The sequence below is a fragment of the Embleya sp. AB8 genome, from assembly GCF_049739465.1.
In the GTDB taxonomy this organism is placed as follows: Bacteria; Actinomycetota; Actinomycetes; order Streptomycetales; family Streptomycetaceae; genus Embleya.
In genome coordinates this window covers 1-115,343 of sequence record NZ_JBMHHY010000018.1, presented here as the reverse complement: position 1 = coordinate 115,343, position 115,343 = coordinate 1, and the positions used below count along the sequence as shown (strand labels likewise).

The following is a 115,343-nucleotide window of genomic DNA, read 5'->3' as shown; positions in this document are numbered from 1 at the left end:
CCGACGCGGTGAAGCCGGCGTGCAGGCTCGCCAGGTCGGTCCAGCCCGCGGTGGCGGTGGTGTCGGGGGCGAACGCGGTGAGGTTCATGCTGCCCGCGCCGGCCGCGCCGCCCAGGTGCAGGCTCGTCCACGGGCCGCGGCCGGGGGTTCGGCCGGAGTCGACGGTGTTCTTGTTGTTCCCGTAGCCGGGCGCGGTGCTCTGGCCGGCGCCGCCGACGGCGTCGTAGCCGTTCCAGCCGACCGCGTTCTGCTGGGTGGCGAGGAGGGAGATCTTCTGTGGCTTGTCGGAGGTGTTCTTGACGGTGAATCGGTAGATCGCGGTGGGGATCGCGGAGTTCTGGGTGTCGCCGGGCAACATCGGGTTCTCGACCCGTTCGCTGACCTGGACGGGCAGTGTCGAGTCCTGGAACCGGTAGGTGGCGATGGGGTATTCGCCGGTGAACTCGAGTGCCTTGGCGCCCTGGAAGGGGCCCACGCCGGTGGTCTGGAGCGCGCGTACGACGGGGGTCTTCCCGGCCTGTTCGGTGCGCAGCGCGAAGAAGCTGTTCGGCAGCGCGCCGGCCGTGTAGTCCTCCGGGAGGTTGTTCCAACTGCCGTTGGCAAGGCGGCCGTTGGCATTGTTGATCCACCACTGCGAGCGGGCGCCGGTGCCGTCGTGCACGATGCCGGCGGCGCCGAGCGGGCCGACCGGGAAGCGGATGCCGGAGAGTTGGTCACCCTTGTAGACGGTGCTGCCGGTGGCGTGCAGGTCGGCGTACGGGCGGGCGTAGGCGATATTGCGGCCGGATTCGGTGCCGTTCGGGTCGACCGCGGCGACGCCGTAGTAGTAGGCGGTGTTCGCGGCGGCGGTGGTGTCCCGGTACGAACTGCCGGTCACCGGTGCCCGGTTCAGTCGCTGGTAGCCCTTGCCGGGCTCGGTGGAGCGGTACACGTTGTAGCCGGCGATTCCCCGGTCGGCGACCTTCGTCCAGCCGACGTTCACCCCGGCCGCGTCCGGCCGTTCGGCCTTTCCGCCGAGCGGCATGGGGGCGACGTTGGCGCGGACGTCGTCGACGGTGATGTGGCCCCAGCCGCCGGTGGAGGCGTCCACCACCTTGATCATCACCCGCTTGCCGACGTAGGCGCTCAGGTCGAGCACGCGGTAACGCATGGTTTCGCTGTTCTCGCCCTGGGTGCGCGCGAGTTCGGCGCCGCAGCCGTATTCGGCGGCCGGATCGTACGCGCACACCGCGACGTAGGTCTCGGCGCTGTTCCCGCCGCCGACCAGCATCGACACGGCCGGTCGGGACAGGGTGAAGTCGGGCGAGACGACCACGCCGGTGTAGCCGTCGTTCGGGGTGTCGGTCGGGCTTTCCAGCGTCGAGAGGTACCACGTGCCCTGCTTGTTGTAGGGCGTGGTGGGCCGGTTGTGGAAGGTGGCACGGTTGCTGACGAGGTTGCCGAACGAGCCGGCCGCGACGCGCCAGTTGCCGAGTGTGCCGGATTCGAAGTCGGCGGTGAAGGCCGGGGCGGCGGCGGACTCGGCGGCTGCGGTGGGGACTTGGAGGGTGCCGCCGAGGGTCGCGGTGAGCGCGGCGACGGCGAGCAGGGCGGTGCGGGATCGGCGGCTCGCGTGGCCGGGTCTGCGGAGGGAGCCGAACGGGGGTCTGCGCATGAGGACCTTCCGGGAGGACAAGCGGAGAGGTGAGTGGTGCGCCGGTGTTGCCGGTCGGTGATCGGTGATCGCCGACCGGTGCTGGTGATCGGTGGTGCCGGTTGGTGCCGGACCGGGACCACCCCGTATGCAGGTCGGGGTGGGCCCGGGATCAGGGGGACGCGTGGGTGGCGTCCGGGGGTGCCTCGTTGCCGCGGCGTTCGACGCTGCGTCAGCAGGAGGTCTTGTAGACGTACTTGGCGATCTCCGGCTGCGTCATGTTGTCCTTGGTCAGGACCACGTAGCCGGTGTCGATCTTCTTGGTCGTGGGCTTCCCGTCGAGGGCCGCCGCGGCCTGCTGGACGGCCTGCTTGCCCATGTCGAGCGGCTGCTGCACCACGAGGGCCTGGACCACGTCCTTGCGCACGTCGTCCAGGATCGGCTCGGAGGTGTCGAAGCCGACCACCTTGATCCGGCCCGTGGCGCCCGCGTTCCGGACGCCGGTGGCCACCCCCTCGACCTCCTGCGTGCTGACCGCGAACACCCCGCCGAGGTCCGAGTTGGCGGCCAGCACCGCGCTGAACTTCGAGGTGGCACCGGCCGGTTCGCTGCCGCTGTACTGGGTGTCGAGCAGCTTGACGCCCGGGTGCTTCTTCATCTCGTCCTCGAAGCCCTTTTGTCTGGCGTCGGTGGTGGAGATGCCGGGCTTGGCGCCCATCACCATCACCTTGCCCTTGTCCGCGACCTGTGCGGCCAGGGTCTGCGCGGCCAGCATCCCGCCGGCGTAGTTGTCCGAGGCGATCGTGGACACGGCCAGGCTCTCGTCGTCGGCCTTGGAGTCGACGAACACGATCTTGATGCCGCGCGCCTTGGCCTTGGTCAACGGCGGCACCATCGCCTCGCCCGCCATCGGGGACACGATGATCACGTCCGGCTTCTGCGCGATGACCGCGTTCAGGATCGGGGTCTGGCTCTGCGGGCTGTAGTCCTTGCCGCCCTGGGCGTCGAACTTGAATCCGGCGCTCTCCGCCTCGCCGCGCGCACCGCAGGTCAGGGACGTGAAGAACGGGTTGCCGGCCATGCCCTGGACGTAGACGATCGAGCGCTTCCCGCCCCCGCCCGCGTCCTTCGTGTCGTCGGCGGAACATCCGGTGGCGGCCAGGGTGATGCCGGCAAGCAGGGCGATCGAGGTCGAAACGGTCTTCTTGGCGGACTGTGCGCGCATGGCGAACTCCAGGCAGGGCGAAGGGGAATGGGACGGGCGTACCGGCTGTCGACCGAGCGGGGGTCAGCCGCGGTTCTGGGTGGTGCGCTTGACCTGGTCCAGGTAGACCGCGAAGACGAGGACGCTGCCGATCGCGACGTCCTGCCAGAAGGTCTGCACCTTGAGGATCACGAAGCCGTTCTGCAACACGGCGGGCAGGAAGACCCCGATCACGGTGCCCGCGATGGTGGCGGTGCCGCCGAACAGGCTGGTCCCGCCGATCACGACCGCGGTGACGGCCTGGAGGTTGTCGGTGGTGTGGCCCGCGATGTTGGCGCTGGCGAACAGCGCGAGGTCCATGAACCCGGCCAGGCCCGCGAGCAGTCCGGCGAGCGCGTACACCTTGATCAGGTGCCGGTCGACGTGGATGCCGGCCCGGCGGGCGGCCTCGGGGCCGGAGCCGACGAACAGCGTGTACCGGCCGAATCTGGTCTGGGTCAACACGATCCAGCCGACCGCGGTGACCAGTACGGCGACCACGACCAGCCACGGCACGACGCCGAACAACTTGCCCAGGCCGACCGTCTCGTAGAGCGAAGAGGGCACACCCGCGAGGTCGTTGCCGCCGGTGGAGATCTTGGCGATGCCCAGCGCGACGCCCATCGTGCCGAGCGTGGCGATCAGCGAGGGGACCTTGGCCTTGGTGACCAGGAAGCCGTTGACGCAGCCCCAGAGGGCCCCGGCGACCAGGGCCACCACCAGGCCGACCAGGATCACGGTCGGGCCGGCGTCGGCGCTGTCCGCCTTGCCGCCCGCGACCGCGGTCATCGCCTTGAGCGACACGACGGACGCGAAGACCAGGGTCGAGCCGACGGACAGGTCGATCCCGGCGGTGGCGATCACGAACGTCATCCCGACGGACACGACCATCAACACGGACGCGACGGTGAACACGGTCTGGATGTTGTACGAGCTGAGGAAGGCGTCGGGCGAGGCGATCCCGAACACGACGACCATGGCGACCAGGGTCGTGGTGAGGTAGAGCAGCGAGCTGGTCAGCAGCTTGCGGCGGGCCAGGGCCAGCCGGGTGAGGTCGTCGGGCTCGGCGGCGGCGCCGGGCGCGGGCGCGGTCTTGACGGTGTCGGTCATCGGGTCACTCACTCCGAGGCGGCTGAGGTGGTGGCTGCGGCGGCGTTCGCCGCGTGCGGGGATCGACCGGTGGACTCCGCGATGTGGGTATGCGACAGGACGCCCGTCATCGCGGCGACGAGGTCCTCGGCACTGGCGTCGCCGGCGGCGAATCGGGCCACCCGGCTGCCGCGGCGCAACACCTCGACCCGGTCCGAGACTTCCAATACCTGCGGCATGCTGTGGCTGATCAGCACGACGGCGATGCCGTTGTCCCGCACTCGTCGGATCAGGTCGAGCACGCGGCGCGTCTGGACCACGCCCAGGGCCGCGGTGGGCTCGTCCATGAACACGACACGTTTGGCCCAGGTGACCGCCCGACAGATGGCCACGCTCTGCCGTTGGCCGCCGGACAGCGTGCCCACGGGCGCCTCGACATCGGCCAACGACACGCCCAGGGCCGCGAGTTCGCGTACGCAGGCGTCGCGCATCGCGGTCTTGTCGAGGAACCCGAGCCGGCCGAGCGGACCGCTGCGGGTGAGCTCGCGGCCCATGAACAGATTGGCGGCGGAGCCCAGCGCCAGGGCCAGTGCAAGGTCCTGGTACACGGTCTCGATGCCCGCCGTCTGGGCGGCGAACGGCGAGGCCAGGGTGACCGGTTCGCCGTCGATGAGCAGCTCGCCGGAGTCCGGTTGCAGAGCCCCGGAGAGGGTTTTGACGAGCGTACTCTTGCCCGCGCCGTTGTCCCCGATGAGCGAGACGATCTCCCCGGGATAGACGGTGAAGTCCGCGCCGCGCAGCGCCTCGACCTGGCCGAAGCGCTTCCGCAGGCCACGGGCCTCCAGAAGGGGTGTGGGCATGGTTGGGTCCTCTCGGTACGGATGTGCGGGCACGCGGACAGGGGGGATCGGCGCTCGGACCCGGGGCTGGAGTGGAGAAGGGGGGCCGCGTCAGGGAACGACGGGCCGGCCGACGGATCGTCGGATGTATGAATGTGTGGGTGCGCGCGCCGAGTCCTCAGGACGGGCTGAGTACCTGGTCCTCGATGGCGGTCACGTGCGCGGCGGCGCGGAGTCGGGAACGGTAGGTGTCGCCCGCCACCAGCGCCTCCACAATCGCCCGATGTTCGGCCAGGGTGACCCGCAGGTCGGCCTCCTGCGCGGCCCCGCACCACACGTCGGCGCGAATGGTCTTGCCGGAGACGGTCTCGATGATCATGGCCAGCACGGGATTGCCGGAGGCCCGGGCGATGAGCCGATGAAAGGCGTTCCCGTTGGCGGCCATGCGGTCGAGGTCGATCGGTGTCGCGGCGAGCAGACCCTCCCCTTCGGTGATCAAGGCGGCCAACTCGGCCAGCTCTTCGGGAACGATCCGCAGCGCGGCCATGGCGGTCGCCTCGGGTTCGAGGAACCGCCGCACCTCCAGGAAGTGCCGGATGGTGCTGTCGTGATGCAGGTCCACCACGATGCTCATGGTCCCGAGCAACAACTCGGGATCAAGGCTCGTGACGTAGGTCCCGTCACCACGACGCGTCTGCAGCACGCGCATCAACGTCAGGGCCCGAACCGCCTCCCGCAACGAATTGCGCGAGAGCCCGAGCCGCTCGGCCAGTTCCTTCTCCGCCGGCAACCGGTCACCGGGGTTCAGCTCACCGGAAATGATCATCTGCCGAATACGATCCACGGCATCGTCGGTCAGGGCCACGGAACCCCCTTTCGATCGATACCGGTTCCGCGTGGGATTGATCCGATCTTTACGGTGGTGCGCGTGGAACATTAGGAGCACTGGCCGCAGGAGTCAATGACCCCATGTTTGCCGACTTCCAAGAACCTGACGAACAATCACAAACCACCCATGAACGGGTACTTGGTGCTCCGCGAGGGCCCGAGGACACGCCGCCGACCCGATGTTTGTGCCACCCGACCGATGCCCGGACCGGGGCCGGTCCGCTATCGACGAACAATGGCCCGGCTGCGCAGCGGGACCCACTACCCCCGAGGCGCGCCGTACCAGCGCCACGTGGTGCGGCGGGTGTGGCCCGGGAGGTCGGCGCGGCCGGTGGCCCACAACATGGTCGGCCACGGGGGCGTGTCCTGCGGTACGTCGGGGAAGAGCCTGGCGAGGACACGTGCGCACAGGTCGGCCGGCGGCGTCCAGTCCAGGCGGAGGCCCTCGGCCAGGTCGTGGGTGTGCACCAGGGTCTCCACGATGCCCATCGCGGCGAAGCCCTCGGGGTCCGAGTCGCCGAAGGTGTGGTGGGCGCGCACGGTCGACGGCGTCGTTGTGGCCATGGACACCAGCAGTGCGCCGCTCGCCTCCAACACCTGCAACAGCCCGACCGGCCCCGCCGCGCGGTCCGCGTGGATGGCGTTCGCCGGACCGCCGGGGCGTCGGCTCTCCCAGACGAACGGGACGTTGCGGTCGTCGGGTGGGGTCCGCAGGCCCAACTGGGCGGCGTAGGCGAAGAGATCGTCGGCGAGGTGCTCCACGGTCTCCCAGCAGTCCCACTCCAACGACCCGGCCCTGACCTCCCAGGCCGCCGCCGGCGCCGCCCGCAGTGTGTCCACCGCGAGGCGCACGGCCCGATCCAGGTCGTCCGGGGTCACCGGTCCCGGGGTGGACGGGGTTCCCGAAGGGTCGGGCGTGGCGTTCTGCGGCGATTCGAGCATGGCAGGACCGTACCGCCACGCGGCCCCGAACCCACCGAGCCCCGCACACCCGAGCCCGGGTCCACCGAGCCCCCGGCCCCGACCATCGACGCCGAGGCCCGAGCGCCCACCGGCCCCGCCGCCGAACCGGACGCCCGACTCCTTGGCAGCGCATCGACGCCGGCCCTGCCGCACGTACGATCCCGGCTGCTCGAACTGTGCGACGACCCGATGGAGGAGCCGGCGGTACGAACCGCTGCCGGTTCCGGCCGACCGGAACATTCGTGGTAGTAGCGTTCGGCGCATGGCTGTCGATCAAGAACTGGTGGATGCCGCGATCGAGTTGGCGCGCCGTCGCTTTCCCGGGCAGGACTGGTCCGGCGCCGCCGCCCTGCGGCTGGACGACGGGACAATCCTGACCAGTACAGCGCCCGAGCCACCGAACAACGCGGTGCGGTTGTGCCACGAGACCGGCGCGATCTGCGAGGCGTACAAGCTGGACCGGCGTGTGGTGGCGTCGGTGTGTGTGACCGCCGCCGACGCGGATCGTGGGTACTGGGTGCTCGCACCGTGCGGCGTCTGTCAGGAACGGCTGTTCGCCTACGGCCCGGACGTCGAGGTCGGCGTGCCGGAGCCGGCGGATCCGCGGCGGTGGCGGACGTTGCGGTTGCGAGACGTGCAACCACACTGGTTCGCGCGGGTGTTCCCCGACGATGTCTGGCCCTATCGGCCGGACGAGACGGAATCGGCGCGGTAGCCGGGCCGGTTCGGGCGTGACGTGCGTCCACGGCCGGTCGTTGGTCCGGGCGGAGACACCGGAGCGTCGCAGCCGGCCCGACGACACCGGTCCGACGACACCGAGCCGGCGACACCGAACCGGCCGCACCCGAACGCCCATGGGGAGAACGACACTTGAGCGACCACCGCCACAACGCCATCGCCTACGCCGCCATCATCCTCGAACGCGCGGACGGCGCGGTGCTGTTCATGGAGCGCAAGGACACCGGCTTCGCCGACGGCCTGCTCGCGCTTCCGGGCGGACTGGCCGACCCGGGCGAATTCCTCATCGAGGCGTGCGCGCGCGAGACCAAGGAGGAGATCGCCACCGACGTGGCCACCGCCGATCTGCGTACGGCGTATGTCGCCCAGGTGCTCGGCGACACCGGAACGCCGGTGATCGGCTGGTACTTCCACACCACCGCCTGGTCGGGCGACCCGACCAACGCCGAACCCGACCAGTGCGCCCGGCTGGCCTGGCTCGACCCGACCGACCTGCCGGCCGACGTGGAACCGACCGACGCCGCGGCGGTCACCGCCTGGCGGGCCGGATCCCCACTCACCCCCTGGGCCTGATCCGCGCGTTCACCCGGCCCGATTGCCCACCAGGCCGGTTTCGTAGGCCACGATCACCAGTTGGGCGCGGTCGCGGGCGGCCAGCTTCATCAGCAGGCGGCCCACGTGGGTCTTCACCGTCGACGCGCTCACGTGCAGGTGTTCGGTGATCTCCGGGTTGGACAGGCCCCGGCCGATCAGGGTGAGTACCTCACGTTCGCGGTCGGTCAGGCCCGCGTCCGGGCCGGTGTTGGGGCGTTGCCGGGGTTCGGGGCGGGCGGCGAACTCGGCGATCAGCCGGCGGGTGATGCTCGGCGCGATCAGCGCGTCGCCGCCGGCCACGATCCGGATCGCGGTGAGCAGTTCGGCAGGTGGCGTCTCCTTGAGCAGGAAGCCGCTCGCGCCCGCGCGCAGCGCCGCGTACACGTAGTCGTCCAGGTCGAACGTGGTCAGGATGAGTACCCGGGTATCGCACGTATCGGGCGCGGCGGTCAGCCGCCGGGTGGCCTCCAGGCCGTCCACGCCGGGCATCCGGATGTCCATCAGCACCACATCCGGGCGGGTGGCGCGGGCCAGTTCGACGGCATGCGCACCGTCGGCGGCCTCGCCGACCGCGGTCAGATCCGGCGCGGCGTCGATCAGCAGATGCAGCGCGCCGCGCAGCAGGGCCTGATCGTCCGCGACCAGAACCCGAATCGGCGCGGGACTGCCCGACGCGACCGCCCCCGGGACCGCCTCGCCCGCCTCCGACACCCCCTCCGCCGTCACCGCGCACCCTCCTCGATCGGCACCCGCGCCCGGACCCGAAACCCGGGCTCGGGCGCGCGCGACCCGGCGGCGAACTCGCCGCCGTACGCCACCACCCGCTCGCGCATCCCGACCAGCCCGTGGCCGGGCACCACCGAACCACCGTCACCCCGCCCCGAATCGGTGATGTCCAGCGTTATCTCCCGTTCGGTGTAGTGCAGTTCGACCTGGCAGTGGTCGACTCCCGCGTGCCTGATCACGTTGGTCAGCGCCTCCTGGACGATCCGGTACGCGGCCAGTTCGACGCCCGTCGGCAACTCCCGCCGCTCGCCCAGGACGGACAACTCGACGGTCAGCCCGGCCGCCGCCGCGTCCCGCACGAGCGTATCGACCGTGGCCAACGTCGGCGCCGGCGCCAACTCCGCATCCTGCGGCGTACCGTCCGAATCGCGCAGCATGCCGAGCAACCGGCGCATGTCGCGCAGCGCGGTCCGCCCGGTCGCCTCGATCGAGCCGAGCGCGCGCAGCGCCTCCTCCGGCCGCTCGGTGCCCACGTAGTGCGCGACGCCCGCCTGCACGGTGATCAGACTCATGCTGTGCGCGACCACGTCGTGCAACTCCCGGGCGATCCGCAGCCGTTCCTCGGCCGCCTGCTCCCTGGCCCGCTGCTCCGCCTCCACCCGGCCCTGCCGCTCTGCCTGCCGGCGCAGCGCCTCGGCGTACTGGCGCCGGGAGCGGGCGGTGGTGCCGAGCGTCCAGGCCAGGATCGCCGGGTAGAGCGGGATCGGCGCGGTCGCGAAACCGACCGCGACCGCGACCGTGCCGAGCGCCCAGACGGCCGGCCGGTTGCGGACCGTCAGCGCCGCCGTATACAGCGTGAATGCCGTCGCGAACCCGATCGCCGCCTTCACCTCGAGCCCGCGCAGGCAGGACTCCGCGACCAGGGCGGCGGTCACCGCGAGGATCGGGTACGTCCGGCGGAACGCGACGGCGCCGGCGAGGATCAACACCAGGAGCGCGACCACGATCCAGGTGGACGTACCGAGTCGGTCGTCGGGGTGCGGGCGCAGCGTGACGAGCGAGCCGGCCAACACGATGCCGAGCAGTACGTCGATGGCCCGCCAGTGCCTGGGACGCAACCGCTGGGTGAGCGGTGGGCGCAGTTCGTCAACCACGTTCGGACCCTAACCGCAGGTCCGCGGCGCCCGCATCAGCCCACGGGGCCACCACGCCGGTGGGCCCCCGGGCGGATCACGGCCGGTCGGCGGGTGGGCCGAGGGCTCTCGGTACGGGTTCGCAACCGGCCCTGCGGCCCGATGACCGGGCCCGGGGGCGCGCGGGAACGTGACGGCGTCCGTTCGTCCTCGATCGAAAGGCGATCCCGCCGTGTTCAAGGCGTCGTTGCGCGGCTTCTTCGCGCACAAGGGTCGACTGGTGCTCTCCGCACTGGCGATCACGCTCTCCATCGCATTCGTCACCGGCACGCTGATGTTCGTCGACACGATCTCCGGGGTGCTGACCGACCTGGCCCGCTCGACCTCGGCCGATGTGACGATCACGCCGCACACCGACGTCAAGGCGATCAAGCTGATCCGGTCCGGGCAGCAGCCGACGGTGCCGGCGGCGCTGGTGGAGCGGGTGCGCGGGGTCGAGGGGGTCGCGGCGGTGCACGGGGACGTGGTGGTCGAGGACGCGGGTGTGGTCGACGGGAAGGGTGACCAGGTCGGGGTGATCTCCGATCCGACCACGGTGGTGGCGGGTTGGTGTGCGTGTGCGTACTCCCCGGTACGGCTGACCTCGGGGCACGAGCCGCACGGTCCGACCGAGGTGGTCCTCGACGCGGAGTCGGCGCGGGCAAGCGGGGTACACCTGGGCGATCGGCTGCGGCTGAGCCCGTCGACCGGGGCGTTCGAGGTGACCGTGGTGGGGATCGCGGGCTATCGGGTCCGGGCCACCGGCGACACGCTCGTCTTCGTCGACCCGGCCACCGCGGCGGCCCGGCTGCTCGGCAAGCCGGACGCGGTCACGGCGGTGTCGATCACGGCCGCGCCGGGGGTGCCCGACACCGTGTTGCGGGATCGGGTGAGCGCGGCGGTCGGCGGATCGGGCGTGCCGGTGACCGTACGCACACGTGCGCAGACCGGCGCGGCGGCAGTTGGCGACCTGAGCGGCGCGCTCGATGTGGTCCGCTACGGCCTGCTCGGGTTCGCGCTGCTCACGATGGGGATCGGAATGTTCCTGATCTTCAACACCTTCTCGATGCTGATCGCGCAACGCACCCGCGAGCTGGGCCTGTTGCGGGCGATCGGCGCGGGTCGTGGGGATGTGCTCCGGTCGGTGCTGACCGAGGCGGGGCTCCTCGGGCTGGTCGGCTCGACGCTCGGGCTGGCGCTGGGGTACACGCTGGCCGGCGGGCTGACCGCGGCGTTGTCCCTGCTCGGGGTGCAGACCTCGGGAATCACCCTGGTGTTCGCGTCCTCGACGGTGCTGGTCGGGTACGGGGTGGGCCTGGTGGCGACGGTGCTGGCCGCGTACTTCCCGGCGCGGCGGGCGAGTCGGGTGGCGCCGATGGCCGCGCTGCGCGACGCGGAGGCGGCGCAGGGGTCGCTGCGCCGACGGGGGATCGGCGGGGCGGTCGCGCTGGTGGTGGGTGGCGGCGCGCTGGCGACCGGCGATCTGACACTGCTGGCGCTGGGCGGCGCGTTGACGCTGAGCGCGGCCGTACTGCTCGGTCCGGTGCTTGCGGGCCGGCTGATTCCGGTACTGGCGGCCCCGTACACCCGCCTGTTCGGCGGCGTCGGCCGACTCGGCCGGGACAACGCGCTGCGCAATCCGCGCCGCACCGGGGCCACGGCCGGCGCGCTGATGATCGGCGTGGCGCTGGTCGCGGCGATCGGGGTGACCGCGTCGTCGATGACCGCGTCCTTTGACGACACCTTCGACCGGACGTTCCGCGCGGACCTGGTGATCACCGGCAAGCAGGCGCTGACCCCGCAGGTCGCGGCGGCGGCGCGGACGGCGCCGGGGGTGACGGGCACGGTACGCACGCGCCGAACCGATGCGCGGATCACCGTCCGGGGCGAGTCGACGCTGCTCGAACTCGACGGCGCGGAGCCGGGTGTGGCCACGATGCTCGGCCACACCTACGCCAAGGGCTCGGAGGCGCGGGGTCTGGCGCCGGGCGCGATCGTGCTCGACGCCGCCTACGCCAAGCGCAAGAAGCTGGCCGTCGGCGACTCGGTGCTGCTCCAGGCGGTGGGCGACGGCCCGGCCCGCACGTTGCGGGTCGAGGGCCTGCGCAGCGACCAACCGGCGGGTACCGGGGGCGAGGTGAACCCGCTGATCGGCCTGGACACGTTCGCCGACCTGGTCCCCGGCGCCCGCGACGACTCGATCTACCTGACCACGACGCCCGGGACGGACCCGGCGGCGGCGCGCCTGGCGGTCAAGGCGGCCACGTCGGCCGAGCCGAACGTGACGGTGCGCACCAGGGCCGACTATCGGGAAACCCGCAAGGGCGCGTTGACCACGATGCTCACGCTCGCCTACGGCCTGCTGTCCCTCACCATCGTGATCGCCGTGCTGGGCGTGGCGAACACCCTCGCCCTGTCGGTGGTCGAACGCACCCGAGAGTTGGCCATGCTCCGCGCCCTGGGCCTGACCCGCCGCCAGATCCGCCGGATGATCCGCCTGGAATCGACCACGATCACCCTCTTCGGCACCGCCCTGGGCCTGACCCTGGGCCTCGCCTGGGGCTACGGCGCCACCGGCTGGCTGGCAAAGGACGGCAGCGTGACCGAACTCGCGGTCCCCTGGCCGACGTTGGCCGCGGTGATCGCCGCCACCACGGTGGCCGGCCTCCTGGCCGCCACGATCCCGGCCTGGCGCGCCGCCAGGCTGCCGATCACCGCGGCCATCCAGGTGGACGCGTAACCGGCCGCCGCCGGGCCAAAATCGGAGCTTCGCACCCGACGAACACGGTGACCGCACGATCGAACCTGCTGCCGGCCGGGCGATGTCGGCCCGGGCGCTACGGCGTCCGTCCCCCATCCCGGCGGGGCGTGGCGGCCTTCGGCCATGGCCGAGAGGACGCGGGATCGGGTGCGTCGTCCCCCGGGCGGTCCAGGGCCGTGGGCGCCCAGGCGTGGTCGCGTTGGGTGCGCAGGAGGGGGATCGGGCTGTCGTCGGTGCCGTGCAGGCGGTCGGCGAGGCGGATCAGGGTGTCGTGTCGGGCCAGGGCCAGGCCGCGTGCGCACAACAAGGGGCCGTAGCCGGCCGCCGAGGCCACTCGGACGGCCGCGCCGGCACCCACGGCGATGGCCAGTCCGGCGATGTCCTCGGCGGGATCGCCGACCGCCGCGTCCGTCCAGTCGAGTACTCCGGCGATCCGGCCGTCGTCGCCGACCAGGAGGTGCTCCCCCTTGAGGTCGTTGTGCAGCAGTACGCTCGGGCCCGGTTCGCCGACCGGCGCCTGTGGCGGCGCCCCGTCGAACTCGCCGTCCGCGCCGAGCCGTCGCGCCGCCGACTCGGCCTGCTCGCGCAGTTCGGCGAGGGAGCGGGGGGCGGCGGTCGGTACGCCGAGTGCGGTCGCGTCGGCGATGGCGAAGCTCCGCAGCCCGGTCAACATCCGCGCCAGTTGGGCCTCGCCGTCCTGCGAGATCGGGCGCAGTTCGGCGGAGGTGCCGCGCAGCCGGGTGTCGACGGTGTAGGCCAGCCCGGCGGCCCACTCCCCGACCGCCGCGCTCACCGGGAGCGGTACACCGACCCGGGCGCGCAGCGCGTCGCGCAGCTCGATCTCGCGGCGTTGGCGGTGTGACGTGTCCGGGTCCGGGGCCAGGCGGATGACGTGGTCCGGGCCGACCCACCACGAGAAGTGCTCGCCGCCCTCTTCGATCGGCCGGACGATCCGGGCGTCGTCGCGACCGAGGGCGGCATCGATCAGGCCGCGTACGACGTCCTCGGTCGGCGGAAGCGGCTGGTGCGGGGCGGGTGCGGGCTCCGATGCTGGCATTCGGTGATGATGTCAGGCCGCCTGCGGTCGGCCACGGAACCACGGGTCGGCGAGTCCTGCGGCCTACGCAGCATCGGTATCCGCCGCCTACGTCGGCGCCGAATAGGACAGCAGCGCCCGCAACCCGGCGGCATCCGCCTGGACCCGGTCCTCGTCCTGCCGGTCCCGAACGAGATGCGCGAACGGCTTCGCCCGCTCCGGCGGCGGAACGGCGGGGTGACGCGGAATCAGATGTGCGTGCAGGTGCGGGATGTCGTTCTCCAGGAGGGACACGTTCAGGGTCGGCACGGGCCGATAGTGCGCCTCGATCGCCTGGCCGGCCGCCGTCACCTCGGCCATGAATCCGGCCAGTTGACGGGGGGTCAGCTCGGCCGGTCGGACCACGTGTCCGCCGGTCCAGACCACCACCACATACCCGCGCACCCGCCCGGAACGCCACAGGTACGCATTGGCGTACACGCCGCGCTTGAGCAGCAGCCCCCAGCCGATGTCGGGCGCGGCGAAGTCCTTCCGACACATCGAACAGGCGCCATCAGCACGGCTTTCCGCCTTCTCGGCCTTCTCGCCCTTCTCGTCCTTCCCCGCTTGCTCCGGCTGCTCTGCCTGCTCCGGCTGCTCCGGCTGCTCCGGCTGTACCGCCTTCTCCGGTCTCGCCACCTGCTCCGGCTTCGTCGGCGGCCGGTTGGAGGCCGCAAGCGGTCGGGGTCCGGGTACTTGGGAACCACACACGACGGCCTCCAACTCGAACGGCGGCGAGGATCCGCCAATTGCGGCAAACGTTCGGTTGAGTCAACGAACTCGGCCGCCCGCGCGTCACGCCCCTGAACGCGCCTGTGACCGGCCCGCAGCCGGCTCGGGACGTACTCGCGACAAGTACGCCGCGCCCCTCCCCGAGAGAACCACCCGCCCGGGTGAGGGGTGAACGGGTGAACGGGTGAACGGGTGAACCGTCGAAGCGATCAGGCTACCGGCAACCACACCACCACCCCACCACCCCACCGACCCGATGTGCCCCACCTCGTCACCCTGGCCCATTAGGCTGAACCACCCGGGCGGCCAAGGGGGATGGATGCGCGTACCAATCGACGGCCTGGCGTCCCGGGCCGGGTCGTCGCCGTGACGGCCGCGCCACACGATCCGCACGGATCACGGGTGGTCCTGGTCGGCGCACACGACTTCGAACACCTGGCGCCGCTGCCCGCCGTGGCCCGAAACCTGTCCCGCCTACGGGAGTTGCTCACCGACCCGCAGGTGTGGGGGCTGCCCGCCGCGAACTGCGTAGTGATCGAGCAGCCGGCGCGTCGCGACGACGTGCTCGACGCCCTGAGCGAAGCGGCCGGCGCCGCGACCGACCTGGTACTCCTGTACTACGCGGGCCACGGCCTGATCTCGCCGGACACCGAGGACCTGCTGCTGTCCCTCCCCCACTGCCGACCCGATCGGGCCTACACGACCCTGCCATTCCAGGATGTACGCGATGTCCTGCGCGGGGCGCGCCGAGTCCCCGCCAAGGCCGTACTCCTGGACTGCTGCTTCGCCGGCCGAGCCCTGGCCGGCGCAATGGGACCGGACGACGCACGACTGGCGGAACTGTCCCGGGTGGAAGGCAGCTACGTACTGGCCGCCGCCTCCGCGACACGGCAGGCAATCGCGCCGGTGGGCGGCCAATACACCGCCTTCACCGGCCAGTTGATCAACATCCTGGAACACGGCATCTCCGGCGGGCCCAGGGCATTGGACCTGGCCACGGTACACACCCACCTACACCGCGTACTGCCCGAACTGGGCTTCCCACAACCGCACCAACGCACCGAGGACCACGGCGCCCGAATCGTATTGGGCTGGAACCGCCACCCATCGGCCGCTGACGCAACCCCAGAACTCCCTTGCCACCTAAGGGAGTTACTACACGCCCAAACCATCACCGCCCGCAACTTCACCTACCGCCTGTACGACGCGCCCCTCGACGGCCTGGCCACGGTGTACGTCCGCCAGCAAGCGCGCGGTACAGCGACCAGCCACGCCGGCGCGCCACGCGAAGAATTCCGCAACCGTGATCAGGACTGGGCTCACGACCGACACCACCCGGACGAACAGCGCCACAGACAGCACCTCGCACCGAAGGAAACCGCCGCCGGCCAACCGGTGGCCCCCGCCCGACCCGCCGAAGACACCCTCGCCCTGCACCGCCACGTACTGATCACCGGCGGCGCAGGCCAGGGAAAATCCTCCCTGAGCCTGCAACTGGCCGCCTCCCTGGCCACCGCCTACGCAACGGACGCAGCCCAACAGGGCGACACCGAGCGCCTGTTGCCGGTCCGAGTCACCGCCGGCCGCCTCGCCGCCGACCGCGGCGCGCTGATCCCGCGCCTGGTCCGGACCCTGTCCGCCGAACTCGCCCCACACCTGGACCACCCCCTCCCCGACGACCTGCTCGACCGACTCCCCGAGGGCACCACATGCCTCCTGATCGTCGACGGCCTGGACGAGATCACCGACCCCGACCGCCGCCGCAGTCTGGTCGCCGAGTTGGCCGGCCGGGTCCGCAACCCCGACGGCCGATTCCGACTGCTGATCACCACCAGACCACTGCCCAACGACGAACTGGCCCCACTCCAGCACGCGGCGACCGGGACATACACCCTGGAGCCCTTCGACCGCGAACAGTTGCACGAATTCGCCCACCACTGGTTCCGCGACCACACCGACGGCAGGAAGTCGGCCGCCGGCTTCCTACGCCAAACGAAAGCACCCGGAATCCGCGATTTGGTCCGCATCCCACTACTCGCAACGGTCGCCGCACTCGTCTACCAAAAGCACCCCGGCACACCCCTCCCAAGCAACCGCTTCACCCTCTACGCCGACTACTTCACCCTGCTCGCCGACGCGCACATCGAGGAGATACACGAACAAAAGCAAACCGTCCTACAACGCTGGACCCAACGCCCGGCCGCCCAACAAGCCTGCGCCACCTACCTCTTCGAACACCGAACCGACCTGGTCGAACACCTGGCCGTCACAGTGGTCACCGACCCGACCACCACCACGCGCGCCCTGCTGGACCTCGCCCTGGACTGGCTGGACGACCACGACTGCCGCCCGGCCCGCCGCAACGTCCCGGAGTGGGGCCGGTTGGTGGCATCGGTGCTCGGCGCAGCGGGGGTGTTCACCCACCACGGCGACTTCTTGCGCTTCACGCACTACAGCTTCGCGGAACACATCGCCGCAGGTCTGCTGGCGGACCGACTGCCGACGAAGTTCGACCCGGAGCACGCCGACTGGGCACGGACGGTGCATCGAGCCGTGAACGGCGACCTGTTCGCGCAGGCCGTGCTCGCACACCATGCGCATCGATACGGCACGGGCGACGCGCTTTTGGCCTGGCTGACCGGCGGTACGGGCGACTACGCGGCCCTGGCCGGGGAACTGCTCGCGGCCGGCGTGCCCGCCGAGACGCGTCACGTCGAGTCCTTCGCCGCGCACCTGACGCAGACCTTGGCGAAAGGCCCGCTTCCGGAACATGCACAGCGCGTCATCACAGACGCGGCGGCCCTCATCCGGGAACCGGCCGTTCGGCGAACCCTGAACGACTTCCTTGGCAGTTGCTATCAGCAACACGCACTACGCGTGCAGATCGGTCAGTCGCTGATCGATCACGGCGTGGCGACCGCGCTGGTGGTTCTTCGCGGCCTGCTCGGCGATGCCGACACTCCCCTTTTCGCATGAGTCTCGGCCCTGACCGCGCTTGCCCAGTGCGGTCCGGAGTACGGTGCCGAGGCCGCAGAGGCCCTGCGGAACGCCCTTCCCTCCGTGGCGGAAGACTTCGAGACAACGATCAACGCAGCCGGCGGATTGGCGGCTCTCGGGCCGGAACACGCCGAATCCGCCATCGCCGCATTTCGCATGGTCCTCACCGCCCCCGAGGCCGACCCCGATTCCCGGGGTCGAGCCGCGCAAGCCTTGGCCGGCATCGGCCCGGAGCACGCGGCGGAGGCGGCGAAGGCACTTCGCGAGATCCAGCACGCACGGTACGTGTCCTCCTTCGATCGTGTACTCGCCGCGTCCCGGCTCGCCACGCTCGGACCCGCCTATTCCGACGAAGGCGCAACTCTCCTCCGCACCCTCGCCGTTGCCTGCGACACCAACTTGTACAGCCGCCTCGACGCCGTGGTGAACCTGGGCGAGCTCGGTTCGAGCCACGTGACGGAAGCGGTACGGATGCTCCGTGAGCACCTTGTCGCTCGGGACGCCGACTCATACGCCATCAAGGCTGCTGCCGCAGCGATGGCCAGGCTCGCCCCCGCCACCACGATCGAGGCCCTCAACGCGCTCCACCGCCTCGACAGCGCTCCCACCACCAGCGCGGCCACTCGCTGCGACCTTGTGCATCTCGTGGCGCGGCTGGACATCGGGCAACTCGCCCAGGCCCCGAACGTCATTCGCGCGGTTTTCCGCGCGCCGACGTCCAACGCAAGCATCCGAGCTCATGCGGCTTTACGACTCGGCGAATTGGGCCCGGGCCACGTACCGGAGGCAGCGCGGATGCTGAACACGATCCTCCACGCCCCGGACGCAACTGCGGTGGTCCGCTGTCAAGTCGCAGGAAACCTGGCCGAACTCGGGGCCAGTTTCGTCGGTGCTGCCGTACAGGCCCTCCGAGCGGTGCTGACCGCCCCCGACACCGGGCCGCAGACTCGGGTAACTGCCGCCGGGAAGCTGGCCGGCCTCGGCGCGGCGTACGTGTCCGAGGCCGTCGACGTACTCCGTCGATCCTTCGCCGATCCCCATCACTCCGCTTCATTCCGCAACCAGGTTGCACCCGACCTGTACAAGGTCGCCCCCGATCAGATCCCGTGGATGGTGACCGTACTCGGGACCATCCTGGCCGGCGCGGACACTTCCGTCCGGGACCGAACGCACACCGCCCGAACTCTGGACAGCCTCACATCGGGAATCGACGCCGAGGCGGTGGACCTCCTCCGTGCCATCATCCAGGGGCCGGACACCGACATCCACGACAGGTGCCGAGCCGCAGATATCCTGCGCTTTCGGGGGACGCAGTACATCACCGAAGGCTTGACCGCCCTGTGGGCGGCTCTTTCGGCTCCCGATGCCAACGTTGAATCGCGCATCCGGACCGCCGACGACCTCGTCTTTCAGGGCGACGAATACCGCGACGAAGCAGCGAACGCGCTGCGGGAGATCTCCGCTTCCACCACCGCACGACCTGCGGAGCGAACACAGGCGGCCCTGGGGCTGCGATTCCTGGGACAGGGCTTCCTCGAAGAGACCCTGCATCGGCTTCGCGCCATTTCGGACTCGGTCGATCCCAACCCGAGAACCGACATCCTCATCGCCGAGAGCTACGCCAAGGTCGGCCCGGCCTGCGCGGACGACGCGGCCTCGCTGCTGCGACCCATCGTCCAAGACTCCGCAGCCGGCCCGCCCCTACGCATCTCAGCGGCAACGGAACTCGCGGCCCTCGGCCCCGGCTACCTCCCCGAAGCCCGTGACGCACTACGCGAGATCCTCGCCGCGCCCGGGACCGACGCCGACGAACGCAGCCAGGCGGCCAAGGCACTCATCACGACCAACGCAGGCTGCACACCAGACGCCATCAAAACCCTCCGAGACCTCCTCAAAGACCCCGCGAGCACCCCCACCGCCCGAACCGTCGCAGCGCAAACCATCGCCGACCTCGGCCAAGGCTACGTCGAAGAAGGCGCCGACCACCTACGCACAATCATCACCTCCCCCGAAATCACCCCGCCCACCCGAGCCTCCGCCGCCACACACCTCACCAACCTCGGCCAAGGGTTCACCGCCGAAGGCACCGCCGCCCTCCGCAGCCTCCTCACCTCAACCAACACCAGCCCCCACGACCGCATCTCCATCGCCCGCCATCTCTTCCGCCTCGGCCGCGGCCACATCCCCGAGGCCGCCGCCGCAGTACGCGCCGTCCTCCAGAGCCCAACCACCACCCCCTACACCCAAACCCGAGCAGCCCGCCTGCTCGGCGACCTCAGCCCCCGCTTCCTCGACGAAGCCGCCGACCACCTCCGCCACATCCTCGCCAACCCAACCGCCACCCCCGTCGCCACCCGCCGCGCCGCCACCGGACTCGGCCTACTCAGCCCACGCTTCCGCCCCGAAGCCGCCGCAATCCTCCGCACCCTCCCCACCGCCGGATTCGCCGCACCCACCACCCCCGAGCCTTACTCCCGCCGCGCCGCCGCTCGCATCCTCCGCGACTTCGGCCAGGGGTACGCCCCAGCCCCGTCGCCACCGGGTACCGACGCCTGATCCAACTGGGCGCGCTGCTAGAAACTCATCACGGCAGCACGCGACCATCGTGATCAAGCAAAACGGAGGCCCCATGTCCACCGACCGTCCCTCCCCGCCCGTCATCGCCGGTGAGCGGGAGATGATGCGTGCCTTCCTCGACTACCATCGTGCGACGCTCGCGATGAAGTGTGACGACCTCTCCGACGAGGAGCTGCGGCGGCGGTCGATGCCGCCCTCGACGCTCTCGCTGCTCGGCCTGGTGCGGCACATGGCCGAGGTGGAACGGGCCTGGTTTCGGCGGGTGATCAATGGCGAGGACATCCCGCTCGTGTGGTCGGACCGGGGCGACTTCCAAGTGGCCTACGACGCGAGTACGTCCAGCCGGGCCGAGGCGTTTGCCGCGTGGGAGGCCGAGGTCGAGCACTCGCGCCGGATCGAGGCCGCCGCCGAATCGCTCGATGTCACCGGCTACCACGCCAAGTCCGGTGAGGACGTCTCGTTGCGCCTGGTGATGTTCCACCTGATCCACGAGTACGCCCGGCACAACGGCCACGCCGACTTCCTCCGCGAGGGCATCGACGGCGTCACCGGTCCCTGACCAACCACCCACCAACCAACCACCAACCACCAGCCACCGGAAGGGGGACACCACACGCCAACCAGGGGACCATCGGCGACAGATCCCGGACAATTGTTGCCATCAGCCGCCCGGATATGCTCCGGCCGTGATCGATTACACGGTTTCCTCACACATGGCACGCGTTGTGCGGGATGCCGCGCTCGAGGCCGGCGTGGCCTCGAGCGAACTTGCGCATCTGCCGGGCTTCGAGCCGGACACGCTCGCCGACCCGCTCCTGCGCGTACCCACCGCGAGCCTGATCCGGACCTGGGAGCTGATCGCCCAGGCCGGCCCGCCGGGCGCCGGCGTCCGGGCCGCCGCGACGGCCGGGCAGGGGCGGTTGCATGTGTGGGACTACCTGTTCACCACCGCCGGTACGTTCGCCGACGGCTGTCGCGACGCGGCCCGCTACCTCGCGACCGTGACCGATCCCGGCGTCGAGATGACGGTGGTCGAGGACGACCGACGGCTCACCCTCAACTACGGCATCGCGCTCTACTCGCCGGCCGCCGTCACCGCGATCGACGAGTTTGCGATGGCGCTGATGCTCAGACGGGCGCGAGACGCGCGAGGGCCGTCGGCCACCCCCGTACACGTCGCCCTGGCGCACGACGCCCCCAAGAGCCACGGGCATCTGATCGAGGCGTTCGGCACCCGGGCCATCGACTTCGGCGCCAGGACGAACTCGATCACCTTCCTCGACCTGGACGCCGCGCCCCGCCGCGTACCCGCCTCGGACGACGAACTCGCCCTGATCCTGCGCCGATACGCCGACGGCCTGCTCGCCGACGCCCGACCCGCCGCCGACTGGCACGGCCGGTTCCGCTCGGTGATCGCCGGATCCCTCGGCGGCGAGGAACTCGGCCTGGAACTGGTCGCCCACCGCATGGCGATGAGCCCGCGCACCCTCCAGCGGCGGCTGAGCGACCTCCAGACCACCTGGCGCGACGAGATCGAATCCGTCCGCCACGAACACGCCGCGACCCTCCTGCGCGACACCGAACTCCCGGTGCAATCCATAGCCGGCCGGCTCGGCTACACCGACGCCCGAGCCCTGCGCCGAGCCTTCCAGCGCTGGACCGGCCAAACCCCGGACGCCTACCGCCGGGCATCCGCAGCCGGCATCTGAGACATCCCCACCTGTCGCCACCGCACCACCGCACCACCGCACCACCACACGCCCGAGCCATAGGGTCGACTCCCCGCACGGCGGGCGTTCACCGGGAGCCGGTCACGTTCCGCCCGCCGGATGCCGATCCGCCCGATCCGGCCGACGCGGCCCTCTCCTCCGCCACCGGTTTCGGCACGAAGGCGTAAGCCAGGACGGAGCCGATGATCCCGGCCGCCGCGGCGGCGATCAGGACCCGGTTCAAGCCCTCGGCCATGGCGGCATCGCCGTGCCGGAACAACACCCCGAAGGCCGCGACGCCGAGTGTCTGCCCCAACTGCCGGAAGGTGGTCATCGCGCCGGCGGCCATCCCGCCCCGCTCCGCCGGGAGCGCTGCCAGGACCGCCGCCCCCATGGCCGGACCCAGCAGCCCCACGCCGATGCCGGTGACGGTCAGCCCCACCGCAAGGGACCCGGCCGACGAGTCCGCGGCCGGCGCCGTCTGCAACGCGCAACCGATCCCGCTCAGCAGCAGGCCGGTGGCGAGAATCGCGCGCGGGGGTTTCCCGTGCAGCCGGCGTCCGCTGATCAGTGAGGTGGCGAACGAGGCCAGGGCAAGGGGCATGAGGGCGAACCCGGCGCGTACCGGGCCCAGGCCGAGCCCCGACTGCAACCACACCGACGTATAGACGAGCGCCGCGAAGGCGGCCGTGGACGCGACCACACACATCAGCACCGCCGAGAAGGACGCCCGGGCGAACAGCCGTACATCCAACAACGGCGCACCGCTGCGCAGTTCGACCCGGACGAAGACGACTGCGGCCAACGCGGCGAGCACCAGCAGGCCCAGCGTCGATGGGGAGGGCCGGCCCTCCTCGGCAGCCCGGGTCAAGGCGTAGGTGAGCGAGCTCGCGCACAACGCGAAGGCGAGCATGCCGGGCAGGTCGATGCGCGTCCCGACATCCCGCGTCCCGGCACCCCGCCACCCGGCACCCCGCATCCCGGCACCCCTCCTTCCAGCGGCCAGGACCCGCAATGACAGCGCGACGGTGACGGCGACGAGGGGCAGGTTGACGAAGAACACCGCCCGCCAGCCGAGGTATTGGGTGAGGATGCCGCCGAGCATCGGCCCCGCCGCAGCCGCCAGGCCGGTCACCGCGCCGAAGACGCCCATCGCTCGCCCCATTTCGGGGCCCCGGTAGCCGCAGCCGATCAGGGCGAACGTGGTAACGGCCATCGCCGCGCCGCCGATGCCCTGCACCCCGCGGGCCACGATCAGTACACCCACGTTCGGGGCCAGGCCGCACAGCAGCGAGCCGATCCCGAAGACCACCAGGCCGGCGACGTACACCGTGCGGGCGCCGAGCCGGTCCACCAGCGCTCCCATCGTGAGCATCAGGACGGCCAGAACCAGCGTGTAGATATCGACCACCCACTGCAGGCCGGTCAGCGAGGCGGACAACCCCTCCCCGATGTCGGGCAGGGCAACGGACAACACGGTGGTGTCGAGCAGAAACAAGAAGGTGCCGAGACAGACGGCTACCAATGGCCACCACTTGCGCATGAGGCTTCCTCCGCAGAGCTTTTCGGACGCCTCCCACGGTCGGGGAGCAACACCCGAACCGCCGCCCACCCGGCCATGTGCGGTGGATGCCGGCACACTCATGCCCCATGAAGACGGATACCGTCACACTGGACGCCATCGATCGAGGGCTGGTGCATGCCCTACAGATCGATGGCCGGGCCCCGCTCCGCCTGGTCGGCGAAGTCCTCGGCGTCTCCGAGAACACCGTCGCCCGCCGCTACCGACGCCTGCGCGCGGGCGGCATCCTGCGCGTGGTCGGCACGCTCAACGGCGCCCGCCTCGGCTACCACGCCTGGACCATCCGGCTCCAGTGCACCCCGGACGCGGCAACCGCCATTGCCAAGGCCCTGGCCACCCGCCCCGACACCTCCTACGTGCACCTGCTCTCCGGCGGCACCGAGATCTCGTGCAGCGTGCAAACACCCACCACCGACGAGAGCGAGGCGCTGCTGCTGCACAAACTCCCCAGAACCGCCCGCATCACCGCCGTCTCCGCCCACCTGCTGCTCGGCCACTACGCCCTGCCCAACAACTGGGCCGGACCCGCCCGCCTCACCGCGGAACAGGCCGAGCGGCTCACCCCGCCGCCCACCGACGACCGCGACATCACCCCGGGGCCGGCGGACCGCCCGCTCTTCGACCTCCTGGCGCGGGACGGACGCGCGAGCCACACCGAACTCGCCGCCGCGACTGGATGGTCCGAATCCACCGTGCGACGCCGACTCACAGCCCTGCGCCAAGCCGGCGTACTGACCTTCCTCGTCGACATCCCGCCCGCCGCGCTCGGCTATCACGCCGAAGCCCGCCTGTGGATGTCGGTACGACCGTCCCGGCTCACCGCCGTGGCCTCCGCGCTGGCCCGCCATCCCGAAGTCTCCCTCGTGGCCCAGACCACCGGGCCGACCAATCTGCTCGCGGCCGTCAACTGCCGGAATTCCCTCGACCTTGCGCGGTATCTGACCGAGCGGATCGCCTCGCTGGACGCGATCCACACGATCGAGACGGCCCCGGTCATTCGCACGGTGAAACGAGCCGGCACCCTGCTTCCGATCGAACGCGCTGCCGTGCCCTCCCGGAAGTGAGTGGCTGCGATCGCCCCCGGCCCGGCAATCAAACCTCGGCCGACCCACCCTGGTCCGAGGGCGAGCGCGAGCCCAAGCCCGCATCCACGCCCACGGCCACGGCCACGGCCACGCTCGCGTCCGCCTCCGCCTCCGCCTCCGCCTCCGCCTCCGCCTCCGCCTCCGACCAATCGATCGCGTAGTACTTCAGCTCGGCGTCCTCCCTGGTCAGCCGCATACCCGCCGCCGTCATCACCCGCTGCGACGCGATGTTGTCGTGGTCGGTGTCGCCGATGACCCGCGTGACGCCCGCTGTTCGGGCGAAGTCGAGGAGACCGCGTAGCGACTCCGTGGCGTAACCGTTGCGTTGGGCCGTCGGGATCAGGCCGTAGCCGATGGTGACCGTGCCGTGCGCGTCCGGAGCGCCATGAAAACCTATGCCGCCGATCGCCTGCCCGTCCTCCCGGCGGCGGATCTCGTAGTTGGCGAAAGGTCCCGGATCACCCGTGGTCGCATACCTCTCCAGAAATCGCCTGCCCGCCACCACGTCGCCACCGGTCGGATAGCCGACCGCCCAACGCGCGTGCTCGTCCGGCGTGCCGGCCACCAGGCGCTCGGCCTCGGCGACAGTCAGCGGATGCAGGACGAGTCGTTCGGTTTCCAGATCTTCCATGGGGGTTGGGGTATCACGGCCGGCCACCGGCCCGCACTCCAATTCCCCATCCATGCCCTGCCCTGCTCTGCCCTGCCCCGCCCGTCAGCCCTTGCGCGCCGCCAGCACCTGGATGCCGCGCGGCCCGGGTGCGTCGTGCTCGACGGTCAGGCCTACGGCGCGGCACTGGTCGGCGAGCCAGTCCCGGGCGATCCGCAACTTCGGGTAGCAGCCGACCTGCTGGGTCCAGGCAGTGCCGTCGTGGGTGTGCAGGAGGTCGTGGACCAGGACGGTGTCCTCGTTCGGGTATTCCAGGAAACACGTCAACACCCGGTCGGCGGTGCTGCGTACCGGGATGAACCGGTCTATGCCGTGCAGGGTTTCGGTCAGGTCGCGGTAGGTGACGACCAGCCGGCCGCCGGCCCCGAGGGCCCGGGCGATGTCCGCAAGCAACGTGCGCACGTCGTCCTTGCCGGGCAGGTGGGTCAGGGTGTCGCCCATGCACACCACGGCCGCGACCGTACCCGCTTCGGTGCGCTCCGGGAGCACCGTGCGAAGATCCGCGAGAACCGGTTCGATCGCGGGCAACTCGGCCGCGAATTCCGTCAGTTCATCTAGCAGAGTGCGGCTGGTGTCCACCGCCATCACCCGCGTGAAGCCCAGTCCGGCCAGGGCCAGACTCTGATTGCCCGGTCCACAGCCCAGGTCCACCGCGAGCGCCGAGGTCGCCGTCGGCGCGATGTCGAGGCCGGCCAACAGTTCGGCCTGGCCGGCGGCGACCGGCGCCAGGTCGCCGCCCAGCATCCAGGTGTAGTTGGCGGCCAGGATCCGCTCGTAGTGCTCGGTTGCGGCGCGGGTCATCCACGTACTCCTGTCGAGGTAGCGAAGTAGCGGGGTACCGAAGTACCGGGGTAACGACGTGCCGGGGTAACGACGTGCCGGGGTAACGACGTGCCGGGGTAACGACGTAACGAGAGTGGCGCCACGCTACGCGGTGGCCGCGAGCGTGGCACGGTTCGGTGCGGCCTGCCACCCCAGCATCGGCAGCGCAACCAGCGCGTCGACCATCCGACTCGGCACCTCGAACACCTGCGGCGCGGGCTCGGCGAGGGCCGGCCTGGCCGCCCGCCCACCCGCAGCCGCCGTCCTCGGCGTGACCACGAAGCGCAGGAACAGGAACCGGGCGATCCCGGCGATCCCGGACGCGGTCAGGTAGACCGCCTGCTCCTTGACAACCCCGGGAGCCGATTGCACCGCGTGCAGCCCGAGCACCGCGCCGGTGGTGAACAGGTAGCAGACCAGCGCCGAGAACGCCGCCTGGACGTGCAGCCGCCCGGGTGCCCGACCCGCCCGGAAGGTGAACCGGCTGTGCAGTTCGGTCGCGAGCAGCGTGAAGGTCACGGTGACCAGGGCGTTGGCGACGACGATGGACAGGTGACCGGACAGGGCGACCAGCGTCGCGCTGGACGCGAGCCCGGTGCCACCACCGAAGATGACGAAGCGCATGAACGCGGCTACCGTCCCCGATTTCGCTGCGGCGCTCATGGATTCCTCTGGTTCCTGGTGGTCGACTTCGGCTGGTCCTCGTCCTCGGCTCCCTAAATCTAGAGGTACGCGAGTGCCGGGGAATCAGTCGTGTGTAGGTCGTGCCGTTAGTGCTTGGGGAGGAGCGCCCCCTAGGGGGAGTACTCCGAGCGGCGCACGTCGACGAGGACCGAAGTACGCCCCTGTACATATGCCGGGGGACCCATACGACCCTGAGCGACCCCGAGCGACCCCGAGACTCGTCGGGGACCTCGAAATCCGGAGTCGCCGCCCCCGGATGATCACGGTGCTTCGGCGACGCGGACAATCGGCGATGGGCGTCGGGCGAATGCCGTACCGAGAGCCTTCCCCCGGAGAGGAACACCCCATGCCGCTGAGCGATCTGTCGCTGGACGAGTTGGAGCAGTATCGGCCGGCCCGGGTCGAACCGGCCGACTTCGACGCGTTCTGGGCGCGCACCCTCGCCGAGGCCGACGCCCATCCGCTCGACGCGACGTTCGCACCCGAGGCCGGGCCGCTGACCCAGGTGGAGGTCTTCGACGTGTCCTTCGCCGGGTACGGCGGGCAACGTGTGCACGGCTGGCTGGTACTGCCCACCCACCGCGACGAACCGCTGCCGTGTGTGGTCGAGTTCCCCGGGTACGGCGGTGGCCGCGGCCTGCCGCACGAGCAGCTGCTCTACGCGGCGGCCGGGTTCGCCCACCTCGTGATGGACGTACGCGGCCAGGGCAGCACTTGGCGCAGCGGCGCCACCGGGGACGACGCGCCCGCCGGCAGCGGGCCGAACCATCCGGGCTTCCTGACCCGGGGCATCACCGATCCGGATCGCTACTACTACCGTCGGGTGTTCGTCGACGCGGTCCGCGCGGTGGCCACCGCGCGCAGCCATCCGGCCGTGGATCCGACCCGGATCGCCTCGGTCGGCACCAGTCAGGGCGGCGGTATCGCGCTGGCCCTGTCCGGCCTGGTGCCGGACCTGGTCGCGGTGTCGGCCGACCTTCCCTTCCTGTGCCAGTTCCGGCGCGGTGCGGAGATCGCCTCGACCGGGCCCTACGGCGAACTCGCCCGCTACCTCGCGGCGCACCGGGACCACAGCGACCAGGTGTTCCGCACGCTCGGCTACTTCGACGGACTCAACCTCGGGGCGCGCGCGACCGCGCCGGCCCTGTTCAGCGCCGCGCTGATGGACACCACCTGCCCGCCGTCCACGGTGTTCGCCGCCTACCACCACTACGCGGCGGACAAGCGGATCGAGGTCTACCCGTTCAACGGCCACGAGGGCGGCGAGGCATTCCACGAGGTCGTCGGACTGACCTTCCTGCGCGACGCGTTCGGGGTCTGACGAGCCGACCCACGCGGAGCGCGACCGGCGACACCCGGACCCGCACTCCGACGCGCACCCACACTCACACTCACCCGTCGCCCACGCCCGCGCCCGCGCTCGCTCTCACAGTGGGCGATGCATGATGTGCAGCCCGACATAACCGTGCGTCGGGTGCTTGAAGCCCTCCGGCAGCGTGCCGATGATCTCGAACCCGAGGTTGCGGTACAGCCGTACCGCGTGCGTGTTCGTCTCGACGACCGCGTTGAACTGCATCGCCCGGTAACCCGCCGCACGAGCCCACTCGATCGAGTACTCGCACAGCGCGCGGCCGACCCCGCGTCCCGCGTGTGCGGGATCGACCAGGTAGCTCGCACTGGCGATATGCGAGCCGTTGCCCATGTGGTTGCGGTTCATCTTCGCCGTGCCCAGGACCACCCCGGCGTCGTCCACCGCGACCACCGTGCGCGACGGCGGATCGAGCATCCACCACCCGCGAGCCTGGTCCGCGCCCGGGTCGAGCGGGTAGGTGAAAGTTTCGCCGGCGGCGACGATCCGGTGGAAGAACGGCCAGATCGCCGCCCAGTCGGCGGCGGTGACTTCCCTGATCAACATCGGCTCAGGATGCCGCGCCGCCGGGCACGTGCCAACCGGATTCCCGAGCCGGGCCGGCGCCCGGACGGCGGCTACGGATCGACGGTGAGGATCACCGCCCGACCCGCCGCGGCGGCCCGTCGGTAGAAGTCCTTCAGGTCGACCAGGTTTCCCGCCGTGTAACCGATGTCGTCCTCGTCCGCGATGCCGTCGTAGTCGACGAAGGTGAGTGTTTCGTACCGCTCGCGGACCCATGCCTCGTCCAGCGGCGCGAGTGCCTCCGCCACGTCGCGCACCTCGTCGGGCGCCACGTACCCGACCTCCCACTCGTCGCCCTCGTGCAGCAGGTACCCGCCCAGGATCGCGTGCGACAGCGGATACTCGCCGGCGGCGTAGGTCAGCGTGCCGTCGGTCAGGCAGCGGTGCAGGGCGTCCCACGCCTTGTCCAACTGGCCGAGCCAGGGCCGCTCCCAGCGTTCCTCCAGCTCCTCGACGACCGCCCGCACGTCGGCGTCGTCGTCCGCGGCCAGGAGCCGCTTCGCGTCGGCGTCCTCCACCGCGAACAACACCGCACGACCGCCCATGTCGCCTCGCCTCCCTTGCCTCGGCCGGGACCACCCCGCACGCTCGGGGCCCACCGGGACAGCATGCCGGCCGAGCCGCTCGCCGGACCCGGCACGGGTGCCCGAACCGGCTTTACCGGCGGGCGAATCCGTCGAGCGCGGTACGGATTCGGACGCGCATCTCGTCGCTGCCGAGGTGGCCGGCGTCGGAGACCACGGTCAGCGTGGCGGTGGGCCAGGCCCGGGCCAGGTGCCAGGCGGTGTCCAGGGGGCTGCTCAGGTCGAGCCGACCGTGGATCAATACGCCCGGGATGCCGTCGAGCCGGCCGGCCTCGCGGATCAGGATGCCCTCGGGCAACCATGCGCCGTGCGCGAAGTAGTGCGCGCAGATCCGCACCAGCGCCGCTCGCGCCTTGGGATCCCGGCCACCGTACGGGGTCGGTGTGCCGTTCGGTTCGCCCGCCACCACCGCGTCCTCCCACGCGCACCAATCGAACGTGGCCCGCTCGCGCACCGCCGGGTCGGGGTCGGAGACCAGCCGTGCGTAGGCCGCGACCAGGTCGTCCCGCTCGGCCTGCGGTACGCCGTCCCGGAAGCGCTCCCACTCGGCGGGCAGGAACCGGCCGACGCCGCGATAGAGCCAGTCGATCTCGCTCCGCCTGGTCGTGGTGACGGCCGGGATGACGATCTCCGACACCCGCTCGGGATGCCGCTGTGCGTAGGCCAGGATCAGCGTCGACCCCCACGACCCGCCATAGAGCAACCACCGCTCCACACCCAGGTGTTCGCGCAACCGTTCCATGTCGGCGAGCAGGTGCTCCGTGGTGTTGTGCCGCAGGTCGGTACCCGGATCGCCGGCATGCGGCGTACTGCGCCCGCAGCCGCGTTGGTCGAAGAGCACCACCCGATAGCGCGCCGGATCGAACAATCGACGTGCACCCGTCGAGCAGCCGGAGCCGGGACCGCCGTGTACGACCAGCGCGGGTTTCCCGTCGGGATTGCCGCAGGTCTCCCAGTAGACGTGGTTGCCGTCGCCGACGTCGAGCATGCCGTGGTCGTAGGGCTCGATCGGCGGATAGGCGGTGTGCGTGATGTGCGTGATGTTCGACGTAGGCATGGCGGGGGCCCTTCGAGGATCGGTGTGAGTGGAGGGCTCCGACCTTAAACCACAACAGTGCTTATACAACAGCGCTGTTATATTGCTGCCATGACCGGCTACCCGACCTCTCCGCCATCCGCCTCCGTGCCCTCCACCTCGGAACTGCTCGGCACCCGGCTGCGGCACCTGCTCGACGTGCTGGATGCCGATGTCGCCGCCGGCTATGCCGGCCTCGGCCTGCCCTACGGGTTCCGCCCGCGCTACGGGCCCATACTCCGGGTGTTGGCCGCGCGTGGGCCGATCTCGATCCGCGACCTGGCCGCCGCGATCGGCGTCACCCACTCGGCGGCGAGCCAGACCGTGGCCCAGATGGTCAAGGCCGAGTTGGTCGGCCTCTCCCCCGGCGCGGACGCCCGCCAACGCATCGTCACGGCGACTCCGCAGGCCGACGAGCTGCTCCCGGTCCTGAACGCCGAGTGGACCGCCACCACCACCGCGGCCCGCACACTCGACGCCGAACTGCCCTACCCGCTCAGCCGATTGCTCGACGAGGCGCTCGCCGCGCTCGACCACCACCCGATGCGGGAGCGGATCGCCGAGGCGATGGCGACGCCGAAGGACCCGGACCCGCCGCGATAGTGCGCCCGGCCCGCCACCGCCCCTCCACGCACGCTATTGCCCCTCCACATACGTCCCGAGCTTGAACCCGGCAGGCAGCGTGCCCGCGCCGATCTTCCCGGCGAGTTGGCGCGCCTCGTCCTCGCGGAAGGTACCGGAGATCTGCACGTCGCCGGGGATCACCGACATCACGCTCGGCGCGACCAGCACCCGGCCCTCGTACACGATCGCGATCCGATTGGTGGGCAGCCGACCTTCGGCGGCATCGGCAGTGAACCGGGTGAACACGCCCTGACCCTTGTCCGTCCACTTGAGCAGCACCAGCCAGCCGCCCACCAAGGGCTGCTCCTGCGCCTTGGCCTCGGCGCTCGCGACATCGGCCCCGGTGAGTACGGCGGGGCCCAGCGCGTACTTCTCCTGCACCTTGGCGTCGCACCCCACGATCGAGTCGGTCGGCTGATCCGGGCGCGGCGTGGCCGAGTCGGCGCATTCCGGTCCGCCGGAGGGCGCGGCCGTGCCACCCGGCCCATTGGTCGCGGGCGCGAACGGGGTCACCGTGTTCACCGGACGCACCGTCAGTTGGCCGCCGCTGCCGAGGGCGCCGATCCGCTGCCGGGTGTCCGCCCCGGACGTGCTCAGCGAAACCCGTAGCACCAGCGTCCCGTCCCGCACCGTCACCGACTTCACCGACAGCCCGGCCGCACTCGCGCGCTTTCGGACCACCTCCGCCGCAGCGGTCAACTGCGGGCCATCCAACGGGCGTTCCGGTACCAGGGTGGCATCGGCGAAGCCCCGGCCGGCCCCGGGAGTCGCGGTGTGGTCGGCGTCCTTGAACCGAACCGGGTCCTCCCCCGAGCAACCCGCCGCGAACAGCACGGCGGCGACGGTGGCGGAAACCAGGAGGGGTCGGGCGATTCGAGTACGCGATGGCTGAGTCACGCGGACCAAGATGCCGGCTCGCCACCTCTCCCGCGGCCGAAGCCGTCGTTCCGGGCCGCGGCCAAGGGATGATCCGGGCCGAAAGGGGCAGTGGCACGGGGTATGGCCGGGCCGCCTCCCGGAAGTGGTCGGGTGCGCCCGGGTAGCCGAGTCGACGTGCAAGGAGACAGCCGTGCTGGACAACCGCAACCTCCGTGAGCTGATCCGCCGCTGGCGGGCCACCCCGCAGAGCACCGTCGCGCTCTTCGAGGAGGCCGCCGACGCGATCCGGGCGACCATCGCGGCCAAGGAGCGGGTCCTGTATCCGGCGGTCCGCGACGCCGACGGACACCGCGGCGGCTACGTCGACGACGCGATCGCGCAGTCGCGCCGGATCGAGGCGTTCCTGGACTCGGCCGAGCGACTCGGCCCGAACGGCCGGGGTTTCCACGACGAGGCCCAGGACGCCGCGTCCGCGATGGACGGCCTGCTGGTCCACGAACAGCGCGACCTGCTCCCGGCGATCGAGCACCTGCCGGAGGACGAACGGGACCGCCTGGACCGCGAGTACGCCACCGCCTGGGTGGACGCCTCGGCCAGGATCACCGCCACGCGCGTGGGCCACGAACACATCGACAACGGCCCGGCATAGCACCCACGGGCTCGGCCGGCCGGCGCCGCGCCCGACCCGGAGAGCGGGCACGGCTCCGAGGGCACCCGGCTGTGCGCGGCGGCCTGTTGGGGGCACACCGACCCGGTCCGCGCGCTGCTCGCGCACGGCGCCGACCCCGAGCTCCGCGAGGACCACGGGACGGGTCACGCCCCGATCGACTGGGCCTCGACCGGCCCCTATCCGGAAACCGTGGCCGCGCTCCGGGCAGCCGGCGCCGGCGCACCGCCGCCTCGAACCGGCTGAGCGGCGGCCCCACCCGGGCCCCCGCCCACATCCCCGGCGACCTCCACCGCCACCTCGACCAGCCGGGCGAGCCACGGATTCCGGGCCTGCTCGCGCCACGCGATGGCGATCGACAGCGGACTCGCGTCGACGACCGGCCGGTAGGCGATGTCGGGTCGAGGATTGCCGTCGGCGAGCGAGGTCGACACCAGCGCGACGGCCTGGCCGAGGGCGACCGTCTCCAGGGTCTGCGCGGTGTCCCGGACGAGCGGGCCCACGCTTCGTTCGCCGGCCCGACTCGGCTCGCGGTCGCGCCCGGCCCAGAAGTCGCTCTCCGCCGCGTTCGCGGTCGGCCATCGTGGCATCGGCAGACCGGCCAGGTCGGCGCAGGTGAGCGTGGTCCGGGCGGCCAGCGGATGGGCCGCCGGCAGCGCCGCCAGGCGCGCCTCCCGCAGCAGGGGCTCCAGTTCGAGTCCCCGGCGGTCGTACGGTGCGGCCAACAGCGCCACATCCGCGCGCCCGTCCCGCACCATGTCCGCCTGCTCGCCGAATCCGCTGACCGCCACCTCGACGACCGGTGCGCCGGGAATCGCCCGATACGTGTCGAGGATCCCGCGGACCAACTCCGTGGCCACGCACGGCTTCACGGTGACCACCAGGGTCGGCGGACCGGCCGCCGCCCGCCGGGTGCGGCGCACCGCCGCGTCGACCGCGTCCAGCACGGACCGGGATTCCGCGAACAGCACCTCGCCGGCGGCGGTCAGCTCGACCCGATGGCTGTCCCGGACGAACAGGGGTGCGTCCAGGCGCCGTTCGAGCAGCCGGATGGCCCGGGACAGCGGCGGCTGGGTCATCCCCAGGCGCTCCGCCGCGCGGGAGAAGTTCAACTCCTCGGCGACGACTCGGAAGTACCGCAGTTCACGCAGGTCCACGTCGGCCATACCCGCAGAGTATGGCATCCGTCCCAGCAGGTCTTTCCGCTCGCACCCCCTCCGCTGCTGAACTGAAGCCATGACCGACACGCAACGCACCGCACTTCTCGAACAGCACAAGCAGCTCGCCGTCGACTTCATCGACCTGGCCTTCAACGCCAAGCAGGGCGCCGCCGCGGCGAAGTACCTCGACCCCGCCTACGTCCAGCACAACCCGCAGGCCCGGGACGGCGCCGAGGCGTTCGTCGAGTTCATCACCGGTTTCGGGGCACAGTTCCCGGAGCTGAGCGTCGACGTCAAGCGGGTGCTCGCCGAGGACGATCTGGTCGTCGTACACAGCCTGATGCGCACCTCGCCCGCCGACCGGGGCTCCGCGATCATGGACATCCTCCGGATCCGCGACGGCCGGATCGTCGAACACTGGGACGTCATCCAGCCGATCCCGGAGACCGCCGCGAACGACAACACGATGTTCTGATCCGTCCCGTCCGGCGCCCGATCGGCAAGTACGCCTCCGTCGGGCCGACGGAGGGTGCGGATCACACCACGATCGGGCGATGGGCCGACGCCGCCTCGACGATGTCCTCGGCGGATCCGGCCGAATCACCCGGCGTCGGCCGACCACCCGAGAACCAGGTCGGCCGACGCCGGGTGCGGCACGCCGACCTCGGCCAACCGCGCCGGCCCGATCCCCGGCGGCGCCAACCCCGCCCGCAGTTCCGCGACCCCGCCCGTCCGCTCAGCCGAGTTGTTTCCCTACCTCGGTGACCACCAGTTCGCACAGTTCGTGCGTCCGCAACACGTCGTCCAGGTCCGGGAAGACACCGGTACGGACCGCGTCCAGGAAGGCCAGCACGACCTGTTCGATGCCGCGTTGCCGCGCGATCGGCGTCCAGTCGCCGCGGCGCCGCGCGGTCGGCCGCCCCCGGTCGTGGTCGACCACGTCGGCCAGGTTGTAGACCTCGCGCATCGTGTCCCGGCCGGAAACCTCCAGGATCTCCTGGTCGGACCCGCTGCGCAGGTTGAGCGTGCCGATCGCGCTGAACCCCGCGCCGGACAGATGCAGGACGAAGTGCTGGGCCAGCCCGCCTTCGACCCGGGCCCGGATGTCGACGTGCTCGATCGTGCCCGGCGCCAGGAAGCGCAGCGTGTCGACCACGTGGATCAGGTCGTCGAAGACGACGGTACGCAGCTCGCGCGCGGTGTCCACCCGGTTGCGCCGAACCACGATCAGCTCGCGCGGCAGATCGAGGCACTCCGCGTACGCCGGCACATGCCGCCGGTTGAACCCGACCATCAGCCCGACCCCACGCGCCCGGGCCGACGCCACCAGGCGTGCGCTCTCGTCGAGGCTGTACGCCAAAGGCTTGTCCACGAACGTCGGTACGCCGGCCTCGATCAGCCGGGTGACCAACTCGGGATGCGCGGCGGTCGCCGCGTGCACGAAGGCCGCGTCCAGCCCTTCGGCGAGCAGCCCGTCCAGGTCGGTGTACCGGTGCGCCGCGGGCACCCGGTAGGCCTCCGCGACCCGACGCAGCGTCTCCGGCGTGCGGGTATGCAGCCGCAACTCGACCCCCGGCAGCGTCGAAACGACGGGCAGATACCCCTTCTCCGCGATATCGCCCAGCCCGATGACGCCGACCTTCATCCCGCAGCTCCTCCCGTGGACCCGGTCGCCCCGCCGACCCGGCGAACGACCCGGCCAGCATAGGCACACGGGTCCGAACGCCCCTCACCCCGTCGCGCGCCGCCCACCGACCGGTCCGACCGGTCCGACCGCCCACCGAACTCACCGCCCCACGGCCGCCCGGCCCGAGCCCGCGAGGAGGAGCGCGGCCAGCGAGACGGGTGCGGCGGCGGGGTGTGTTCACGTTCGGCCCAACGATCGGGTGCACCGCAGGCGACCGGCGACTTCGTCACAACTACTCGGATGGCATACCGCCGAATGGCGGCCCCGATCCCGGCGCGGTCCTCGACCCCGCCGCCTGACTGCACCTCAGGACCCGTCGACACCACGCGAGTTGCCCACCACGACCGGCCCACCCGCGAGCCGTCGGCCGGTCGCGGGCCGGCCCTCGGGCGCGGCGCGCGGTTGCGCGGGTGCGCCCGCTCGACTCTCCTGAAGGCAAGCCCGCCCCGTTCCCGATCCCCACCGCCCCCTCCCGTCCCACCAAGACCCCCGGACCCGCGTGCGACCCACGCGAGCCCGGGTTTCCGCCATGAGCGGGGCCGAGCCACGACCTCGCGCGCACCGCACCACGCGCGCCAGAGAGCACCGAGAGCCAGGGGAGAGTCTCCGTGAGCGTGCCACGTACCGCGATCATCATGCCCGGCGTCGGCTCCTATGTGCCGGGCGCGCTGCGCCGGCTCCAGGATCGACCCGCCGTTCGGGACACCCTGGCCGAGATCGACGACGCGGTGGGCGATCGGGCCACCCTGCCGCCGTCCCGGCTGCTCGTGGACCCCAAGGCGCCGAACGCGCACGAGTTGATGGATCGGCACGAACTGTCCCTGCATCTGGCCATCTACGCCGGCGCGCTGGCCGCGTTCCGGCTGCTCGAGGGCGACTTCGGGATCCGCCCGGACGTACTGCTCGGGCACAGCCTGGGCGAGATGGCCGCGTTGGCGGCGGCCGGGGTGTACACGGCCGGCGACGGCGCCCGGCTGTACCTGGCCCGCGCCGCGGCCTGCACGATCCATACCAGCGATCCCGGCGGCCTGCTCACCCTGCGGCTGGCTCCCGGGCGCACTCTCGAACTGTTGTGTTCGGCCCAGTTGCCGGGTCTGGATCTGGCCTGTGACAACTCGACCGAGCACACCGTGGTCTCGGGTCCGGACGAGTCGCTGGCCACGTTCGCCGCGCTGGCGAAGCGCAAGTCGGTGGCCGCGAGGCCGTTGACCGTACGCACCCTGTTCCACAATCGGCTGCGTGAGTCGGCCGCCGCCGAGTGGCGCCGGTTGGGCGCGGACGTCGACTTCCGGGCGCCGCGCTATCCGGTGTTGTCGCCGCTGCTCGGCCGCGACTACGCGGACGAGCGCGAGTTGCGCGACGGGGTGGTGGGCCAGTTGCGGCATCCGGTGCGTTATCGCAACGCGGTGACCACACTGCGCGAGCGCGGGATCGAGGTGTTCGTGGAGACCGGTGCCCGCGATGTGCTCGGCGCGTTCGCCCGGGCCGGCGATCCCCGGGTGCGGACCGTCGTACCGGTCGCGGCGGGCGCCGACCTGCCCCGGGTCGCGGGTGCCCTGCGCGGCTGCGGGTTGTTGCACCCGGACCTGGCCGCGCCGGCCGGGTCGCCGGGGGTGCCCACCGGCTGACCGGCACGCGGGACCGTGGCGGCGAGGAGGAAGCGGCTTGCACGAGGACGTCGATCCGGCGGACGAGGAGTTCGACGCGGGCGGATTGCTCGGCGCCGACTCGCGGTTGTCGGTGCGCGCCCGGCTGCGGCTGTTCCACCGGGTGTTGGAGCAGACGTCGGCGCCGATCGGCATCCTGGATCCGCAGTTGCGCCACGTGTACGTCAATCCGGCGCTTGCCGCGCTCGGGAGCGGGCCGCCGAGCGCGCAGGTGGGGCTTCCGGTGGCCGAGGCGTTCCCCGGACTGCACGTGCCCGAGGACGTGTTGCGCGCGGTACTGGCCGACGGGGTCCCCCGGGAGACCACCGTCGCCGGCGTCGATCCGGTGCACGGGTCGGCCCGGCCCCGCTGGTGGCGGGCCGCCTATCACCGGCTCGACGACGAGAACGGGGTGTTCGGCGTGGTCGGCATCCTGATCGAGACCACCGAGTCGCGACGCACCCAGCAGGCCCTGGACCAGGCGCACCGTCGTCTGGCCCTGCTCGACCGGGCGGCGCTGGAGATCGGCACCACCCTCGACACCGACACCACGTGCCGCGAACTGGTCGACCTGCTCGTGCCGGTGCTCGCGGACGTGGTCGGCGTCGAGCTGTTGGAGCCGGCCGATCCGGACCAGGAGCTGGGCCGGCCCGCGCCGGACACCGTGCGGCTGCGCCGGGCCGCCTGGACGGCGATTCCCGAACTGCGGTATCTGAGCGCGATCCTGGGCCGGCCCGGCGAGCACATCGACTACCAGCCGGGCGCGGATGTGGCCCGGGTGGTGCTGACCGGACGTACGGTCGTGGACAACCGGCCCACCGACGCGGCGCTGCGGGCCACCGCGCCGGACGCCTCGCGGGTGGCGGTCTACCGCGCGGCGGGGATGCATTCGGCGCTGCTGGTGCCGCTGATCGCGCGCGGCGAGACGATCGGCACGCTGAGCCTGGTCCGGGCCGGGGCCTCGCCGCCGTTCACCGCGGACGATGTGGAGATGGCCCGCGATCTGGCGCATCGGGCTGCGACGTGTGTGGACAACGCGCGGCGCTACTCGCGCGAACACGGCGTCGCGCTGGCCCTGCAGCGCGCGCTGCTGGCCCGGCCCAAGGCGCCGCATCCCGATATCGAGTTGGCCACCCGCTATCTGCCCGCCGGGCGCAGCGTGGAGGTCGGCGGCGACTGGTTCGACGCGATCGCGCTGCCGCACGGGCGCACGTTGCTCGCGGTCGGCGACGTGATGGGGCACGGGGTGCAGGCCGCGGTGGACATGAGCCATTACCGGGCGCTGTTGCGGGTGTTGGCGGCGGGTGGGTCGTCCCCGGAGGTGATCCTGGAGCGGGCCGATCGGATGAGCCAGGAGGCGGGGTTGGACCGGGTCGCCACATGTCTGCTGGTGCTGGTCGATCCGCGGGCGGGGTCGTCCACGTTCGCCAACGCCGGGCATCTGCCGCCGTTGTTGGTCGGGCCGAGCGGGGAGAGCACGCTGCTCGAGGTGCCGACCGGGCCGCCGTTGGGCACCGGGTGTGGGGGTTATGCGGCGTACGTCCGGCCGCATGTGGGGGACAGCGTGATGATCATGTACACCGACGGGCTCGTGGAGCGCCGGGACGAGGACATCGACGTGTCGCTGGCCCGGTTGGTGAGTGTGCCGCTGGCGCCGGACGCGCCGTTGGAGGAGTTGTTGGACGTGCTGCTGGATCGGTTGGTGTTGCCGCCGGTGGAGGACGACATCGCGGTGGTGGCGGCCCGGCGGGTGCGGGGCCTCGGGTAAACCCGGGGGCGGGGGCGTTCCACTCCGACGCCGGAGGTGATCCACCGTTCGGCGGCGAGGGGTGGCGGGGCTTTGGGCGGCTTTTTACGTTCCTTGTAGCGGAACTTCCCGGTGAGCCCGGTCTGTCGGGTTCCCGATGTCCGGTTCCGGCTGTCCATTCGCTGTGGTCCCTTGGAGGACGAAATGCGCTGTGCCCGTTTCGCAGTCGTCGGCACGATCGTCGGTCTCACCGTATGCGGCTCCGCCGGCGCGGCGTTCGCCGCCGCGCCGATGGCGGCCTCGTCCGGTCGTCCCGGCGACACGGTGCTGCTGTCGGATGACAAGCACTGCACCGCGAATACGGCGACCGCGTCCTCGGCCGCGTTCACGTCCTCGGTCACCCTGACGCGCGAAGGCGCCGAGGTCAAGGGTCAGGCGACGATCAAGGATGTGCCGACCGGCGACTACGAGATCAAGGTGGTCTGCGGCGAGGGCCAGGAACTGATCGGCAGCCTGCATGTGATGGGCAACGCGCCGACGGCGGCGTCCACGGCCGGTCTCGGCGGCACCCAGGGGGCAAACCCCGCGCTGCTCGCGGTGGGTGGTCTGGTCCTCGCGGGCGCGGCCGGCACCGGCTTCGTCGCGCTTCGCCGTCGGGCGTCGAACCCCGCCTGACCGATGACTCGTTCCGCACCCCCGGCGCCGGATGGTGCCGCGGATCGGCGGCACCGACGCGTTGGCCGTCGCCTGATCTGGGCGGCGGCCACCGGCGTGCTCGCGGTGAGCGGCGCAGGTCTGCTGTACGCCGGTTACGATGCCGCCCGGCCGCCGCCGCGCCCGCCCGCCGCGGCGGCCGTACCGATCGCGCGGGCGCCCGATCCCGCCGGGCCGGCCGCCCCGGGGCCGAGCGCTCCCGCGCCGCCCGCCGAGGCGCCGCCGCTGCGGCCGTCGATCCCGACCCGGATCCGGATCCCGGCGCTGAACATCTCCGCGCCGCTGGCCGGGGTCGGTCTGGACAAGGGCGGCGGCATCGAGGTGCCCGCGGCGGGCGAGCGCAATCTGGCCGGCTGGTACCGGGGCGGCATCACGCCCGGCGAGAAGGGCACCGCCTCGATCGCCGGCCACGTGGACACCGCCGCCGGGCGGGCCGTCTTCTACCCGCTCGGCGCGTTGCCGCGCGGGTCGCGGATCGAGATCGACCGCGCGGACGGCAGCGTCGCGGCCTTCGTGGTGGACGGGGTCGAGGCGTTCGCCAGGAACGACTTCCCCACCGCGCGCGTGTTCGGCGACGCGCCGCGCCCGGAGTTGCGGCTGATCACCTGCGGCGGGGCCTACAGCAAGAAGAATCACTATTCCGGCAACGTCGTCGCTTTCGCCCACCTCGTCCCGTAAGTATGTCGTTTTCGGATGTCCGGGCGCGAACATCCGATCTGCTCATTACCCGCCGGGAATTGGCGGTGGGCACCCCGGCGATCCTTGATCATCTCCACGGGTCGGGATTTTGGGTCTTGCCAATAAAAAGCGGAACTGGCAATAATCCGATTACCCAATCCATACGGCCCTACCCGGCCGGGAGAGGAGACGTCATGATGCGTCTCGCGGATCGTCTGCTGAACCGACTGACCCACAAGGTCACGGTCGAAGCCGGCTGCTCGGACAAGTACTACTGCAGCAACGGCTACTACTACCGGGTGTTCTGCTGCTACAACGAGGGTTGTACCACCACCCTGGTCGCCAAGGGCTGCTGACGCCGCTTCCGGTGAGCCCGCTGCGGGTGGGAAACACGGGGTTCCCACCCGCAGCACTCGACAATAGAGATTCCACGGCAACAGTATTCCCTGGCGCAATATCTTCCAGCGGGATTCCATGACTCGGCGGCGGGCCGTGATGATTTCCTGGTCCGCCGTTTCCGCGCGCCATAACGCTGCCGCGCGCCATAAAGGGGGTGCCCATGGGTTATCTATATGTGGGCTGCGCTTGCCTGGTAGGCCTGGTATTCGCGGCCTCCGCCGTCTCGAAGTTCCGCGATTTCGGTGGTTTCGTCGATTCGGTGCCGCGCCTGGTGCCGATGCCGGTCGAGCGGGCCCGGCCGGTCGCGATCCTGGTGGTGGCGGTGGAGGCGTCCGTGCCCGTGCTGATCGCGGTGCCGCCGCTGCGCGTGCTCGGATTCGCGGTCGCGGCGGCGTTGTTGCTCGGCTTCACCGTCGCGATCGGCATCGCGCTGCGCCGTGGGCGCCGCTCCTCGTGCCGCTGCTTCGGCGCCTCCGAAGCCCCGCTGGGGGCCCGCCATCTGGCCCGCAACGGGGTGCTGCTCGCCGCCGCCGTGGGCGGGATCCCGGGCTCGCCGGCCGCGCTGCCCCCGGTCGCCGGCGGCGCGCTCGCGGCCGTGGCGGGCCTGATCGGCGCGCTCTTGATCATCATGCTCGACGACATCGTCGACCTGTTCGCGAGGACTGCCTGATGCCCTATCTCGTCGCCGCCGTCGTGCTGATCGGCCTGATCGCCGCGCTCAACCTGCTGCTCACCCTGGGCGTCATCCGGCGCCTGCGCGCACAGCCGGCCGGGGCACACACCGACGGCGCGCCCTCGGCCGCACCGCAGGCCGGGCTGCGGCCGGGTACCCGCCCGGAGCTGTTCACCGCGACCACCACCACGGGTGAGCAGATCACCGACTCCGACGTCTACGGTCTTGTCGGGTTCTTCTCCGCGCAGTGCACGCCCTGCCACCAAATCGCGCCGCACTTCGTCGAACACGCCCGGACCATGGGCCGGGACCGGGTGATCGCGGTGATCGCGGACACCGACGCCGAGTTGCTGGACCTGCTGTCCCCGGTGGCCCGGGTGATCGTGGAGGGCTACGACGGCGCGGTCCAGGCCGCCTTCCACAACACGTGGACGCCCTCGGTGTACCTGATGGGTAGGGATCTCACCGTGGTGGCCGCCGGGGGGCGGATGACGGACCTGTTCAGCGAAGTCCGCGCGTGAGCCCACGCATATCCGCCCGACGCATATCCCCCCGCGAACCGGCCGCCGCCGCGCGCGAGGCGCTCGCGCTGACCGTGCGCGCGGCACCCGCCCAGGCGGCCGGTTCGTTGGCCGCCACCCTCGGCATGGCATGCCTGCCGATCGTCACCGCGTGGTCGACCAAACTGTTGATCGACCGACTGGCGGACAAGGGCACCTCGATCACCGCGCCCGCGCTCACCCTGGTGCTCGTCGGCCTGGTGACGACCGTGCTGCCCGGACTCGGGCGCTATCTGCACGCCCAGGTCGGCCGGGCCACCGGTGTGCTGGCCACCGATCGACTGTTCGCCGCGGCCGAACAACAGGTGGGGCTGCGCCGGTTCGAGGATCCGCAGTTCCTGGACCGGCTCCGACTCGCCCAGCAGAGCACCACCAACTTCGGCGTGCTGACCGACAGCGCGGGCAGCACCCTCCAGGGCACGCTGACCCTGCTCGGCTTCGTCGGCTCGTTGCTCGTACTCAGTCCCACGATGACCGCAGTGGTACTGGTCGCGACCGTTCCGGTGCTGATCGCCGAACTGCGGCTGTCCCGGCTGCGGGCCACGATGGTGTGGGACAACGAGCAGGTGCACCGCCGGGAGTTCTTCTACAGCGGACTGCTGACCGGTGTTCAGGCGGCCACCGAGATCCGGCTCTTTGGGATCGGTACGGTACTGCGGGCGCGCATGATGGTCGAGCGCCGACGTGCCAACGACGCCGAACGCCGCATGGATCTCCGGGAGTTCACCACTCAGGCGGCCTTGGGCACACTCGGCGCCGCAGTGGCCGGCGGCGGCCTGTGGTGGGCCGCGACGGCGGCCCGCGACGGCACGCTCACCGTCGGCGACGTGGTGATGTTCGTCGCCGCGCTCACCGGCATCCAGACCGCGCTGAACACCCTGGTCGGCTCGATCGCCGCCGCCTATGGGCAACTCCTCGGGCTGACCCACTACGTCGCCGTCGCCCGGGTCGAGCCCGACCTGCCCTCGGCGAGTACGAGTCCGGCGGTGCCCGCGCCGGGGACCGGCATCGAGTTCCACAACGTGTGGTTCCGCTACGGCGACGACCTGCCGTGGGTGCTCGGCGGGGTGAGCATGACCGTCCCCGACGGCCGGGCAGTGGCCTTGGTGGGGCTCAACGGCGCGGGCAAGAGCACCCTGGTCAAGCTGCTGTGCCGGATGTACGACCCGACCCGGGGGCGGATCACCTGGGACGGCGTGGATCTGCGCGACATCCCGCCGGTCGAACTGCGCGCGCGGATCAGCGCGGTGTTCCAAAACCACATGAACTACGACATGACCGCCGCGGAGAACATCGCCCTCGGCGACCCGGACAGCATGGACGACCGCGCCCGGATCGAGGCCGCCGCGCGACGTGCGGGCATCCACGACACGCTCACCGCGCTCCCGCGCGGCTACGACACGCTGCTGACCCGGATGTTCTTCAGCGAGGCGGACAAGCAGGACCCGGACACCGGCGTGGTGCCCTCCGGCGGCCAGTGGCAACGCCTCGCGCTGGCCCGGGCGTTCGTCCGGGCCGGACGGGACCTGATGATCCTGGACGAGCCCAGCTCGGGGCTCGATCCGCAGGCCGAGCACGAGGTGCACACGCGCATGCGCGAGTACCGCGAGGGCCGCACCAGCCTGCTCATCTCGCACCGGCTCGGCGCGGTACGCGACGCCGACCTGATCGTGGTCCTTGACGGCGGACGGATCATCGAACAGGGTCCGCATCAGGAATTGCTGGACCACGAGGGCCACTACGCGAGCCTGTTCCGGCTCCAGGCGGCCGGTTATCAGGAGGCGAAGTGAACGGACTCAGGGTGGCGCTCGCCGGCGCGGTGGCCGGCGGACTCGGCGGCGGGGCGCTGCTGTGGGTGCGAGGACGCTACCTGGTGGCCACGGTCGAGGGGCCGAGCATGCAGCCCACCCTGTCCCCGGGCGACCGACTACTGGTCCGCCGGGCCCGGCGGGTGCGCGCGGGCCAGGTGGTGGTGGTACGCATCCCCAATCCACCGATGCTGGACGGACTGCCGCCCGGGGCAGCGGAGTTCACCCCGGAGGAGGCCGCCGCGCTGCCGATGCGGCCGGACCTGGCCCCGGATCCGCGCGGCCGGTTGATGATCAAGCGGGCGGTGGCGGTGGCGGGCGATCGTATCCCCCGGGACCGCTTCCCGATCCTGCGCGACGTGGCGGCGGACGTGGTGCCGGCCGGGGCGCTGGTGGTATTGGGGGACAACGCGGCGTCCAGTTGGGACTCGCGGGCGTACGGGTTCGTGTACCGGCATCAGGTGATCGGCGTGGCGGTACGGCGCATCGCCCCGCCGGGCGGGGCGCGCTCCACGCGGGCGGGACTGGTGTGGGCGGCGCCGACGGCCGAGGAGGCGGACGGGGACGAGGTGCGGGTGGTGGAGGGCGAGCGGCGCGGGGGCTGAGCCGCCGGGGCGGGTCAGGTTCGGGCGGGTGAGTGCGACAACGCCGCATGGCACGGCGCGGGGGCCGGGCCGTGGGAGCGGAACCGACCCATCCCGGCCAGGACGGCGCGGGTCGGTCCCCCGGCGCCGCTGCGAACGGCGCGGGAGCGGGTCCGCCGGGGCGAGGCCAACCCGCCCCCGCCGGCCCGGACCCGGGTGGGTCAGTCCGGGAGCGCCGCGTAGGCCGCCTCGCGGACGTCCGGGTCGGGGTGGGTGAGCCATTCGGGCAGTAGTGCGGCTCGGTCGGTGTCCTCGGCGGCCGCTCGCAGCAGCCGGATCGCCAGGAGGCCCGGAATCGTGCCGGGCGCCCGGTGCAGGTGGGCGCACAGCTCGGCCAGCGCCGGGCCCGGCTTCAGGTGGTGCCGGGACGAGGCCGGCATGTGCGTCCAGCGCCCCGGGCGTTCGTCGACCACGGCGATCAGTTCGTCCCACAGGTCGAGGGCCGGATCGCCGTCGGCCAACCGGGACACCGCGAGCGCGTACAGCGGTACCAGTGCGGCCCCGGCCAGACCCGCCGCCCGCAACGCGTCGACGACCGGTCGGAACAACTCGCGCGGGGTGTCCCGCCACGGGCCGCACCACCCGGCCAGTGCGACCAGTTGCCCGTGTGCGCGGGCGGCGACCACGACGTCCGGAGCCCCGCTCAGCTCGACCAGGCGGGCCGTGGCACGGCGCAGCGCCGCCCGGGCGGTCCTCGTCTCGTGGGCTTCGACCAGCCACCGGATCGCCAGGCGCGCAGTGGCCGGCGACCAATCCGGGCCGGTCAGGTCGGCCATGATCGCGCCGACGCTCGCGAAGCCGTCGGGGTCCTCCCGCCACCACCGCTGGTAGGCCTGCATCGCCGCCGATCGGGCCGGGCCGGCCGGGCCGGCGAGCACCGTGGACACCACCCGGGCCAGGGCCGGCTGCGCCCGACGGGGCACGTCCTTCGGCCCGATCAGCACGATCGCCTCGCGTACGGCCGGGTCGCCCGCGAAGGCCGCGACCAACAGCGGGGCCACCTCGGGGTGTTCGGCGAGGGTGGCCAGGCCGGCGACCGCCGCGACCCGGACGTCCCGATGCAGGTCCGGTTGTTCCCACACCTCGCGCAGCACCCCGATCGCACCCCGCGGGGCCAGCGCCGACACCAGGCGGACCGCCTCCTTGCGCGCACCCACCGACGCCTCGGCCGAACGCAACACCGAACCCAACGCGGCCGGGATGTCCGCGTCGGCCACCTCGCCGAGCACCGCCCGGCAGGCCCGGACCGCCGCCCCCGCCACCACGCCGGACCCGACGCCGGCCACCCGGAGCAGCACCGGCAACGACTCGGCCGCCGGGGCGGCCCGCCCGTACGCGGACACCGCCGCCACCCGGATCGGCTGGGTCGGCTCGCCCTCGACCAGGGTGCGCAGCAGCACCGGATCGGTCAGCTCCTCGGTCGCCGCGACCCGGTCCCACAGCTCGGCGTCCGGGTCACCGGTCACCCGGGCCAACGCCTCGGCCCGCAGCGCACGTTGCCCGGGCGTCCAGCGGCCGGCCACCGACGGGCGGGGCAACCTCGGCAGCCGGCGTACGTACTCCACCTCGTCGAGCAGGTCGGTGCGTCGGGTCAGCAAAAGCTCCGCGATCGCCGGCACCGCCGCGAACTCGGGCTCTCGGCACAACACTTCGGCCACCCGCGCGTCCCGCTCGCCGGCCCGCACCCACAACACCGCCGCCGCCGAGCGGGTCGCGAACTCCTCGGCCTCGCGCGCCGCGCGGTCGAGCAACGCGTCCGCCTCGGGCAGTGCGCCCAGGTGTGGCCGAAGCAGGCCGGCCAGGTGCAGGGTCGGGGTGAACCGGCCCCGATCCGCATGCGTAAGCAGGGCGTCGTGCGCGCCCGCCCAGACCGTCCGGATCGCCGCGATCGGCAGTCCGCGCAGGGTCCGGTGGGCGGCGGGCAACCGGCGGTCCGCCAGTACCGACAACACCGACGGCAGCAGCGCGGCGAGCCGCGCCACGTCCCCGTCCCGCGCCGCGCGCACGAGCGTGCGCAGTACCCAGTCCGCGAGTTCCTCGCCGCTGCCCCGCGACCGGTCCCGAGCCTGGACCGTACCGACCGCGGCATCGTGCAGCGCAGCCGCCGGCACCGCCGCGAGCAGCCGCTCCGGCGCGGCCCGGATCGCGGACAACGCGGCCTGGCGCACCTCGTCGCGATCGTGCCAGGCCCGCCCCGCGCCGGCCAGGACCGCGCCGAACTCCGCCGGATCGCCCTCCCGTACGGCGCACGAGATCAGCGCGGGCCACGCCTCGACCCGGACCTGGTGCCGATGGTCGGCGGTCTCCGCGGCCAACCGCTTCCGGGCCCGGGCCAGGGGCAGTACGGACCACAACTCGCGGTATTCGTCGGCGTCTCGCTCCGGGTCGAGCGTGGCCAGGAGTCGTTCGACCACCGGGACACGTTCGCCCGGCGGGAGCGCCGCGTATACGGCGCCGCGGAGCTCCTGTTCGTACTCGGTGTCGGCGGCCTCGACGATGCGCAGGCGTCGGTCGACGGGGAACAGGTGCAGTGCGGAGCGCTCGTCGGGCCGCGCGGTCGCGTTGCGCACCACGGCGGCGGCCTGTTCGTCGGTCAGCGCGGCGAGTGCGGCGGCCACCTGCGGGGTGGCGCGTACCCGGTCGATCTCGACCTTGGAGTAGGGGTCGGGGCGCACCCGGATCCGGTCGAAGGTGGCCGCCGGCGCGTGCGCGGCGAGCGCTCGCATCGGCTCGGGGCTCCCGCGGAACAGGTCCCAGGCGATCTCGTCGGCCAGGACGGCGAGGGGTTCGCGCCCGGCGATGGTGATCAGCGCGGCTTCGGGGATCTGGTTGCGGACCCGCCACAGCGCCCGGTCCGAATTCCCGGTCAGGCGACGAACCAGCAGGTCCAGGACCGCGCGGGGGGCGAGTCGGGCGAGCGCGGGCCAGGCGTCCGGGGGCGGCTCGACGCGGGTCAGCCAGTCGGCGACCACGCCCGGCGAGCAGGCGGGCAGGAGCGCGGCCACGTCGGCGTCGCCGTGGCGCTCGGCGACCATCGGGACCAGTCGGTCGGCGGCGGCTCGACGGCGGGAGCGGCGCAGGATGCCGTATACGTCGCGGCGGACGTTGCGTGGAGCATCCGGTATCAGGTCCTCGAAGACCCGGTCCGGGAGGCCGAGTCGGTCGGCGACGGACAGGGCGCGCCGGCGCAGTGCGGGCTCGGGTGTACCGCGCAGCACTTCCTCGATCGCGGCGGTGTCCCGGCGGGCGGCGGCCAGGTGCAGCGCGGTGTGGTGGTGGGTCGGGTCGCCGGCGGTCAGCGCCGCGTGCAGCGTGCGGTAGGCCGATTCGGGGAGGGCGCGGGCGAGTTCGGCCAGGGCGCGGATCCGGGCCGGATACGGTTGCGGATCGAAATGGTCGTCGATCTCCTTCGTGGTCTGCGGAATCGCGGGGGTCTGCGGCACCGGGTCATCGTGTGGGATCGCGGTGCGGGCCGCAATCGGGTTTCCGTCGATCCATCGGGTCGGGTCCGGCCGGGCCGGGCCGGCCGGGGGTGCCGCCGGCCCGGCCCGTCGGTGGGTCAGCAGGCGCCCTTGTACAGGTACTTGCTCACGTCGGGCTGGTCCACGTTGTCCTTGGTGACGGCGATCAGGTCGGTGGCGATGGTCTTGGGGACCGGCTTCTTGTCCAGTGCGGCGACGGCCTGTTCGACGCCCTGGGCGCCGATGTCGAAGGGCTTCTGCGCGATCAGGCCCTGGATCGAGCCCTTGCGCAGCGCCTCGACCTGCTTGGGGGTGGCGTCGAAGGCGACCAGCTTGACCTGGCCCGCCTTGCCGGCCTGCTCGATGCCGGTGGCCGCGCCCTCGCCGCTGAACACGTTGGCGCCGAAGATGCCGACCAGATCGCGGTGCGCGGCGATCGTGGAGGTGACGATCGAGGCGGCCTTGGCCGGGTCGTCGTCGTTGTACTGCACGCCCAGGTAGGTGATGCCCGGGTGCTTCCTGATCTCGGTCTCGAATCCCTTCAGACGCGCGTCGGTGGTGGAGATACCGGGCTTGACGCTGATCGCGGCCACCGTGCCCCGGTCCTGGACCAGGTTGGCCAGGGTCTGCGCGGCGAGCGCGCCGCCGCGTTCGTTGTCGGAGGAGATCGCGGTCTCCCGGATCGAGGCGTCGTCGAGTTTGGTGTCCACCTCGATCACCTTCGCGCCGCGGGACTTGAGCTGCTGTTCGGGTTGGCGCAGGGCCTGGGTGTCGGTCGGTGCGATCAGGACCGCGTCCGGGCTCTTCGCGGCGACCGCGTTGACCACGGGGGTCTGCAACGAGGCGTCCCACTTGTCGGCGCCGGTCACGTCGAGTTTGACGCCGAGTTCCTTGGCCTTCTGCTGTGCCCCGCAGGCCATCGAGATGTAGAACTCGTCGCCCTTGACCCCCTGAACGAAGGTGATCTTGCGCCCACCCCCGGAGCCGCCGTCGTCGCTGCACCCGCCGAGGGTGGCGGCGGCGGTCAGGGCGATGGCCACGGCGACGTAGGTCGGTGTCTTCATCGGGCTTTGCCTCCTGGCGGTGCGGTGGTGGTGGCGGGATGGCGAGGTGGCGAGGTGGCGAGGTGGCGAGGTGGCGGGGTGGCGGGGTGGCGAGGTGGCGGGGTGGCGGGGTGGCGGGGTGGCGGGGTGGCGAGGTGGCGGGATGGAATCGGGGTGGGTGGCGGGCCGATCGGTTCGGGTCAGTGGCGTTGGCGGGCTCGGCGGCGTAGTTGGTCGGCGTAAACGGCGGCGATCAGGACGGCGCCGACGGCGACGCTCTGCCAGAACGGCTGGACGCCGAGGATGACGAAGCCGTTTTGCAGGATGGCCGGAATGAAGACGCCGATCAGCGTGCCGACGATGGTGCCGACGCCGCCGAACAGGCTGGTTCCGCCCAGTACCACGGCGGCGATCGCGCCGAGCGAGTCGTTGGTGTGGCCGCCGATCGTGGTGGTGGTGAAGCGGGCCAGGGACAGTACGCCGGCGAGTCCGGCGAGGGTGCCCGACAGGGCGTACACCTTGATCATGTGCCGATCGACCGAGATCCCGGCCCGGCGGGCCGCCTCGGCATTGGAGCCGACCGCGTAGGTCCGTCGGCCGAACCGGGTGGTGGCCAGCGCGAGGGCGCCGAGCACGGTGACCCCCAGGGCGATCAGGACCAGCCAAGGCACGCCCAGGAAGCGGCCGTTGCCGATCGTGTCGGTGAAGCGGGTGGGCACACCCCGGACGTCCTGACCCTCCGTCATCACCTGGGCCAGGCCGAGCGCCATGCCCAGGCTGCCGAGCGTGACGATCAGCGCGGGCACCCGGGCCTTGGCGATCAGGAATCCGTTGAGCGCACCCCACGCGGCGCCGGCGGCGAGGCCGGCGAGTACGCCGAGCAGGATCGCCCCCCAGCCGGCGTCGGGGCCGGCCACCGCGGTCATCGTCTTGGCGGCGGCGACACCGGCGAAGACCAGGACCGAGCCGACCGAGAGATCGATGCCGGCCATGATGATCACGAAGGTCATGCCGACGCCGACGATCAGGAGTACTGCGGCATCGGTCGCGACGTTGCGCAGGTTGAAGGTGGTCGGGAACTGGTGGGGCCGCATGATCGAGAAGGCGGTCACCAGGACCATCAGGACCAGGAAGGTCCACCAGGAGTTGGTCCGGGCGAGCCGGCGGGCGATGGCGACGGTGCGGGTCGCGGCGGCGGATCGGGGCTTGGGGGGATCGGCGGGGTTGGTGGCGGGTTCCGTGGTCGGTTTCGGGTTGGGTTCGGTGGCGGGCTTGGTGGCGGGTTCCGTGGTCGGTTCCGCGTGGGGTTCCGTGGCGGGTTCGGTGGCGGCTTCCGTGGTTGGTCCCGCGTCGGGTTCCGTGGTGGGTTCCGTGGTGGGATCCGTGGTGGGATCCGGGTTGGCTGCCAGGTCGGGTTGCTTCGGGTGTCCTGGTTGGGTGGAGGTCTGGTCGGGGCTCATGCCGGCGCTCCGTTCGGGTCGAGGTCGTCCAGGGCGCCGGTCATCGCGCCGACGAGTTCCTCGACCGTCGTGTCCGCCGTGTCGAAGCTCGCCACCCGTCGGCCCAGGCGCAGTACCTCGACGCGGTCCGCGACGGAGAGCACCTCGGGCATGTTGTGGCTGATCAGGACGACCGCGATGCCGTTGTCCCGGACCCGGCGGATCACGTCCAGCACCCGGCCGCGTTGCAGTACGCCGAGCGCCGCGGTGGGCTCGTCCATGAAGATCACCTTGTCCGCCCAGGCAACCGCGCGGGCGATCGCCACACTCTGCCGCTGGCCGCCGGAGAGCGTCCCGATCGGCGCGTCCACGTCCTGCAACTCGACGCCGAGTCGGGCGAACGCGGCGGTCGCCCGCTCGCGCATGGTGGCCTTGTCGAGTACGCCGAGCCGGCCGGCCAGACCGCTGCGGAGCAGTTCGCGACCGAGGAAGAGGTTGGCCGCGCCGTCCAGGTCGGGGGCCAGGGCGAGGTCCTGGTAGACCGTCTCGATGCCCAACTCCTGGGCGTCGGTGGGGCGTTCCATGCGCACCGGGCGGCCCTCGAAGAGGATCCGGCCCGCGTCGGGGCGTTCGGTGCCGGCGAGGGTCTTGGTCAGCGTGCTCTTGCCCGCGCCGTTGTCGCCGATCAGCGCGACCACTTCGGCCGGATAGACGGTGAAGTCGGCGCCGCGCAGGGCCTGCACCTGGCCGTACCGCTTGACCAGGCCGCAGCCTTCGATCAGGGGTTGCACGTGCCCAACTCCTTCGGATTGTCGGGTCGTTCGCCGCGATCGCGGTGGCCGGACCGGCGGCGCCACGGGTTCGCACATGTGTCGGGACGGGGGACGAGGGGAGGTTGCTGCCGCCCGCTGCCTGACAACGGTGTCAGTACAGTGCTCGGCGGGCCGGCGGGTGTCAAGAGTTTCCGTGGCTTACGATCCGCCGGAGATTGTGCACGGATTACGCCGATTGCCCCAACAGATGTGGACCGAGCGGGTGTTCGGATGCGGACTGTGGGTCGGGATGTCGACAGCTCACGGTAGGGCGGGTACGGTCCGGATGACAACGATGTCAGAGAGGGTGTGCAGCACATGGCAGCTGAACCCTGGCGCGACTCCCCCGAACACGCGGCCTGGCTCGACGCGGAATGCGACCGGCTGCTCCGCTTCGCCGCCGGCGCACGACTGGCCGAGGGCGGCTTCGGCTGGCTCGACGACGTCGGCAAACCGCAGGCGGACGGGGTTGTCCATACGTGGGTGACCGCACGGATGACGCATGTGTTCGCGTTGGCCCGGTTGCGGACGGGCGGCGGAGCGCGCGGGAGCGATGGGCCACGTACGAGCGGCGTTGCGCGCGGGAACGGGCAAGTGGGTGAGGACGGCGGCGAGTTGCGTGGGGCCGGCCGACTGCGCACGGGCGACGGGGCGCGCGGGAGCGGTGAGCTGCGCGGGAGCAGCGGGCCGGGTGGGGGCGCCGGACCGACTGGGGACGGCGGACCGCGCACGAGCGGTGGAACGCGCGGGAGCGGACAACCGGGTGAGGACGGCGAGTTGCGTGGGGCCGGCCGGCCGCACACGGGCGACGGGCCGCGCGGGAGCAGCGGGCCGAGTCGGGACGGCGGAACGACTGGGGACGGCGGAACGCTCGGGAACGGGCAAGTGGGTGAGAGCGGCGAGGTACGTGGGGCCGGCCCATTGCGCCGGCCGGAGTCGGGCGGGCCGGGAACGGCCGGACCGGAATTGGTTGGGCCCGGCAGCGTCGGCCGCCCGGGCGGCGTGAGGCGCGGTCCCGGCCCTGGCGGCGCGGTGCTCGGTGTCGGTGCCGTCGAAGCCGATGCGCTCCTCGCGCATGGGCTTGCCGCGTTGGCCGGGCCGTTGCGTGATCACGAGCACGGGGGTTGGCATCCGGTCGTGGATCGGGCCGGCCGGCCGGTGCTCGGGGCCGAACGGCCCGACGGGAAGCGGATGTACGACCACGCGTTCGTCGTGCTGGCTGCCGCAAGTGGGTGTGCCGCCGGCCATCCGGACGCACCCGCGCTGCTCGCCGAAGCCCTCGACGTGGTGGAGCGCCGGTTCTGGGAGCCGGACCGGGACGCCTGCGCCGAAGCCTGGGACCGGGCCTGGACCACCGGCGAGGCGTACCGGGGCGCAAACAGCAACATGCACGCCGTCGAGGCATTCCTGGCCGCCGCCGACGCCACCGGCGAGGCGCGCTGGCGGACCCGCGCTCTGCGCATCGCCGAACGTGTCGTCCACCGGCATGCCCGGGCCAACGAATGGCGCCTGATCGAGCATTTCGACGTCGACTGGACGCCGCGCCGCGAGTACAACCGTGCGCACCCCGCCGACCCCTTCCGCCCGTACGGGGCCACCGTCGGCCACTGGTTCGAGTGGTCCCGCCTGCTGCTCACCCTGGCCGAGGCGCTGCCCGAGGCGCCCGCGTGGGTACGGGTCGACGCGGTCGCGCTGTTCGCGGCGGCGGTGCGCGAGGGGTGGCACGCCGACGGCCGGCCCGGCTTCGTGTACACCGTGGACTGGGCCGGGCAGCCGCTCGTGCGGACCCGGATGCACTGGGTACTGGCGGAGGCGATCGCGGCGGCGGCGGCGCTGGGTCGGGCCACCGGAAGCGCCGACTACGATGATTGGTACCGAGTGTGGTGGGAGCATGCCGACGCCGTTTTCCTGGATCGGGAGCACGGCGGCTGGCGGCACGAACTCGACGCCGACGCACGGCCCTCGGCCGGCGTCTGGCCGGGGAAGCCCGACGCGTACCACGCGGTACAGGCGACCCTGCTGCCTCGGCTGCGGGCCTCGCCCACCATCGCCGAGGCGCTGCGTCGGGCCGGCGGCTGAGTCGCCGGGCGCGACCCGACCTCTGCACACATGGGTAGGTGCCGGGTGCGAGCCCGGCCGCTCGAAAGGATTTCGATGGCCGGCCCGACGACACCGGAGCGACCGCGCGGGCGCGGTCGCTCCACCATGAAGGACGTGGCCGCGCTCGCCGGCGTGGGCATCAAGACCGTGTCGCGGGTGATCAACGGTGAACCGAACGTCAGCGCGGTGAAGCAGCAGGCGGTGTGGGCGGCGGTGGCCGAGACCGGCTTCCGCCGCAACGACAGCGCGGCGCAGCTGCGTTCCGGCCACACGGCCAGTATCGGTCTGGTACTGGAGGACGCCGCCGACCCGTTCTCCTCGGCCCTCACCCGGTCCATCCAGGATGTCGCGCACCAGCACGGCACGGTGTTGTTCAGCGCGTCCTCGGCGGAGGACCCGGACAAGGAGCGCGATCTGGTGCTGGCGCTGTGCGCGCGGCGGGTGGACGGGCTGATCGTGGTGCCGGCCAGTGGCAGCCATACCTATCTGTTGCCGGAGATCGACGCCGGCATGGTGTGCGTGTTCGTCGATCGGCCGCCGGGTGACATCGAGGCGGACACCGTACTGGTCGACAACGTCGGCGGGGCACGTAGCGGGGTCGAGCATCTGATCCGGCACGGGCATCGGCGGATCGCGTTCATCGGCGACCGGCTGGCGATCTTCACCGCGCGGGAGCGACTGCGCGGCTATCGCGAGGCGTTGACCGAGGCGGGGTTGGGGTTCGATCCGCGGTTGGTGTACAACGGGCCGCCGTATGGCGAGGAACTGCGCGCGTGGTTGCGCGTGATGCTGGGCGGCGCGGATCCGGCCACCGCGGTCTTTTGTGGGAACAGCCGGTTCACGGTCGAGACGGTGCGCGAGATCCGCCGCTCGCCGGTACAGCCGGCGCTGGTCGGCTTCGACGACTTCGAGTTGGCGGACCTGCTGTCGCCGGCGGTGACGGTGGTCGCCCAGGATCCGTTCGGGTTGGGGCAGGCCGCGGCGCAGTTGTTGTTTCGGCGGTTGGGTGGGGATGTGACGCCGGTTCAACATGTGCACATGCGTACGCGGTTGATCCCGCGTGGCTCCGGGGAGGTCGGGCCGTGACGGGTGAGGGGTCGATGATCACGGTGATCGGCGAGGCGTTGGTCGACCTGGTCCGGGTCGAGGGCGGGGTGCCGGTGGCCCATCCGGGGGGCAGTCCGGCCAATGTCGCGGTGGGGTTGGGCCGGTTGGGCCGGCCGGTTCGGCTGATCACCCGTCATGGGAGGGACGCGTACGGGGAGTTGCTGGCCGCGCACCTGGCCGCGAGTGGGGTCGAGGTGGCGCCGGGGAGTGTGCACGCGGGTCGGACCAGCGTGGCCTCGGCCCGGTTGGACGCGGCGGGGGCGGCCTCGTACGTCTTCGACATCGCGTGGGATCCGCCCGCGTCGGTGCGGGTCCCGGCACGGTCGCGGTGCGTACACACCGGGTCGATCGCGGCGACGCTCGCGCCCGGGGCCGAGGTGGTGCGCCGGGTCCTGGCGGCGGAGCATGCGCGGGAGCGGGCGGTGGTGTCGTACGACCCGAACTGCCGGCCGTCGCTGATGGGTGATCCGGGCGGCGCGCGGGCCCGGATCGAGTCCCTGGTGGACCTGGCGGACCTGGTCAAGGTCAGCGATGAGGACCTCGAATGGCTGTATCCGGGGCGGGACTTCGCGGCCGTGGCGGACGAGTGGCTGGCCCGGGGGCCGGGGCTGGTGGTGGTCACGCGGGGGGCCGAGGGCGCGTACGGGGTATGCCGGGCGGGCAGCGCGCACGTCCCCGCGCACCCGGTCCGGGTGGTGGACACGGTCGGCGCGGGTGACGCCTACACGGCGGGCCTGCTCGACGCGCTCGCGCGGAGGGACCGGTTGGATCCGGGCGGGGTACGCGGGTTGGACCGGGCGACGCTGGCCGGGTTGCTGGGCGACGCGGGTGTGGTGTCGGCGATCACGTGCTCCCGGGCGGGGGCAAATCCGCCGACGGCCGGCGAGGTTCGGGCGTATCGGGGTGGGGGTGGGGGTGGGGCGGGCGGTGGCGACGCGGGCGGGGGTGAGCCGGCGGTTCGATAGTCCGGGCGGTTGCCGCGCGCGCTGCGGCCTTCGGCCGCGGCCGGCCCCGGATTGGAACTCGCCGACACAGCACCGGAGTTCGCTCGCGAATACGCCGCGCAGTAGCCTCACTCAACGGTCACCTCCGAAAGGGAGACAGCCCATGGCAGTACCGGCCGCAGAGGCAGAGGACATCTTCATCGTCTATGTCGACGGCCCGGACCCCGATCCGGAGGAGGGCCGGCGGGTGATGGCGGAGTTCGAACGGCAGACGGGGATCTGCCTGGTAGGCAACGAGCTGACGCCCTGTCGAGGCGAAGGCGACCTGACCGAGGGTTACGCGCGCTACGTGGTCGATATCTTCGAGGGCCAAGGCAGACTCTCGGCCGGTGCGGCGAGCCGAACGGTCATGCGCACCGTTACCGTCAACGGGACACGACGGATCGTGGCCGCCGTGCTCGCGAAGGAGTTCAACACATGGGTGCGCGGGTTGATCCCGCGGCATCTGGAGCGGCTCGCCACGACCGGAGATCCCACGACCCGGCGTCCCGCGTTCGGGCGGCTCGGCAGCGATCCGGCCGTGTCCTTCGTCGCCGGCGCGCGGGATGGACAGACCCTGCGGTTGGACGATCTCCGGATCACCGTGAGCCTGTTCGCGGAAACCGACCCGCAAGGCATCCGCGCGGCCAGCCCGGTGGGAGTTACACCCGGCTGATCACCGAGCTGGGGATCGTGGACACGCCGGGTGCGGTGGGAAGGCCCGCGGACCACGACATCGCACACTGGCTCGTCTGCGCCGACGGCGAGCAGCGGGTCGTGCACCTCGGCTATTTCGCACCGCCGAACAGCGGGAGCAGCGTGATCCTTCCGCATGACCTGATGACAGCCGACGAGCAACAGTGGCTGGGGCGTTCCATCATCTGACCTCCGACATTCGACATCTGGCACCCGACATCCGGCATCCGACAGCTCTGAAATCCGGGCTGGGCGGGGGCTGCCGGAGTCCGTCGGTGGCCGGAGGGAACGTTCGGACGCGGGCGCGATGGGCCGCTGCCGGGGTCCGCACGCGGGTTGAACCGCAGGCGGGGCCCGGCCGGGGTCGGTGGCTGTGCCGGTGCCGTTTTGTGGGCCGGCGGTGACTCCGGGTGATTGCCTTGCCGGTGGGCCACGGGGTTCTGGTAGCGGCGATATTCGGCCGGCGGGCCGGGCGCCGCGGTGGGTTGCCGGTTGTCGCCTGCGGGTCCTCGACCTCCTGGTTGTCCGCCGTTCGGGGTCGGGGTGGGTCGGATCCGGCGGGTGGGACGGCGGCTGGTTCGAGGGGTGAATCGTTTCGGATCCGTTTCGGATCGGCGCCTGCGGGGGTGCCGGGCCGGGTGGCCGAAGGGCCGTTCGGTCACGGGTGGATGACGGCGTGGCGGAGCCGCGCCGCGTCGGCGACGGGAGCCCTACCGTAATCCCATGACTGTGTCGTCGGATGCCGACCGACAGCTCGCATTGATCGTCGAAGTCCAGGACCTGGCCCGGGAGTTGGGCATAGAGGTCTGGTTGCGCGGCGGTTGGGCGATGGACTTCTTCCTGGGGCGGACAACCCGGGAGCACGTGGATGTCGACTGGTTCGCCTGGGCGCAGGACGCCCCGGCCCTCACCGCCGCGTTCGGCGCGCGAGGTTTCGTGCGGTTGGCCCGGGCGCCGGCCGAGCAGCAACTCGACTACACGACGGGCTCCGTGGAGCTGGGCTTCGCCTTCCTGGCCCGCGATCCCGACGGCCATGTGATCGTGGCCGGTGGCCCGTGGGCGGGTGCCCGCTGGCCGGACGGCATGCTCGACGCCCCACCGGGCAAATTGGGTGGGGTCTCCTGCCCGATCATCTCCGCCGAGGCCCAGATCGAGATCAAGCTGATGACACCCGTCTGGCGACCGCATCGCCCGCGTCGGGCCAAGGACGCGGAGGACATCGAGCGACTGCGGGAGGGGTTGGCCAGGTAGGCGAGGTGGGCGAGGAGCGAGGTGGGGGTGGTGGGCAACGAGCGGGGGCCGGCGGGCGGTATGACCCGGCCGGTCCGGGCGCCGGCGGGGCGGACCGCCGCGGACGTGTTCGTCGTCGGGTTCGTGCTACCGGGTTCGTGCCACCGGGTTCGTGCTACCAAGTCCGGTTGCCTACGCGGCGGCTTCGCGAGCGGCCTCGTCCAACATGGCGGCGATCTCGGCGGCGGCGGGCCGGGCGGCGGTGCGGGTGTCCGCGTCGGCGATCACCCGCTCGAGTTCCCGCAACCGCCTTGCCCGGGCGGGCACTCGCTGCAACGCCACGAATACCGCCCAGCGACGCAGGAACGTATGCATGGGCACGGTGCTGTCCGTTTGTACGGCTTCCTGCCACGCGGCGTGGAACTCCTGCTCGAAACGCACGGCCGCAGCCGGATCGAGCGAGAGCACCGCCACGCGCAGCGCCTGCTCGGTCACCGGTGGCATCGGAAACAGCGGCGCGTTGTCCGACATGTCGACGTTGGGCTCGCTCACCGCGATCGCCTCCTCATCGTGGGCTGTCTGGGCCGGCCCGGTGGCCCTCGGTTCAGGTGGGCTCGGGGATGCGTTCCGGGGTCTGGTTGCCCGTCGTCGGATCGGGGGACTTCGGCTCCGGGGTCCCGGTCGGCGGTGGGGCGACCGCCACCGCGACCGCCAACGGGATGGCCAGTACCAGGGCGCTGGCCGGGACCTGTAGGCCCGAGTCGTTGGTGGCGTAGCCGGCTACGGCGGTGGTCCAGATGGCGAGTAGGGCCGGGCGGGTCCAGGGGGCCGTTTGGTAGGCCTGTGCCAGGGCGTGGGCCCTCAGGCGGGTCGGGGACGTGATCGCCACGAACAGAGCCACGAAGGCGATGGGCAGGATGATGCCGCCCGGCCAGTGGAACGTGGACAGGTTGGTGGAGATCTTGCGGTGCAGTACGTCGCCCGCCTCGCCGTCCAGCACCTGCTGGACGAACGTGCCCAGGTGCGAGCGGTGTTCGGCCGGGCGCGCCCAGTCCGCGCAGGCGACCGCCGCCGCGGTCAGCGCGGCGGCGAGGGCGGTGAGGGTGAGCCGGGTCCAGGTCACCCGGACGCCGGCGAGCAGCAGGGTCAGCACGATCACGCCGGGCACCATGGCGAGCATGGCGCCGAACTTGTTGCCGAGGCCCGGCCAGCCCGCGATCAGGACGCCGGCGGCGCCGGTGCCGGCCGCGAGCAGGATTCCCGCGCGCCGCCGGTCGGCCGCGATCAGGCGCCCGGCGGGCCAGGCCACCGCGAACAGCAGGCCCGTGGCGTACAGCGGCCAGGTGATGTTGCCGAAGCCGTAGAACCGGCCGCCGACCAGCGGGGACAGTCCGAGCAGCGCGTTGAGCTGCAACGTCCCGCCGGTGGTGATGTCCAGCGCCAAAACCGCCGTGGTGACGCCGCCGGCCACCGCCGCCGGGCCGTACGCGATCCGCCGCCACGGCCCAAGCAGCGCCACCGCCGCGATCGCCACCGTCCACGCCGCCGTCCAGCCGAGCAGCACCGTCTTCGGCGTCGCCGACTCCTCCCACGGCGCCAGGTTGGCCAGGAACGTCCCCACCGGCACACACGCCGCGACGATCGCCACCGCCTGCACGCCACGCCGCAGCGCCCGCACCTGCCTCCCGCGCCGACGCAGCAACATCCCCACCGCGCCCGCCGCGCCGAACAGCACCACCGGCGTCCAGGTCAGCCAGGTCGAGAACTGGTAGCGCTCACGCACGAGCCGGGCCTGCTGCGCCGCGTCGTCCAACCGTGCGAGCCGCTCCACCGCCGCGGCCCCACTCGGCCCGGCGACCCGGTGCGCGGCGGCCCCGATCACGCCCGGCGGCGTCGCGACACCGAGTCGGGCGAGCAGCGTCGGTGCCACGTCGGTGAGCTGGATCAGCCCGTCCCGGCGCGTGGAATCCGCCGCCAACAGGCCGCTCTCCAGCCCCGGAGCACGCGCGGCGAACAGCCGCAGACCCGGGATCGACCCGTCGTCGCCGACGCCTGCGACCACCGCCATCGTGCGCGGCGGGAGCGCGGCGACGATCCGACCGACCGCCGCGTCCGCCTCGGCCAGACGCGCCGTACGCGCGGCCCCGGTCGGCGGCAGTGCGCCCAGGTCGACGAGGGTGAGCGCGCACCGCGCCAACTCCTCGGCACCCACCGACCCGGCGTCCGGCAGATAGCCTCCGGGCAGCCGGCCGGCCGGGTCGGCACTCGCCAACGCCGCCCCCGGCCCGACCGCGGTCACACACCGCCCCGAGCCGGCCACCGCATGGGCCAACGCCCCCAGGGGCGGTGCATACGCCGTGTCCTTGTTCACCCCCGCGATCCGCTCCATCCCGGGCACCGACCACGAGCCGTCGGCGGCCTGCTGCGGGGCGGGCCCGCCCGAGCAGCCCCCCGACGCGCGCGCACCCGCGCCCAAGGTGAGCCAGCCGTCCCCGGGACAGGTGCTCTTGCGCACGGTACGTACGACCAGTGCCGCCGAGGAGGCGTGCTCCGTGAAGGCGGCCAACGCCGGCGTCACCTTCGGATCGACGTCCCCCCACCCCAGGCCCGGCACGCCGATCAGCACCACCCGGTCCACCGCGGCGCCCGAGTCCCGGGGCGCCGCCGCCGCCGGCTGCGCGCACAGGCCGAGTACGGCCAGCAGCACGACGCACACCGCCGCCCACATCCCGGCCCGAGGTACCGCGCGAGGTACCGCCCGAGGCACGGCCCGGGGCAGTGCCCGGGTCACCACGCACCACCGGGAGCAGCACCGGCGGCGGACGCGAAAGAGGAGGAGAAGGGGCAGTTCCGGCTGCGCGCACTCAGGACGTTCACACGGCTCCGATGAGTCGAGAAGGATTCACCGAGGGTACAGAAGGTCCCCCGACCCGCCGGCCACGGCATGGTCAGCTCGCGTCCGCGTCCGCGTCCGGCTCGGCCCGCCGCGCGCGATGCGAGGCCACCCGGACCCGGGTGGCGCAGCGCGGCGTGCAATAGCGCTGCGGGGTACGGCGGCCCGTGTCGATGAAGTAGTCCGCGCAGTCGGGTGCGGCGCATTGCCCCCACGCACACCGGCCGCGTTCGCCGAGCCACAGGCCGAGGGCCAGTGCGGCGGTGGACGACAACCAGTGCGCGGGGTCGGCGTGGTGGGACGCCTTGGCGTGCAACGACCAGGCGCGTCTGGGAAGGCGGACCAGGTAGGGCCGCGCCGGATACCGGTCCAGGAGCGCGTTGATCGCCTCGGCGGCCCGGTCCTCGTCGCGCATGGCCAGGACGTCGATCAGGGGGCCGGTGGCTTCGCGTATCCGCTCGGCAGCGGACTCGGTGAGCACGAAGGAGGGGCCGCCATGGCGCTCCAGGAGCGCCCGGAGCGCGGCCGCGTCGACCTCGGTCCCGCCGCTCTGCACGGCGTTGGCCAGTTCGACGATGAAGTGGAGGCCGCGAGGGTTGTCGCCGGCCGGCTGCTCGGTCACGGCCACATCCTTCCTTCTTGCTTGGTCTGCACAGTCTTCTCGATCCCCCTCATGGTAACTTCAAAATTATCAAATGAGCGTTACATTGGAGAGCCATGCATTTTCCGAAGACGACTCCCGTACTGATCGTCGGTGGTGGGCCGGTCGGGCTCACCCTGTCGATCCTGCTGTCCGCGTACGGCGTGGATCACCTCTTGGTCGAGGCGCGTCCGGGCACCTCCATCCACCCCAAGGCCCGTGGCATCGCGGCCCGTTCGATGGAGATCTTCCGCCGAGTCGGACTCGAGGACACAATCCGCGCGGTCGGCCTCCCGGTCTCCCAGGTGTTCTTCTACCGGGGAAGCAGCCTGGTGGACCCCGACTTCGTCCGCACCGGGGTCGCCCACGACCCGGCGGCCGGCGACGACGAACGCACCCCCTCGCCGGGCCTGATCTGTGCCCAGGACGCGCTCGAACCGGTACTCCTGCGGCGGGCCCGCGAATCGGCGGCCGACGACCGGATCCGGTTCGGCACGCGGCTGCTGTCCTTCACCGAGGACGAGCACGAGGAAAAGGACGAGGAGAAGGGCGAGCATGGACCAGGCGTGGACGCCGTACTGGAGGACCGCGTGCACGGGACCCGACACACCGTGCGTGCCCGGTGGCTGATCGGCTGCGACGGCGCGGGCAGTACGGTGCGGACCGGCGCCGGTATCACCATGGACGGCCCGACCGGCCTCGGCCACTTCCTCAGCATCCGGTTCGAGGCGCCACTGGGCCCGGTGGTGGCGGATCGGGCCAGTGCTTCGTACTTCCTCACCGAACCCGGGCGCGGCGGCTTCATGGCGGTGGACAACGACCGCCACTGGATCTACCAATACCCCATCGACGCGGGCCACTCGTCCGGGCAGGCGCAGGGCGACCGCACCGACCACCGGCACCTCGCGCACCTCGTCCGCACCGCCGCCGGACTGCCGGACCTGGCCGTGACCATCCGAGACACCATGACCTGGCGGATGGACGCCCAACTGGCCTCGGCCTACCGCCGTGGACACGTCCTGCTCGCCGGGGACGCCGCGCACGTGACCCCGCCGACCGGCGGCCACGGGATGAACACCGGGATCGGCGACGCGGACAACCTCGCCTGGAAACTCGCCGCCGTCCTCGCCGGCCGGGCCGGCGCGCCGCTGCTGGACAGCTACCAGGCGGAACGCCGCCCGGTGGCCCGGCAGATCATCGACGTGTCCCGCGACAACGCCCGGACTCGCGGCGGCTACCGGATCGACGACGAACTCCTGCTCACCGCCGCCTACCGATCCTCCGCCGTCATCCCCGACCCGGACGTACCCGACGCAGCCACCCGGCCGGTGCTGGACGTTACCGGCTACCACCCCGGCGGCGCCCCCGGGCAGCGGGCCGCCCACACTCGGCTCGTCGGCCCGCCCGGGATCTCCTCCACCCTCGACCTCGTCGGACCCGACTTCGCCCTGATCACCGCGGCCGACTCGGCCGCCTGGCAGGAGCAGGCGCAGGCCGCCACGGCAGCCGGATTCCCGGTCACCGTGCACCGGCTCGACGGCGACCGACCGGCCGAGGAACTCCCCGGCTCCTTCCACCGGTTGTCCGCCCTGCCCGCGTCGGGCGCCGTCCTGGTCCGCCCCGACGGCCACATCGCCTGGCGCGCCGCCTCCCCCGCCGGCGGCCCGGAACTCGACCATGTGCTGCGGCGTGTGCTCTCCGCTCCCGGTCAGGAATCCCGCTGCGCCGCCACCAACGCGTCGCCCGTCGCCGACCGGTAGTACAGGACGGAGCGGCCGGCGCGGCGGCGCAGTACGAGGTGGGCGTCCAGGAGCACCTTGAGGTGGCGGCCCACCGAGCCGAGGCCCTGGCCGGTGAGGGCGACCAGTTGGGTGGTGCTCAGGGGGGTTTCCAACCGGGTCAGTACGCCGGCTCGGGCCGGGCCGAGCAGTCGGGCCAGCGGGTCGGCGCCGGTCGGGCGATGGGCGTCGGCGAGCGTACCGGAGCACGGGTAGATCACCGCGTAGTGCCGGGTGTCGTCCCAGGCCACCCAGCCACGTCGCTGTGGGGTGACCGGGACGAACGACAGCCGGGCCCGGCCGAGTTCGCGCGGCGGGTAGTCGTGCGTGTTGATCCGCAGCCGGCTCGCGCCCAGCCAGCGCATGCCCGGCCGCATGTCGCCGAGCGCGGCCTCCCATCCACCGCGGCCGAGTTGGCCGGTGCGGGCGATGATGTCGGCCTCGATGATCCGGCGCCGGCGCGGCCAGTCGGGTCGGACCACCCGGGTCCACACCCAGTCCAGGATGTCCGCCGCGCGCTCGCCCAGGTCGTCGGCGTCGCGCAGGGCGCCGGGCAGCGGGCCGCCCATCGACACCTCCAGGTCGGCGCGGATGGCGGCGCCCGGGGCGGCCCGGATCCGGGCCAGTTCGGTGTCGAAGGTCGGTTCGCCGGTGAGCGCGGGCGGGGGTGTCAGGAAGTCCGCGTTCCAGGTGCCGCCGAAGCCGACGCGCAGGAGCAGCGCGGTGATCGGGTCGGCGGCGAGGCGGGCCCGGTAGGCGTCCAGGTGCGCGGTCAGCCAGACCTGTTCGCCGGGGTGTGCGGCGCTGCCTCGGGCCAACGTCTTCAGCGTCGCGGTGACCTCGGCAAGTGGCGAGACGGCGAACCGGCTGCCCGCCAGGGTGTCCGCTTCGACCTGCCACCAGCCCATGGTTTCGCCTCCGGGCGAAACAGTAACGGTTGCTCGCCGGGAACCCCGAGGCTCGGCACATGCGTACCTACCGAGAGCTGTTCCGGGCCCCGGAGTACACCCCCCTGTTCGCCACCTCCTCCGCGCAGTTGGCCGCCCTGACCGTGAGCGGGCTCGCGCTCGGCACACTCGTCTTCGACCGGACCGGATCGCCGCTGCTGGCCGCGCTGGGCATGTTCGGCGGTTCGCTGGCGCAGGTGATCGGGGCCACCGCGTTGATGTCGGCGGCCGACCGGTTACCGCCTCGAGCCGCGCTGAGCCTCAGCGCGCTGGTCTTCGCGTTGGGGACGGCCGCGCTGGCCATTCCCGGACTGCCGTTGTGGGCGCTGTTCGCGATCGTGTTGGGCGAGGGCGCGGTGGCGGCGGTGGCCGGCGGGGTGCGGTTCGGCCTGCTGAACGAGATCCTGCCCCGGGACGGTTACCTGCTCGGCCGGTCCGTGCTCAACATGTGCAACGGCATGGTGCAGGTCGTCGGCTTCTCGCTGGGCGCGGTGCTGGTCGCCGCGTTGTCCGCGCGCGGCACGCTCCTTGTCGGCGCCGGACTGTATCTGCTCGCCGCCGTGGTGGCCCGCTGCGGCCTCACCCGGCGACCGCCGCGCGCGGCCGGGCGGCCGTCGGTGGCCGAGACCTGGCGGAACAACTCGCTGTTGTGGTCGGTCAAGCAGCGTCGGTACCTCTACGTCGTGCTGTGGGTGCCCAACGGCCTGATCGTCGGGTGCGAATCGTTGTTCATCCCGCTGCAACCGGACCACGCGGGCCTCCTGTTCGCCTTCGCGGCGCTGGGCATGCTCCTCGGGGACGTGCTGGGCGGCCGATTCGTCCCGAGCGCGTGGCGGCGCCGCCTTGGTCACCCCATGCAGTTGCTCCTGGCCGTGCCGTACCTGCTGTTCGCGGTACATCCGCCGCTGCCGGTGGCCTTGGCGGTGATCGGCATCGCGTCGATCGGGTATTCGGCGACGCTGCTCTTCCAGGAGCGGCTGATGGCGATCACACCGCCCGAGCTGAGCGGCCAGGCGCTGGGGCTGCACTCGTCGGGGATGGTGGCGATGCAGGGGGTGGCGGCGTCGCTCGCGGGCGGCATCGCGCAGGTCACGTCGCCGACGGCGGCGATCGTGTTCCTGGCGGGGGCGTCGATCACGGTGACGCTGGTGGTGGGGGCGGGGTTGCGGGCGACGAGCCCGGAGACGGTGGTGGCGACGGCGGAGGCGTGAGAGCGTCGGGCGGCCGGGTGATGACGGTTCCGTTGGACAACATGTACGCATCACCGAAACCCCGGCGCCGGCCGCCGTTCTCGCCGATTTCGACGCGTACGCCCGGGCCGTCGAGGCGGTGCCGGCCGCCGTGTGGGCCTACTACGGCGGCGCCGAGTCGGGCGTCGACGACGACACGTACATCCGCAACTCGGCCCCAACACGGCCTGCGCGACTATCCGTTCATCCGTTGTGTGCTTCGAGCTCGGTCGCCAAGGTCTGCTGGGTGGCCGCCCACGACGCCAAAAGCGCCAAATTGTCAGCGGTCGGTGTGCCTGCGGGTGCGGTGTAGACGTTGAGGTGCAGGCCGGGTTCGGCGGGCAGTTCCAGGGACTCGACGTCCAAGTCGAGCCGGCCCACGATCGGATGGCGCACACGCTTGCGGCCGGACCGGCGCAGCCGCACGTCCTGAGATGCCCACCGCTGCCGAAATAGCTCACTGCGCGTCGACAGTTCGCCGACCAGGGCGATCAGCTCCTCGTCGTGCGGATTGCGGCCGGCTTCCATGCGTAGCTTCGCGGCCACGTCGCGGGCAATGTGGTCGTAGTCGACAAAGAAATCGCCGGCCGCCTCGGGGTTGAGATAGACGAACCGCGCTGTGTTCGCGGGCCGTCGCGGGTCGGCCAGCACCGGTGAATACAGCGCGCGAGCGAGTTGATTCATGGCGAGCACGTCATAACGGCCGCTACCGATCCAGGCCGGCGCATCGGAGATCGCGTCGAGCACCTGCTGCTGCGTCGAGCGCACCGTCACGGCAGGCCTACGCCGGCGTGGGCCGCTGGGCGCCCTGGATTGGCGCGCGAGGTGGAACAGGTGGTCGCGCTCGGCCTCATCGAGTTGCAAGGCAGCGGCCAACGCGTCGAGCACACCATCGGAGGCACCGGCGAGGCTGCCGCGCTCCATGCGCACGTAGTAGTCGACCGATACCCCCGCCAGTAGCGCTACCTCCTCGCGGCGCAGACCTTTGACCCGACGGTTGCCGCCGTAAGCGGGCAGGCCCGCCTGCTCGGGTGCGATGCGGGCGCGACGCGAGCTGAGAAACTCCCGGGTCTCGGTGCGTAGATCCATCGTGGCCATCCCCTCACCGTAAGCCCGTCCCGCAGTTCAAGGGGTACCCGATGCGGTCGTCGCGATGCCGCCGTCCACCGGGATGATGGTGCCCGTGAGGTAGGACCCGGCCCGGCCGGCGAGAAACACGGCGATACCCGCCATGTCGTCGTCGCGGCCGAGCCGGCGCAGCGGGGTCGCCGCCGCGATCGTGTCGCCGATGGCATCGAGCGTGGACGCCATCATCCGCGACGGGAACACTCCCGGTGCCACCGCATTCACTGTGACGTGCTGCGGGCCCAGCTCTCTGGCAAGCACTCTGGTGAGTTGATGGAGTGCCGCTTTGCTGCCGGCGTACGAGTAGTTGGGCGACTGGGCGACGTGGATGGCGGCGATACTGCCGATGTTGATGATCCGCGCGGGATCATCGGCGGTGCCCGCCCTGCGAAGTGCGGGGAGCAGCGCCTGCACCAGCCAGAACGGCGACTTGAGGTTGAGGTCGAGCACTGCGTCCCAGGCCTCGTCCGGGAACGTCGCCAGCGGCTCGCGCCACATCGCTCCCGCGTTGTTGACAAGAATGTCCAGGCGTTCCGAGTCGACCTGGACAAGATCAGCGAGGCGCTGACACTCGTCGTGCCTGGACAGGTCGGCGGGAATTGCTTGAACGTCGCCGAATTCGGACAGTAGATGCTGTGCCTCCGCGCACGCGTCCGCCTTGCGTGAGCTGATGACGACGCGGGCGCCCGCCTGGAGAAGGCCGCGCGCTATCATCATCCCAATGCCCTTGGTGCCGCCAGTGACAAGGGCGTATTTCCCACTCAGATCGAAAAGTTCTGTGTGAGTGGTGAATTGGTTGTCCGCCATTGGTCTCGTCTCCGTCCCTTCTGTCGTGGAAGAAAAAATGCGCCGACACGGTCGCGCATTCGGGCAGCTGAATGAACCGATGGGGTAAAGCTGCAGTGCGTATCCAGGTTGACAGGCATTTTGGACGTCTGGGAGACCCTGGTGATACAGGTACTGCGAGAGCCACCCTTGCCTGGTACGCCGACCCCGGATCCACCGGACTGATCGAACGGGCGGGCGGCACGGCGTCGTCGAGCGTGTCGGCCAAGACGGCACTGGTGGTGGCCGGGACGGTGACGTCGTCGCGCACTAGGGAGCAACTTCCGCAGCAGCGCTTCTCATTCGGCGAGTTCATGTGCGCGCGTCCGCTATATCCGCTATGTCCGTGTGGCGGCGCATTGGGGCGCCGGATCGGCGAGTAGTGCCTGTCAGCGGATGCGCCCGATGCACGATCGGCGTCTCTCGCCGAGTTCTTCGGGGGCGAGCAGGTACGGCGGGACGACGTTCGCCGGGTCCTCGACGGGCGGTTCGTCGGGCGCGGGTGTGCAGACGGGCGGTACGAAGTCGCGCCACAGGCCCGGGCGTTCGGCGGGGCGACCCAGTCGCCCGCGTCGATCCGGGCGGGCACGTGATGAGGCTGCTCGCGGAGTGGAGCGGTGTGCGCGACGAGGCTCGGGATCACCTCATTGACCGCGGTCACCACGAAGTCGGCGCGGGTCACGGCTCGTTCCGGTAGCGGCGGACCGGGAACCACGTCTGCGTCCGGCGGAGGTATCTACGGCGCGCCCGTCGCAGCACGATGGCTCGTCGGCCCATCTCCCTTGGCGTCGGCGGCGATTCGGCACGGCTCATGGGCCCGTTCTCCTACTCGGCTGGTGCCCGGCGCGCCGTGCCGCAGGGTGGACAGGCACGGCACGCCGGGGCTTGGTGGGCGTGGGCGGCCCGATCGTCCCGGTCCGGGACTCGAAGGATCCGAGTGTCGGGCGCCTCGTGGTTGGACCGGCGTCCTGGTCGGCGATGGTGGCGATGTTGCGTACCGTCTGATGTGCCGGCCGTGTCGAGGCCCCGTCATCAAGTGGCGGGGCTTCGGCGTGCGGGTGCGTTGGGCGAGTCGTGCGAAGACGGTGGTATGCGCCTCTCGTGCGTTATTCGTGGTGATCATGGGCCATCGGCAGTCATTGGGGCGATCCATAGCAGATCGGTGAGCGCCACAGGTGGAAACGGGTGATATCGGTGTGTGGCGGCCCGAGCGCCGGCATCGTCGCGTGCGGGAGTCGGTGGTGGCCTGGAAAGGTCCACAGTGGGTGGAGGAATCCGGCGCCGCGCCACCCTTCGACGACGAATGGAGTCCCCATGGTCGAGGCACATCCCACACGAATACCGCTGCCGTTCGCCCTCGACCGCAATCCGCATGCGCCCGACGCGGAATGCCGGCTGCTCGACTGGGCGCGACGACACGAACTGCTCGACCACCCCGCCGCCGAGACCAGGCTGATCGGCGCCCGGCTCGCCGACCTGGCCGCCTACACCCACCCCGACGCGGAACCCGATCGGCTGTGCCGGTACGCCCAGTTCCTCGGCTGGCAGTTCCTCACCCACGACCGCTGCGCCCAGCCGAGGGAGCGGGCCGCGCCGACGTGGGAGCACGTGATCGGGCAGGTCGAGCCGATCTTTCGCACCGGCCGGGCCGAGTCCGCCGCCGGGCCGATGGGGCGGGCGCTCGCGGACCTCCTGGGTCGGGTGTATCCGGCCATGGGCGCCGAGTGGCGCGAGCGGTTCGCCGCCGAGTGTGTCGAGACGATGCGGCACGCGGTGCCGCGCACGGCGGGCGACTCGCCTGCGGCGACCCGGGAGTACGCCTCCGGTGTCCAGGCCTACATCCGGCATCGGCGGCTCGCCGGCGGGCAGTTCCCGTGCCTACTCCTGGACGAGTACATGGCGGACGGCGAACTGCCGGTCGCGATCCGGGACGGTGCCGCGTACGACGACATCCGCAACGCCGAGGCGGACGTGGTCTCCTGGACCTGCGACTACTACTCCTCCCGGAGCAACACGGAGACGGACGCGCCGGCCGATCTGGTCGGCGTCCTCGCCTATACCGAACACCTCGGCCGCGAGCACGCGGAAGCGGCGGTGGCCGCGCGGATCCAGGACCGGGTGGCCGACTTCCTGACCGCCCGCCGCACGTTGCAGGGCGGCGGCAGCGACGTGGCGTGGGCCGATCCGGAGGCCGATCTGATACTGCGCCGGTGTGTTTCCGCGATGCACAACCGAATGGCGGGCACGGAGGCTTGGGCCTGGGAGAACGTGCGCTCGCTCGACCACCACCGGCCGGCCGATGGCCGCAGGACGGGCGAGGGCGGCGGGTTGCGGGTGCCGCAGTATGTCGAGGACCTGCTGGACGTACGCGGCCGGCCCCGAGGATGGGACGGCGGTGCGGCGGGCCACCGCTGGCCGTAGCGATCGGTCGGGTCCGGGCGTTGGTGGCGTTGGTGGCGTTGGTGGCGTTGGTGGCGTTGCTGGCGTTGCTGGCGTTGCTGGCGTTGCTGGCGTTGCTGGCGTTGGTGGCGTTGCTGGCGTTGCTGGCGTTGGTGGCGTTGGTGGCGTTGGTGGCGTTGGTGGCGAAACACCGGCCCTGCGGGCGGTGGTCCGGACTCGCCCGTCTCGCCGTCGGCTATTCGGCGAAGAGGTTCAACTGGTGGGCCACAGCGGCGGCTTCGGTCCGGGATGTGGCGTTGAGCTTGGCCAGGATGTTGCTGACGTGGGCGCCGGCGGTTTTTGTGGAGATGAACAGGTGTTCGGCGAGCCGGCGGTTGGTCAGGCCCTGGGCGACCAGGGACAGTACCTCGAACTCGCGGGTGGTCAGGCCGAGTCGGGTGCGGATGTCGACGGGTGCTGCGGTGGTCGAGGAGGGTGGGTCGGGGGTGAGGGACAGGCGGCCTCGGGCGGCGAGTTGGTCGAGGCGCGTACGTAGTGGGGCGGCGCCGAGTCGGGTGGCGATGGTGCCAGCTTCGCGGGCGTACCCGGTCGCCGCCTCGCGGTCGCCGGTGGTCAGCGCGGCTGTTGCCGCGCCGAGGAGGGTGTCGGCGAGGGCGTACGGTTGTTCGATCGCGCGCCAGGCGGCAACCGCGTCGGCCCAGGTGCCGGTGCCCGACTCGGCCTCGAAGGTGTGCCGGTGGGCCGCCTGGACTCGGCCCGGGGTGGGCAACTTGCGGCTCAGGGCCAGGAGTTCGGCCTGGCGGGCGGCACTCGCCGCGCGCGCCGCCGGGTCGCGGAGCGCGGCGGCGAGCCGGATTCGCTCGATCCGCCACGCGACCACCAGGAGCGGCCACGCGTAGCGCCGGCTCAGGGTGAGGTCGTGTTCGGTCAGGATGTGTTCGAGCACCCGTACGGCCTCGGCCACGTCGTCGCGTGCGTGTGCGAGTCGGCAGGCCAGTACGTCCGGTTCCAGGCAGGTCTCCTGCGTATGCGGCGGCCCGAGTGCGGCCCGGGCCTCGCGCAGCGCGTCGGCCGCGACCTCGTGTGCCCCTGTGGCCGCCGCCGGTTCGGCCCGGACCACGCACAACCAGGCCCGGTAGACCGGCGGCGGGTCCAGTGCGATCGCATCGGTGAGGATCTCCACGGCCTCCGCCCAGTGGCCGAGGGCGACCAACGGTTCGGCCAGGTTCGCGGCAAGCAGCGTCCCGCGCGAGCGGGCCAGGCCCAGGACGCGCGCGGTGGCCACGCCCCGGCGGGCCACCTCGGCGGCGGCCCGGTGCTCCCCCGCCGCCTGGAGCGCGTCCGCCTCGCCGGCGATCGCGGCGAGCAGGTCGTCGTCGCAACCCTCGGCCCGGGCGATGGTCGCGGCGCGGCCGTACAGCTCGACAGCGGGCCCGAGTTCGCCGGTTCGCGCGGCCAGCATCGCGAGTGTGGTGAGCGCACGGGCCCGGACCGAACCGTCGCCGGCCTCCTCGCCCAGGCGCAGCGCGTCCCGGGCGTGTTCGCGGGCGGCCCGGTCCCGACCGCGGGCGGCGAGGGTGCCGGCCAGCGACGCGAGCAGGCGACCCCGGGTCGGGGTGGCCTGCTCGGTGGGCGCCAGGCGGACCGCGCGTTCCAGGTCGGGCAGCGGGTCGCGGCCGGTGCGTTCGCGGGCGGCGGCCCGGGCGGCCAGGGCGAGTGCGGTGCGTTCGGGGTCGCGGGTGGGGTCGAGTTCGCGCAGCGCCTCGGTGAGCAGCGTCTCGGCTCGGCGCGCGGCGCCGCCGTGGGCCGCCGCGTCGGCGGCGAGTTCGCGGACGCGGATCCGGTCCACGCCCAGTTCGGCGGCGGGGTCGGGGACCACGTCCCACAGGTCGAGGACACGTTCGAGCATGGCCAGCCGCTCGGCGTAGGCGTAGGCCGCGCCGGCCGTGCTCGCCGCGTGCCACGCGCCGGCGAACGCGCGGGCCCGGTCGCCCGCCGCGTACCAGTGCGCGGCCAGCTCGGCGGCGGCGCGGCCGTCGGCGGCGAGGGTCGGGTCGGCGGTGAGTACGTCGGCGCACCGGGCGTGCAGCCGGATCCGCTCGCCGGGCAGCAGGTCGCCGTATACCGCATCGCGGATCAGCGCGTGCCGGAACGTGTAGCCGTCGCCGGCCGCGACCAGGAGGCGGGCGTCGACCACCGGACGCAGCGCGTCCTCGAGGGCGTCGTCGTCGAGCGCGGTGATCGCGCGCAGGAACGGATGGCCGGTGGTGGTGCCGGCGACGGCGGCGGCGCGCAGCAGCCGGCGGCCGGGGGCCGCCACGCGGTGCACCTCGGCGAGGAGCAACTCGCGTAGTGGGGCCGGGGTTTCGGTGTCGGCGGCGGCGAGGGCCTCGACGAACAACGGATTGCCCTCGCTGCGCCGGAAGACCTGTTCCAGGCGGTGCGGGTCGGGGAATCGGCCGAGCAGGTCGGTGAGTTGGCGGGCCACCTCGGGGCGGCCGAGCGGGGCCAGGTCGAGGGTGCGGGTGTTGCCGAGGCGGGCGAGCAGCGCGGGCAGGGTGGCGAACGGCTCGGCGGCGTGCGGGGCGACGGGGCGGTGGGTGGCGAGGACGAGTACGCCGGGCTGGTCCAGGTTGCGGGCCAGGAAGGCGAGCAGTTCGCAGGTGGAGCGGTCGGCCCAGTGCAGGTCCTCCAGGACGAGCAGCAACGGGCGTTCCTCGGCGGCGCGTTCGAGCAGGATCAGCACTTCCTCGAAGAGCCGGGCCCGGCCGAGGTCGGGGTCGGCCTCGGGTACGGGCTCGCCCAGTTCGGGCAACAGCCGGGCCAGTCCACGTCGACCGCCGGCCGGGAGCAGCGCGGCGGTGGCCGAGGTCCCTAGCTCGCGCGTCAACCGGCGCAGCACGGTCACGAACGGCCCGAACGGCAAACTGTCGGCGCCCATGTCGAGGCAACCCCCGCGCAGCACGCGCGCGCCGTCGCAGTCCGGCCCGGCGGCGAACTCGCGCACCAACCGCGACTTCCCCACCCCGGCGTCGCCCCGGACCGACACGACCATCGCGCCGTCGCTTCGGACCCGGGCCCACGCGTGCGCCAGAGTCGCCAGTTCCGCCCCGCGTCCGACCAGCGGCGCACCGTTCACCTCACCCGTACCGCTACCCGTACCCGTGTCCACGTCCGCAAGCATCGCATTGCGGCCGGACGCCGGGTGCGCACGTGCAGGCGACGCGTCTTTTGGCTGCGGGGCCCGGCAGTTACTCGACGCGGTCGGTCGTACGGTGCGCCGCCGTTCGTGAGCGTCGGGCGGGCACATCCCGTGCGGGCCGCTTCGGAGGGGGTGGTGGGCCGGCGCGGCACGGTGGCGGATCCTGGCGGGCTCACCGACATAGGGCGGTTCCCCGGCCCGAGTCGGGGAGTTTGACCGATGCGGCGTGCCGGGGGCCGCGGGCAGGGTTTGGGGGGTCCAGCCCGGCCGGTTCGGTTCGGTTCGGGCGGGTTCGGTTCGGGCGAGCTTGGTCCGGGCGAGTTCGGTCCGGTCGGGTTTGCTTCGGCGTTCGGATTGCGAGGGGTTTTTATGGTCGCGCCTGCGGAGTCGGCGATCAGTGGTGGGTCGCCGCCGCCGATTCTGACTCGGGCCATGGTGGCCACCATCGTTGCCGCCTGTGGGGCGTTGGCCAGCTTTTACCTGTTGCTTTCGGTGGTGCCGCTCTATGTCGCGGACGGGGCGGGGGCCGGGGCGGCCGGGGTGGTTACCGGGGCGTTGATGTTGTCGACCGTGCTGGCCGAGCTGGCGGTGCCGGCGTTGTTGGCCCGGTTCGGGTATCGGGCCGTGTTCGTCTTCGGATTGGTGCTGTTGGGCGCACCGACGATGTTGCTCTCGGTTTCGGCGGACCTGCCGCTTGTGGTCGGGGTGTGTTTGTTGCGTGGCGGCGGGCTCGGCATCCTGATGGTGGTCGGTACCGCGTTGGCCGCCGAGTTGGTACCGGCGGAGCGGCGCGGGGAGGGGCTCGGGCTGTATGGCGCGGCGGTCGGTGTGCCCGCGATTCTGGGGCTGCCGTTGGGGCTTTGGCTGAGTGAACACCTGGGCTACACCGTGGTGTTCGCCATTGCGACGGGGCTTTCCCTGGGGGCGCTCGGGGCCACGATCGGGCTGCCGACGACTCGGCCGGCGCCGTCGGGGGCGCGTGGCGGGGTGTTGGGTGGGCTGCGTACCGGTGGGCTGGCTCGGCCGGCGGTGACCTTCGCGGCCTGTACGTTCGCGGCCGGCGTGATCGTCACCTTCCTGCCGCTCGCCGTGTCGGACAGCGAGTTGTCCCTGGTCACAGGTGCCCTGTTGGTGCAGTCCGGGGCCACGCCGGCGGCCCGCTGGTGGGCGGGGCGGTCCGGGGATCGGCACGGCCACGCCCGGCTGTTCGCGCCCTCGATCGCGGCCACCGCCATCGGTACCGCGCTGCTGGCCAGGCCGGACGAGCCGGTGACCGTACTCGTGGGCGCGGCCGTGTTCGGCGCCGGTTTCGGGGTGGCCCAGAATGTCACCCAGTCGCTCATGTTCGAGCGGGTCCACCAGCGCGAGTTCGGGCAGGTCAGCGCGTTGTGGAATCTCGCCTTCGACGCGGGCATGGGCATCGGCGCGGTCGGGTTCGGCGCGGTGATCACCGTCGCGGGCTACCCGACGGGCTTCCTGGCCACCGCCGCACTCGTCCTGGCGGGGTTGGTCTTGGTCGCCCTGGACCGACGCGGCTCGTAGCCGCCCTGGTTGTCCTCAAACGCCGGACGCACCCGCAGCGGCGACCATCAGCCGCCCAGCCGGCCTGCGGCCCGCATGTCCTCAAACGCCGGACAGGCTGAGAGGTCTCGCCCCACCCAACCGTGGCAGCGATCCCGGACCACCGGGCCGGCCTGCGGCCCGCACGTCCTCAAACGCCGGACAGGCTGAGAGGTTTCGCCCTACCCAACCGTGGCAGCGCGCCTGGACCGCCGGGCCGGCCTGCGGCCCGCATGTCCTCAAACGCCGGACAGGCTGAGAGGTCTCGCCCCACCCAACCGTGGCAGCGCGCCTGGACCGCCGGGCCGGCCTGCGGCCCGCACGTCCTCAAACGCCGGACGGGCTGAGGGACATCGGCCCACGCAACCGCAGCGGCAACCCTGAGCCGCCCAACCGGCCTGCGGCCCGCGTGTCCTCAAACGCCGGACAGGCTGAGAAGTTTCGCCCCACCCAACCGTGGCAGCGATCCCGGACCACCGAGCCGGCCTGCGGCCCGCACGTCCTCAAACGCCGGACGGGCTGAGGGACATCGGCCCACGCAGCCGCAGCGGCGACCTCGGCTGCCCAACCGGCCTGCGGCCCGCTTGTCCTCAAACGCCGGACAGGCTGAGAGGTCTCGCCCCACCCGACCGTCGCAGCGCACCTGGCCCCCTGCACCCCACCGTTCTCAAGCGCCAAACGGGCTGGGAAGTCTCGACCCACCCATCAGCCCGTCCGGCGTTTGAGGACATGCGGGCCGCAGGCCGGCCCAGGAGCGTGGACGCCCATCGCATACGCAGCCCACCCATCAGCCCGTCCGGCGTTTGAGGACAAGCGGGCCGCAGGCCGGCCCGGCAGCCTGTGCTCCCGGTCGGGTAGTGTGGCCGCCGCGCGCCCGGTTGTGGGCGGATCGGGCTCGATGTCGAGGAGGTGGGACCCATCACCGCTGTATCAGGTCGGGTGCTCTCTCTTGACGACCGTACGGTCCACTTGGCATAGGTGAGTCCGCGAGAGCACCCTTCGGCATCCCGAAAGGCTCTCATGTCGGCTTCCGCCACACCGCTTTCCCTGTCCGTGATCGTCACCACGCTGCGTACCGCCGGGTGCGTATTCGCCGAGGACGAGGCGCGGTTGCTCGTCTCCGCCGCTGCCGATCCGGCCGAACTGGCCGCCCTGGTGGACCGCCGGGTCGCCGGGCTGCCGCTGGAGCACGTGCTCGGCTGGGCCGAGTTCCGGGGTCTGCGGATCGCCGTCGACCCCGGCGTGTTCGTCCCGCGCCGGCGTACCGAGTTCCTGGTCGAACAGGCCGTGTCGGTGGCCCGCCCCGGCGCCGTCGTGGTCGACCTGTGTTGCGGCTCGGGCGCGCTCGGCGCGGCCCTGGTCGCGGAGGTCGCCGATGTCGAGGTGTACGCCGCCGACATCGACCCGGCCGCGGTCCGGTGCGCGCGGCGCAATCTCCGCGCGGACCGGGTCCACCAGGGCGATCTGTACACGCCGCTGCCCGCGTCGTTGCGCGGCCGGATCGACGTACTGATCGCCAACACGCCGTATGTCCCCACCGAGGAGATCCAGTTGCTCCCCTCGGAGGCCCGGATCCACGAGCCTCGGGTGGCCCTGGACGGTGGCTCGGACGGCCTCGACGTGCAGCGCCAGGTCGCCGCCGAGGCGCTCGACTGGCTGGCCCCGGGCGGCCGGTTGCTGGTCGAGACGAGCGAACGGCAGACCGCGCTTACCGTGGAGGTCTTCCGGCGCGGCGGCCTACTGCCGAGGGTGGTCGAGTCGGCGGAATGGCACGCGACCGTCGTAGTCGGCACCCGGCCGACCGCCGGGTAGCCGGGCCGGGGGACGGCCGAGGCGACGGGCGACGGGGGACGGAACGACCCGGCGCCCGAACCAACTTGTCGGGATCGTCTCGACCTCCCCCGATCGGCCGCTTAGGATCGAATACAGGGCATCGCACGTCGGTCACCGGCCGGGTGAGGCGCGGAGGTGCCCGTGAGATTGCCCGTTTTGGAGGCATTCCACAGTGTCGGTCGAGTTGAATCACACCATCATTCACGCACGGAACAGCCGTGAGTCGGCGGAGTTCCTGGCGCACATCCTGGGTCTGACCGTGGGCGACCAATGGGGTCACTTCATTCCCGTCGCCACGGCCAACGGCGTCACGTTGGACTACATGACCAGCACCGCCGAGACGATCACGGTCCAGCACTACGCGTTCCTGATCTCCGAGGAGGAGTTCGACGCGGCGTTCGAACGGCTGCAGAAGACCGGTGTCGAGTACTACGCCGATCCGAGCATGTCGAGTCCGGGGCAGATCAACCATCACTATGGCGGCCGGGGCGTCTACTTCCTGGATCCGACGGGTCACGCCATGGAGATGATCACCCAGCCGTACGACACCAGCGGCTGAGCCGGCCCGGGTGCGGGGTGGGCCGATTCCGGCCCGCCCCCGCCCGGTCAGCCGGTGACCGCTCCGTCGCGTTCGGCGCCGGCCCCAGCCTCGACGCGGGCCTCGACGCCGGCCCCGGCTTCGGCGCCGTCGAGTGGGCAGTCCATCCCGGTGTCGAGTTCCTCGATCCCGGCCTCGTCCGCCGCCTCGGTCCCTTCCCCCTCCCCCGCTGCCACCGCCGCCCGCGCGCTCGCGCAGACCACGCCCAGGCTCTCCCGGATCGCCCCGCCGATCTCGGCCAACGAGTTCACCTGCGCCGGGGTGAGCACATCGAACAGGTATCGCCGCACCGTCGCCGCGTGCGTCGCCTCGGCCGCGTCCAGCGCCGCCTGCCCGGCGTCGGTGAGGTGGGCGAGCCAGCCCCGCCGGTCCCCCTCGGCCGGGCAGCGGGACACCCAGCCCGACTTCTCCATGGCGGTCACCGCGTGTGACAACCGGCTGCTCGACGACAATGCCGCAGCGGCCAACTCGCTCATCCGCATCCGCCGCTCCGGCGACTCCGCGAGCAGGCCCAGGATCTCGAAATAGGTCATCGGCATGCCCGCCTCACGGCGCATGAGCCGGTCCAGATGGGCCGCGAGTTCCCTGGTCCCGGTGAAGTACGACCCCCAGATCCGTTGCTCCGAGGTGGTCAGCCGGTCGTCGTCGTTCATGGGGACAGCATACGTCTTGTTGAACACTCAACTTATGGGTACTATCTTGCTGAGCGTTCAACAAGCCGCACCGCAACGATCAGCCGCAAGAATCCGACGCAACAATCCAAGGAGTCACCATGACCACCTCCGTCGACACCATCCCCGGCTACGTCGCGGGCGCCTGGACCATCGACCAGGTCCACTCGGACGTCTCGTTCTCCGTACGTCACCTGGGCGTGGCCAAGGTCCGCGGTCGCTTCGACACGTTCGAGGGCTCGATCGTCACCGCCGAGAACCCGCTCGAGTCCTCGGTCACCGCCACCATCGAGACCGCGTCGGTGAACAGCAACAACAAGATGCGCGACGACCACATCCGCAACGAGGACTTCCTCGACACGGACAACTTCCCGCAGCTGACCTTCGTGTCCACCGGCATCCGGGCCGAGTCCTCGGTGGTCTACCAGGTGGACGGCAACCTCACGCTGCGCGGCGTGACCAAGCCGGTCACCCTCGAGCTCGAGCTCAACGGCTTCGGCTCCGGCTTCGACGGCAGCCCGGTGGCCGGCTTCACCGCCACCACCGAGATCAGCCGCGGCGACTTCGGCGTCACCGGCGGCCCGGCCGGCGCGGCGGTCGGCGACAAGATCACCATCGTGCTCGAGATCGAGGCCAAGCAGGCGTGACCCCCGGGTCAGGCGTGACCCCCGGGTGTGGACGGTGCTTCGGCGGCACCCGCCGCCGAAGCACCGCAAACCCCCGGTCCCGGCCCGCCGACCACCCCGAACCCTCGGGGGCTCGGCGGACCGGGACCGAGAGCATGACCGAGACCATGACCGGGACCGAGACCAGGACCGAGATCGGGACCGGGACCGGACGCCGACCCCAACCCGTCGCGTGCCCAGGGCCAGGGCCGGCGGCAGCGGCAGCGGCAGCGCGGCCCCCGGCAACGTCCGTCGAGTGCACCGCATTCGGTCAGGAGACCCGCTCACCCGCGACCGGGTTGCCCGCCCATCGGGTGCCGGCCGGGACCGTCTCACCGCGCATCACCAAGGACGCGGGGCCGATCGACGCGTGCGCGGCCACCACCGTGCCGGGCAGCACGATCCCGTGCGGGCCGAGCGAGGCGCCCGCCGCGAGTTCGACCGTGTCCAGGCGCATGATCCGGTCGTGGAACAGGTGCGTCTGGAGCACGCAGCCCCGGTCCACGCCGGCGCCGTCGCCGAGGCTGATCAGGTCGGACTCGGGCAGCCAGTAGGTGTCGCACCACACGCCCCGCCCGATCCGCGCGCCGAGGCTGCGCAGCCACCAGTTGAGCATCGGCGTGCCCAGGAACGAGCGGGCCATCCACGGCACCGCGAGCGATTCCACGAACACGTCGTACAACTCGTTGCGCCACACGAAGGACGACCACAGCGGGTGTTCGCCGGTCCGGAAGCGGCCCACGAGGAGCCACTTCGCGGCTGTCGCGATGGACGCGGCGACCATCGCCGCGGCCAGCAGTATCGGCGCGCTGGCCAGTGCGGCCAGACCCAACCCGCCCTCGTCGAAGGCACTTTCCTGGGCGAGTACGACGGCCTCCACCAGGAGTAGTGCGCACATCATCGGGAACAGCCGGCACAGTTCCACCGCCATTCGCGCGGCGATCAGCCGGCGGCCCGGAGCGAATGTGCGGCCCGGGTCGACCGTGGTGGCCACCCGGGGCAGCGGCAGCGCGGGCCGGCCCAGCCAGGACGAACCCGGCTCGCTGTGCGCGGGCGCGTCGGAGAGCACCCCGATCAGGCCGTTCTCCGGCACCTCGCGACCGCCCGCGACGATCCCGGAGTTGCCCACGAAGGCCCGCCGGCCGACGGTCACGGTGTCCAACCGCAGCCATCCGTCGCGCAGTTCGTACGGTGCCACGAGCGTGTCGTCGGCCAGGAAGGCGCCGTCCTCGATCCGGGTCAGCGACGGCAGGGCGAGCACCGTGGAGATCTCCGTACCGCGTCCCACCCGCGCGCCGAGCAGCCGCAGCCACACCGGGGTGGCCAGGCTCGCATAGATCGGGAACAGGCTGGCCCGCGAGCCGTCCAGCAGCCGGGTGACCAGCCAGGCCCGCCAGGCGACCGGGCCGTACTGCGGGTGCAGGCCCGGAGTGATGCCGCGCCCGAGCAGCCGTACGGCGGTGGTGAGTACGACCAGCCAGCACAGTACGCCCACGGGTGCCAGGACCGGCGCGGCCAGGAGCAGCCGCACGGTCGCCGCGGACAGCGTTGCGCAGTTGCGGACCAGCCAGAAGACCGCGGCCAGGAGCGGAACGGCGGCGACGAACGCCAACACGGGGGTCACGGCCAGTCCGAGCGGATAGGCCAGCCGCCACCGCAGCGGCCGCTCGGCGACACCGGGTGCGGGCCGCTCGGCCGGCCCCGCCGGTCGGGCCGGCGAACCGACCCAACTCTCCCCGTCCGGGATCGTCCCGGACAGGCAACCCCCGGAGGCCAGTTCGGCATGGCGACCGACGGCCGCCCCGGGGAGCAGCGTGCTGCGGTGGCCGACCCGGGCGCCGGTGCCGACCCGGACCGTGCCCACCCGCAGCCGGTCCCCGTCCAGCCACCACCCGGAGATGTCCGCCTCGCGCTCGACCCCGCACCCGGTGCCGAACTCGCCGAGTCCGGTCACCGGCGGCATGGTGTGCAGCGCGACGTGGCTGCCGACCCGGCAGCCCAGCGCGCGGGCGTAGACCGCCGCCCACGGGGTGCCGAGCAGGGAACGTACGCCGAAGGTGGCGGCCACCCGCTCGGCGGTCCACAGGCGCAGATGCGTCGAGCCGCCGCGCGGATACTCCCCCGGTCGTACGCCCCTGGTCAGTACCCGGGCCGCGCCCGCGCCGATCACCAGCCGCGCCGGCATGCTGCTCAACACGAACCAACCGAGCAGCACCAGCCACCACGACGTGTGCGGCGCCCAGTGCTCCGGCGCGACCATGCCGAACAGGTTGTCCGCGGCGGCGAGGGCGACCAGGCCGCGCAGCCCGACCACGCCGTACAGGCCGGTCTGGACGAGGAACTGGTAGCCGCCGGCCCGGCGCGGCACCGGGCGCATCTCCCGGGCGGCCTGCTCGGTGTGCGTCGCCGCGTCCAGGTGCGCGGCCATCCCGGCCAGGGTCGGGTGCCGGTACAGGTCGGCCACCGACACGCCCGGGTGCCGCTCGCGCAGCGTGGAGGCCAGCCGGGCGGCGGCCAGGCTGGTGCCGCCCAGCGCGAAGAAGTCCGCGTCCGCGCCGGGCCGCACACCGAGCAGCCGGGTCCAGTCCTCGGCCAACCGCCCCGCGGTGCCGTCGAGTTCGTCGGACGTCGCGTCGGGGGTCGAGTCCAGCGGCCAGGGCAGCGCGTTCCGGTCCACCTTGCCGGAGGTACGGGTGGGCAGCGCGTCGACCTCGGCCAGCACCGGGACCAGCGCCACCGGGAGCCGCTCGGCCAGTCGCAATCGGGCCGCGGCCCGGTCGAAGCCGGGCCCGTCGGCGGTCGGGTCGGTGACCACGTAGCCGACCAGGACCTCACCGCCGGCGGGGGTCTTGCGCACCGCCGCCGCCGCGCCGAGCACGCCGGGCAGCGCACCTAGCGCGGCGTCGATCTCGCCCAGTTCGATCCGCCGACCGCCCACCTTCACCTGGTCGTCGGCCCGGCCCAGGAAGACCAGGCCGGCGGCGTCGGCCCGGACCAGGTCGCCGGTGCGGTACGCGCGCTCGGTCGCCAGTGCGGCGCTGGGTCGAAACCGGTCGGCGTCCTTGGCCGGGTCCAGGTAGCGGGCGGTGCCGGCGCCGGCGATCACCAACTCGCCCTCGCCGCCGAACGGGACGGGCCGGCCGGTCTCGTCCACGACCGCCAACCGCCAGCCGGCCAGGGGCAGGCCGATCCGGACCTGGCGGTGTGGCCGCAGCCGGGTCGCGCAGGCGACCACGGTGGTCTCGGTCGGGCCGTAGGTGTTCCACATCTCGCGCTCGGGCGCGGCGGCGAAGCGGGTGACCAGTTCGGCGGGGCAGGCCTCGCCGCCGACGATCAGCAGCCGCACGGCGGCCAGCGCGTCGTCCGGCCACAGCGCGGCCAGGGTGGGGACGGTGGAGACGACGGTGATCCCGCGCTCGACCAGCCAGGGGCCCAACTCGTGTCCGGCGCGGACCAGCGCGCGGGGCGCGGGGACCAGGCAGGCGCCGCGGCGCCAGGCCAGCCACATCTCCTCGCAGGACGCGTCGAAGGCCACCGAGAGACCGGCCAGGACCCGATCACCGGGGCCCAACGGGCGGCCCCGGAGGAAGAGTTCGGCCTCCGCGTCGACGAAGGCGGCGGCGTTGCGGTGGGTGACCGCGACGCCCTTGGGGGCGCCGGTGGAGCCGGAGGTGAAGATGATCCACGCGTCGTCGTCGAGGGTGGGCGCGCCGGTGCGGGCCGGGGTTCGGGGGGCGTCGGGGATGGGCGCGCCGGTCAGCACGGTACGGACGCCGGCCTCGCGGAAGACGGTGGCGGCGCGTTCGTCCGGGTCGTCCGCGTCGACCGGGACGTAGGCGGCGCCGCAGCGCAGTACGGCCAGGATCGACAGGTACAGCTCGGCGGTGCCGGACGGGATACGAATGCCGATCCGGTCGCCGGGTCCGAGGCCGGCCTCGGCGAGCCGGTGGGCGCGGTGTTCGACCTCGGCGCGCAGCTGCCGGTAGTCGAACAGCTGGGTGCCGGTGTCCAGGGCCGGGGCGTGCGGGTGGGCGGCGGCCGTGGCGTCGAGGATGTCGAGCAGGGTGCGCGGGGTGGGCGCGGGCGAGCCGACGTACACCGCGACGCCCTCGGGTGGTTTTCCGGGGCGGGCCCGGTGTCGACCGGGCGGGTGTTGCGGGTCGTGGGGGTGGTGCGGGTCGCGAGGGTCGTGCGGGCGGTGTGGCTCGTGCGAGTGGTGCGGGTCGTGCGGTCCGGTGGGGCCGGTGGGCTTGCCGGACGGGTTCGTGGACGAGGCCGTGGACGGAGCAGAGCCGGGCAGGTGCATGGGCGGTTCTCGGTTCTCGGTTCGTTCGAATCGGGTCGGCACGTCGTGTCGCGTGTGGTGCGTGTGTCGCATGTGCGGTGTGTGCCGCCGGCGCTTCTGGTGCGCCGGACATCCAACCGAACGGGCACCGGGGAAATCGAGTTCCGATCCCTGTACCAACAATAGGTAATTCGAACATCCGAAAACCCGACCGCCGAAACGGTTCCCCGGTTGTTTCCACCGGGTTACCCCATTGGACGTTAGGCCGTCATGACTAACTCTTGGGATGTTCCAGACTTTCTTTTCGTAGCAGTACAGGGCCATCCGGGGTGGTCGTTGCTCACTGCATCGATCTACATCGATCTACATCGATCCGGACACGCGCGTCAGCGGCCGGGTCCCGGCCAGGTCGACGCGCAGTGTGGGGGTGTCGGTGTAGTGGATCGATTCGATGCCCAGGGCGCGGGCGGCGTCCAGGTTCTCCTTGCGGTCGTCGATGAACACGAGTTCGCTCGGGCGCGCGTCCAGTCGCTCGCACAGGTGCCGGTAGATGCGCGGGTCGGGTTTGGCCAGCCCCAGGTCGGCGCTGAACACCCGATGGCGGAACAGCCGGGCCCAGTCCTGTCGTTCGATATGCCGGGCCATTTCGACCGGGGCGTTGGACAACAGCGCGAGCGCCACCCCCCGATCGGCGAGCGCGGCCAGTTCGGCCAGCAGGTCGAGGGTGTCCTGCTTCAGATGCATCCAGACGGCGATGTCGCCGGCCACCAGGAGCTCGAGTCGGTCCGGATCCGGACCCGGTCGGCCCAGTCGGGCACACACCCCGTGCCAGAACGCGGCCGCATCCGTGGTGCCGGCGTCGTAGGCGAGGCGATCGGGCCAGTACGCGGGCCAGAACTCGGCGGGGGTGGCCCCGACGGCGGCGGCCAGCGCCTCGCTTGCCGGATCGGGCGGCGGTACGCAGATGACGCCGCCGAAGTCGAAGACGATCCACTCGGTGGGAGTGGGCCCGGTGGGGGTGGGCGCAGTGGGAGTGGGCATGGGGGCTCCTTGGTCGCTCGGTTGGTGGTGTGCGGCAACTTCGGTACGGTGGCGCCGAGTTCGGTGGCTCAGCCGCAGCAGAACGGGTTGTCGCACGGGCGCCCCACCTCGCTGCCGTAGGCCACGAAGCCGCGGATCGGGGTGAGTACCTCCTCGGCGATCCGGGTTTCCAGCACGGGTGACGCCGGGTCGGACGGATATTTCCATCCCGAGGGCAGGTCGTCGAGATCGAAGCGCCGGACGCCGCCGACGAACAGGGTCCACGGCGGGTGGTCCGGGAAGCCGTTGATCCGCAGGATCCACCACGTGCCGTCGACCGCGGCGGCGACGGGGAAGTACACGTTGCCGGTACGTCGCCACCGCGGCCTTGCCGCGAGTTCGGGGTGCGCCATACCTCAAGTGTCCCGTGCCGGTTCCCCGGTTGGTTCACTCCGGCAGGTAACGCGCAGTGCCCGGTCAGGAGTTCGTGACGGTGAGGGTGGTGAAGGTGACCCGGCCGCCGTCGATGCCGGGGGCCGAGCTGTCGATGTCCTGTTCGTAGTCGCCGGCGGCGAAGCGCAGGTCGGCACCCTCGAACGGCGCGGGGAGCGTGGTGTCCGCGCTGCCGGAGGTGCCGGCCGGCACGTCCGTCGCGGTGAAGCTCAGCCGGTCGCCGGGGCCGGCGGTGATGTCATAGCTGAACCGGGTGTGCGGGGAGACGCCGGTGAGCAGCTTGAAGTCGTGGCCCTGGCTGCCGGATCGGGCCTGCTTGACCTCGACGTCGATGGTGCCCGCCCGGTAGTGCAGCATCACGAACGGCACTGCGGCGATCGCCCCGCCGCCGTGGATCTGACCGACGATGATGTTCTGCGAGTCGGGTGCCTGATCCACCGTCAATTCGGCATGCATGGTGTGTGTACCGGTACCGCCCGCGAAGTCGGTGCGGTGTACCAGCTCGGTGCGCGAGTGCTGGGAGTTGGCGGTCTTCGCAGCGCCCGCCGGGGCCCAGAAGGTGAGGCTGTGGTCCGGGCCCTCGGTCAGCCAGGGCGCCTTGAGGACGGCGGGCGAGATGCTCGCGGCCTTGCCGGTGGGCGCGCCGTCGGCGTTCACGGGGAGGATCAGCGACCAGTCGGACAGGGCGATGGGGGCGGCCGGGGCGGACTTGGCCGTGGGTGCGGCGGGTGCGGTCGGCGGGGCGGGTGCGGTCGGCGTGCTGTGCGTCTTCCGGCTCGACGTGGACGAGCAGCCCGCGAGCAGGAGGCCGACGCAGGCCAGGTGGGCGGCGGTGCGGGTGGTGCGGCGGAGCGGCATCGGCGGCGACCTCGGCATGCTGTGCCGACCGGGTGTCGGGCGTGGCCGCCGCAGTCTACGCAGATCCGGATAGGGTCGGGCCGGTGCCGCCCGGACGGGTCGGCCGGTGTGCACGGGAAGGGCGAACGACGTGTCACAGGCGAGCTTTTCGGGAGTCAGCCACATCGCGCTGAACGTGCGCGACGTGGCCGCGTCCGTACGCTGGTATCGCGAGGTGCTGGATTTCGTGCCGCTGTTCCCGTGGAATACCGACGACTTCGATCGGCAGCTGATCCGTCATCCGAGCGGCGTGGTCCTGGCGCTGACCCGGCATCACCACCCGGACGCGGGCACCGGATTCGACGAGCGCCGGACCGGCCTCGACCACCTCGCGTTCACCGTGGACAGCCGGGCCGAACTGGACGCGTGGGCGGCCCGGTTGACCGCGGCCGGGGTCACCCACTCCGGCGTCACGGTCACCCCGAAGACGGGCTTCACGCTGCTCGCGTTCCGGGACCCGGACGACATCCAACTCGAGCTCTACCTCGGATAGCCGCGCGCACCGAGCGGGAAATCCCGTTGGTCGGCTCGGCGATCGGGCCGCCTGCTCAGACCGGGGTCGGCGTCGGGGCCGCGCGTGGTGGGCGGATGCCCAGGACCGCGCACGCGGCCACCACCGCCGGGCCGACCAGGGGGCGCAGGTCGTCGTAGCCCTCCAGCGCGGCCAGTGGCACGGTCAGCGCCGCCAGTGCCGCGATCGCGCGCACCTCGCCCGCCGTGTCGCCCACGGCGCTCCCGCGCACCAGCGCCAGCTGGGTACGCCGCCGGCACTCCATCACCCGGGCACCGAGGACCGGCTGGGACTTGAAGGTGCGGTCGAACAGCAGGACGGCGAGCAGGCGTCGGTCGGCCGCGTAGAGTTCGCCCATCGCAAGCAGCAGTTCCCGGGTCGCGGCCGGTGAACCGGCCTGGCCCTCGGCCCGGTCCAGGATCGCCTCCAATGCCTCCGCGGTCGGCTCGACCAGGTCGGCGAGGATCTCGTCCTTGGTCCGGAAGTAGTAGTAGAGGGCGGCCTTGGTCACGCCCATCGCGTCGGCGATGTCCTGGAGCGTGGTCGCGCCGTAGGTCTTGTCGGCGAACAACGTCAGGGCGGTCTCGCGGACCCGGCGCCTGGTGTCGCCTCGTTGGCCGGTCACGTGCGACTCCTCCCGAGCGCGTCGGACGGCTCGTTTCGTTGCCTGCCTGTTGCCTTCGCCGGCTTGTTCCGCGGTATCGCGGTGGTATCGCGCCAGGCGTCCGACACCTTTATCCACCGTACGGCCAGTAGAAACTACGCCCCACGTAGTACGGGTGTCCAGAACTTCGGAAGGACATACGAGCGGTCGCGGGCAGTGGATACTTTTTACTGTCCGGCTAGTAGAAACCTGCTGCCGGTCGGGCCTGCGTCCTGTCCCACGCCTGCCCTTTCCCCTGCTTCCCACCTGCCGCGTCGTCCTTGCTGTCGCGTGCGCCCCGGCAAACCCGGCGACACCCGTCGCCCCGGGTCGATCACGCCCGTCTCGTCCCGACTCGCACGAGCCTGGAGACCTTTTTTCATGGCCACTTTCCTGTATCGACTCGGTCGGACCGCGTTCCGGCGCAGGCGCCTGGTCGTCCTGCTCTGGGTGGCGATCCTCGCCCTGGTCGGGTTCGGCGCCTCGACGGCGTCCGCGCCCGCCGAGAAACCCTTCACGGTGCCCGGCATCGAGGCGCAAAAGGCCACCGACCTGCTGTCGGAACGCGCACCCGAGGCGGCGGCCGGCGGCGCGAGCGCGCGGATCGTCTTCCGCGCCCCGGTCGGCCAGCAGATCGACTCGGCCCAGAACAAGGCGGCCGTGGAGAAGGTGGTCGGCGCGCTCACCGGCACCCCGCAGGTGGCCGGCGCCGCCGACCCGTTCACGGCCGGCACGGTCAGCAAGGACCACACCACCGCATACGCGGCCGTGGCCTACCACGACTCGGCCGCCACCCTGAAGGACAGCACCCGGAACACCCTCGCGCACGCGGCGCAGCAGGGCCGGGACGCGGGCCTGACCGTCGAGGTCGGCGGCGACGCGCTCAAGGACGACTCCGGGCCGGGCAACGGCGAGATCATCGGCATCGCGATCGCGGCCGTGGTGCTGGCCATCACGTTCGGCGCGATGGTCGCAGCCGGTCTGCCGTTGCTCACCGCGCTGCTCGGGGTCGCCGTCGGCGTCGGTTCGATCACCGCCCTCGCGGGTGTCTTCGACCTCTCCCCCACCACCTCGACGCTGGCGATGATGCTCGGCTTGGCGGTGGGCATCGACTACGCGCTGTTCGTGGTCTCGCGCTATCGCAACGAGCTGACGAAGGGTCACGAACCAGAGGACGCGGCCGGTCGGGCGGTGGGTACCGCCGGGTCCGCGGTGGTCTTCGCCGGGCTGACGGTGGTGGTCGCGCTCGCCGGGCTCGCGGTGGTCAACATCCCGATGCTGACCGAGATGGGCCTGGCCGCGGCCGGTACCGTCGCGGTCGCCGTGCTGGTCGCGCTCACCTTCGTACCGGCCATCCTGGGCTTCGCGGGCAAGCGCATCTTCGGCCGCAAGGACCGCAAGCGCCTGGCCCAGCGCCAGGCCGAAGCGGCTGCCGGCGGCACCGGTCACCGACGCTCGGACGACAAGCCGAACATGGGCACCCGCTGGGCCCGGTTCGTCCTGCGTCGCCCGGTGGCGGTGCTGGTGTTCTCCGTACTGGGCCTGGGCGCACTCGCGATCCCGGTGGGCAGCATGCAGTTGGGCCTGCCGGACGACGGCATACGCTCGACCGACACCACCCAGCGGCGCGGCTACGACCTGCTGACCGAGAGCTTCGGCCCCGGCTTCAACGGGCCGCTCCTGGTGGTGGTGGACGCCGCGAAGAACAACAACGCGAAGGTCGCCGCCACCGAGGTCACCCAGGCGCTCGGCAAGGTCAAGGGCATCGCCTCGGTCGCACCCGCCACCTTCAACAAGGCGGGCAACACCGCGATCATCGAGGTCACGCCGAACTCGAAGCCCAGCAGCGAGGCCACCAAGAACCTGGTGCACGCGATCCGGGACACCGCGGACCAGACCCGGGCGCGCACCGGTGCGGACACCCTGGTCGGCGGCATGCCGGCGCTGAACATCGACTTCTCCCAGCGGCTCAACGACGCGCTGCTCCCGTACCTGGCCCTGGTGGTCGGCCTCGCGGTGCTGCTCCTGATGGCGGTGTTCCGCTCGGTGCTTGTCCCGCTCAAGGCGGCCGGTGGCTTCCTGCTCTCGGTGGTCGCCTCGCTCGGCGCGGTGGTCGCGGTGTTCCAGTGGGGTTGGTTCGGCAGCCTGATCGGGGTCGAACAGACCGGGCCGATCATGAGCATGATGCCGATCTTCCTGGTCGGCATCGTGTTCGGACTGGCCATGGACTACGAGGTGTTCCTGGTCACCGGGATGCGCGAGGCGTACGTGCACGGCGAGAGCCCGAAGGAGGCGATCGTCAGCGGCTTCAAGCACGGCGCACGGGTGGTCACGGCGGCGGCGCTGATCATGATCGGGGTGTTCGCCGGCTTCATCGGGGCGCCCGAGTCGATGGTCAAGATGATCGGCTTCGGGTTGGCCTCGGCGGTGCTGTTCGACGCCTTCGTGGTCCGGATGACGATCGTGCCGGCGGTACTGGCGCTGCTGGGCAAGTCGGCCTGGTGGCTGCCGGGTTGGCTGAGTCGGCTGATCCCGAACGTGGACGTGGAGGGCGAGAGCCTGCGCAGGTACCTGGGCGACGACAAGGCACCCGCCACGGCCGCGCCGATCGACCCGAGGGAGACCGACCCGGATCGGGACGCGGTGCGGGTCTGACCACTGGGCCGTAGTAAGTAGTAGGTATTGCCGTAGTAGGCAGTACAGGGAGGGTGTGTCCGGGCCGTTTCGACGGCTCGGGCACACCCTCCTCGACGTTGTCCGTGGTGCTTTGGCGCGGCTACCCGTCGGCCGATCGGGCGTGCACGTGGTCGGCCGTCGCACTCGCCGCCAGTACGACGGTCGCCGCGGTCAGGGCCGCCCAGCCGGCCCCGGCGGACAGCGCGGTCGCCGGGAGTACGACCACCGCGGCGAGCAGGCGCGTCCCGGTCGGTCCGGTGGCCAGGACATGCCGGTGCCACGCGTGGCCGAGCAGGAAAGTGGCCGCGCCCGCGCCCAACCACCACCGGTCGGTTTCGCCGCCCAGGTGGTGGATGGCATCCGAGATGCCGGCCGCGACCAGTACGATCCCGGCGATCATCACCGCGTGGGCCAGGCCGAAGGCCACGTAGCCGAGCATCTGGCGGCGCTCCACGGATGCTTCGGACATCGCCCGCAGGGTGCGTTCCTCGTCGTTGCCGAAGTACGTCCACCAGATGCCGGTGGCGACCGCGATGCCGAGCAGGATGCCCCCCGCGAGCCTCCAGTCCACCGGCCGACCACCCGCACCGATCCCGACCGCCACCACCGATTCGCCGAGCACGATCAGGATGATCAGGCCGTGCCGCTCGACGAAGTGGTGCGGCTCGACCACGAAGCCGGTGATCCGGCCGATCACCATGGACAGGTACAGCACGAATACCGCCGCCGCCCAGCAGATCCAGGTACCGGTGGCCGGGAGGTGTGGCGCGATCAGGATCAGCGCGCCGCCGGCCGCGTTGAACGGCCCGAGGCGCCGGATGCCGGCGCGGGTCGCGGGCTCGGACGAGGTCAGGAACAGTGCGACGTGCATCGCCACGGCGACCAGGAAGGCCAGGCCGAACGCCCAGCCGTCGGGGTCGAACGCGTACGGCAGGTCCAGGCCCATCACGAAGAACGACGTCATGGTGAGCGCCAGGAGCAGCCGCACCACCGTCGCGTCCGGGCGGACCGCGTTGGTCAGCCAGCTGAACGCGCCGAACATCCACCACATCGCGGCCAGCGGCAACATCCCCTGGAACAGCCCGGACCAGCCCGGGTGCGCCTCCACCTGGTGGGTGGCCTGGGTGAGCACGAAGACGAAGACGAGGTCGAAGAACAGCTCGATCGGGGTGACGCCGGTGGCCGCTTCGCCCACCTCGTCCGGGGGTTCGGCCGGGTCGTACGGAAGTTCCGGAGGTATCGGCGACGCTGGTTCGACGGGCAACGGGGTCGGGTCGGGTCTCATGCGTTCACTTTCGTGCGGGCGCTGCGTGGCCGCGGGCGCTGCGTGCTGCGAGCGCGCCCATCATCACCGTGGCGCACGATCGTGGACAGCGGGTTTCGGTCGCTTTCGCGGTCGGCGTAGCCGGGCGGGCCGCGCTCGATCCGCACAAGTCCTGTGGGAGTGCTGTGGGGGTGCTGTGAGCGTGCTGCGAAGGTGCAGCGTGCTGCGAAGGTGCTGTGAGCGTCCTGCGGCGGACCGGATTGCGGTCCGCCGCAGGACTCCTGAGGGTGGGTCAGGAGCAGAGGATGAGCAGCGAGGTGAGCACCGTGCAGTCGGTCGAGGAACTGTCGTTGGCCGGGTTCGGGTCGGCGGGAGTGCTCGCGACGCGGGTCGCGGTGACCGCGTAGTCAACGCCCAGGCTGAGCAGGCCGACCGGGGAGGTGAAGTGGCGGGTGGCGGTGGCGCCCTTGGCCAGCGGGCCGACGGTGCAGGTCACCGTACGCCCCCCGGTGACCGCGCAGTCCGGTGACGTGGCCGTCATCGGGGCCGGCAGCGGCGCCGTGACGGTGGCCGAACTCAGCGTGCCGGGGCCTTTGTTGGTGATCGAGACGAGGTAGTCGAGGTGCGCGTCGAAAAGCGACGGCACGCCGGTGGCCTGGAGGTCCACGGCGACGTCGGCGGGGGTGGCGACATAGGTGTAGCGGTCGGCCGGCGAGGCCGGGCTGCTGCCGCCGGGGCCGGTCACGGTGATGTCCACGGTGCCGGGTGCGCCGGGCGGCGCGGTGGCGGTGATGGTCGTGTCGTCGACCACGGTGAAGGCGCCGGCCGGGGTCGCGCCGAAGGTGACGGCGGTGCTGCCGGTGAAGTGGGTGCCGGTGATGGTGACGGCGGTGCCGCCGGACGCGGGGCCGGAGTTCGGCCGTACGGCGGTGACGGTGCGCGGTTGTGGGACGCCGACGACGACGATCCCGTACGGGGTCTTCCCCACCGGGACGGTGGCCACCACCGTGTCGGTCGTGGTGTCGATCACCGTCACGTCGCCGGACGCACTGTTGGTGGTGTAGACGAATCGGCCCGCGACATGGAGGGTGAGATTGGCCGGGTAGTTGCCCACGGGCACGCTGTCGATCACGGTGTCGGTGGTCAGGTCGACCACCTTGACGGCGGCCGGGAACGCGGACACGTAGGCCCGGGTGCCGCTCGCGTTGACCGCGACGTTGCTGGCGTCGGCGATCGGCACGGTGGTGGTGAGCGTGCCGCCCGTGGTCAGGTCGAGGATCCACAGGCCGGTTTGGTTGTCCACGGCGTACAGGTGCGTCCCGTCCGGGGCGAGCGCGGCGCCGTCGGGCGAGCCGGGCAGTGCGATGGTCGCGGTCACCGTGGCGGTGGCGGTACTGATCACCGAGACACTGCGGCCGGCGTTGTTGACGGCGTACGCGTGTGCCCCGTCGGGGGCGACCAGGACCGCGATCGGGTTGGTGCCGACCGGGATGGTCGCCGTCACGGCGTTCCGGCCGGTGTCGATCACCAGTACGGAATTGCCCTGGGCCACATAGAGCCGGGCGTCGGACGGGTCGACCGCCATCGCGAACGGCGCGCCGCCGGTGGCGATGGTGGCGGTGACCGTGTCGCCGGCGGTGTCGATCACCGAGATGCCGGCCGAGTCGAAGTCGGCCACGTAGACCCGGGTACCGGCATGGTTGGCGGCCAGCCCGTACGGGCCGCGGCCCACCGGGATGGTCGCGGTGGTGGTGTTGGTCGTGGTGTCGATCACGGACACCGTGTTCGAGCCGGAGTTGGCCACGTAGGCGACCACCCCGGAGCGGGCGGCCGAGGCGGCCGAGGCGGGCAGCGCGTGGGCGACGAGGCCGGCCAGGACCAGGGCCAGGCAGCCGATCAGCGCGGTCGTCCGGCCGCCCGGCGAGCCTCGTCGTGGACGGTGGGCGCGGCGTAAGCCGCGATCGGGTCGGGTTGCGGCGAGCGACATCGGGATCCCCTCCCTGGAGACGGAGCACCCCCGGCCGGCCCATCGGGGCACACCGGTGTCGGGGCACGCCGATCCCCACCGCGCGCCGTCGTCGAGCCGCGCGGTATTCGAGCCCCCACCCGAATCGAGCCGGCCGCGAATCACGCGTCGTGATTCGTCGGTGCATCGCCGGAAAGGTACCGGGCCGATCGGCGGGCGTGTCGGAGAAATGGCCAAATGGCTTGGGAGGGTGGGGAGTTGGTGTATAGGAGGGTGCCTTGGCTGGCGCCTTGGCTGGCGCCTTGGCTGGCGCCTTGGCTGGCGCCTTGGCCGGTGCCTTGGCCGGTGCCTCGGCTGGTGCCTCGGCTGGTGCCTCGGCCGGTGCCTCGGCTGATGCCTCGGCCGGTGCCTCGGCCGGTGCCTCGGCTGATGCCTTGGCTCGGGAGCGGGTGACGGAGGTGCGGGCCGCCGGTCAGTGCTTCGGCAGATAGATCGGCCGGCCGAGGGCGCGAGCCCGGAGTGCGGCGGGGACGCGTGGCGCGACCATGCTCGGCAGCAGTTCAAGGGCTCGGTCGAGGGTGACGAACGCGTGGTCGTCGAGCTCCTCGACCTGGATCCGGATGGCCGCGACCTGCTCGGTCGAAAGAGTGCCGGCGTCGAACATCCAGCTGACGAACGGGCGTGGCCTGGGGTCGACTTCGGGCACCCAGTCGATCACCAGGAGTTCGCCGACCGGCAGTTCGAGGCCGATCTCCTCGAGGATCTCGCGCGCGCACGCATCGTGCGGTGCCTCGTTGCGGTCGATGACGCCGCCGGGCAGGTTCCAGTGGTCGCGGTAGTTGGGCTTGACCAGGAGTACCAGGTCGTCGACGTCGGTGATCAGCGCGGAGGCGGAACCGTACATGGCGGGCAGTTGCGCGTACCACTGCTCTTGCGGCAGAAATTCGTGAGTCACCCGATCGACCCTAGAGCGTGTCTTCAAGCCCGGGGACCGGAAGGCGCCGAGGGGCGTCGTTCAGGTGGCGCGGGGGCTGCGCACTCGGCGGCGGCGGGCGTCGCTCACGCCGTACCGAACCGGGCCCGGGGTTCGCCGTGGAGCCGGCCGGGCGGGAGTTTGCGGCCGAAGGCGACCAGGAGCAGGTCCTGGGCGGCGCCGGTCAGCGGTGTGCCGGTGCCGTAGGACCAGTCGAGGTCGTCGGCGCACAACCGCACGCCGGCCAGGTCCACCTTGAAGAACTTGACGCCGCGCGGGTTGATCGCGTCCAGCAGGATGCGCAACCGGTCCTCCGGGACCCGGCGGTCCAGGCCGAGGGCGACAGTGATGTCCAGGCCGTGCACCACGTCGTGCCCGAGGGCCGCCGTGGGCCCGCCCGGCGGCTTGAACGGGTGGTGTGCGTTGTCCCGCAGTGCGGCGGCGAGTTCGTCCGGGGACAGGGCGGCGGCGTCGGCCCGGGCCAGGCGGTCGGTCATCCGGTGCAGGCCGCCGCGCGCCTTGACCAGTTCCAGGCCGATCCGGGGCAGCGAGTAGCGGAACGCGAAGGACATGTGCGCGGCCACCTCGCGGACCCGCCACCCCGCGCACAACGACGGCGCGTCCCACTGCTCGGCCCGTAGGCCCGCCAGCAGGTCGGCCAGTTCCCGGCGTTCGGCGGCCACGGCGGCGGCGAGCGGGGTGGGTTCGGTGGCGGGGCGGTGCGTGTCGGTCATGGCATCCAGCCTGTCGACCACCCGCCGACAAGTCCAAGACCTGCTTGTGCTCGCCCTCAGCAGCGATGGTTATATCGACGGCTATGGAACTCCGCCAGTTGCAATACCTCGTCGCCGTGGCGGAAGAAGGCAGCTTCACCCGCGCCGCCGCCCGACTGCACGTCGCGCAGCCGGGGGTGAGCGCGCAGATCCGGCAGCTCGAACGCGAGTTGGGCCAATCCCTGCTCGATCGTTCCGGACCGACGGTGACCCCGACCGCCGTGGGGGAGGCGGTGTTGTCGTTCGCCGCGACCGCGCTCGGCGCGGTCGACGGCATCCGGCACGTCGTGGACGAGTACAGCGGGCTGCTGCGCGGCCGGGTCGTGCTCGGCATGGTGTCCGGCGCGGCCACCCACGAGTTCGACGTGGCCTCGATCCTGGCCGACTTCCACGACGAGCACCCCGGGGTGGAGATCGCGCTCACCGAGGACACCTCGAAGCACATGCTCACCGCGCTGCGCCGGGGCGAGTTGCACATCGCGCTGGTCGGCGTGGTGGACACGACGCCGCCGCCCGGGGTCGACTACCGGATCGTGGTGGACGAGCCGCTGGTGGCCGCGTTGGCACCGGACGATCCGCTGCTTCTCTCCGGGCGGACCAGCATCCCGCTCACCGCACTGCGGGATCGGCCGCTGATCGGGCTGCCGCGCGGGACCGGGCTGCGCGCGGTGTTGGAACGGGCGTGTGCCGAGGCGGGATTTCGGCCCAGGGTCGCGTTCGAGGCCGCCGCCCCGCTGCTGCTCGCCCAGCTCGCGGCGCGGGGTCTGGGGGTGGCCGTGGTGCCGGCGCTGACGCCGGCGCAGGCGGCGGCGCTTGGGCTGCGTACGTTGGACCTCGACGAGCCACGGCCGCGCGGGCGGATCGCGCTGGCCTGGTTGACGTCGGGACCGGCCGAGCCGGCGGCCCGGGTGCTGCTCGACCGGCTGTGCGAGGGGATCGGCGGGAGCGGGCCGACCACCTCCGGGCCGCATTCCTGAGCGCGGCCGGCGGGCCCGGAGGTGTCGCGTGCGCGCGGCGGATACCTCAGCCGGCGGTCAGGCCGCTGTCGTTGTGCAGGATCGCGCCGTGCACGTTGCGGGCCTCCTCGGACGCGACGTAGGAGAACATCGCCGCGATGTCCTCGGGTTGTGCCATCGGCCGCGGCGTCATCGCCCGGCCGACCAGGTCCCAGTCCACATCGGCGGGCATCTGGTAGTTGGCCACCAGGTTGGTGTCGATCCCGCCCGGCGCGATCGCATTCACGCGCAGCGGCTGCTTGGCGAACTCCCAGGCCAGCGACCGGGTCAGCTGGACCACGGCACCCTTGCTCATGGTGTAGACCACGCCGTACGCCAGGCCCATCACGCCGGCGTTGGAGGCGATGTTGACCACGTTGCCCGAACGCTCCAGGAGGTGCGGGATGGCGGCCTGGCACATGAAGAAGTAGCCGTCGAGGTTGACGCCCATCATCCGCCGGTAGTCCGCCTCGGTGACGTCGAGGACGTGCTCGGCCCGCGCGATGCCGGCCACGTTGCCCAGCACGTCCAACCCGCCGAACTCGGCCACGGCCGCCGCCACCGCCGCGAAGCACTCGTCCCGTACCGCCACGTCGGTGACCCGGGTCGCCACCTTGCCCACGAGCCCGTCGGCCAGTTCCGCCGTCTCGGCCAGCGGCGCGGCGGCGATGTCCAGGGCGAACACATTCGCGCCCTCGGCCGCGAGCCGCAGCGTGGTCGCCCGGCCGACCCCCGAACCCGCTCCGGTGACCACCGCGGTCTTCCCGTCGAACCGGCCGGACACGTGGGCTATCGACATGCGTTCACTCCATCTGCATCGAAAGAGTCGGATTCGGGCCCCAAGCGGCACCCACGACCAGTGGTGACGGATCGTGCCACAGCCGGGTTGGGGAAACCAGAGCCTTCGACGGGGCGGGCGGGCAGCCGGTCGGCTCGGCCGAGTCGGCCGAGTCGGCCGAGTCGTCGACCTGGGACGCCGCTACGCCGGGTCCTGACGGGGTCGGGGCGTGGGCGCTTCGGGTTGGTGGGTTTGGCGGTAGGCGCGGGGCGTCGTGCCGGTGAGGGTGTGGAAGTGGCGGCGGAGGGCCGCCGGGGAGGTGAAGCCGGTTCGGGCGGCGATGTGTTCGATGGGTGTGCCGGTTTCGATCAGGAGGCGCTGGGCTTCCTCGAGGCGGACGCGGAGGAGGTACTGGAGGGGGCTCATCCCGGTGTGGGCCTGGAAGCGGCGGGTGAGGCTGCTGACGCTGGTTCGCGCGTGGGCGGCGAGGTCGCGGAGGGTGAGCGGTTGGTGGAGGTTGCTCTCCAGCCAGCGCAGGGTGGGTTCGAGACCGGTGCTTTCGGTGAGTTCGTCGTCGATCGTCTTTTGTACGTCGTCCGCGTAGTCGTGCAGGGGCGTGATGAGTTCGCGGGACGTCCGGTCGGCGACCAGGCGGCCGTGGTCCAGGCCGAGGAGGTACAGGCACAGGTCCATTCCGCCGAAGACGCCGGCCGCGGTCAGGAACGGGCCGTCCTCGACGACCGTGCCGAGCGGGTCCACGTCGATCCGGGGGTGGAGTTCGGCCAGTTCCTCGATGTGCCGCCAGGCCGTCGTGGCCCGCCGGCCGTCGAGGAGTCCGGTCGCGGCGAGGGTGAACGTCCCGGTACCGACGGCGGCGAGCCGGCTGCCTCGGGCCGCCGCCGCGTCGAGCGCGGCGAGTACGCCGGGAGCCGGCGCGGCGCGAGGGTGGTCGTGTCCGGGGATCAGTACTACGTCGGCGTCGGCGAGGCCGGCGAGGTCGTACGGAGTGGTGATCCGCAGCGGGGCCGGGGCGCCGGTGAGGTGCGGGCCGGGGGGTGCGCAGAGCCTGATTTCGTATGCCACGTCCGGGTGGTCGCGGCTGGCCGTGCCGAACACCAGGGCGGGGGTGGTGAGTTGATGGCCCGGGATCCCGTCGAGGGCCAGGACGGCGATCACTGACATGGTTGGAATCTAGCGCCGGGTCGTCGGGCGATGGTGACGCCGCCCCGGGCCGACTCCCGGACCGCACCCTGGGCGGAACCCGGACCGCACCCGGATCGCCCCCGGGCGGCCCCCGGATCGCCCCACCCGCCCCGCGCCGGGGTGTCGACGCGGGGCGGGTGAGCGTGCCCTTTGCGGGTGCGAGCGAGTCAGTTCTCGCGGGCGGGTCAGTTCTTGCCGGCGAATCAGTTCGTGCCGGCGAATCAGTTCGTGCCAGCGAGTCAGCTCTTGCCAGCGAGTCAGCTCTTGCCGGCGAGTCAGCTCTTGCCGGCGAGTCAGTTCGTGCTGGTGACTTTCCGGCGAGTCAGTTCTTGTGGAGCGTCTGCTTGATCCAGTCCTTGTATACGGTCACGTTGGTGTACAGGCCCGGGCCGGTCGCGCAGGCGGGATCCCAGTCGCCATCTCCGGACGTGGTACCGACCAACTCCCAGCGGCCAGCCTTCGTCCGCTGGAGCTGCGGGCCGCCGGAGTCGCCGACGCAGCCCATCGCGCCCGGTGTCAGGCTGACCGTACACAGCCGGGTCGCGCCGGCGCGGCCGGCGCACTCGGCCTCGGTGCCGCGGCGGGTGTCCAACTCCTGGAGCCGCTTCGGGAACACCGCCTTCTCGATGTCGGTCGTGTCCCGGGTGGTGCCGAAGCCGAGGATCCGGGTGGGCGTGCCGGCCGGGCCCGCCTGCTTGGCGATGCGGATCGGCTGTTGGGAGACCGGGCGGTCGAGCCGGATCAGCGCGAGGTCGTTCTCGTTGGGCTTGGGGCTGGCCTGCGCGTACTTCGGGTGGATCACGATCTTGTCGATGTTGCGTACGGTGCCGCCGCTGGTCCGGTTCGCGCTGCCGATCCGCACCTGCCCGGGCAGGGTGATCGGCAGGTTGGGGTCGACGCAGTGCGCCGCGGTGAGTACCCACTGCCGATCGATCAGCGTCGCCCCGCACCCGGCCTCGATGTCGCCCGCCTTGATCGGGATCGACGCCATGAACGGGTATCGCTGCGTCGAGTCGTGCCCGTTGACGATGGCGCTCGCGCTGCCGGCCGAAACCGTGGCGCCGAGTACGACCGCCGCGCCGACCGCCGCCAAGGACTTGGCGAGCAGGCCGCGCCGGCGCCACGCGGGGCGGGCTTCGAGGAGGGTGGACCGAGAATTCGAGTGGGGCATGTGGTGACCTTTCGAGGCTGGTGGCAGGGGGTGTACGCGAGCCGGACGTCCCCCGCGTCCGTCTGCGTATCTGTCATCCTCTGTGCCGGAACCAACCGAAAACAGCTGCCTCGATGTCATCCTCGGCTAGATTCTGGACATGTCAGTGATCGCCGTCCTCGCCCTCGACGGGGTCCCCGGACATCAACTCACCGCCCCCGGTCTCACCTTCGCCACCGCCGCCCGGCATCACCCCCGGGTCGCCTACGACCTGCGGATCTGTACCGCGCCGGGGTTCACCGGTACGGGCGATCCAGGGGCGTTCCGGATCGAGACGCCGTGGGGCCTGGAGGGGCTCGACGACGCCGACACGGTATTGGTGCCGGGCCACGAGGGCTTTCGCGACGAACCCGCGCCGGAGGTGGTCGCGGCACTTCGGGCCGCCGCCGCGCGGGGGTGCCGAATCGGCGCGGTCGGTACGGGGACGTTCACCCTCGCGGCGACCGGCCTGCTCGACGGCCGCCGCGCCGCGACCGGCCGCCGCGAAACCGCCGAACTCGCCCGCCGCCACCCGCGGATCGAGGTCGACCCGCTGGGCACGGTGGTCGCGGACGGCCTCTTCCACAGCGGCGCGGGCGTCCTGGGCGGCGTGGACGTGTGCCTCGAGCTGATCACGTTGGACCACGGCGTACCGGTGGCCATCGAAACCGAACGGCAACTCTTCCTCCAACTGCACGCCCCCGCCGACGCCGGCACGGGCGCCGGCGCCGAGCCGAACGCGACCTACTCCGCCTTCACGCCCGCCGGCAGCAGCATCGAACCGACCACCCGATGGATGGCGGCCAACCTGCACGAACCGCTCACCCTCAACGACATCGCCACCCACGCGAACCTCGGCATCCGCAGCCTGACCCGCCGCTTCCACACGGAGACGGGCCTCACCCCACTGCAATACCTGCTCCGCACCCGCGTCCAACGAACCCAATGGCTCCTGGAACGCACCGAGGACCCGGTCGAACGCATCGCCGCCCAAACCGGCCTCGGCACCCCCGCCAACCTCCGCCACCACTTCCAACGCCAAACCGGCACCACCCCGACCACATACCGCACAGCCTTCCGCACCCTGGTCGCCAACCTGACCGGCACACCGGAACCCGGCTCGGGGCGGCCATAGGGCACGCCGTGGCCGACTATCAAGGACCCGCTTTGTGCGCCCGATGCGTTTCACATGTTGGTTGCGAGACCGGTCGACCGAGTCCGGCAGCCTTGCCCAGGTGCCGACGTGCGCGGAGGCGGGAGCGCGCGCCCGACTCCCCCAGGCACGGACCGTACGGCCTGCTGCCGACGCTGCGGAATGGGGCGGTGGTCGAGGGCCGCGCCTTGGCTTCCCTGGCTTCCCCGGCTTCCCCGGCTTCCCGGCTTCCCGGGTTTCCGGCTTCCCGGGTTTCCGGGTTTCCGGGTTTCCGGGTTTCCGGGTTTCCGGGTTTCCGGGTTTCCGGGTTTCCGGGTTTCCCGAGATTCCCGGGTGTGCGGGTCAGAGGCCGGCGTCGGTGAGTTCGGGGTTGTTGGCGTGGGCTCTGCGGGCGGCGAGTTCTTCGTGGGCCAAGTGGAGGAGGCGTTCGGCGGAACGTTCGCCGGCGCCGAGGCGGCGGCCTACCTCGGCGGCGGTCAGGTCGGTTTCGTCGGCAAGCAGGGCGACCAGGCTCAGGATGCGGTGGTCGCGGCGGGCGGCGGCGGTGAGGGCGGCGCCGTCGACGACCCGGCCCTGGTAGGGGATCTCGTAGTCGGCGGGTGGGTCGGGGAGTACGGGCGGTTGCTCGGGAACCGGATTGCGGGAGGTCGGGTCGGTAGTGGGGGCGAGGGCGGGGGTGTTGCCTGGTGGGGTGGGGGGTGGTGATGCTTCGGGGTGGGCCTCGGGTACCGGGGCGGCGTTGGGGCCGGTGGGTGCTGCGGCGGGCGGTCGGTGGTGGAGTTGTGCAAGGTCCGGCGATACGAGGGACGTTGCGTGGTGGTGGGCGTCGCCGACCGATGGTGACAGGGCGTCCGACTCGGTGCGTGGGCGGATGATGCCTGGCGCCGGGACGGCGGGGTTGTGCGGGCCGTTGGTGCCGGCGGGCGATGTGGCGGGTCCGGTGGGCGGTTGTCCGTCGGTGTCCGGCGTGCTCGGGGGCGTGGGCTCGGGGGCCCGGTGTGCGGCGGCGGTTCTCGGTGGCTCGGTCGGCTCGGCTCGGCGCGAGGTCCCTGCCGCCGGCGGCGGGGGTGTAGGCGGTGTAGGCGCGGCGTGAGTCGGGCTGTGGGTCGGGTTGTGGGTTGGGTCGTGGGTCGGGTTGGTTCGACTCGGCCACACCTCGGCCGCTACCTCGGCCGCTTCCGGGGGGTGGGTCGGCGTGTGCGGCGCGGCGCGCGTGGGCTCGTGGTGTGTGTACGCCGCAGCGGGCGGCTGTGGTTGTGGGTGTGGGTGGGCGTCTGTGGGGACGGGAGCAGGGGTGGCGATCGCCGCTGCGGGGTGCGCGGGGGCGGGTGCGGGGAGTCGGGTCGGGTGCGGGCCGCGGTGGGCCGTCCCGAGGATGCCGGTTGCCTCGGGGGCCGGTGCCGAGGTCGGTTGCGGGATGTCGGGTCCCGTCGGGCTCGTCGGGCTCGTCGGGCTCGTCGTCTCTGGCGTCCCCGTCGGGCTCAGGCGCGAGTCGGCGGCTGCGGTGTGGCCGGTCGGGTCGGGGCTCGGCGGAAAGTTGGCGGCCCCTGCGGAACCGGTGGGATCGGGTGTACCCGCCGGGGCCGGGATTGCCCGGGGGACGCCGGGCTCGGCCAGTGTGGCGGTGTCGGGATGTGGTCTGCCCTGTTCGCCGGTAGGCATGGGCATGGGCGTGGGCCAGGTCATGTTGGCCAAGTGGCTTACGTTCACCAGGACTCGGAGCTGAGGAAGCACGGCGGCCTCCACCTCCGCGTCGGCCAGGCGGACTCGGGCGGCGGTACGTTGGGCGAGGGCCTCGGCGCGGCGGTATCGGCGGTCGCTGCCACGCTTCGGGCGCGCCGAGGCGGCCCGCGCGGCCCTGGCCTCGGTGGCCTGGCGAAGCCGGTACAGCGCACGTGCGGCGCGGCGTTCGCGGACACGTTCCGTGGCCTCGGCGGCGCCCAGGTGTTCGTCACTGGCCAGTTCGGCCAGGACCAGGACCCGCTCGACGGGGTGCAGCCAACGGATCCAGCCGACCCGGCGATCGGCGCGGGCGGTACGGGCGTGCCGTTCCTCGGCCAGGCCCAGCTCCCACAACACGGCGGCGATCGGCGCCCAGATGCCGAGCGCGAACGCCTCGCCGACGTTCGTCCCCTCGCTGGCCGACATCGACGCGGACAACAACGCCAGTACCCACACCAGCGCGCCCGACAGACCCGCCGCCGCGCCGCGCGCCGCCCGCCGCCGAGCCCGTAGCGCACACACCACGGCGGCGAAGTCCAGGGCAACGAAGGGCAGATACGCCCACGGCCCGGACAGGCCCATGACGTCCCGACCGAATTTGCCGAGTTGGGCCGCCGAGAGGCCGGCTGCGGCTGCCGCGACCGCCGCCGTGAGCAGGTCTTCGACCCGCCGCCCACGCCGGTCCCGGGTCGCGGCCCGGTCGCTCTCCAGCGCCTGCCGGGCCGCCTCCGGGAGCGCGGCGACCCGCGCCCGCTCGGCGACCGCACGGCGCCGGGCACGTTCGATCAGGACGGCCGACGCGAGTACGACCAGGGCTCCGGCCGGATATGGCCAGTCACGGGACCAGTCCCAGCGCGCGAGGTCCAGCATGTGTACGACAACTCCTTCGTCCCGCGCGCGAAGCGCGGGTCCGATTCGGGAAGTGCTCGTTTTTCCGTGCGCGGGCACGGTACGTACGTCCGGCTCGCAGTGGGCGAAGCCGGCTTCGGCCGTGGGGGAGCCTACGCGCGCCGGCAGACGTGTCCTCGGCCGGCAGTGGCCGGTGGGTTGGTCGGCCGGTCGGCTGCTCGCTCGCTCGCTCGGTCGGTGGGTCGGTGGGTCGGTGGGTCGCTCGATCGCCGAGGGTGAGTGAAGGTGGTGCGGTTCGACGACCGGTCGGGTACGCGTGATCCGTGCGTAGGCCTGACCAAGCGCGCAACAGCCCGCCGACCGAGTCCAATTGGACTCATCGAGACCGGGCCTGGCCCGATCCCGACCGCGAATCCAAACGCGAATCCAAACGCGAATCCGAACCCGGTCCGAGCCCGATCCCACCCCCCCGATCCCACCCCCGAGCCGCAACCCGCCCCGCCGCGCGACCCGCTGCCGTCTACCCCCGCAGCACGTCCCCAGCCCCGTCCCCCGACCGCGCCCCCGGCACCCCACCGGAGTCCATCCCGCCCGCGTCCGCCTCGGCCAACTCCCGCCGTGCCTGGGCAACTTGCCGCTCGAGTTCGTCGAGGTACGCCACCGCCGCCGCCCGGTCCTGCCGAGCCAGCGAGGTCAACCACCGGCGCGGAATCGTGTCCGCCGCCTTCGCGGTGTAGTCCACCACCCGGCCCACCGTCCGATCCACCGTCCGGTCGACCGCCCGATCACCCTCCACCTCGTCCGGCTCGATGCCCAGCGAGTCGAGGTATTGCCGTACCTGCTCCACCGCCGCCGCGGGGGAGAATGCGTCCCCGATCGCGGCGACCGCCCCCCGCAGCACCGCCGCGGTCATCGGCACGGCCTCGGCCTCGGCCACCGTGCGATACACCGTCACGGCGGCGTCGTTCCCGTACCGCCCCGCGAGCGGGACCAGTTCACGCACCTGCGCCTCGTTCACCGCCTTGAGTCCAATTGGACTCAACGCCTCGGCGATCGGCCAGGCCTGGATCAGCCGGTCCGCGTACCGCCGTTGCATGTCCCAGCGGTCGAGGCAGTAGTCCTCGAAGCTCTCGTAGCGCGTCCGGTACAGCCGCGCGTCCCGGACGATCTGCAACGCCTTGCCCGCCGCCCAGAACGCCACCCGCAACGTCTCGATCGCCGCCTCGCACGCGGCCAGTTGCCGCTGCTCGTCGTCGATCAGTACCGGACTGTCGCTCAGCGGCCGAAACGGCGCCGGCAGTTCCTTCGCCATGTCGGCGGCGGTACGCAGTCGACGCGGCTCGGCCGCCACCCGGGGAGTACGTTGACGACCCATCAGATCGCCTGCTCGATCGCGAGGGCGAGCTTGTAGAAGTCCTCACGGGCACGCAACGCGGTTCCGCTCTCCTTGTATTGGGTGACCACGAGCCCACCCTCCGCCGCATGGGCGTGGATCTTGTACTTGCGAATCGGCTCCCGGGCCCGCGGATAGCCACGTTCGTCTATCCAGGCCTCGACCCGTGCACGGTCGGTCTCGCCATCGCGCGGATCCCACAGGTTCACCACCGCGATGTAGGGGATCCCGCGCGGCTTGAGCACCCGTTCGATCGTGTACTCGCTCGGCGACCAGCTCATGAACTCGGGCGTGATCGGTACCACCGCCAGGTCCGCGACCTCGAGCATGTCACGCAGCGCGTCCGCCGCCGCGCCGTGGCCCAGCGGGTCGGTGGCCAGTTCGGCCTCGGGGTCGGTGTCCATGAAGCCGGGGCTGTCCACGATGATCCGGGCCACCGCCGGATCGGCCTTCAACTCGGCGAGCATGCCGGGCTTGCCCTTGGTGGACATGTAGTCGAACGGGAGATGTTCCTCGGGAACCCGGTCCGCCCAGTCCTCCATCGACCCCTGCGGGTCGATGCCGCAGGCGACCACGGGTGCGTCGGCGTCGGGATCGAACGGCCCGGTGGGGGTGAAGTTCTGGCCCTCGACGGCGGCCAGATTCACCGCGATCGTGCTCTTCCCGACGCCGCCCTTGCGGTTGATGACGACGACGACCTTGGCTCTCGACGGTGCCGCCGACCTGCGGGCAGAGCTCATCTGGGACCTCCGTTGGCTTCCCCGTCACGGGTACTCGGACATCGCCCAGCATGCCAGAGGCCCACCGGGCAACCCCCATTCGGGACGGACGACACTCCGCGATCTCGACCACATCGGCGAATTCACCCGAGTCGGTGTCGATCATGACTTTCGGACATGTCGGCAACATCGGCCACACCGCGGCGACATCGGCGATGGGACGTCGGCGGGGGCCCGTGCTGATCACGCATACCCGTTCATCCCGTATCGCTCAGCCCGCCGCCCCGAAGGCGCACGCACCGGCGCGCACGGCCCCCGCCCCGCGCATGGGATCGCGCCCTCCCCGGCACCCACGCCCCCCGCGTACCGAAGTGATCATCGATGCGTCACCAACTCACGTTTCACGCCTTATGGACCGGTGTGATGGTCGGGAAAACTGCCTTCTGTACATCGGTACTTCGCACGTCACGCCACCCCATGGCCGCCGTCCATCCCATCCCGTCCTATCCAACCCTATGTCGCCCCGTGTCGCCCCGTGTCGCCCCGTGCTGCCCCGCCTCACCCCGCGTCACCCAACCCGGGAGGAACATGCCCACATTCTCGGGACCCGACCGGCCGCATCGGCCGCATCGGCCGCACCGGCCGCACCGCCCGGCCGCCGCTGCATGGTCGCGCCGGACGCACCCATCCGCCCAGGAGGCACCCGTATGACCGCTATCGACCTCGGCCTGCCCAAGGTTCCGGTTCCCGCGACCGTCCCGATCCGGCGCCACTCCCGACGGATCGACGTCGGCGCGGTCCCGGTGGGCGACGGTGCGCCGATCACCGTGCAGACGATGACCACCACCCCGACCGCCGACGTCGACGCCACCCTGCAGCAGATCGCCGAAGTCACCGCCGCCGGCTGCGACATCGTCCGGGTCGCGGTGCCGTCCCGGGACGACGCCGACGCGTTACCGGCGATCGCCGCCCGATCGCCGATTCCGGTGATCGCGGACATCCACTTCCAACCGCGCTACGTCTTCCAGGCGATCGACGCGGGCTGCGCGGCGGTACGGGTGAACCCGGGCAACATCCGCAGCTTCGACGACAAGGTACGCGAGATCGCCGACGCGGCCGGCGCGGCGGGCGTACCGATCCGGATCGGGGTCAACGCCGGTTCGCTCGACCCGCGCGTACTGGCCCGGCACGGCGGTCACGCGGCTCCCTCGGCGCTGGTCGAATCGGCGCTGTGGGAGTGCTCGTTGTTCGAGGAACACGGCTTCCGCGACCTCAAGATCGCGGTCAAGCACCACGATCCGCGCACGGTGATCGCCGCCTACCGGCTGCTCGCCGCGCGCTGCGACTATCCGCTGCACCTGGGGGTGACCGAGGCCGGGCCCAGCCTCCAGGGCTCGATCAAGTCGGCGGTCGCGTTCGGGATCCTGCTCGCGGAGGGCATCGGCGACACGATCCGGGTATCGCTGTCCGAGTCCCCGGTCGAACAGGTCAAGGCGGGCTGCCACATCCTGCAATCCCTGGGCCTGCGTCCGCGTCGCCTGGAAATCGTCTCCTGCCCGGGCTGCGGCCGACTCCAGGTCGACATCCACCGCCTGGCCCGCCGCGTCGAGGCCGCCTTCGAGGGTTTCCCGACCCCGCTCCGCATCGCGGTGATGGGCTGCGTCGTCAACGGCCCGGGCGAATCCCGCGAGGCCGACATCGGCGTCTCCTCCGGCAACGGCAAGGGCCAGATCTTCGTCCGCGGCCAGGTGGTCAAAACCGTCCCCGAAGCCAAAATCGTCGAAGCCCTCCTCGAGGAGGCATTGGCTCTCACGGACTCGACCTCGACGCCACCATCGACACCGACACCGACACCGCCATCCTGACCTGGCTCACCCACCCCGTTCCCGCCGCCCGCGCCTCCGGAGATAGGTTTTCCATGCGCACGCATACGCCTACGCCCACGCACAGGCGTATACGTACGCATACATGAGCACGAACACGAACGTGGGCATGGGCGTGGACGTGGACGTGGACGTGGACGTGAACACGAACGTGAACGGGTCGGTATGGGAGGCCGGGATGGCGGGCAAGCGGGCGTTGGTGCTGGGCGGTGGCGGGTTGGCCGGGATCGCGTGGGAGACGGGTGTCCTGGCGGGGTTGGCGGCCGAGGGCGTGGACGTGACCGATGCCGACCTGCTGCTGGGCACGTCGGCCGGGTCGACGGTGGCCGCGCAGGTGGCGAGCGGACTGCCGATCGCGGCGCTGTTCGAGCGGCAGGTGGACCCGGCGCTGCAGAACGAGGAACTCACGCCGACCGGGATGAGCGTCCAGGAGCTGATGGAGGTCTGGGGCAAGCTGATGGCCGAGGTCCAGGACCCGACCGAACTCCGGCGCCGGGTGGGCGAGATGGCGCTCGCCGCGCCGACCGTACCCGAGGCCGCCCGCCGCGCGGTGATCGAGGGCAGGCTACCGGCGCACACCTGGCCGGATCGCCGACTCCTGGTGGTCGCGGTGGACGCGAACACGGGCGAACCTCGCGTCTTCGCCAAGGAATCCGGGGTCGACCTGATCGACGCAGTCGCCGCGAGCTGCGCCGTACCGGGCATCTGGCCGCCGGTCACGATCGGCGACGCCCGTTAGGTCGACGGCGGCATCCGCTCCGCCAACAACGCCGACCTGGCCGCCGACCACGACCGCGTACTGGTCCTGGCCCCATGTCGGACCCGACCCCCGACGATTCGCACACCCGCCCGACCGGCCCGACCCGAATCGAGGTAATCACCCCCAACGAAGCCTCCACCACCGCCTTCGGCGAAGGCCCCCTGTCCCCCGAAACCCGCACCCCCGCAGCCCAATCCGGCTACGCCCAGGGCCGCACCTTGGCCCCCACCATCCGAAGGATGTGGCTGGAGGCCTGAACCGATCCTTCGGCCTGCACGTGTGTGGGGACGGCGGCGAGTGAGGGTGCGTTCGCGTTCGATGGCCTTGCCGACGTCGTAGCAGTGGGCTGCCGGGCGGCGGTTCCGGAGCCGGGTGGCCGGCTTGGTCCGGCGATGCCGGGTTGGGTACGCGGGCCGGCGGGCCTGCCGGCCCGCGTACGGGTCGGGCGGATCTGCGTGGCTGAACCCCCGCCGGGCCGAGCGGGTTTACATGAGGGTCCGCACGCCTCTGGCGGAAGGTGTGTTCGAGGCCGAATCGCCGCAGGCAAGACCACCAATAGCGGTCGACGTCGCTCGCGGTCGCAGTCGCGGTCGCGTCGGTTGTCGAGGACCGGAACCAAACCGGCTCGGCGTCGCGGCCTCCCGGTGGGGGGTGGTCACCCTGCCGGCCACCCGCACGCACATCCGCGACGCCGACGCAACCCGCGACATCCTCCGGCGACCGCAACTGACCCACCCGAGCATCGTCATCGCCCGAGCCGACTCCGCCTATCCCGGCCCGCTCGCCGACCTTGCCACCACAATCGACATCACCCTCAAGATCGGCCTCAAGATCGCCCTCGAGGTCTCCCTCGAGGACGCCCCGAGGCCAAACAACCAGAAATACCCGGCCCGACAGACGAGTTGCGTCGCGCCAGTAGCCGCTCTCCGCCTCGATCCGGCCCTCCACGGCATCACCGCAGGACGGCCCGGATCGCCAAGGAGGCCATCCCAAGTCCATCCGCTGCCCATCCGCGTCGCGGGATCAGAGCACAAGCACGGGCCGGGTGGAGAATTCCTCGAACATGTCCTCCCCATCCGGGCCGTACACGAACTCGGCCGTGAAGGGGTTGCGGTTGGTGGTGGCCAGTGGCAGCCAGGCAAGCAGGTGACCGTAGCCGCCGCAGGTCGACTCCCCGCCGTCCCCACCGTGCACAGACGTGGCATCGCTCGTCAGCTCCGTGCAATAGGTGTCGTAGCCAATCCGCAAGCCCAAGGCGTTCAACCCGTGCTGCGGCCCTGTGAGGTCGTCGTACGGAACACGGTCGAGGGGACATTCGTCACCCCACCGAAACAAGGTGTCCGCGCCCACTCCGCAGGCGTGCTCCCACTCGTCGGAACTCGGCATCCGCAGGCCACGCGCCGCAAGCACCTGCGCCATCTCGCCGGGCGGCGCGATCAGATTCTCGTCCTCCACAGTCATCAGCACCGTCGCCAAGGCGACACTCCGGCGGGGACTGAGCACCTGCGCGAGATGAGCCCGCAAATCGGAGCCGTAGCCAAATCCCTCGTCCAGACTCCCGGCGTAGTCGGCACTCTGCTCCGCCGTCGGCCGCCAAGCGTCGAGGTCGAACCCAAGCGTCACCGTGCCCCCGGGTATCAGCGCAAATTCCCGCCCATCCCGCTCGATCCGAACGCGATGCAGCGGGGCACCGAGGTGCTCAACGGTCTCGACACCAACCACCCGCCCACCCACCAGCCCCGCCGCCTCCCGGGCAACCCGACGCGCGGCGGGCAGATCGAACAACCGCCACCGTTGAAGACTCAGATCGGCGAGAGACATACGCGCCAACATCCCACGAACATCCGACACCGGCCACCTCGAGGCATGGCCGAGAGAAGAGACGGGGCCGAACCGGCAGTCCCCCCAACGAAACCGGCCGGGCCGACCACAGCCAGCGAACCATGGCATCACGCAGCGAACGCGGAACTATCCCCACCGGCGTGGAACTTCGTGGTGGGCGAGGAACCCGGGTGGGTGCGGTACGGCTCACCCCCACCCGCGTGGGGACTTCCCTTGCTGACCTGCGTATTCTCCAGGGCTTTGCTGTTTCGTAATGTAAATCGGGCCATTGCGGCAAAGAAGCTTCCTGAATGCCATCCGACCAGCACGTTATCGTGCCGGGTCGCGGATATGGGCTCATGCACGGATCTCAAGTCCTTCGACCAGCCATGTCGCTCCTCGCCGCAGTCGGCGCCACCGACTTCGCCGCCGACGGTCGCGTCGCGCGCAAACGGACACCGTCTCCCGCACCCCGGGTCAGGTCATCGGCATCGTAGGCTCAACCAATGCGACGCATCGACAAGTTGCTCCCGGACACAGGGGCTTGCGACTTGGACCGGCTGCGTGCGTACGACGCGGACGCGCTCGCGCGCTACGCCGCGGATCCGGCGCACGCGTGGTGGCGGCGCCGGCACTGCGTCCACGCGCTGGCCGGCCGGGTACCGGAGCCGTGGGTCGGCGCGTTGCTCTCGCGCATTCGGGACACCGGCGACACGGGCGAGGTACGCATCGCGCTCCTGGACCTGCTCGGAGGCCGGGCCGAACTTGTGCCCTGGCTCCGCCACGAGGACCGGGGCGCGGAGTACTCCAGCGTGTTCGACGCCATACTCAAGGCCCGTGCCGTGTGCGGCGATCTTTCGGCGGCAGGCGAGTTGGCGGCGCTCGCGTTCGATCCGTGGGCACACCGGCGGGCGATCGGCGAGGCCGGCATGGACGCCTTGGTCGACCGGCTCGGCGTCGACGTCGTGCTCGCCGTGCTCGGTGACGCGCGCCCTGCGGAACGTGCGTTCCGCGTTCGCGCGCGGGCCCGCGTCGGCGAGGACGTCACGGATGCGCTCGCTGATCCCGAGCGGGCCGTCGCGTACCTTGCCCAGTCGCTCCTGCGTGATCCCGACCGGCTCCGCCGCTACCTCGACGAGGCGCCGACCGTCGAGGCGAGGGTGTGGGCCGCGTACGCACTGCACAACCTCACCGAGGACACCGCCGAGACCCGGGCCGTCGACGACGCGTTGGGACGCCCGAGGGTCGAAGTCGCCGGCCTGGACGAGGAGATCCGCCGTGCGATCGTGCACGAGTACGCGCCGGTCTGCCAGCGCGACAGCGATCCGCGCTGGCGCCTCGAGGGGGTGTGCACCGAGCCGCCGGCCGAGGTCGACATATCCGGCCAACTGCGCCGCGCGTCAGCCGCGCTCGCGGCGGCGGGCCTGGACCCGGCGCCTCCGGTCCACTGCGGCGACGACAGCGGGCAGGGCGACGGGACGTACCACATCATCAGGTGCGGGGAGAACCGGTTCTACATCAGCACGCTCGGACGATTCGCCACCTGCGACGATGACGACGACAACGCCCACGAGGCGCTCGAATCGGCCGGCTTCCGCTGGATCGACGAAACCATCGGCTCGATCCGCGTCACGGACCTGTGTGTCTACTACTTCGGCGATCGTGTACCACTCGGCGTCGCAACGCTGCTGTTCTACTGGCAGGACTAGGGGTGTGGGAGGCATGCGACCAGTCGAGACGGAGATCGCTCGGCACGACTGGAAGAGCATGCTGTGCGGATGCGGCGACTCGGCAGAGCACATTGCCCGGGATTTGCTGCGACTTGCGGATAGGGGATCCCGACAGGAACCAAGCCATGTCAGCCTCGAAGGGCATGTCTGGTCTCCGGTGGTTCTGTGGGAGCCGGCTCCTGCCGTGACATCCGTCGTTCTGGCGGCGCTCGCGGACGACGTTGCGCCGACGGCTCGCGGGTGGCTCCTCGACCTCCTCCAGTGCATGGTGACGGGCGAAGGCACGGATTCGGAATCCGCTCGACGCGGACTCGATCTTCCGGAACTGTGCAAAGACCTTGCCGTGCAGAGTCTCTGGCTGCTCCACAAGGAAGTGATGTCGAATCGGGCTCCGGGAGCCGCCGGCGCCGCCTTCGAGATCCTCACGGTGGTGGAACCCGACAGGGCTCGCCTGCGACGCGTTCGGAAGATCGCGGCCGACTGGTTGCCGGTGTGCTGCCGGACGGGTCTGTGCGACGACGATGCGTGAAACCGTCGCCTCAGCCGCTGACTTCGCCTAATCCGGTCGGCCTCGGGTGGCTCGGCCGATCGTCGTGGGCGAGGAAGAAGGGGCATACGCATTTGGCAGGACGTACTTGGGGCTGTCTTGCGGACACGGGCAAGCTGTACCGGAGTTCCCCCGAACACAAGAACGAGGCCTCGCCCACGAACGCGCCCGAGGTCCCTTCCGTCGACTGGCCCATGGGGGGTGCCAGGGCGACCGCAGTCGGAAGTCGCTGCATTCGCCCCGCTCGAGTCGAGTCGAGGCGGGGTAGGGCCGGGTCGGGTCGGTACCGGTCGTCAGCCCGGGTGATCGGTCCGACCGTCGAGCGGCTCCGCGTGCAGGTGTCGCACGGAAAGGCGAGGCGGCCGTGACCCTGTATCGGGCGGTGCGGCACGCGGGGACATCTCCAGACATCGCAACACGCTACTGGCTGTATCCGACCTACCCATATCCGCGTGGGGACTTCCGGGCCGCCTCCTCGGGCACCCTGACCTCACTCGGTTCACCCCACCCGCGTGGGGACGTCCCTTGCTGACCTGCGTATTCTCCGGCGCTTTGCTGTTTCGTGATGTGAATCGGGCCATTGCGGCAAAGAAGCTTCCTGAATGCCGACCGACCAGCAAGTTCGCAGCGAGATCGGGCTCTTCCACAGCCGCCGCACTCCTTCCGCGCCGTCTACCTCGTCGGAGCGGACTGCATGCGCAAGTTCCGGCTCGCTGGACTGGCCTGTCCCCGACATGGGCCCGCAGGCCCCGGACCGAGGGCCACATTATGCGGCGGTACGGCATCTTCCTCGCCGCCCACGCCGAACGTTACGGCTACCACAGCCCCGGGCCAAACCGCTCCGCCGCCGCGAACCACACGTACCCCGACCCAGTTGGAGATCAGATCTGGAGCGGCCAGATCGCCCAGACCTCCGACGGGCGCAAGGTCCCCACCGGAGGGTGTTCGCGGGAGTCCGAGGACGAGATGATCGACGGCGTCCCTCGCGTGGAGTTCCTCAACACGGTCCAGAACCTCGTGATGGAATCCGCGTCGAGGGTCAAGACCGATTCCCGGGCACAGGCGGTCACCGCCAAGTGGAGCGAGTGCATGGCCCGCTCCGGCTACAGGTACGGCGACATCTGGGCAGCCCACGACGGCAACTCCGAGACAGGATCGGTGACTTCGATGGAGATAGCGGTCGCCAAGGTCGATGCCGCCTGCCGCCTGCCGCCTGCCGCAAGGAGACTCATCCAACGAATCTGATGTTCACCCATCGACGCGGCGCACCAGAATCAGTCCATCGCGGCGAACGCGGAAGCCTTGCGCAAGGTCAGGGACTACCACGACGCCCTCAAGTGGGGCGCCGCCAGGGTCCTAGCCGCCAGGCCCGTCTCCTCCTGAGCCCCGGGCCGTTCGCGTCACGCCCACCGAGAGGACGACTACCATCGACGACCCACCGGGCCCTCACCCGCCTGCGGCGGAGCCCGCCCCGATCCCGACCCGTCGACTGCGGACTGACCGCAGGCCGGCCCGCGACGGCCAACCGAATGTGGGTGCTGCTGTGCACCACGATCGCGGCGGTCCTGCTTGCCGGCGGCGGGCCGGCCGCGGCCCGGTTCGTGAAGTCCCCGAACGAGAAGGCGGCCGAGGCCGAGGAGCCCGCCCCGTCGATGATCACCACGATGTGGAGAGACGCGTACTCACCGACACCATGGCCCTGCGCGGCCAGGTCGCCGCCGGCCAAACCGTGGCCGTCTCCCCCCGCGCCTCGGCCGCGAACGGCAAGGACACTGGCGGCACAAACCGGTGGTGACCGGCATTCGGGTCAAGACCGGCGACGTCCTCAAGGCCGGCCAGATCCTCATCGAGGTCTCCGGCCGCCCGGTGTTCGTACTCCCCGGCGACCCCCGGTCTACCGCGACCTCAAACCCGGCCGCGGGGGACGCGACGTCGAACAACTCCAAACCGCGCTCACGGGGCTCAGCCACAAGACCGGCGCCCACAAGACCGGCGCCTTCGGCACCGATACCAGGGCCGCCGTGGCGTCGTTCTACCGGGCCCTCGGATATGACGCGCCCACCGCCGGCGAAGACGACAGCCAAACCCTCAAGGCCGCGCAGGACCGCATCACCACCACCGAACACGCCCTCGCCCAGCCCCAAGACGCCCTGCGAGCCGGCCCACCCGGCGCATCCGCGCCCCCGCCGACCGGACCAGCGGGCGCGGCGGCTGGAGCGTCGCCATCCGTGACGGCCCCCTGACCGAGGCCACCCGGGAGACCACCACGTGAGCCCGGACGAACTCCTCGAACCCCACCGCGAACCCGCCGCGCCCTCGAACCGCGTGGTCCCCTCCCGCCAACGCCTGCGGGACCTGTTCGCCGAAGCCCTCGCAGGCATGCTCCAACGCCCCGCCCGTTCCGTACTGACCGCCCTCGGAACCGTCCTGGGGGTCGGTACCTTCGTCGCCATCCTGGGCCTGACCGCCACCGCCACCGCCAGATCCGCGGACGCTTCAACGCCCTCACCGCCCTCACCGCCACCACCGAGGTCACCGAGGTCACCAGCGGCCAGGACGCGGCGTCCAACCCCTGGTGTTCACCGCCAACGCCGACCGACGCGTCCGGGCCCTCAACGGCGTCGAACACGCCGGTGTGCACTGGACCGTCAAGCTCCCACCGGGCACCAACGTCCGCGCCGCCCCCGTCGGACGCGACTCCGCCGGCCTACGGATCCCAGTCCTCGCCGCCTCCCCCGGCCTCCTCCGGCCCGCCGGGCCGCACTGGGCCACCGGTCGCGGTTACGAAACCTTCCACGACGCGCGGGCGGAAGCCGTCGCCCTGATCGGCGAAGGCATGGCTGGCCGCCTGGACATCACCACCCTCGACACCGCACCCGCGATCGTCATCGGCGACACCCCCTTCACCGTCTTGGGCATCCTCGTCGACACCGACCGCAAAGCCGGCCTGCTCCTGTCCGTCCTCGTCCCCCGCGCCACCGCCGAGAGGATGTACGGACCACCCGATGTCGCCGACCGCACCCGCATACTCGTCACCACGAAGATCGGCGCCGCCCGCCAGGTCGCCGGCGAAACCCCATACGCGCTCCGCCCCGACGCCCCCGAAACGTTCAAACCAATTCGATCCCCCACCCGACCCGCGCTCGCTACGCAACAAGGTCACCGACGACCTGGGCGCCCTGTTCGTGCTCCTGGCCGGGATCTGCCTGACCATCGGCGTGGTGGGGATCGCCAACACCACCCTGGTCACCGTCATGGAACGCACCGTCGAAATCGGCCTCCGCCGCGCCCTCGGCGCCAGAAGCCACCACATCGCCAGCCAATTCCGCACCGAATCCGCCACGTTGGCCGCACTCGGCGGCCTCGTCGGCACCAGCCTCGGCACCGTCACCGTCGTCGCCACCGCTGCGGCCGAACAATGGACCCCGGTCATCGACCCCACCACGGTCGCCGCCGCCCCACTCATCGGCCTCTCATCGGCCTCGCCACCGGCCTGATCACCGGCCTCTACCCGGCCTGGCGCGCCGCGCGAATCGAACCGGTCGAAGCCCTACGCCGCTGACCGAACGCCCGTCGCGCACCCGTACTCCCGCGACACGGCACGACGACCCACGGGGCGATTGGCGACGACGGCGCACCCACCACGCCAAGTCGACGGTCATCACCACCCGGGCCAATCACCCATCAACGCAACGCGGCGACGGGAGAGGAAGAAGAAAGGTGGTTCCCCGACCGTCGGCACGGAACTCCAAGGCCTTACGCCACGGATCAGCCGACGAACGTATTCGCCCAATGCCAGCGGTAGTAAGTACTTCTCGCCTACCGGCGTCCACCACAAGGTCGTACGACCGGCGAGGCGTCGCTCGACATAGACGGCGAGGGCGGGCCGGAGGTCCACCAGAGACTCACCAGGACCTCGCCACCCGGACCCGGGCCTACCCCGATAAACCCGCGCTCGCAGAGAACATCGCACCCCAGAACACAACCCGGCATCCCACGTCGGCCAGGTCCGGCTTCCCCTCGTCGTCGCGATTCGCGCGCCTCTCGATGTCGGCAGCGATCATGACCTCGCCGGGCAATTCGCGTCCACACAACGCGCACTCAGGGTGCCACCGAGCAACGACACGCCCTCAAGCGCGAACTACTCGCCACGGGAGGCACCTTCCGCCGACTGCACATTCGAACTCGCCGTCGTAGCCCCGCAACGACGGGTCCACTCCCGGACTCATCCCCGAAACCACAATGTCCTCCCAAACCGTGCCGACACGGGGCCCTGGCCCCTCACCACCTCGGCACGAGGAGCGTTGACGAACCGATGGACGACGGAAATCCGGGCAATGAAGGCCCTACAGGTGCAGAAGAGCACGTGATCCCCCACCCGACGCAAACGCTGGCCCCCACCTTCTCGTTGTTCACCGGGCCAACCACCATCGCCCCCACAGATGGGCAGAACCACCGAGACAAAACCGCTCAAGGTCGGCCGCATCCGCCCCGGGAGCCCTTGATGCTCAATCAGCCGCACCCCCTGCCGCACCAAACACCCAGAGAACCTGGGCCCCTGATCCTCGGCTGGTTCACCCCCACCCGCGTGGGGACTTCACTTGCTGACCTGCACATTCTTCACCGCGCTACCGTTTCGTAATGCAAATGAGGTCATTGAGGCAAGAAGCTCTCCTGATACCACCTGACCAGCACTTCCGCAGCAACGTCGGGCTTCTCCGCACAACGCGTCGAAGAGGCGAGGAAACTCGCCCCCTCGCACGCGATTGCCACTCACCCTGAGAATCACACAACCCGGAGACGGATGTTGCCCCAAACCGGCAAGCCGAGCCCGCACGGCGCGAGACCCGCACCTGCATAGACGTTCCGGAGGACTTCATAGGCGGCGCCGGGCCCGTGGAAGGCCAGGTGGGAAACCGTCGGGAAGGACGATCTGCGGCCGATCGTGGTCAGCGGAGTGATGGCGGTCCTGCTTGGCAATGTGGTGAGGCCAGACCCACCACGTCAATCGGCGATGGTCCACAAAGGATCACTGATCGTCGTCAGCGTCGTGACCCCGGCGAAATCCGCCCAGGAGACGAAGACATCGTTGATCCGCGGTGTGGTGCAGTCGATCGACATGCATCAAGGCCACGACGCCTTTACGGCGTACCTGCGGTTCCTCGGCCCTCAACACCCGGGCGACCCGGACGACCCGGACGACCCGAGGAAGAATCGCGTCCGCGTCCCGATGGCTGAGCGCCACTGCGATCACTCCCGCCCAACGAGCAACTCACGACGGTCAAAGCCCGAATCGACGTCCTCAGGCGGCTCGATCCATCGCAGAGTCGCTCCTTCCCTGCCCGTTCAAGGCAGGCGCCCGGCGCGCCCTCGTCGGGCCGCGCGGACTAAGAAGTGGTCTCATTTGGCGTATCGCCGGTAGCAGATGAGTGCGGAGGCGATGCTGACGAACGCACCGAAGTGAGAGGCCTTGACCTCGTATCGGCGGTGGAGTCGGCGGAAGGCGTTGAGCCACGCCACCGTTCTCTCCACGACCCACCTGTGTCGGCCCAGGCGTTGGGAGGACTCGATGCCGCGTCGGGCGATGCGATGAGCGATGCGACGTTTCCGCAGGTAAGCGCGGACGAAGCGATGGTCGTAGGCCTTGTCGCCGTGGAGTTTCGCGGGTCTTCGACGCCGGGGTCCGCGGCGGGAGCGGATCGGTGGGATGCCCTCGACGAGCGGTATCAGGGCCTGGCTGTCGTGGGTGTTGGCGCCGGAGATCCCGATCGAGACGGGCAGACCGGTGCGTTCGGTCAGCAAATGGATCTTCGACCCGCTCTTGCCCCGATCCACAGGATTCGGAC

At 71.6% G+C, this 115,343-nt stretch carries 97 protein-coding genes and 1 pseudogene (1 of these 98 running past the window's edge); 48 read left to right on the top strand and 50 right to left on the bottom strand.

The features are described 5' to 3' along the window. The 6 genes from ABIA38_RS26610 to ABIA38_RS26585 all read right to left on the bottom strand — a co-directional run. A protein-coding gene (locus ABIA38_RS26610) for a GH116 family glycosyl hydrolase (protein WP_424641360.1) crosses the window boundary here: on the bottom strand, positions 1–1,654 show its 5' end (the start). 1,814 nt of this gene lie to the left of the window's left edge; only the first 1,654 of its 3,468 coding nucleotides appear in the window; its start codon is at positions 1,652–1,654; the stop codon falls past the left edge of the window. A gap of 211 nt (positions 1,655–1,865) precedes the next feature. After that, positions 1,866–2,858 (bottom strand): ABC transporter substrate-binding protein, encoded by a 993-nt coding sequence (locus ABIA38_RS26605; RefSeq protein ID WP_424641359.1) that lies wholly within the window; start codon positions 2,856–2,858, stop codon positions 1,866–1,868. Between the two features lie 63 nt (positions 2,859–2,921). After that, positions 2,922–3,986: an ABC transporter permease gene (locus tag ABIA38_RS26600; protein WP_424641358.1), complete on the bottom strand. Its 1,065-nt coding sequence runs from the start codon at positions 3,984–3,986 to the stop codon at positions 2,922–2,924. An 8-nt stretch (positions 3,987–3,994) separates the two neighbouring features. Beyond that, positions 3,995–4,825 carry an ATP-binding cassette domain-containing protein gene (locus ABIA38_RS26595; protein ID WP_424641357.1) on the bottom strand — a complete coding sequence of 277 codons (831 nt, stop codon included), beginning with the start codon at positions 4,823–4,825 and terminating at the stop codon, positions 3,995–3,997. A gap of 157 nt (positions 4,826–4,982) precedes the next feature. Further along, complete coding sequence (locus tag ABIA38_RS26590; RefSeq protein WP_424641356.1) at positions 4,983–5,669, bottom strand: FadR/GntR family transcriptional regulator; 687 nt, start codon at positions 5,667–5,669, stop codon at positions 4,983–4,985. A gap of 284 nt (positions 5,670–5,953) precedes the next feature. After that, positions 5,954–6,634, bottom strand: a complete 681-nt coding sequence (locus ABIA38_RS26585; protein WP_424641355.1) for a hypothetical protein — start codon at positions 6,632–6,634, stop codon at positions 5,954–5,956. Positions 6,635–6,917: 283 nt separating this feature from the next. Here ABIA38_RS26585 and ABIA38_RS26580 point away from each other — a divergent pair, with 283 nt between their 5' ends. Together ABIA38_RS26580 and ABIA38_RS26575 are read left to right on the top strand one after the other, a co-directional pair. After that, positions 6,918–7,370, top strand: a complete 453-nt coding sequence (locus tag ABIA38_RS26580) for a cytidine deaminase (protein WP_424641354.1) — start codon at positions 6,918–6,920, stop codon at positions 7,368–7,370. Positions 7,371–7,525: 155 nt separating this feature from the next. After that, positions 7,526–7,966, top strand: a complete 441-nt coding sequence (locus tag ABIA38_RS26575) for an NUDIX domain-containing protein (protein WP_424641353.1) — start codon at positions 7,526–7,528, stop codon at positions 7,964–7,966. A gap of 9 nt (positions 7,967–7,975) precedes the next feature. Here the strand turns inward: ABIA38_RS26575 and ABIA38_RS26570 are convergent, their stop codons facing one another. After that, positions 7,976–8,698, bottom strand: a complete 723-nt coding sequence (locus ABIA38_RS26570; RefSeq protein WP_424641457.1) for a response regulator — start codon at positions 8,696–8,698, stop codon at positions 7,976–7,978. 11 nt (positions 8,699–8,709) lie between these two features. Beyond that, positions 8,710–9,867, bottom strand: a complete 1,158-nt coding sequence (locus tag ABIA38_RS26565) for a sensor histidine kinase (RefSeq protein WP_424641352.1) — start codon at positions 9,865–9,867, stop codon at positions 8,710–8,712. Between the two features lie 211 nt (positions 9,868–10,078). On the opposite strand from ABIA38_RS26565, the gene ABIA38_RS26560 reads away from it, so the two are divergent. Next, entirely contained in the window at positions 10,079–12,625 is a 2,547-nt protein-coding gene (locus ABIA38_RS26560; protein WP_424641351.1) for an ABC transporter permease, read from the top strand. A gap of 97 nt (positions 12,626–12,722) precedes the next feature. On the opposite strand, the gene ABIA38_RS26555 is transcribed toward ABIA38_RS26560, so the two are convergent. Then, the gene (locus tag ABIA38_RS26555; RefSeq protein WP_424641350.1) at positions 12,723–13,703 is read right to left on the bottom strand and encodes a phosphotransferase family protein; all 981 of its coding nucleotides are present in this window, start codon (positions 13,701–13,703) and stop codon (positions 12,723–12,725) included. An 87-nt stretch (positions 13,704–13,790) separates the two neighbouring features. After that, positions 13,791–14,360 carry an HIT family protein gene (locus ABIA38_RS26550; RefSeq protein ID WP_424641349.1) on the bottom strand — a complete coding sequence of 190 codons (570 nt, stop codon included), beginning with the start codon at positions 14,358–14,360 and terminating at the stop codon, positions 13,791–13,793. 459 nt (positions 14,361–14,819) lie between these two features. Here ABIA38_RS26550 and ABIA38_RS26545 point away from each other — a divergent pair, with 459 nt between their 5' ends. The 4 genes from ABIA38_RS26545 to ABIA38_RS26530 all read left to right on the top strand — a co-directional run bounded on the left by ABIA38_RS26545 (position 14,820) and on the right by ABIA38_RS26530 (position 21,736). Further along, the gene (locus tag ABIA38_RS26545; RefSeq protein WP_424641348.1) at positions 14,820–17,429 is read left to right on the top strand and encodes a caspase, EACC1-associated type; all 2,610 of its coding nucleotides are present in this window, start codon (positions 14,820–14,822) and stop codon (positions 17,427–17,429) included. 234 nt (positions 17,430–17,663) lie between these two features. Further along, positions 17,664–20,006 carry a hypothetical protein gene (locus ABIA38_RS26540; RefSeq protein WP_424641347.1) on the top strand — a complete coding sequence of 781 codons (2,343 nt, stop codon included), beginning with the start codon at positions 17,664–17,666 and terminating at the stop codon, positions 20,004–20,006. Between the two features lie 73 nt (positions 20,007–20,079). Then, positions 20,080–20,586 carry a DinB family protein gene (locus ABIA38_RS26535; protein WP_424641346.1) on the top strand — a complete coding sequence of 169 codons (507 nt, stop codon included), beginning with the start codon at positions 20,080–20,082 and terminating at the stop codon, positions 20,584–20,586. A gap of 154 nt (positions 20,587–20,740) precedes the next feature. After that, entirely contained in the window at positions 20,741–21,736 is a 996-nt protein-coding gene (locus ABIA38_RS26530; RefSeq protein WP_424641345.1) for a helix-turn-helix domain-containing protein, read from the top strand. An 88-nt stretch (positions 21,737–21,824) separates the two neighbouring features. On the opposite strand, the gene ABIA38_RS26525 is transcribed toward ABIA38_RS26530, so the two are convergent. Continuing rightward, positions 21,825–23,279, bottom strand: coding sequence for an MFS transporter (locus tag ABIA38_RS26525; RefSeq protein ID WP_424641344.1), 1,455 nt, complete (start codon positions 23,277–23,279; stop codon positions 21,825–21,827). 107 nt (positions 23,280–23,386) lie between these two features. On the opposite strand from ABIA38_RS26525, the gene ABIA38_RS26520 reads away from it, so the two are divergent. Then, positions 23,387–24,382 carry an Lrp/AsnC family transcriptional regulator gene (locus tag ABIA38_RS26520; RefSeq protein WP_424641343.1) on the top strand — a complete coding sequence of 332 codons (996 nt, stop codon included), beginning with the start codon at positions 23,387–23,389 and terminating at the stop codon, positions 24,380–24,382. Positions 24,383–24,410: 28 nt separating this feature from the next. Here ABIA38_RS26520 and ABIA38_RS26515 read toward each other — a convergent pair whose 3' ends face one another. The 3 genes from ABIA38_RS26515 to ABIA38_RS26505 all read right to left on the bottom strand — a co-directional run bounded on the left by ABIA38_RS26515 (position 24,411) and on the right by ABIA38_RS26505 (position 26,558). Next, positions 24,411–25,034, bottom strand: coding sequence for a GNAT family N-acetyltransferase (locus tag ABIA38_RS26515; RefSeq protein ID WP_424641342.1), 624 nt, complete (start codon positions 25,032–25,034; stop codon positions 24,411–24,413). 84 nt (positions 25,035–25,118) lie between these two features. Next, a complete protein-coding gene (locus ABIA38_RS26510; RefSeq protein WP_424641341.1) occupies positions 25,119–25,874 on the bottom strand; it encodes a class I SAM-dependent methyltransferase in 756 nt (251 codons plus the stop codon). Positions 25,875–26,000: 126 nt separating this feature from the next. After that, entirely contained in the window at positions 26,001–26,558 is a 558-nt protein-coding gene (locus ABIA38_RS26505; RefSeq protein WP_424641340.1) for a hypothetical protein, read from the bottom strand. Between the two features lie 367 nt (positions 26,559–26,925). Between ABIA38_RS26505 and ABIA38_RS26500 the strand changes: the two genes are divergently transcribed. After that, the gene (locus ABIA38_RS26500; RefSeq protein WP_424641339.1) at positions 26,926–27,900 is read left to right on the top strand and encodes an acetylxylan esterase; all 975 of its coding nucleotides are present in this window, start codon (positions 26,926–26,928) and stop codon (positions 27,898–27,900) included. Positions 27,901–28,005: 105 nt separating this feature from the next. Here ABIA38_RS26500 and ABIA38_RS26495 read toward each other — a convergent pair whose 3' ends face one another. The 3 genes from ABIA38_RS26495 to pip all read right to left on the bottom strand — a co-directional run bounded on the left by ABIA38_RS26495 (position 28,006) and on the right by pip (position 30,153). Next, entirely contained in the window at positions 28,006–28,494 is a 489-nt protein-coding gene (locus ABIA38_RS26495; protein ID WP_424641338.1) for an N-acetyltransferase family protein, read from the bottom strand. A gap of 71 nt (positions 28,495–28,565) precedes the next feature. Further along, positions 28,566–29,057 carry a DUF1877 family protein gene (locus ABIA38_RS26490; protein ID WP_424641337.1) on the bottom strand — a complete coding sequence of 164 codons (492 nt, stop codon included), beginning with the start codon at positions 29,055–29,057 and terminating at the stop codon, positions 28,566–28,568. Between the two features lie 112 nt (positions 29,058–29,169). After that, positions 29,170–30,153 (bottom strand): prolyl aminopeptidase, encoded by a 984-nt coding sequence (gene pip / locus ABIA38_RS26485; protein ID WP_424641336.1) that lies wholly within the window; start codon positions 30,151–30,153, stop codon positions 29,170–29,172. Positions 30,154–30,243: 90 nt separating this feature from the next. Between pip and ABIA38_RS26480 the strand changes: the two genes are divergently transcribed. Beyond that, positions 30,244–30,774 carry a MarR family winged helix-turn-helix transcriptional regulator gene (locus tag ABIA38_RS26480; RefSeq protein ID WP_424641335.1) on the top strand — a complete coding sequence of 177 codons (531 nt, stop codon included), beginning with the start codon at positions 30,244–30,246 and terminating at the stop codon, positions 30,772–30,774. A 33-nt stretch (positions 30,775–30,807) separates the two neighbouring features. Here ABIA38_RS26480 and ABIA38_RS26475 read toward each other — a convergent pair whose 3' ends face one another. Then, complete coding sequence (locus tag ABIA38_RS26475) at positions 30,808–31,692, bottom strand: SecDF P1 head subdomain-containing protein (RefSeq protein WP_424641334.1); 885 nt, start codon at positions 31,690–31,692, stop codon at positions 30,808–30,810. A gap of 172 nt (positions 31,693–31,864) precedes the next feature. Between ABIA38_RS26475 and ABIA38_RS26470 the strand changes: the two genes are divergently transcribed. Beyond that, positions 31,865–32,323: a hypothetical protein gene (locus ABIA38_RS26470; RefSeq protein WP_424641333.1), complete on the top strand. Its 459-nt coding sequence runs from the start codon at positions 31,865–31,867 to the stop codon at positions 32,321–32,323. Between the two features lie 18 nt (positions 32,324–32,341). Next, positions 32,342–32,587: pseudogene (locus ABIA38_RS26465) on the top strand (ankyrin repeat domain-containing protein); the annotation flags it as partial. On the opposite strand, the gene ABIA38_RS26460 reads toward ABIA38_RS26465, so the two are convergent. Next, a complete protein-coding gene (locus tag ABIA38_RS26460) occupies positions 32,521–33,507 on the bottom strand; it encodes a LysR family transcriptional regulator (protein ID WP_424641332.1) in 987 nt (328 codons plus the stop codon). The pseudogene ABIA38_RS26465 and the gene ABIA38_RS26460 overlap by 67 nt on opposite strands. A gap of 70 nt (positions 33,508–33,577) precedes the next feature. Between ABIA38_RS26460 and ABIA38_RS26455 the strand changes: the two genes are divergently transcribed. Further along, the gene (locus ABIA38_RS26455; protein ID WP_424641331.1) at positions 33,578–33,976 is read left to right on the top strand and encodes a nuclear transport factor 2 family protein; all 399 of its coding nucleotides are present in this window, start codon (positions 33,578–33,580) and stop codon (positions 33,974–33,976) included. A 261-nt stretch (positions 33,977–34,237) separates the two neighbouring features. Here ABIA38_RS26455 and ABIA38_RS26450 read toward each other — a convergent pair whose 3' ends face one another. Further along, a complete protein-coding gene (locus tag ABIA38_RS26450; RefSeq protein WP_424641330.1) occupies positions 34,238–35,146 on the bottom strand; it encodes a Gfo/Idh/MocA family protein in 909 nt (302 codons plus the stop codon). A gap of 650 nt (positions 35,147–35,796) precedes the next feature. Here ABIA38_RS26450 and ABIA38_RS26445 point away from each other — a divergent pair. The 9 genes from ABIA38_RS26445 (at position 35,797) to ABIA38_RS26405 (ending at position 44,018) form a co-directional block, all read left to right on the top strand. Continuing rightward, a complete protein-coding gene (locus ABIA38_RS26445) occupies positions 35,797–36,816 on the top strand; it encodes an ACP S-malonyltransferase (protein ID WP_424641329.1) in 1,020 nt (339 codons plus the stop codon). Between the two features lie 37 nt (positions 36,817–36,853). Then, positions 36,854–38,602, top strand: coding sequence for a SpoIIE family protein phosphatase (locus ABIA38_RS26440; protein WP_424641328.1), 1,749 nt, complete (start codon positions 36,854–36,856; stop codon positions 38,600–38,602). A 183-nt stretch (positions 38,603–38,785) separates the two neighbouring features. After that, positions 38,786–39,256 carry a hypothetical protein gene (locus ABIA38_RS26435; protein ID WP_424641327.1) on the top strand — a complete coding sequence of 157 codons (471 nt, stop codon included), beginning with the start codon at positions 38,786–38,788 and terminating at the stop codon, positions 39,254–39,256. Positions 39,257–39,361: 105 nt separating this feature from the next. After that, entirely contained in the window at positions 39,362–39,973 is a 612-nt protein-coding gene (locus ABIA38_RS26430) for a class F sortase (RefSeq protein WP_424641326.1), read from the top strand. Between the two features lie 194 nt (positions 39,974–40,167). Next, positions 40,168–40,329 (top strand): hypothetical protein, encoded by a 162-nt coding sequence (locus tag ABIA38_RS26425; RefSeq protein WP_424641325.1) that lies wholly within the window; start codon positions 40,168–40,170, stop codon positions 40,327–40,329. A gap of 203 nt (positions 40,330–40,532) precedes the next feature. Continuing rightward, positions 40,533–41,042: a MauE/DoxX family redox-associated membrane protein gene (locus tag ABIA38_RS26420; RefSeq protein ID WP_424641324.1), complete on the top strand. Its 510-nt coding sequence runs from the start codon at positions 40,533–40,535 to the stop codon at positions 41,040–41,042. Beyond that, the gene (locus tag ABIA38_RS26415; protein ID WP_424641323.1) at positions 41,042–41,566 is read left to right on the top strand and encodes a peroxiredoxin family protein; all 525 of its coding nucleotides are present in this window, start codon (positions 41,042–41,044) and stop codon (positions 41,564–41,566) included. The genes ABIA38_RS26420 and ABIA38_RS26415 overlap by 1 nt, the downstream gene beginning before the upstream one ends. Further along, positions 41,563–43,395 carry an ABC transporter ATP-binding protein gene (locus ABIA38_RS26410; RefSeq protein WP_424641322.1) on the top strand — a complete coding sequence of 611 codons (1,833 nt, stop codon included), beginning with the start codon at positions 41,563–41,565 and terminating at the stop codon, positions 43,393–43,395. The genes ABIA38_RS26415 and ABIA38_RS26410 overlap by 4 nt, the downstream gene beginning before the upstream one ends. Next, positions 43,392–44,018, top strand: a complete 627-nt coding sequence (locus tag ABIA38_RS26405) for a S26 family signal peptidase (protein ID WP_424641321.1) — start codon at positions 43,392–43,394, stop codon at positions 44,016–44,018. Before ABIA38_RS26410 ends, ABIA38_RS26405 begins: the two co-directional genes overlap by 4 nt. Positions 44,019–44,218: 200 nt before the next feature. Here ABIA38_RS26405 and ABIA38_RS26400 read toward each other — a convergent pair whose 3' ends face one another. The 4 genes from ABIA38_RS26400 to ABIA38_RS26385 form a co-directional block, all read right to left on the bottom strand. Beyond that, the gene (locus tag ABIA38_RS26400; RefSeq protein ID WP_424641320.1) at positions 44,219–47,500 is read right to left on the bottom strand and encodes a hypothetical protein; all 3,282 of its coding nucleotides are present in this window, start codon (positions 47,498–47,500) and stop codon (positions 44,219–44,221) included. 116 nt (positions 47,501–47,616) lie between these two features. Continuing rightward, positions 47,617–48,582: an ABC transporter substrate-binding protein gene (locus tag ABIA38_RS26395; protein WP_424641319.1), complete on the bottom strand. Its 966-nt coding sequence runs from the start codon at positions 48,580–48,582 to the stop codon at positions 47,617–47,619. A gap of 179 nt (positions 48,583–48,761) precedes the next feature. Next, positions 48,762–50,021: an ABC transporter permease subunit gene (locus ABIA38_RS26390; protein WP_424641318.1), complete on the bottom strand. Its 1,260-nt coding sequence runs from the start codon at positions 50,019–50,021 to the stop codon at positions 48,762–48,764. Then, positions 50,018–50,791 (bottom strand): ATP-binding cassette domain-containing protein, encoded by a 774-nt coding sequence (locus tag ABIA38_RS26385; protein ID WP_424641317.1) that lies wholly within the window; start codon positions 50,789–50,791, stop codon positions 50,018–50,020. The genes ABIA38_RS26390 and ABIA38_RS26385 overlap by 4 nt, the downstream gene beginning before the upstream one ends. A gap of 1,053 nt (positions 50,792–51,844) precedes the next feature. Here ABIA38_RS26385 and ABIA38_RS26380 point away from each other — a divergent pair. The 6 genes from ABIA38_RS26380 (at position 51,845) to ABIA38_RS26355 (ending at position 56,949) form a co-directional block, all read left to right on the top strand. Continuing rightward, entirely contained in the window at positions 51,845–52,891 is a 1,047-nt protein-coding gene (locus ABIA38_RS26380) for an AGE family epimerase/isomerase (RefSeq protein ID WP_424641316.1), read from the top strand. Positions 52,892–52,966: 75 nt separating this feature from the next. Continuing rightward, a complete protein-coding gene (locus tag ABIA38_RS26375; protein WP_424641315.1) occupies positions 52,967–53,998 on the top strand; it encodes a LacI family DNA-binding transcriptional regulator in 1,032 nt (343 codons plus the stop codon). Positions 53,999–54,012: 14 nt separating this feature from the next. After that, complete coding sequence (locus tag ABIA38_RS26370; protein ID WP_424641456.1) at positions 54,013–54,984, top strand: carbohydrate kinase family protein; 972 nt, start codon at positions 54,013–54,015, stop codon at positions 54,982–54,984. A 142-nt stretch (positions 54,985–55,126) separates the two neighbouring features. Further along, positions 55,127–55,678, top strand: coding sequence for a hypothetical protein (locus tag ABIA38_RS26365; protein ID WP_424641314.1), 552 nt, complete (start codon positions 55,127–55,129; stop codon positions 55,676–55,678). A 17-nt stretch (positions 55,679–55,695) separates the two neighbouring features. Continuing rightward, positions 55,696–55,887 (top strand): hypothetical protein, encoded by a 192-nt coding sequence (locus tag ABIA38_RS26360; RefSeq protein ID WP_424641313.1) that lies wholly within the window; start codon positions 55,696–55,698, stop codon positions 55,885–55,887. A gap of 534 nt (positions 55,888–56,421) precedes the next feature. Further along, on the top strand, positions 56,422–56,949 hold the full coding sequence (locus tag ABIA38_RS26355; RefSeq protein ID WP_424641312.1) for a nucleotidyltransferase domain-containing protein: 528 nt from the start codon (positions 56,422–56,424) through the stop codon (positions 56,947–56,949). Between the two features lie 171 nt (positions 56,950–57,120). Here the strand turns inward: ABIA38_RS26355 and ABIA38_RS26350 are convergent, their stop codons facing one another. The 3 genes from ABIA38_RS26350 to ABIA38_RS26340 all read right to left on the bottom strand — a co-directional run bounded on the left by ABIA38_RS26350 (position 57,121) and on the right by ABIA38_RS26340 (position 60,443). Next, positions 57,121–57,480, bottom strand: coding sequence for a hypothetical protein (locus tag ABIA38_RS26350; RefSeq protein WP_424641311.1), 360 nt, complete (start codon positions 57,478–57,480; stop codon positions 57,121–57,123). A gap of 52 nt (positions 57,481–57,532) precedes the next feature. Then, positions 57,533–59,644: a hypothetical protein gene (locus ABIA38_RS26345; RefSeq protein WP_424641310.1), complete on the bottom strand. Its 2,112-nt coding sequence runs from the start codon at positions 59,642–59,644 to the stop codon at positions 57,533–57,535. 232 nt (positions 59,645–59,876) lie between these two features. Continuing rightward, positions 59,877–60,443: a CGNR zinc finger domain-containing protein gene (locus ABIA38_RS26340; RefSeq protein WP_424641309.1), complete on the bottom strand. Its 567-nt coding sequence runs from the start codon at positions 60,441–60,443 to the stop codon at positions 59,877–59,879. 95 nt (positions 60,444–60,538) lie between these two features. On the opposite strand from ABIA38_RS26340, the gene ABIA38_RS26335 reads away from it, so the two are divergent. Next, positions 60,539–62,221, top strand: a complete 1,683-nt coding sequence (locus ABIA38_RS26335) for an FAD-dependent monooxygenase (RefSeq protein WP_424641308.1) — start codon at positions 60,539–60,541, stop codon at positions 62,219–62,221. Here ABIA38_RS26335 and ABIA38_RS26330 read toward each other — a convergent pair. Continuing rightward, positions 62,170–63,147 (bottom strand): ArsR/SmtB family transcription factor, encoded by a 978-nt coding sequence (locus tag ABIA38_RS26330; protein ID WP_424641307.1) that lies wholly within the window; start codon positions 63,145–63,147, stop codon positions 62,170–62,172. The two genes, ABIA38_RS26335 and ABIA38_RS26330, sit on opposite strands and share 52 nt — an antisense overlap. A gap of 59 nt (positions 63,148–63,206) precedes the next feature. Here ABIA38_RS26330 and ABIA38_RS26325 point away from each other — a divergent pair, with 59 nt between their 5' ends. Beyond that, positions 63,207–64,397, top strand: a complete 1,191-nt coding sequence (locus ABIA38_RS26325; protein WP_424641306.1) for an MFS transporter — start codon at positions 63,207–63,209, stop codon at positions 64,395–64,397. A gap of 222 nt (positions 64,398–64,619) precedes the next feature. Here ABIA38_RS26325 and ABIA38_RS26320 read toward each other — a convergent pair whose 3' ends face one another. Together ABIA38_RS26320 and ABIA38_RS26315 are read right to left on the bottom strand one after the other, a co-directional pair. Further along, positions 64,620–65,513, bottom strand: coding sequence for a helix-turn-helix domain-containing protein (locus ABIA38_RS26320; RefSeq protein WP_424641305.1), 894 nt, complete (start codon positions 65,511–65,513; stop codon positions 64,620–64,622). 27 nt (positions 65,514–65,540) lie between these two features. Beyond that, complete coding sequence (locus ABIA38_RS26315) at positions 65,541–66,347, bottom strand: SDR family oxidoreductase (RefSeq protein ID WP_424641304.1); 807 nt, start codon at positions 66,345–66,347, stop codon at positions 65,541–65,543. A gap of 906 nt (positions 66,348–67,253) precedes the next feature. Here ABIA38_RS26315 and ABIA38_RS26310 point away from each other — a divergent pair. Together ABIA38_RS26310 and ABIA38_RS26305 are read left to right on the top strand one after the other, a co-directional pair. Then, a complete protein-coding gene (locus tag ABIA38_RS26310) occupies positions 67,254–67,370 on the top strand; it encodes a DUF397 domain-containing protein (protein ID WP_424641303.1) in 117 nt (38 codons plus the stop codon). A 309-nt stretch (positions 67,371–67,679) separates the two neighbouring features. After that, complete coding sequence (locus ABIA38_RS26305) at positions 67,680–68,786, top strand: terpene synthase family protein (protein WP_424641302.1); 1,107 nt, start codon at positions 67,680–67,682, stop codon at positions 68,784–68,786. A 214-nt stretch (positions 68,787–69,000) separates the two neighbouring features. Here the strand turns inward: ABIA38_RS26305 and ABIA38_RS26300 are convergent, their stop codons facing one another. After that, on the bottom strand, positions 69,001–71,937 hold the full coding sequence (locus tag ABIA38_RS26300; protein WP_424641301.1) for a helix-turn-helix transcriptional regulator: 2,937 nt from the start codon (positions 71,935–71,937) through the stop codon (positions 69,001–69,003). Between the two features lie 399 nt (positions 71,938–72,336). On the opposite strand from ABIA38_RS26300, the gene ABIA38_RS26295 reads away from it, so the two are divergent. The 3 genes from ABIA38_RS26295 (at position 72,337) to ABIA38_RS26285 (ending at position 75,919) form a co-directional block, all read left to right on the top strand. Then, the gene (locus ABIA38_RS26295; RefSeq protein WP_424641300.1) at positions 72,337–73,509 is read left to right on the top strand and encodes an MFS transporter; all 1,173 of its coding nucleotides are present in this window, start codon (positions 72,337–72,339) and stop codon (positions 73,507–73,509) included. 1,038 nt (positions 73,510–74,547) lie between these two features. Next, complete coding sequence (locus ABIA38_RS26290; RefSeq protein WP_424641299.1) at positions 74,548–75,339, top strand: putative protein N(5)-glutamine methyltransferase; 792 nt, start codon at positions 74,548–74,550, stop codon at positions 75,337–75,339. A 193-nt stretch (positions 75,340–75,532) separates the two neighbouring features. Continuing rightward, positions 75,533–75,919 carry a VOC family protein gene (locus tag ABIA38_RS26285; RefSeq protein WP_424641298.1) on the top strand — a complete coding sequence of 129 codons (387 nt, stop codon included), beginning with the start codon at positions 75,533–75,535 and terminating at the stop codon, positions 75,917–75,919. Between the two features lie 47 nt (positions 75,920–75,966). On the opposite strand, the gene ABIA38_RS26280 is transcribed toward ABIA38_RS26285, so the two are convergent. Next, the gene (locus ABIA38_RS26280; RefSeq protein WP_424641297.1) at positions 75,967–76,611 is read right to left on the bottom strand and encodes a MarR family winged helix-turn-helix transcriptional regulator; all 645 of its coding nucleotides are present in this window, start codon (positions 76,609–76,611) and stop codon (positions 75,967–75,969) included. Positions 76,612–76,730: 119 nt separating this feature from the next. Between ABIA38_RS26280 and ABIA38_RS26275 the strand changes: the two genes are divergently transcribed. Beyond that, a complete protein-coding gene (locus tag ABIA38_RS26275; RefSeq protein ID WP_424641296.1) occupies positions 76,731–77,276 on the top strand; it encodes a YceI family protein in 546 nt (181 codons plus the stop codon). A 289-nt stretch (positions 77,277–77,565) separates the two neighbouring features. On the opposite strand, the gene ABIA38_RS26270 is transcribed toward ABIA38_RS26275, so the two are convergent. The 4 genes from ABIA38_RS26270 to ABIA38_RS26255 all read right to left on the bottom strand — a co-directional run bounded on the left by ABIA38_RS26270 (position 77,566) and on the right by ABIA38_RS26255 (position 83,910). Further along, positions 77,566–81,600, bottom strand: a complete 4,035-nt coding sequence (locus ABIA38_RS26270; RefSeq protein ID WP_424641295.1) for a Pls/PosA family non-ribosomal peptide synthetase — start codon at positions 81,598–81,600, stop codon at positions 77,566–77,568. A 342-nt stretch (positions 81,601–81,942) separates the two neighbouring features. Beyond that, positions 81,943–82,620 carry an HAD family hydrolase gene (locus ABIA38_RS26265; protein ID WP_424641294.1) on the bottom strand — a complete coding sequence of 226 codons (678 nt, stop codon included), beginning with the start codon at positions 82,618–82,620 and terminating at the stop codon, positions 81,943–81,945. A 68-nt stretch (positions 82,621–82,688) separates the two neighbouring features. Continuing rightward, positions 82,689–83,012 (bottom strand): hypothetical protein, encoded by a 324-nt coding sequence (locus ABIA38_RS26260; RefSeq protein ID WP_424641293.1) that lies wholly within the window; start codon positions 83,010–83,012, stop codon positions 82,689–82,691. A 64-nt stretch (positions 83,013–83,076) separates the two neighbouring features. Further along, the gene (locus ABIA38_RS26255) at positions 83,077–83,910 is read right to left on the bottom strand and encodes a polysaccharide lyase family 7 protein (protein WP_424641292.1); all 834 of its coding nucleotides are present in this window, start codon (positions 83,908–83,910) and stop codon (positions 83,077–83,079) included. Positions 83,911–84,040: 130 nt separating this feature from the next. On the opposite strand from ABIA38_RS26255, the gene ABIA38_RS26250 reads away from it, so the two are divergent. Continuing rightward, positions 84,041–84,442, top strand: coding sequence for a VOC family protein (locus ABIA38_RS26250; RefSeq protein WP_424641291.1), 402 nt, complete (start codon positions 84,041–84,043; stop codon positions 84,440–84,442). A 55-nt stretch (positions 84,443–84,497) separates the two neighbouring features. Here ABIA38_RS26250 and ABIA38_RS26245 read toward each other — a convergent pair whose 3' ends face one another. Continuing rightward, on the bottom strand, positions 84,498–85,085 hold the full coding sequence (locus tag ABIA38_RS26245; protein WP_424641290.1) for a TetR/AcrR family transcriptional regulator: 588 nt from the start codon (positions 85,083–85,085) through the stop codon (positions 84,498–84,500). Between the two features lie 399 nt (positions 85,086–85,484). Between ABIA38_RS26245 and ABIA38_RS26240 the strand changes: the two genes are divergently transcribed. Then, positions 85,485–87,758: an MMPL family transporter gene (locus tag ABIA38_RS26240; RefSeq protein ID WP_424641289.1), complete on the top strand. Its 2,274-nt coding sequence runs from the start codon at positions 85,485–85,487 to the stop codon at positions 87,756–87,758. Between the two features lie 121 nt (positions 87,759–87,879). Here the strand turns inward: ABIA38_RS26240 and ABIA38_RS26235 are convergent, their stop codons facing one another. The 4 genes from ABIA38_RS26235 to ABIA38_RS26220 all read right to left on the bottom strand — a co-directional run bounded on the left by ABIA38_RS26235 (position 87,880) and on the right by ABIA38_RS26220 (position 92,716). Continuing rightward, positions 87,880–89,064 carry a low temperature requirement protein A gene (locus tag ABIA38_RS26235; RefSeq protein ID WP_424641288.1) on the bottom strand — a complete coding sequence of 395 codons (1,185 nt, stop codon included), beginning with the start codon at positions 89,062–89,064 and terminating at the stop codon, positions 87,880–87,882. Between the two features lie 271 nt (positions 89,065–89,335). Continuing rightward, positions 89,336–91,030, bottom strand: coding sequence for an IPT/TIG domain-containing protein (locus tag ABIA38_RS26230; RefSeq protein ID WP_424641287.1), 1,695 nt, complete (start codon positions 91,028–91,030; stop codon positions 89,336–89,338). Between the two features lie 451 nt (positions 91,031–91,481). Then, positions 91,482–91,964 carry an NUDIX domain-containing protein gene (locus ABIA38_RS26225; RefSeq protein ID WP_424641286.1) on the bottom strand — a complete coding sequence of 161 codons (483 nt, stop codon included), beginning with the start codon at positions 91,962–91,964 and terminating at the stop codon, positions 91,482–91,484. 104 nt (positions 91,965–92,068) lie between these two features. After that, the gene (locus ABIA38_RS26220; protein WP_424641285.1) at positions 92,069–92,716 is read right to left on the bottom strand and encodes a maleylpyruvate isomerase family mycothiol-dependent enzyme; all 648 of its coding nucleotides are present in this window, start codon (positions 92,714–92,716) and stop codon (positions 92,069–92,071) included. Between the two features lie 83 nt (positions 92,717–92,799). Here ABIA38_RS26220 and ABIA38_RS26215 point away from each other — a divergent pair, with 83 nt between their 5' ends. Beyond that, positions 92,800–93,732 (top strand): LysR family transcriptional regulator, encoded by a 933-nt coding sequence (locus ABIA38_RS26215; RefSeq protein WP_424641284.1) that lies wholly within the window; start codon positions 92,800–92,802, stop codon positions 93,730–93,732. A 46-nt stretch (positions 93,733–93,778) separates the two neighbouring features. Here ABIA38_RS26215 and ABIA38_RS26210 read toward each other — a convergent pair whose 3' ends face one another. The 3 genes from ABIA38_RS26210 to ABIA38_RS26200 all read right to left on the bottom strand — a co-directional run bounded on the left by ABIA38_RS26210 (position 93,779) and on the right by ABIA38_RS26200 (position 96,902). Beyond that, entirely contained in the window at positions 93,779–94,549 is a 771-nt protein-coding gene (locus ABIA38_RS26210; protein ID WP_424641283.1) for an SDR family NAD(P)-dependent oxidoreductase, read from the bottom strand. Between the two features lie 180 nt (positions 94,550–94,729). Next, positions 94,730–95,710: a GlxA family transcriptional regulator gene (locus ABIA38_RS26205; protein WP_424641282.1), complete on the bottom strand. Its 981-nt coding sequence runs from the start codon at positions 95,708–95,710 to the stop codon at positions 94,730–94,732. A gap of 343 nt (positions 95,711–96,053) precedes the next feature. Beyond that, on the bottom strand, positions 96,054–96,902 hold the full coding sequence (locus ABIA38_RS26200; protein WP_424641281.1) for a S1 family peptidase: 849 nt from the start codon (positions 96,900–96,902) through the stop codon (positions 96,054–96,056). A gap of 139 nt (positions 96,903–97,041) precedes the next feature. Between ABIA38_RS26200 and ABIA38_RS26195 the strand changes: the two genes are divergently transcribed. Beyond that, entirely contained in the window at positions 97,042–98,055 is a 1,014-nt protein-coding gene (locus tag ABIA38_RS26195) for a GlxA family transcriptional regulator (protein WP_424641280.1), read from the top strand. Positions 98,056–98,415: 360 nt separating this feature from the next. Here the strand turns inward: ABIA38_RS26195 and ABIA38_RS26190 are convergent, their stop codons facing one another. The 3 genes from ABIA38_RS26190 to ABIA38_RS26180 all read right to left on the bottom strand — a co-directional run bounded on the left by ABIA38_RS26190 (position 98,416) and on the right by ABIA38_RS26180 (position 102,777). Continuing rightward, positions 98,416–100,665: a hypothetical protein gene (locus tag ABIA38_RS26190; RefSeq protein WP_424641279.1), complete on the bottom strand. Its 2,250-nt coding sequence runs from the start codon at positions 100,663–100,665 to the stop codon at positions 98,416–98,418. 499 nt (positions 100,666–101,164) lie between these two features. Beyond that, positions 101,165–102,019 carry a hypothetical protein gene (locus tag ABIA38_RS26185; protein WP_424641278.1) on the bottom strand — a complete coding sequence of 285 codons (855 nt, stop codon included), beginning with the start codon at positions 102,017–102,019 and terminating at the stop codon, positions 101,165–101,167. Beyond that, positions 102,019–102,777: a ParA family protein gene (locus tag ABIA38_RS26180; RefSeq protein ID WP_424641277.1), complete on the bottom strand. Its 759-nt coding sequence runs from the start codon at positions 102,775–102,777 to the stop codon at positions 102,019–102,021. Before ABIA38_RS26180 ends, ABIA38_RS26185 begins: the two co-directional genes overlap by 1 nt. Positions 102,778–103,463: 686 nt before the next feature. Here ABIA38_RS26180 and ispG point away from each other — a divergent pair. The 3 genes from ispG to ABIA38_RS26165 all read left to right on the top strand — a co-directional run bounded on the left by ispG (position 103,464) and on the right by ABIA38_RS26165 (position 105,656). Next, positions 103,464–104,621: a flavodoxin-dependent (E)-4-hydroxy-3-methylbut-2-enyl-diphosphate synthase gene (ispG, locus tag ABIA38_RS26175; RefSeq protein ID WP_424641276.1), complete on the top strand. Its 1,158-nt coding sequence runs from the start codon at positions 103,464–103,466 to the stop codon at positions 104,619–104,621. Positions 104,622–104,724: 103 nt separating this feature from the next. Beyond that, entirely contained in the window at positions 104,725–105,378 is a 654-nt protein-coding gene (locus ABIA38_RS26170; protein WP_424641275.1) for a patatin-like phospholipase family protein, read from the top strand. A 74-nt stretch (positions 105,379–105,452) separates the two neighbouring features. Beyond that, complete coding sequence (locus tag ABIA38_RS26165; protein WP_424641274.1) at positions 105,453–105,656, top strand: hypothetical protein; 204 nt, start codon at positions 105,453–105,455, stop codon at positions 105,654–105,656. 766 nt (positions 105,657–106,422) lie between these two features. Here ABIA38_RS26165 and ABIA38_RS26160 read toward each other — a convergent pair. Next, the gene (locus ABIA38_RS26160) at positions 106,423–107,220 is read right to left on the bottom strand and encodes a hypothetical protein (RefSeq protein ID WP_424641273.1); all 798 of its coding nucleotides are present in this window, start codon (positions 107,218–107,220) and stop codon (positions 106,423–106,425) included. 506 nt (positions 107,221–107,726) lie between these two features. On the opposite strand from ABIA38_RS26160, the gene ABIA38_RS26155 reads away from it, so the two are divergent. The 4 genes from ABIA38_RS26155 to ABIA38_RS26140 all read left to right on the top strand — a co-directional run bounded on the left by ABIA38_RS26155 (position 107,727) and on the right by ABIA38_RS26140 (position 111,740). Then, entirely contained in the window at positions 107,727–108,929 is a 1,203-nt protein-coding gene (locus ABIA38_RS26155; RefSeq protein ID WP_424641272.1) for a hypothetical protein, read from the top strand. A gap of 13 nt (positions 108,930–108,942) precedes the next feature. Then, the gene (locus ABIA38_RS26150; protein WP_424641271.1) at positions 108,943–109,479 is read left to right on the top strand and encodes a hypothetical protein; all 537 of its coding nucleotides are present in this window, start codon (positions 108,943–108,945) and stop codon (positions 109,477–109,479) included. A 786-nt stretch (positions 109,480–110,265) separates the two neighbouring features. Then, a complete protein-coding gene (locus tag ABIA38_RS26145; protein ID WP_424641270.1) occupies positions 110,266–110,742 on the top strand; it encodes a hypothetical protein in 477 nt (158 codons plus the stop codon). Then, entirely contained in the window at positions 110,742–111,740 is a 999-nt protein-coding gene (locus ABIA38_RS26140; RefSeq protein WP_424641269.1) for a peptidoglycan-binding domain-containing protein, read from the top strand. The genes ABIA38_RS26145 and ABIA38_RS26140 overlap by 1 nt, the downstream gene beginning before the upstream one ends. Before the next feature lie 464 nt (positions 111,741–112,204). Here the strand turns inward: ABIA38_RS26140 and ABIA38_RS26135 are convergent, their stop codons facing one another. Further along, positions 112,205–112,660 carry a hypothetical protein gene (locus ABIA38_RS26135; RefSeq protein ID WP_424641268.1) on the bottom strand — a complete coding sequence of 152 codons (456 nt, stop codon included), beginning with the start codon at positions 112,658–112,660 and terminating at the stop codon, positions 112,205–112,207. A 22-nt stretch (positions 112,661–112,682) separates the two neighbouring features. Between ABIA38_RS26135 and ABIA38_RS26130 the strand changes: the two genes are divergently transcribed. Next, complete coding sequence (locus ABIA38_RS26130) at positions 112,683–112,994, top strand: ABC transporter permease (protein WP_424641267.1); 312 nt, start codon at positions 112,683–112,685, stop codon at positions 112,992–112,994. 1,903 nt (positions 112,995–114,897) lie between these two features. On the opposite strand, the gene ABIA38_RS26125 is transcribed toward ABIA38_RS26130, so the two are convergent. Continuing rightward, the coding region (locus tag ABIA38_RS26125; protein WP_424641266.1) for an IS5 family transposase at positions 114,898–115,343 on the bottom strand (446 nt) is incomplete at its 5' end.

Coding starts and splice junctions, on each gene's coding strand:
- ABIA38_RS26605 (WP_424641359.1), bottom strand. CDS start 2,858: ATGCGCGCACAGTCCGCCAAGAAGACCGTTTCGACCTCGATCGCCCTG.
- ABIA38_RS26600 (WP_424641358.1), bottom strand. CDS start 3,986: ATGACCGACACCGTCAAGACCGCGCCCGCGCCCGGCGCCGCCGCCGAG.
- ABIA38_RS26595 (WP_424641357.1), bottom strand. CDS start 4,825: ATGCCCACACCCCTTCTGGAGGCCCGTGGCCTGCGGAAGCGCTTCGGC.
- ABIA38_RS26585 (WP_424641355.1), bottom strand. CDS start 6,634: ATGCTCGAATCGCCGCAGAACGCCACGCCCGACCCTTCGGGAACCCCG.
- ABIA38_RS26580 (WP_424641354.1), top strand. CDS start 6,918: ATGGCTGTCGATCAAGAACTGGTGGATGCCGCGATCGAGTTGGCGCGC.
- ABIA38_RS26555 (WP_424641350.1), bottom strand. CDS start 13,703: ATGCCAGCATCGGAGCCCGCACCCGCCCCGCACCAGCCGCTTCCGCCG.
- ABIA38_RS26535 (WP_424641346.1), top strand. CDS start 20,080: ATGTCCACCGACCGTCCCTCCCCGCCCGTCATCGCCGGTGAGCGGGAG.
- ABIA38_RS26530 (WP_424641345.1), top strand. CDS start 20,741: ATGGCACGCGTTGTGCGGGATGCCGCGCTCGAGGCCGGCGTGGCCTCG.
- ABIA38_RS26525 (WP_424641344.1), bottom strand. CDS start 23,279: ATGCGCAAGTGGTGGCCATTGGTAGCCGTCTGTCTCGGCACCTTCTTG.
- ABIA38_RS26520 (WP_424641343.1), top strand. CDS start 23,387: ATGAAGACGGATACCGTCACACTGGACGCCATCGATCGAGGGCTGGTG.
- ABIA38_RS26515 (WP_424641342.1), bottom strand. CDS start 25,034: ATGGAAGATCTGGAAACCGAACGACTCGTCCTGCATCCGCTGACTGTC.
- ABIA38_RS26510 (WP_424641341.1), bottom strand. CDS start 25,874: ATGACCCGCGCCGCAACCGAGCACTACGAGCGGATCCTGGCCGCCAAC.
- ABIA38_RS26505 (WP_424641340.1), bottom strand. CDS start 26,558: ATGAGCGCCGCAGCGAAATCGGGGACGGTAGCCGCGTTCATGCGCTTC.
- ABIA38_RS26500 (WP_424641339.1), top strand. CDS start 26,926: ATGCCGCTGAGCGATCTGTCGCTGGACGAGTTGGAGCAGTATCGGCCG.
- ABIA38_RS26495 (WP_424641338.1), bottom strand. CDS start 28,494: ATGTTGATCAGGGAAGTCACCGCCGCCGACTGGGCGGCGATCTGGCCG.
- ABIA38_RS26490 (WP_424641337.1), bottom strand. CDS start 29,057: ATGGGCGGTCGTGCGGTGTTGTTCGCGGTGGAGGACGCCGACGCGAAG.
- pip (WP_424641336.1), bottom strand. CDS start 30,153: ATGCCTACGTCGAACATCACGCACATCACGCACACCGCCTATCCGCCG.
- ABIA38_RS26480 (WP_424641335.1), top strand. CDS start 30,244: ATGACCGGCTACCCGACCTCTCCGCCATCCGCCTCCGTGCCCTCCACC.
- ABIA38_RS26460 (WP_424641332.1), bottom strand. CDS start 33,507: ATGGCCGACGTGGACCTGCGTGAACTGCGGTACTTCCGAGTCGTCGCC.
- ABIA38_RS26455 (WP_424641331.1), top strand. CDS start 33,578: ATGACCGACACGCAACGCACCGCACTTCTCGAACAGCACAAGCAGCTC.
- ABIA38_RS26450 (WP_424641330.1), bottom strand. CDS start 35,146: ATGAAGGTCGGCGTCATCGGGCTGGGCGATATCGCGGAGAAGGGGTAT.
- ABIA38_RS26435 (WP_424641327.1), top strand. CDS start 38,786: ATGCGCTGTGCCCGTTTCGCAGTCGTCGGCACGATCGTCGGTCTCACC.
- ABIA38_RS26425 (WP_424641325.1), top strand. CDS start 40,168: ATGATGCGTCTCGCGGATCGTCTGCTGAACCGACTGACCCACAAGGTC.
- ABIA38_RS26420 (WP_424641324.1), top strand. CDS start 40,533: ATGGGTTATCTATATGTGGGCTGCGCTTGCCTGGTAGGCCTGGTATTC.
- ABIA38_RS26415 (WP_424641323.1), top strand. CDS start 41,042: ATGCCCTATCTCGTCGCCGCCGTCGTGCTGATCGGCCTGATCGCCGCG.
- ABIA38_RS26395 (WP_424641319.1), bottom strand. CDS start 48,582: ATGAAGACACCGACCTACGTCGCCGTGGCCATCGCCCTGACCGCCGCC.
- ABIA38_RS26390 (WP_424641318.1), bottom strand. CDS start 50,021: ATGAGCCCCGACCAGACCTCCACCCAACCAGGACACCCGAAGCAACCC.
- ABIA38_RS26375 (WP_424641315.1), top strand. CDS start 52,967: ATGGCCGGCCCGACGACACCGGAGCGACCGCGCGGGCGCGGTCGCTCC.
- ABIA38_RS26370 (WP_424641456.1), top strand. CDS start 54,013: ATGATCACGGTGATCGGCGAGGCGTTGGTCGACCTGGTCCGGGTCGAG.
- ABIA38_RS26365 (WP_424641314.1), top strand. CDS start 55,127: ATGGCAGTACCGGCCGCAGAGGCAGAGGACATCTTCATCGTCTATGTC.
- ABIA38_RS26355 (WP_424641312.1), top strand. CDS start 56,422: ATGACTGTGTCGTCGGATGCCGACCGACAGCTCGCATTGATCGTCGAA.
- ABIA38_RS26335 (WP_424641308.1), top strand. CDS start 60,539: ATGCATTTTCCGAAGACGACTCCCGTACTGATCGTCGGTGGTGGGCCG.
- ABIA38_RS26330 (WP_424641307.1), bottom strand. CDS start 63,147: ATGGGCTGGTGGCAGGTCGAAGCGGACACCCTGGCGGGCAGCCGGTTC.
- ABIA38_RS26325 (WP_424641306.1), top strand. CDS start 63,207: ATGCGTACCTACCGAGAGCTGTTCCGGGCCCCGGAGTACACCCCCCTG.
- ABIA38_RS26320 (WP_424641305.1), bottom strand. CDS start 65,513: ATGGCCACGATGGATCTACGCACCGAGACCCGGGAGTTTCTCAGCTCG.
- ABIA38_RS26315 (WP_424641304.1), bottom strand. CDS start 66,347: ATGGCGGACAACCAATTCACCACTCACACAGAACTTTTCGATCTGAGT.
- ABIA38_RS26305 (WP_424641302.1), top strand. CDS start 67,680: ATGGTCGAGGCACATCCCACACGAATACCGCTGCCGTTCGCCCTCGAC.
- ABIA38_RS26295 (WP_424641300.1), top strand. CDS start 72,337: ATGGTCGCGCCTGCGGAGTCGGCGATCAGTGGTGGGTCGCCGCCGCCG.
- ABIA38_RS26290 (WP_424641299.1), top strand. CDS start 74,548: ATGTCGGCTTCCGCCACACCGCTTTCCCTGTCCGTGATCGTCACCACG.
- ABIA38_RS26280 (WP_424641297.1), bottom strand. CDS start 76,611: ATGAACGACGACGACCGGCTGACCACCTCGGAGCAACGGATCTGGGGG.
- ABIA38_RS26275 (WP_424641296.1), top strand. CDS start 76,731: ATGACCACCTCCGTCGACACCATCCCCGGCTACGTCGCGGGCGCCTGG.
- ABIA38_RS26270 (WP_424641295.1), bottom strand. CDS start 81,600: ATGCACCTGCCCGGCTCTGCTCCGTCCACGGCCTCGTCCACGAACCCG.
- ABIA38_RS26265 (WP_424641294.1), bottom strand. CDS start 82,620: ATGCCCACTCCCACTGCGCCCACCCCCACCGGGCCCACTCCCACCGAG.
- ABIA38_RS26260 (WP_424641293.1), bottom strand. CDS start 83,012: ATGGCGCACCCCGAACTCGCGGCAAGGCCGCGGTGGCGACGTACCGGC.
- ABIA38_RS26255 (WP_424641292.1), bottom strand. CDS start 83,910: ATGCCGCTCCGCCGCACCACCCGCACCGCCGCCCACCTGGCCTGCGTC.
- ABIA38_RS26240 (WP_424641289.1), top strand. CDS start 85,485: ATGGCCACTTTCCTGTATCGACTCGGTCGGACCGCGTTCCGGCGCAGG.
- ABIA38_RS26235 (WP_424641288.1), bottom strand. CDS start 89,064: ATGAGACCCGACCCGACCCCGTTGCCCGTCGAACCAGCGTCGCCGATA.
- ABIA38_RS26230 (WP_424641287.1), bottom strand. CDS start 91,030: ATGTCGCTCGCCGCAACCCGACCCGATCGCGGCTTACGCCGCGCCCAC.
- ABIA38_RS26220 (WP_424641285.1), bottom strand. CDS start 92,716: ATGACCGACACGCACCGCCCCGCCACCGAACCCACCCCGCTCGCCGCC.
- ABIA38_RS26215 (WP_424641284.1), top strand. CDS start 92,800: ATGGAACTCCGCCAGTTGCAATACCTCGTCGCCGTGGCGGAAGAAGGC.
- ABIA38_RS26210 (WP_424641283.1), bottom strand. CDS start 94,549: ATGTCGATAGCCCACGTGTCCGGCCGGTTCGACGGGAAGACCGCGGTG.
- ABIA38_RS26205 (WP_424641282.1), bottom strand. CDS start 95,710: ATGTCAGTGATCGCCGTCCTGGCCCTCGACGGGATCCCGGGCCATCAA.
- ABIA38_RS26200 (WP_424641281.1), bottom strand. CDS start 96,902: ATGCCCCACTCGAATTCTCGGTCCACCCTCCTCGAAGCCCGCCCCGCG.
- ABIA38_RS26195 (WP_424641280.1), top strand. CDS start 97,042: ATGTCAGTGATCGCCGTCCTCGCCCTCGACGGGGTCCCCGGACATCAA.
- ABIA38_RS26190 (WP_424641279.1), bottom strand. CDS start 100,665: ATGCTGGACCTCGCGCGCTGGGACTGGTCCCGTGACTGGCCATATCCG.
- ABIA38_RS26185 (WP_424641278.1), bottom strand. CDS start 102,019: ATGGGTCGTCAACGTACTCCCCGGGTGGCGGCCGAGCCGCGTCGACTG.
- ABIA38_RS26180 (WP_424641277.1), bottom strand. CDS start 102,777: ATGAGCTCTGCCCGCAGGTCGGCGGCACCGTCGAGAGCCAAGGTCGTC.
- ispG (WP_424641276.1), top strand. CDS start 103,464: ATGACCGCTATCGACCTCGGCCTGCCCAAGGTTCCGGTTCCCGCGACC.
- ABIA38_RS26170 (WP_424641275.1), top strand. CDS start 104,725: ATGAGCACGAACACGAACGTGGGCATGGGCGTGGACGTGGACGTGGAC.
- ABIA38_RS26165 (WP_424641274.1), top strand. CDS start 105,453: ATGTCGGACCCGACCCCCGACGATTCGCACACCCGCCCGACCGGCCCG.
- ABIA38_RS26160 (WP_424641273.1), bottom strand. CDS start 107,220: ATGTCTCTCGCCGATCTGAGTCTTCAACGGTGGCGGTTGTTCGATCTG.
- ABIA38_RS26155 (WP_424641272.1), top strand. CDS start 107,727: ATGCGACGCATCGACAAGTTGCTCCCGGACACAGGGGCTTGCGACTTG.
- ABIA38_RS26150 (WP_424641271.1), top strand. CDS start 108,943: ATGCGACCAGTCGAGACGGAGATCGCTCGGCACGACTGGAAGAGCATG.
- ABIA38_RS26145 (WP_424641270.1), top strand. CDS start 110,266: ATGCGGCGGTACGGCATCTTCCTCGCCGCCCACGCCGAACGTTACGGC.
- ABIA38_RS26140 (WP_424641269.1), top strand. CDS start 110,742: ATGTTCACCCATCGACGCGGCGCACCAGAATCAGTCCATCGCGGCGAA.